This is a genomic window from Dongia sp., from assembly GCF_041910485.1.
Lineage (GTDB): Bacteria > Pseudomonadota > Alphaproteobacteria > Dongiales > Dongiaceae > Dongia.
Genome location: NZ_JAYRQR010000058.1, coordinates 1 through 91,575 on the forward strand (window position 1 = coordinate 1; position 91,575 = coordinate 91,575).

Genomic DNA, 91,575 nt, shown 5'->3' on the forward strand with positions numbered 1-91,575 from the left:
CCGCGATGACGATGATGGATAGGGCCGAGATGACGCCGATGCGGCCCGGTGCCGGCCGCGCGCGCAGATCGCGCGACAGATCCGATGTGCCCGCGACCAGGCAGGTGAGGCGCTTGCTCGCCCCGGCAATCGCATCCATGCCCATGATGCAGCGGGGCGTCTCCGCCATGATCCCGATCGGCAGGTCCTTGGGCGCCCCCGCGGCATCGAGCGCCGTCACGGCGGCATGCACATCCTCGGCCGCGTTTACCTTCGGAAAGAGGATCGCGTCGGCGCCGAGCTTCGCCAGCGCCTTCACATCGTCATGGCCCCAGGGCGTGTCGAGCGCATTGACGCGCACCACCACCTCGCGCTTGCCGAAGCCACCTTCCTGCAAGGCGGCGGCGAGCTGTGCGCGGGCCGTTTCCTTGGCCTCCGGCGCCACGGCGTCCTCAAGGTCGAGGATGAGCGCATCGACCGGCAGCGAGCGGGCCTTTTCAAGGGCGCGCGCATTGCTGGCCGGAAGATAGAGCACCGATCGCCGGGGTCGAATGGGCATGGTCTGAAATCGTCCTCAAGGAATAGCGCCAGCGACACGGCTGGCTTTTGTGCTGCAGATGCTAACAAGCCCGGGATTTTTCGATCAAGCGGTAAAAATCCCAAAATCGGTACGACCTTAGTCCAGGGCGACATTATTGAGGAATAATATCTCATATTGGTTAACCATTTATCCGATTTGGCGGTTCTGGGCAGAAAAGAAACCAATTTTTAATGGACCCGGGTTATGGTGCAGCCCGACAAAATTTCGGGCTGCGACCGTTGGCAGCCAGGGAGGTGCCTCATGGAAATTACCGCGCCGAACGCCATCAACACGGCAATCGAAGGGCTGAAGAAGGCCCAGACCAAAATCGAGGATACCGCCCAGAACATCGCCGCCGGCTCGCTGGAGCCGGAGGATGTCGTCTCGCTGAGCCTTGCCGCCAACAGCTTCAAGGCCAATGCGGCCGTGATCCGCACCGAGAACGAGAACACCCAAGCCCTCCTCGACATAACCGCCTAAAGACCAGGACCCGCGCAGAATGGACGTTTCCGCCGCCGGCTTCGCCGCTTCACAGATTGCCTCCGCCCAGCGCGGCCAGCAGGTCGCCTTCGCTGGCATCAAGGGGCAGCAGAAGCAGGATCTCGACGTCGCCAATCTACTGTCGCAGGCCGTGACGGCCGCCAAGCAGGCCTCAGCTGCCGCCCCGTCGGCGCCGGAATCGCCCTCGGCCCCGTCCCTCGACAGCAGCGCCTCCGGCAATGCCGCCGCGGCTGCCGCCTCAGGTCGTACCCGCGGCGCGCTCATCGACATTCTCGCCTGATTTTCCGCGCCAAACTGGCGCTCCCCCGATTCTCAAGGCTAGACTGCCCCCGATTGTTGCGAGGGGAAGGCAAAGCCATGAAATCTGCCGAGGAACGGGCCGCCAGCATCGAGCCCGCGATGGTGGCGATCGAGAACGGGGATCTGGAAGGGGCGAGCGAGATCTGCGCCGCCCTGGTCAGCGAAGACCCGACCAATGCCGACGCGCTGCATCTGCTCGGCGTGGTGGGCTTCCAGGCCGGCGTCGCCCCCGAGCAGACCCTCGACCTCATCGACCGGGCGATCGAACTCGACCCGGCACGGGCGCAGTTCTTCAACAGCCGCGGGGCCCTTCTCTATTCGCTGGGCCGCAACGGCGATGCGGAACTCAGCTTCCGCCGCGCCGTCACCCTCAAAGCCGATGACGGCATGGCCTGGAACAATCTGGGCAATGCGCTGCTGCGCCTCGACCGGGTCGAGGATGCCGAGACCGCCTTCCGCCAGGCGCTGGTGACGCCGCCGGTCCAGGTCGCCGCCATCAACAATCTGGGGATCGCCATCAAGCGGCGCGGGCAGTTCGAGAAGGCGCTCATCTGCTTCCGCGAGGCGATCCTGCACGATCCCACCTTCGTCGACGCGCATTTCAATGCCGGCGAGATTCTCTATCAGCTCGACCAGATGCCGGAGGCCGAGTCCTGTTTCCGCGAAGCCTTGCGCCTTGATCCGCTCTGCGCGCCGGCCTATGCGTCGCTTGCACAGGCATTGCACGACCAGCAGCAGCCCGATGCGGCGATGGAAGTTCTCAAGGAAGGTCTCGCCCGCATCCCCGACGACGAGGACCTCAATTTCGCACTGCGCCTGCAGCTTTCCAGCATGGTGCCCGCCTGGCACATTCCGATGATCAACGATGACGAGCGCAACCTCGCCTATGACGAGGCGTTGAAGCGTGCGGTGCGCCCGGGCGATCTGGTGTTCGAGATCGGCACTGGGTCCGGCATCGTGTCGATGATGGCGGCGCGTGCCGGTGCCGGTGCCGTCGTCACCTGCGAGGTGCTGCCCGTGATGGCCGACGCCGCGCGCGACATCATCGCTGCCAACGATTTGGACGACCGCATCACCGTCATCACCAAGAAGTCGACCCAGCTCAAGATCGGCGAGGATCTCCCGGAAAAGGCTGACGTCTTTGTCTCCGAACTTCTCAATGTGGGCATGCTGGCGCCCAACATGCTGCCCATCATCCGCCACGCCCGCGAGAATCTGGTGAAGCCCGAGGGGCGCATCGTGCCGGAGCGCGCGACCGTGCATGGCGTGCTCATCGACTGCGAGCATCTCGCCCGTATCAACCCCGTGGGCCGCATTGCCGGGTTCGACATGTCGCTGATGGACCGCTTCCGTTCGCCGAGCTATGCCGTCATCGATTTCGCGGCCGACCCGCACCGCCGCCTCTCCGACCGCTTCGTGGCGCTGGAATTCGACTTCCGTGTCGACATGAAGGAAATGGACAGCCATCGGCTGGTGGTGACAGTGACGGAAGAAGGCATCTGCCACGGTGTCGGCTTCTGGTTCGACCTTCACATGTTCGAGGACATCACCTATCGCTCCGACAGCCATGCCCGCGTCAATCATTGGAAGCAGGCCGCGCATTTCTTCAAGGAACCCATCGAGGTCAAACCCGGCGACCGGCTGACGCTGGCGGTGGGTTATGACAACACGCATATCTTCTTCAATCTGGTGGGGTAGTTTCCTCATTCCGTTGTCATGGCCCGCGCAGGCGGGCCATCCACGAATTTGTCTGCCAAAGATGAAAGTAACTCGTGGATGCCCCGGCCAAGCCGGAGCATGACAAGTAGGAGCGGGGTATCATGTCCTTTGTCTCCACACATTGCCGGCCGCATATCCCGCATGCGGCATCGGCGATTGTGACCGCCTGCCGCCGGTATTAGCGTCCCAGCATCTCGTCGACAGAGGTATTGGCAACATGCCCATCTGGGCCCTTTACTCCTTGGTGGTCCTGATCTGGGGCTCGTCCTGGTATGGGATCGAACAGCAATTGGGCGTGGTGGCGCCGCAGGTGTCGCTTGCCTATCGCTTCCTGCTATCGGCGGCGATCCTCATCGCCTTCTGCGCCCTTACCCGGCGCTCGCTCAAATTTCCGCGGGCGGCCTATCTGCTGATGGCGGTGCAGGGATTGTGCCTCTTCTGCGGCAATTACATCCTGTTCTATTTCGCCGGGGCGCATCTGGTGAGCGGGCTTCTCGCCGTCTGCTTCTCCACCATGTCGATGATGAACATCGTCAATCTGGCGATCTTCTTCCGGCAGAAGATCGATGGGCGCGCCTTCGTCGCGGCCCTCATCGGCCTCACGGGACTCTGTCTGGTCTTCTATCCGGAACTGAGCGACAGCGGCCTCGGCTCGGAGCCGGCGCTGGGATTGGGTCTTTCCCTGCTTGCGACCTATCTCGCCTCGCTCGGCAACATGGTGAGTGTGCGGTTGAAGGCGCTGGCGATTCCGGTCATCCAATCGAACACGATCGGCATGAGCTTCGGAGCACTCTTCTGCCTGGGCTTTGCCCTCGCTGGCGGGGCGAGCTTCAACTACGATCCGCGCCCCGCCTATACCGTCTCGCTCATCGGGCTGGCCCTCTTTGCGACCGTGATCGGTTTCGGCGTCTATCTGCATCTGGTGCAGCGGATCGGGGCTGCGCGCGCCGCCTATTCCAGCGTCATGTTCCCGATCGTGGCACTGACCCTCTCGACCTTTCTCGAAGGTTATAGCTGGTCGCCTCTGGCGGGACTGGGCTTTGCCTTGGTAATGTCCGGCAACCTTTTGGTATTGTGGCGCCCGCGCGAGACCAAGCTCGCCGCCGCCGTCCCGCAGACACGCTCCACCTGACGAGATTTTTCATGAACGGTTTGAACCTCCGCCCCGCCATCGCCAGCCTTGAGGATTCGCAGATCGTCGATGTGTGGAAGATGGGCTTCGACGTGCCCGACGTGATCGGCCTGTGGGTCGGCGAGGGGGATCTTCCCACCACCAAATTCATCTGTGACGCGGCAGCCGACGCCCTCAAGGAAGGCAAGACCTTCTATACCTACAAGCGCGGTATCCCTGAACTGCGCGAGGCGCTCATCGACTATCACCGCAGGCTCTATGGCATCGACCTCACCGAGGACCGGATCGCGGTGACGTCGAGCGGCATGAACGCGATGATGCTGATCGTGCAATCGCTGATCAGCGCCGACGACAACATGGTCTGCGTCTCACCCGTCTGGCCGAACATCTATCGTGCTGTCACCATCCTGGGCGGCGAAGCGCGGCAGGTCGCGTTGAAAGGTGAGGATGATGGCTGGCATCTCGACATGGAGAAGCTGTTCGCCGCTTGCGATGCAAAGACGCGCGCCATTTATGTGGCCTCGCCCGGCAATCCCACGGGCTGGATCATGCCGGAGGAACAGCGCAAGGCGCTGCTCGATTTCTGCCGGGCGCGCGGCATCGCCCTTATCGCCGACGAAGTCTATAACCGCCTTGTCTACTCCCTTGCGGTGGCGCCCTCGTTTCTGGAAATCGCGGGGCCCGACGATCCGGTCTTCGTGGTCAATTCCTTCTCCAAGACCTGGGCCATGACCGGCTGGCGCATCGGCTGGATGGTGATGCCGCGCGCGGCGACGACCGCCTTCGAGCGCCTCCTCGAATTCAACACGTCCGGCGGCCAACCCTTCCTGCAGGCCGCCTGCGTCAAGGCGATCCGCGACGGCGAGGATTGGGTGAAGTGGATGGTGGCGCGCTGCAAGAGTGGGCGCGATTTGGTGCTGGAGCGCCTCTCGCGCATGAACCGGGTCCGCGTCATCCCGGCGGACGCCTCCTTCTATCTGATGCTGCAGGTGGCTGAGCTGGGGACGGAGCCGGAAGCGGCCCTTAATTTCTGCAAGCGCCTGGTGGTCGAGGGGCGGGTGGGTCTTGCCCCCGGCACGGCCTTCGGTGCCGGCGGTGAAGGCTATTTGCGTCTTTGCTACGCTCAGTCCAATGAGCGGCTAGCCGCCGCCATGGACCGATTCGAAAGCTTCCTGGGCAAGGCCTGACGCGTTAAGCCCTTTCCGGCGATTTGAGGGTTAATACCGGCCAATCACAGGCATTTCTCACGCGGATTTGTCTGTTTGACGCCCGTATGGCTGCTACCCAAGCCGGATTTCCTTATGCTAGTCTTTCTTCCGAGCCGGTCCTTACCCCTCGCCCAAGGCCCCCTTTGAGAACGGTCAGCGAGACGGCAAAGCGGGGACCGGTATCAAAAGTAGACAGGGCAACTTTGACCAGGGAATGATCATGAAAAAGAGCTTGTTTGGGAGCATCGTCGCCGGTGCGATCATGGCCGCTACGGCTTTCGCCGCGCAGGCCGACGACAAGGTTTACAAGGTCGGTATGGATCAGACCGACTATCCGCCGTTCGCCACCAAGGACACCAGCGGCAAGTGGAGCGGCTGGGAAGTCGACCTCGCGATGGCGGTGTGCGAAGCGGCCAAGATCAAGTGCGAGCTTTTCCCGACGGCCTGGGACGGAATCATCCCGGCGCTGCAGGAAGGCAAGATCGATTTCATCTTCGCCTCGATGACGATCAACGACGACCGCAAGCAGCAGGTCAACTTCACGCACTTCTATTATGACTCGACCACGATCATCATCGGCCCGAAGTCGGATGCGACGAAGATCGATTTCGACAATCCGGAATCGATGAAGGGCAAGATCATGGGCGCGCAGAACGCCACGATCCACTCGAAGTTCCTGCAGAAGCGCTTCGGCTCGGCCGCCGAGATCAAGACCTATGACGGTCTCGACACCGCGCTCGCCGACCTCGCCGCCGGCCGCGTCGATTACGTGCAGGAAGGCCGTTCGACCCTTTCCCCGTTCCTGCACTCGGACGCGGGCAAGGATTACGAGGAGAAGGCCGTGGTGCCGCAGGACCCGATCATGGGTGAAGGCGTCGGCGCCGCCGTCCGCAAGGACGACCAGGACACGCTCGACAAGCTTAACGCGGCGATCAAGGAAGTCGTTACCAACGGCACCTACGACGCCATCACCAAGAAGTACCCGGAACTGGAAGGCATGCTGATTAAGCCGACCTTCTAAGACCTGGACATCACGTAAAGAGACCGCCCGGTCCCCAAGGACCGGGCGGTTTTGCTTTGGGGACGCAACTCTGCTCCCTGCTGTCATGGCCCGCTTTAGGCGGGCCATCCACGAGTTTGTCGGCGACCCGCAGGCAGCAACTCGTGGATGCTCCGCCTGCGCGGGGCATGACAATAAAAGTTGGTGAAAATCGGTTCTGTCGTCCTTCATGGCGCAATGCGGTATTGCTGGGATTTGGGCCGGGGGGTACCATTCCGGTGGGCAACGAGCCGGGCGAACCGGCCGGATGAACAGGGAACAGCGTTTTACGAGGGGGCCAGCTTTGGCGGCTGAACAATCCTTATGGTCGAGCCTAGCCTGGGGAGATTCAGGTTATGGCGACGAGTTCTTCAAGGGCATCTACACGACGCTTGGCATTTCGGTAAGCGCCTATGCGATCGCCTTCTGCATCGGCATGCTGGGAGCCTGGGCCAAGCTCTGCCACGTCAGGTCCCTGAACCGTGCCGGCGAGGTTTATACGACCGTCGTGCGGTCGGTGCCGGAACTGTTGCTGATCATCCTCATCTTCTATGCCGGCACGTCGACCCTCTCCAGCATTCTGGTCGGGCTGGGCCTCGCCGAGCGCGGTGTCGAGATCAATCCCTTTGCCGCCGTCATCTCGGCGCTTGGCATCATCTATGGCGCGTACCTTACCGACGTGTTGCGCGGCGGCATCCAGGCGGTGCCGAAGGGGCAGATCGAAGCGGCGAAAGCCTTCGGCATGCACGGGCCGCGCCGCTTCATCCGCATCATCCTGCCGCAGATGGTGCGCTATGCCATCTCGGGCCTCGGCAACCAGTGGCTCAACATCACTAAGGACAGCGCCTTCGTCAGCGTGGTGGCGGCGGTGGGCGACATCATGTCGGTTGGCCGCGGTGCCGCCAACCAGACCAAGCATTTCCTGTTCTATTACGGTGCCACGGCAGTCGTGTTCATGATCGTGTCGGGGGTGTCGATGTATGTCACCGGTCGTCTAGAGAAGCGCGCCAATCGCGGCGTTCGGCGCGCCTGACGGCCGGGAGAGAACAGCAAATGAAATTCGATCCGATCTATATGTTCACCGTGGTGATGCCGCAGCTCCTCTGGGCGCTGCCGCTCACCCTGCTGCTCACCATCTCCTCCAGCGTCATCGGCAACATCCTGGCCGTGCCGGTGGCCCTGGCGCGTCTCAATTCCAATCCGCTGCTGTGGATTCCGGCACGTGTCTTCATCTTCACGATGCGCGGCACGCCCTTCCTCATCCAGCTCTATTTCATCTATTACGGCCTGGGGCAGTTGATCCCGGGCTGGATGATGCGCGGCTATCCGTTCCTGAAGGACGGCATCTACTACGCGATCTTCGCGCTGTCGCTGAACACCGCCGGCTATACCGGCGAGATTTTGCGTGGCGCCATCCTCGCCGTGCCGCATGGCGAGATCGAGGCCGCAAGTGCCTTCGGCATGAGCCGCCTGCAGGTCTTCTGGCGTATCACGCTGCCGCGCGCCGTGCGCATCTGCCTGCCGACCATGAGTTCGGAAACGATCCTGCTGCTGAAGGCGACCTCGATCGCGTCGCTGGTCACGGTCTATGAAGTGATGGGCACGGCGACGACGATCCGTGTCGACACCTACCGCGTCTACGATACGCTCATCGGCGCCGGCATCGTCTATTTCGTGACGGTCTATTTCCTGACCCGGGGTCTCAACTGGGTGGAGCGCAAGCTCAACAAGGATCGCATGGCGATTCCGGTATCCGGCAAGCCGGTGGCCGCCGCGTGAAACTGCCACTGATTGCCTTTGCCGTGCTGCTGCTGCTGATCTGCGGCGGCTATACCGGATACTGGTTCTATGTCGCCGGACGGCTGCAGACCGGGATCGAGGCCTGGATCGCCCAGCAGCGCGCGGCAGGGATCGAATTGACCCTGGCCGAGGGCGGCATCGGCGGCTTTCCCTTGGCGTTCCGGCGGGATTTCGGCGCGGCCAAGCTGGCACTTGCCGGGCCGGCGCCGCTTGGGGTCGAGACGTCATCCCTTGTGGCCGAGATGCGGCCGTGGAACATCAACCAAATCCGCTTCACGGCGGTCAGCGCCAAGCTGGCGGCGACACCCGGCCTCTATCAGGCGGCCGAACTCAGTGGCGAGATTGGCATTCCGAAAGCGCCGCCGACCGACTACCACCAGCCTTTCATCGGCTTCGATCTGGCGGCGCAAGATGTCACCCTGCCCGACGGGCCGCGCGCGGTGGCGGCGAGTCCCATTGAAACGCTGGCGGTGCAGGGTGCCGTCATGGGGCCGGTGCCGCAGGCGGCCAATCTCACCGAAGCCTTGGCCGGCTGGTCGGCCGCGGGCGGTGTGCTGGAGATCAAATCCTTCACCTTCGTGCAAGCCCCGCTCAACGCCGCGGGCGACGGTACCTTGGCGCTCGATCAGAACCTGCAGCCCATCGGGGCGCTTGCCGTCCATGCCTATGGCGTTGCCGAGACGCTGGCGCAGCTGGAGCAGGACGGGCTCATCGATCCCAACCAGGCGAAGACGGCGAAGCTCATCGTGGGCGGCCTCGCCAAGCCCGACGACACCGGCAAACCCCGTTTCGATGTCAGCCTGTCGCTGCAGGACGGCCATCTGTGGCTGGGTCCGGTGAAGCTGGCGAGATTGCCGAGCTTCAACTGGTGACAAAAAAAGCCCGCTCCGGAGAGCGGGCTTTTCAATGGTCTCCTGCATTGTCATGCCCCGGCTTGGCCGGGGCATCCACGAGTTGGGTCGCTACTGAAGAAAGAAACTCCTGGATCCCCCGCCTGAAGCGGGGGATGACAAAACGAGGGTCACGTCAGCGGCGGACGCGGAAGTTTTCGAACTGCCAGGGATCGGTCGGATCCAGATTGGGTTCCGGGAAGAGGACGTTGCGGTCCTTCAACGGATTCCAATCGCTGTAGCAGCCCACCACCGGTCCCAGATAGGGCTTGCACACATCGAGGATGTATTCGTGGTCGATCTCTTCCGGCTCCACGACACCGCGATTGGGATTCTCGATCAGCCACATGGCACCGGCCAGAACCGGCGAGGCGATCTGCGGCGAGGTCGCATTGTATTCCGGGCCCATGATGCGGCGCGCTTCGTGGATCGAGAGCTGCGAGCCGTACCAATAGGCGCCAAAATCGCCCATGAGCAAGGCGCCGAGCTCGTCGATGCCGTCGACGATCTCCTCGCCCAGCAGGCGCACGTCCTTCTGCATGGTGAAGTTCTTTTCCTGGAACTCGCGCACCGAGAGGACGGCATCGTCGCAGGGGTGATAGGCGTAATGCACGGTCGGGCGATAGACCACCTTGCCCTTCTCGGTGACCGAGAAATAGTCGGCGGTGGTGATCGATTCACCGTGGGTGATGAGATAGGCGATCATCGGGCCGCCATGTGGCGTCCATGACCGGACCTCGGTCGTGCAGCCCGGCTGCTTGAGATAGATCGCGGCCTTGCTGCCCACCTTATGCTCGGCCGCATTCTCGGGCAGCTTCTTCTCATGCGTGCCCCAGCCGAGCTCGGCAGGCTGGCAGCCTTCGCCGACGAAGCCGGGGATCGACCAGGTGTTGACGAACTCGCCGGGAAGCTTCGGCACGTCCGTCACCTGCAGATCGTGCTCGGCGACGTGGATCACCTTGACGCCCGCATCGCGCATGAGCTTGGCCCATTCTTCGCGGTTCTTGGGCTTCGAGAATTTGAGGCCGCGCATGCGCGCAACGTCCAAGAGGCCCTGCTTGATGAAGTGGGTGATGAGGCCCGGATTGGCGCCATGCGTCAGCAGCGCCGAGGGACCGTTCTTGGGGAATTTCTTCGCCGCTTCCAGGGCACGGTGGCGCAGGAAATAGTTGGTGCGCTGCTCTTCCGGAATGGCGGTGTTGTCGTAGTAATTGGCCCAGGGTTCGATGCAGGTATCGATATAGAGCACACCGGCCTTCTGGCACCAGGCGATGAGGGCCAGCGAATCGACCTCGACCGACAGGTTGATCAGGAGATCACCCTTCGAGAGCTGCTTCGAAAGCACCTTGATATAATTTTTCTCGTGCAATGGTTCGACGATGTAATTGACACCCTTCTCGATGAAGCGCGCGGCATCTTCCGAATGGTCGTGACCGTCGACCACCGTGACACGGCTCAAAGGCATGTCAAAGTGACGCTCGATCAGCGGCATCGTGCACCGACCGACCGAGCCATAGCCAATCATTACAATGCGGCCCTTGTAGGGGAATTTTGCCATCATATTCCTCATGTTCGTAAAAACGGCGGTCGGTACTGCTGCGTCATTGTGCGCAGCCGGCTTTGCCCCCATGAGTGTCCCCGGGTGGCGCCACGAGCGCGGGATTGTCGACCAAATAGCCCCGAACCTCGGCACTTACGGAAAATTGGCCGGACTCGCAAGTGAATTTTGGAGGGTGCGGTGTGTGGTTATTTATGCAGCCGGTCGAATTCGCCGAACTCGTGCGCGATGGAGCGCTCGACCAAGTCGCGGTAGATGGGCTCGATGAAATCCGGATTCATTCCTGCGGCGGAAGCGGCGGCGCGCACCTTGGCGATCACATCCTCGACCCGGGGCTCGTCGCGCACGGCGTCGCGGCTCGCCTTGATACGCGCCGCCTCGCCGATGAAGTGCAGCCGGTCGGCGAGCAACGCCACGATCTCGCGGTCGAGCGCGTCGATCTCGGTGCGCACGTCGCTCATGTCGCGGCAGGTCTTGCGGCGGGCGTTCATGGTCACGCCTGCTTGGCGTCGATGATGCCGCGGCGCACGGCGCGGGTGCGGGAGAAAACTTCGAACAGCTTGTCGCCCTCGCCCCAGCGGATGGCGCGCTGCATGGCAGTGAGATCCTCGGTGAAACGGCCGAGAATCTCGAGCACCGCTTCGCGGTTGTTGAGGAAAATGTCGCGCCACATGGTGGGATCGGAAGCGGCGATGCGCGTGAAATCGCGGAAGCCGGAGGCGGAGAATTTGATGACCTCGGACTGGGTCGAGGTTTCGAGCTGCGTCGCCGTGTCGACGATGGTGTAGGCAATGAGGTGCGGCAGATGCGAGGTGATGGCCAGCACCTGGTCGTGATGGGCGGGCTCCATCACCTCGACCATCGAACCGACGCCGAGCCACAGCGCCTTCAGCTTTTCCGTGGCTGCGGGGTCGGTGCCGGCGACAGGTGTCACGATCGCCCAACGCCCCTTGAAGAGCTCGGCGAAACCGGCGCGGGGGCCGGAATGCTCGGTACCGGCGATCGGGTGGCCGGGGATAAAGTGCACCCCTTCCGGCACGTGGGGGCCAAGATCGCGGATGACCGCCTGCTTCACCGAGCCGACATCGGAAAGGATGGTGCTCTTTTTTAGATGCGGCGCCAGGGCCGGGCCGATCTCGGCATAGGCGCCGATGGGTGTTGCCAGGATGACGAGGTCGGCATCCTCGACCGCGCCTGCGAGACTGTCGCTGACGATGCCCAGATTCAATTCGGCGGCGGCGGCGCGCGCCTCGGCGCTGGCATCATAGATCGCGATCTCGCCGGCGAGCTTGTGCGCGGCGATGGCGCGGGCCAGCGACGAACCGATGAGGCCGATGCCGATGAAGGCGATGCGCGTGAAGAGCGGTTCCGTCATTGCGTGGCGGCTCCCGCCACAAAGTCGGCGAGTGCTTGCGCACAGGCCTTCACGGCGGCTTCCTCGGCGATGGTGATGCGCAAATGATCGGGCAGGCCGTAGGCGCCCATCTTCCTGACCAGCACGCGGCGCGACTTCAAGAACTTCTCGGCGGCGTCGGCATTGAGCTTCGGGTCGCTGGGGAAGCGCACCAGCAGGAAATTGCCGACGCTGGGGCAGGGGTGAAGGCCGATGCGCTTCACTTCAGCCGCAAACCAGGGCAGCCAGTAATCGTTATGCGCCTTCGATCGCTTCACATGATCCTTGTCGGCAAGACCCGCGACACCGGCGAGCTGTGCGGGTGCCGCCACATTGAAGACGCCGCGGATGCGGTGCAGCACGTCGATGATGGCCTTGTTGCCATAGGCCCAGCCCAGGCGAAGCGCGGCAAGCCCGTAAATCTTGGAGAAGGTGCGCGACATGATGACATTGTCGTGCTGCTTCACCAGCTCGGCACCGTCGGTATAGTCGGGCTTGTCGACATATTCGGCATAGGCCGCGTCGATGACGAGCAGCACATTGGCGGGCAGCCCTTCGCGCAGGCGCCGCATTTCCGAGGCCGGGATATAGCTGCCCGTCGGATTGTTCGGGTTGGCGACGAAGCAGATCTTGGTGCGTGGCGTCACCGCAGCGAGAAGCGCGTCGACATCGGTGGTGAGGTCCTTTTCCGGTGCTGTGACCGGTGTGGCACCAACCGATTGCGCGGCAATCGGATAGATGAGAAAGCCGTGGCGCGAATAGAGCACCTCGTCGCCGGGACCGGCATAAGCGCGGGTGATCAGCACCAAAATGTCGTCGGAACCCGTGCCGCAGATGATCTCATCTTCCTTGCCGCCCACTTCGGCGGCAAGGGCTGCGCGCAAATGGTGGCTGGCGCCGTCGGGATAGCGATGGAGGTCGGCCGCACCCTTGGCATAGGCGTCCATCGCCTTGGCACTGGCGCCGAGCGCGCTCTCGTTCGAGGACATCTTGTAGATGGGGCCGGTCCCGGGCAGGTCATGCTCACCCGGCACATAGGCGGCGATGTCGAGAATTCCGGGACGGACGGTAAGGGTCATGATGTCGGGCTCCAGGCGGAGATTTCAGTGGCCGGCCGGTTCGTCGGCCAGTTCTTCCTTGGTGAGCGGCTCGGCATAGGAGCCGATGCTGTAGAGGCGCGCGCCGTTGCCGAGGGCGCTGGCGACGAGGCCGAGGCGCGGGTCCGTGCCGTCGACATAGCCCGCCACCTCTGCGAGGTTGAGGTCGGCCGCCTGCTGGTCGCGCCCGCCATGAATGAAGCTGGTGGTGAGGCCGACGCCGGCCAGGGCCTGGCGCAAGGTCGAGCGGCTGACCGGCTCGGCGGTTTCAAGCACCAGCAGCGAATGGTCGCGGTCGGTGGGTTCGGTCGGTGTGCGGCCGACCACCAGGGCATGAAGATCCGGATTGCGCTGATTGCCGGGATCCCCGAAGGGCAGCCGGGCGATGACATGGGGCAGCTGCGCCGAACCCACCAGACGGCGCCACCAGGGGCCGGTATCGTCCTCACGCGGGAAGGGCAGGACGGCGACGGTCGCCGAACCGTCCATGACGGCCGAGAGGGCCCGGTCGACGCGGGAACAGGTGATGATCTTGACCCGGCTGCCATAATGGTCGCGCGCCAAGTCCCAGAAGCCGGGCTGGCTTGCCGGGGCATAGACGGCGACGGCAAACGGCCCTTCGACCTGGAGGAGCGCCGAGATCATCTCGCGCCACATGCGCACGATGACGGCCCTGGGCAGCTTGCCCTTGTGGCGGGCCGTCAGGCGGCGGAGGATCTTGGCCTCCCGCGCCGGGCGGATGAACTTGGCGCCTTCGGCCGGGGAATCGCCCTTGACCGGCTGCTTGGCAGCCTTGGCAGCGCCCACGGCCACGGCAAGCTCGGTCCGTTCCATGAGCAGATCATGGAGCTGGTTGTCGATCGCGTCGATCTTCTGGCGCAATGCGAGCAGCGCGTCCCCGGTGCTGTCCCCAGTGCCACTTGGCCCCTGCATATCCCCCAACCATCCTTGGAAATCCGGGCCGCCCCGCCCTTGGCAAAAGGGCGCCCAATCGGGGCCAGTGATAGCCGCCAAGCGGCGGAAAAGCAAAGCAAACCTTGGGCTCCGGCCCGGGTTCCGCGACCGCTGGCAGCCTTGCCGCCCGGGCAGTTGACAGGGTGCGTCCGGACCGGTTTTCTGCCATTTACCATTGCCGATCAGCCCCGTGGTACCCCCAAACACGTAGAGGAGCCCATCCATGACCGAGATCATGTCCGTTCTGGCCATCATGGCGGCCATTCTGGTGGGGGCGATCAGCCCCGGGCCGAGCTTCCTGCTGGTCGCCCGGACCTCGCTGTCGCAATCGCGCCGGATCGGCCTCGCCTCCGCCCTCGGCATGGGGGTGGGCGGGATGATCCTCGCCACCCTCGCCGTCATCGGGCTGCAGGCGCTCTTCATGCAGGTCGAATGGCTCTATATGGGCTTCAAGGTCGGCGGCGGCGCCTATCTGGCCTATCTGGGCTACCGCCTGTGGCGGGGGGCCAAGGAACCTCTCGCGACGGGGAACGAGGCGACGGGGCGGGGAAACGGCTTCTTCCGCACCTTCCTGCTGTCGCTCGGGACCCAGCTTTCCAATCCGAAGACGGTGATCTTCTATTCCAGCGTGTTCGCAGCGCTGCTGCCGGCCAGGCCCTCGCTGGGGACGATCGTCATGCTGCCCTTCATCCTGTTTCTGATCGAGGGCGGCTGGTACAGCGCGGTGGCGCTCGCTTTCTCGACGGCGCGGCCGCGCGCCGCGTATCTGAGCTTCAAGGCCTGGATCGACCGTGCCGCCGGCGCCGTGATGGCGGCGCTTGGCTTGAGGCTCATCTTCAGCGCCGCGAAGGTTTGAGGGCGAGACGTCCTGCCTCTTCTCATTGTCGTGCCCCGCGCAGGCGGGGCATCCACGAATTTGCGGGCAATTGAAGAAGGTAAATTGTGGATCCCCCGGCCAAGCCGGGGGATGACAATGAGAGAGAGCGAGTCGCTGCTTAGTCCAGCAAACTCCTGAGCGCGCGATTGGCGACGGCCAGCATGGCGAGTTCCAGTTTCGCCGTCTGACGGAGATCGTTAAAGAGGGCCTCTGCACGCGGGAGGGCCCCGCTGCGCTTGGCCTTCCAGCCTTCGATCGCCTTTTCGCCGGTCAGGGCCAGGTCGTTGGCGAGAACCGCGCTGGTCAGATCGCGCTGGTGGGTATTGAGATCGTCGATGATCGCGAACACCGCCAGGCGCTGCCAGTGGCTGTCGCCGATAAGGCCCTTGGCCCCGGACCGCAGCCAGTCGATGTTAAACTGGTCGCCGACCGCGAAATAGGTCGCCGCCACGTCCTCGACCTTGATCTTGGTCTGGGCCGCGATCTTCACCACGTCGAGAATGGTCGCTAGCGAGCCCAGCTGCGAGATGCGGCGGGCGAGCGCTTCCGGGACGCCGGCCGATTGCAGGGCGCCTTGGCGCTTCTGGTTGGCCTGGGTGTCGGACGCCGAGATGATCTTCGGCAGGGCCGTTTCGATCGCGGCGATGCCCGGTGCCGCCGCCTTGATGTTGGCGGCGATGTCGAGTGGATGCTCGCCATTGCGGAGGAACCACAGCGTCGCCTGTTCGGCGAGGCGGTTGATCTCGATCAGCATCGAGGTCTGGACGCTGGCCGAGACCTTGTTGTCGAGCCCCTGGATCGCCGTCCACATGTCGCGCAGCTTGAAGGCGCCGCGCGTGATGGCATAGGCGCGGGCGATGGCCGAGGCACTTTGCCCGGTCTTCTCCTTGGTCACATGAACGAAGGTCGCCCCCATGCGGTTGACCAGCGAGTTGGTGACGACGGTCGAGATGATCTCGCGCCGCAGGCGGTGCTTGGCGATGAGCGGCTTGTAGCCTTCCTGCAGCTTCTTCGGGAAATAGGTGATGAGATCGTCGGCCAGCTGCGGATCGTCGGGGACGTCAGAGGGCAGCAGCTCGTCATAGAGTGCCATCTTTGAATAAGCGAGCAGCACCGCGCTTTCCGAGCGGGTGAGGCCGATGCGCTGCGTCAGGCGCTGGCGCATGGTTTCGTCGTCGGGAAGGTATTCGACTTCGCGGTTGAGCTGGCCGGTGCGTTCAAGTGCCCGCATGAAGCGGCCCTGCTGGTCGAGGAGCGTATAGCTCTGCGCCTCGGCGACCGAGAGAGCCTGCGATTGCAGGTAATTGTCCCGGAGGACCAGGGCGCCCACTTCGTCGGTCATTTCCGCGAGCAGCTTGTCGCGCTGCTTCATGGTGAGGTCGCCCGCCGCCACCGCCTCGTTGATGAGGATCTTGATGTTGACCTCATGGTCCGAGGTGTCGACGCCGGCGGAATTGTCGACGGCATCGGTGTTGAGGCGCTTGCCGGACAAGGCCGCCTCGACGCGGCCGCGCTGGGTGCAGCCCAGATTGGCACCTTCGCCGACGACGCGGGCCCGGAGATCCTCGGCATTGACGCGGAGCGCGTCATTGGCGCGGTCGCCCACATCGGCGTGGGTTTCCTCGGAGGATTTCACATAGGTGCCGATGCCGCCGAACCACAGCAGGTCGACTTCCGCCTTGAGGAGCTGCTGGATGAGCTCGTTGGGTGTCATCTGGTCCTGGGTGAAGCCGAAACGCTGCTTCACCTCGGCGCTCAATTTGATCGACTTGGCTTTACGTTCGAAGACGCCACCGCCAGCCGAGATCAATTTGGCATCGTAATCGCTCCAGGCCGAACGCGGCAGGTTGAAAAGGCGTTCGCGCTCGGCAAAGCTCTTCTTCACGTCCGGATTGGGGTCGAGGAAGATGTGCATGTGGTTGAAGGCAGCTACCAGCTTGGTGTGCTGCGACAGCAGCATGCCGTTGCCGAACACGTCGCCGGACATGTCGCCGACACCGACGCAGGTGAAGTCGACATTCTGGATGTCGTGATCGAGTTCGCGGAAGTGGCGCTTGACGCATTCCCAGGCACCGCGCGCGGTGATGCCCATTTTCTTGTGGTCATAACCGGCAGAGCCACCCGAGGCAAAGGCGTCGTCGAGCCAGAAGCCGTAATCGCGCGAGACCGAATTGGCGATGTCGGAGAAGGTCGCCGTGCCCTTGTCAGCAGCGACGACCAGATAGGGATCGTCGCCGTCATGGCGCACGACCTTCAACGGCGCCTTCACGGACCCGCCAGCCAGATTGTCGGTGATGTCGAGGAGGCCGCGCATCAAAGTCTTGTAGCAATGGACGACTTCGGCCATCACGGCATCGCGGTCGCCCTGGACGGGGCGTTTCACCACGAACCCGCCTTTCGAACCCACCGGCACGATGACGGCGTTTTTCACCATCTGCGCCTTCATCAGCCCCAAGATTTCGGTGCGGAAATCCTCGCGCCGGTCGGACCAGCGGATGCCGCCGCGGGCGACCTTGCCGCCGCGCAAGTGAATGGCCTCGGCACGCGGGCTGTAGACGAAGACCTCGATCATCGGCCGCGGCAGCGGCAGTTCCTCGACCTTCTGTGAATCGAGCTTGAAGGAGACATATTCCTTGGGCCCGCCTTCCGCCGCCGGCTGGTAGAAGTTGGTGCGCAGTGTGCAAAGCACGGCGTTGAGATAGCGTCGCAGGATGCGGTCCTCGTCGAGGTTGACGACGGCATCGAGCTTCTGTCCGATCTTCTCGACGACCTGCAGCGACTTGGCATCGCGGTCGCTGCCGAAAGCCGGATCGTTGCGCACATGGAAGAGCTGCACGATGTTGCGGGCGATGCCGGGATTGGCGTTGAGCGTCGCTTCCATATAGGCCTGGCTGAACGGGATCGCCGCCTGGCGCAGATATTTGCAATAGGCGCGCACCAGCGTGATGTCGCGCCAGGCGAGGCCCGCCGTGATGACCAGGCGGTTGAACCCGTCATCCTCCATGCGGCCGTCCCAGATATGGGCATAGGCCTCGTGGAACTTGTCGCGGATGGCGGCAATGTCGACCTCGCGCCCATCAGCCGTCACCATGACGAAGGCATGGATCCAGACCGATTGCTCGTTGCCTTGCGGGCGCACCTCGAACGGGTTTTCGCTGATGACCTTGAGACCGAAATTTTCGAGCGAGGGGAGCACGTTCGAGAGGGCAATCTTGTCGCCGGCCTTGTAGAGCTTCAAATGCAGCTCGTTCTCGGCCGCTTCGATCGGCCGGTAGAGGTTGATTGCGGTCTTGTTCTCGCGCAAAGCCTCTTCGATGCGGTCGATGTCGGAGACCGCGGCGTGGGCGTTGAAATATTCCTCGAAGCCCAGCGGAAAGGCATCGCCATAAGAGCGGTGGAGCGTCAGGCCTTCCGCCTCACCCTTGGCGTCGATGAGGGCATCCTTCAGATGATCGCCCCAGGAACGGCAGGCATCCGCCACCAACTGTTCGAGTTCCTTGACGTCATAGGGCGGAATCTCGCCGGGCTTGGTCGCGATGATGAGATGTACCCGGGCAAGCGGGCTTTCCGTCAGATAGACGTAATAGGCCGACACGCGTCCGTTGAACGCCTTGCAGAGGATGGTTTGGATGCGCTGCCTGAGTTCCGTCGTCTGCCAATCGCGCGGCAGATAGACGAAACAGGAGATGAATCGCTCATAGGGGTCGCGACGCACGAAGAGGGCGACGCGCTGTCGGTCCTGCAGGTTGAGAATGCCGAGCGAGGTTTCGAGGAGTTCATCCTCGTTGATCTGGAACAGCTCGTCGCGCGGATAGGTCTCGAGGATATGGACCAGCGCCTTGCCGTCATGGCTCTGTGGGTTGAAGCCGGCGCGCGTGGTGACAGTCTCCACCTTGTGGCGCAGCAGCGGAATTTCCCAGGGCGAACGGTTGTAGGCGACCGAGGTGAAGAGACCGGCAAAGAGATGCTCGCCGACGGCTTCGCCCTTGTCGTTGAAGATCTTGATGCCGATCGTGTCGAGATGCACGTTGCGGTGCACGGTCGAGCGCAGATTGGCCTTGGTGACAAGGATCATCTTGGGCTGAGTGAGGAAGTTCCGCACATCCGGCGGCAGCGAGTCGAGATTGCGCATGCCTTCGAAGACGCGCACTTCCGGATCGCGCAGCAGGCCGAGGCCAGCTTCCTTCTTGATATGATAGGTGATGTTTTCCTTCTCGCCGGCGAAGGTGTATTCGCGGTAGCCGAGGAAGGTGAAATGGTCGTCATTGATCCATTTGAGGAAGTCGGCAACCTCGGCCACCTCTTCCTTGGGCAGCGGCAGCTTGCGCTTGGCGGCCTCGGCAATCGCCGCGTCGAGCTTGGCGCGCATCTTCTGCCAGTCCTCGACCGCGAGGCGTACGTCGCGGAGCACGGTCTCCATGCGCGCTTTGATCTGGTCGAGCTGTTCCTGCGTCGCCACCTGATTGATGCGCAGCTGCATAATCGATTCAGGCTTGCCGCCTTCGTCGCCGATGGCCGTGAGCTGCCCCTTGGCGTCGCGCACAGCGCGCATGATCGGATGGATGACCAGATGGACACCGAGTTCCTGGCGGTTGAGTTCCGCAGTGAGCGAGTCGACCAGGAACGGCATGTCGTCATTGACGATCTCGACTACCGTATGCGTGCTGCGCCAACCATGTTCATCAATGCGCGGGTTGAAGACGCGCACCTTCGCCTGACCGGGATTGCGGGTTTGTGCGAAGTTGGCGAGTGACAACGCGGCACTGAAAAGATCCTCGGCGCTTTCGCCGGCAATGTCGGATTGCGGAACATTGGCGTAGAACTGGCGGATGAAGGTTTCGATCTGACCGGCGCGCTTGCGCTCGATCCTTTCGCCAATAAAGCGGACGACTTCTTCGATCAGCTGGTTCTTCAGCTTTTCAGCGCGCATGATTTCGGTTTCCCCGGGACAGTTATGCAGTTTGATTAGTTGTTGTTATTGCTGGCGATTCTAGCCGATCGGCAGGAAAAGAGCCAATCCGGCACAAAGCGCGTCGAACCCGTCGAAAAGGGTCCTTTCATGATGATTTCGTTGGGTTCAAGAACCGTTTTCACGCTTCTTGCCCTACTTTGGTAAAGAAAATTTAAACCATCAGGGGTCATTCTCGGCAAAAGCGAAGGGGAAACCGCCCGATTTCACGCGGATGGTCAGGTTCGCTTTCGAAGGAGATGAACATGCTGATGGACGAAGTCCGCGGCGAAGCCTTTTTGCGCAAGCTGCCGCAGGATGTGCGCGACAGCCTGACGCCGGAACAGACTGCCGCGATCAGTCGTGTCGCGCAGGGGTCCATCCAGCGCCGGCATCCGATCGATTTCCGCGTCTCGATGCCGCTCCTGTTCGGGGAACGCGCCTATTTGGTGCTGCTCATCGGCAAGGAAAAGCGGTCGGTGGCGCGTCGTCAGATCGACCGGCAATTGCGACCGGCCGACCGGCTCAGCCAGGTCGTGGTCTTTGGCCTGGGGTTGGCCGCTTTCACCTTGGCAGCCTTCATCGGCCTGCTGTTCCACAATGCCGTGCTGGCGCCCTGAAACAGCTGTCTTTCTTGCGTTTCCAATCCGCTTTGCTGGCCGGCCTCGCCATCATTCTGGCCGGGAGTGCCGCTGCGCAAACCTCGACTTTGCCACAGCTTCCCAAGATCGGCATCGAGGGTGAGGACAACCGCATCCGCACCGATCCCAAGGAATGGCCGTGGAGTTCGATCGGCCGCGTCAACCGCGAGATCGGCGGGCATTGCACGGGGACGCTCATCGCTCCCGACTTGGTCCTCACCGCCGCGCATTGCCTTTACAACAAGGATGACGGGCGCTGGACCATCCCGATGGAGGTCCATTTCGTCGCCGGCTATGACCGCGGTTCCTTTTCGGCCCATGCGCGCGGCAAGGCGTTCTATCGCGACCCTGACTATAATCCCAAGAGGGCGACGCGCGTCGCGGAAATGTCGCGCGACTGGGCGATCATCGAGCTCGATCAGAAACTCAAGCTGAAGCCCGTGCCGCTGAGTGCCCGCGCGGCGCAGGCCCTGTTCGACCGCAAGCCGCCGATCCCGGTCGATGCGCTGGGCTATAACGGCGACTGGGCCGAGATCCTGATGCGGCACAAGGGCTGCGATCTGCAAGGCCAGTTGGCCGAGCGGCCACTGCTGCTCCATCGCTGCGACACGACTTTCGGTGCGTCCGGCGGGCCGCTCCTTTCCTGGCAGGGCGACAAACCGGAAATCGTCGGCATTCTTTCCGGCGTCCTCACCCTGAAGGACAAGAGCGAACTCGGTGCCGCCGTGCCCGTCTGGACGGTCAGGCCTGAGGCGCTGAAGCTGGGCTCGCCGCGCTGAGGCGCAGCACCAGATAGCCCGCGAAAGCCGAAGCAAGCGAGCCGCCGATGACGCCGAGCCGGATCTCGGCCGCCAAGGCCGGGTCGGGGAAGGCCAGGCCGCCGATGAAGAGCGACATGGTGAAGCCGATCCCCGTCAGCAGCGCCACGCCATAGATCTGCATCCAGCCAGCACCGGCCGGGCGTCGGCAGAGGCGTAAGGCCGTGCCGGCGATGACGGCGATGAGCACGCCTGCTTGCTTGCCGAGGAAAAGGCCCAGGGCAATGCCGAGCGTCAGCGGATGGAGCAGCGTCTCCAGGGTCAGGCCGGCCAGGCTGACGCCGGCATTGGCAAAGGCGAAGATCGGCATGACCCCGAAACTGACCCAAGGATGGAGCCCATGCTCGGCGCGGCTGAGCGGTGCCGCCGCGACGTCGCCCGATTTGGTCCGGTAGGGAATGAAGAAGGCGACGGCGACACCGGCGAGCGTTGCATGCACGCCCGATTTCAACACGCAGACCCAGATGAAGATGCCGATCAAGACATAGGGTGTGATGCGCTCAATGCGCATGATGTTGAGGACGAAGAGGCCAGCAAGGCCGATGGCGGCAAGACCCAGCGAAACCAGCGAAAGATCGGATGTGTAGAAGATCGCGATGATGATGATGGCGCCGAGATCGTCGATGATGGCGAGCGCCAGCAGGAAGATCTTGAGGCTCTGCGGCACGCGGCTCCCCAGCAGGGTCAGGACGGCGACGGCAAAGGCGATGTCGGTCGCCGCGGGTATGGCCCAGCCGCCCAGGAATTCCGGGCTCGACCTATTGATGAAATAGTAGACGAGGGCAGGCATCGCCATGCCGCCGAGGGCGGCGATGCCAGGAAGCGCCGCCTGGGCCGGCGAGGAAAGCTCGCCGCCCACGATCTCGCGCTTGATCTCAAGGCCCACCAGGAAGAAGAAGACGGCCATCAACCCGTCATTGATCCACAGCAGCAGCGGCTTCACCAGGCTGAGCGGCCCCAGCGTCACGCCGAAGGGGATGTCGAGAAAGCCCTGGTAGAAGGGCGCCAGGGCCGAATTCGAGCACAGCATGGCCAGGGCCGAGGCGATCAGCAGGAGGATGCCGCCGCTCGATTCCAGCTGCAGGAACTGCTTGATCGGATTCATGGCAGGGTCGCCTCAAACAGCCCGGCATTGATGAAGCGATGGACGGCGATGGCGGCGACATAGCCAAGCGCCACCGCCCAGCTCCATTTCAGATGGCTCATGAAGGTGTAGACGCCGCGCGCCTGGCCCATGAGGGCGACACCCGCGGCCGACCCGATCGACAGGATCGAGCCGCCGACGCCGCAGGTGAGTGTGACCAGCAGCCATTGGCCGTCGGACATGGTGGGGTCCATCTTGAGGACGGCGAACATCAGCGGAATGTTGTCGACGATCGCCGACAAAGCACCGATGGCGATGTTGGCGGGCGTGGGGCCGAGATCGGTATAGAGGATCTGCGACGTCACCGCGAGATAGCCCATCGCCCCGAGGCCTCCCACGGCGAAAATGATGCCGAAGAAGAACAGCAGCGTGTCGAACTCAACGCGCTGGATCTCCTTGAACGAGTCGAGCAGCATGTCGGAATCGTCGCGCCGCTTGCTCTGGCGGGTGAGGTAGTAGGCAAAGAGCTGCAGGTAGCCGAGCCCCAGCATCATGCCGATGGCCGGTGGCAGATGCAGGAAGTTCTTGAAGGTGACGGCCGTCGCGATCGTTGCGGCAAACAGAAGAATGGCGCGGCGGGCGCCGGGTTTCAGGCGTGCATTTTCCGACTTTGGCTTGGGTTTGCCGGGCGGAACGGCGAGATGCATCAGGGCCGCCGGTACCAGCCAGTTCACCACCGACGGCAGGAACAGGTCGAAGAACTCCCAGAAGCTGAGCTTGCCGGCCTGCCAGACCATCAGCGTGGTGATGTCGCCAAAGGGCGAGAAGGCACCGCCGGCATTGGCAGCAACCACGATATTGATGCAGCCGAGCGCGATGAAGGCCCTGGAACCGGCGCCGAGCGCGATGACCACAGCCCCCATGACCAGGGCCGTTGTCAGATTGTCGAGCACCGCGGAAAGCGGGAAGGCGATGGCCCCGGTCAGCCAGAACAGGGTCCGGTAGCCGAGGCCCTTCCCGACCAGTTTGGCGCGCAGCACATCGAACACGCGCCGTTCCTCCAGCACGTTCACATAGGTGATGGCGACCAGGAGGAAGAGCAGCAGTTCACCGTAATCGAGGATGATTTCCTTGACCGCTTCATGGGCCGCTTCTGGCGCGCCTTGCGATTGGTAGCCGATTGCCACGAGCGCCCAGATGAGGCCCGCCGCCACGAGGACGGGCTTCGATTTTCGCATCTCGATGGCTTCCTCGCAGATGACGAGGAAGTAGGCGGCCCCAAAAATGGCAAGAACGGCCAATCCGGTCCAATGCGTCGTCAAATCAATCACCGGCACCCCGCTATGTTCGAGCTTCAGGGGCCTAACATAGCGACGGCGGATTGATTCTGTCGCGCAGAACAGGAAATCGGTGGCCGATTTGGCCGAAAGCCTCAGAAATCAGCCCGAAACAGCCTCAGGCGAGGCTGGGAAGGGCCAGGATCAGCATCATCAGGGCCGAGAAGGCGATTGCCTCGAACGCGCTGCGCAGATTGACGGCCATGACGCTCTCCCTCTGAAGTATCGTTTATGGACCCTTTATGTTCTATTTAAGTTCCAAAGTCAAGCCGATCGATAACTAGTTGAGAAGCGGGCCTTTTCGCTGGTACCCGGCACCATCGAAATCCTGGAACATTTCGGCCACCATCGGGTGGCGGCAGGGTTTCCCGGTCTCATCGGGCAGCAGATTCTGTTCCGAGACATAGGCGACATAGGTCGTTTCGGCATTCTCGGCGAGGAGGTGATAGAAAGGCTGGTCCTTGTGCGGGCGCAGATCGGCTGGGATGGATTGCAGCCATTCCTCGGTATTGGCGAAGACCGGGTCGACATCGAAGATCACCCCGCGAAAGGGATAGACCCTGTGTTTCACCACGTCACCGATTTTGAAGCGCGCCGTGCGCGCTGTTTCATTGCGATCCGTCATGGTGCCAGAAATTGGCATCGCGGCACCTCCGGTCAAGCATTTTCACCGATTGCCTTGCCGATGGTATCGAGCAGGCTGTCGCGGGTGAAAGGCTTGGGCAGCAGAAATGAAGCGCCGAGGCGATCGGCAAGTCGCAGGGCGTCGATACGCAGCGCAGAGGAACCGCCGGACATGGCGATGATGGGAAGCGCCGGTTGGCGCACGCGGAGATTCAGGATGAGTTCGATCCCCTCCATCTTCGGCATAATGATGTCGGTGATGATGAGATCGACCGGGCGCCTGTCGAGGCTCTCAAGGGCGAGGCTGGCATCGGAAAAGGATTCGCAGAGATGGCCGGTACCCGCCAGCATGCGCTCGATCATGCGCAAGATTGCCGGATCGTCGTCGATGGCCATGATCAACATGCCGACACCTCATCGTCCTTTCGTCCGCGCTCAACCCCCGCGATCCAGGATGGTTCGAACCCGCTCGGCCAGTTCGCGCAAACGATAGGGTTTGCTCATCAGTTCCACGTCGAGCCCCTGGGGCATGCCATTGCGGGCGGCCCCCTCGGCAAAGCCGGTAACGAGGAGAAGCTTCACGCCAGGATGGCGCGCACTGGCTTCGGCGGCGAGGTCGAAGCCATTCATCCCGCCCGGCATGATCACATCGGAGAAGAGCAGATCGACCCTCACTCCCTGCGACAGTACGGCAAGAGCCGCGGCAGCGTTCTTCGCCTCGATCACCTGGTAGCCGAGATCTTCAAGCTGGCGCATGGCCGTCTTGCGCACGGCATCATTGTCATCGACAAGGAGGACCGTCTCCGAACCCCGCGGCAGGCCGTTGCCGGGCAGCACCGCCTCGACAGCGGATGCGGACACGGCTTCGGCACGCGGCAGATAGATGGACACGGTGGTGCCGTGACCAGGCTCGCTATAGATCTTGAGATGGCCGCCCGATTGCTTGGCAAAGCCGAAGGCCATGCTGAGACCAAGACCGGTGCCCTGCCCCGGCGCCTTGGTGGTGAAGAACGGTTCGAGGACCCGGCCCAGGATATCGGGCGCTATGCCGATCCCATTGTCGGTCACGGAAATGCGGACGTAGTCCCCTGGCTTCACTTCCGCGTTGCTCGCCGCATATTGCTCGTCGAGATGGGCATTCGCGGTCTCGATGGTAAGATTGCCGCCGTTCGGCATCGCATCACGCGCGTTGATGGCCAGATTGAGCAAGACGTTGTCGAGCTGGCCCGGATCGACGAGACAAGACCACAGATTGCTGGCGCAATGATTGCTGATCGAAATGGTCTCGCCCAGCGTCCGGCGCAACATCGTCGTGATTTCGCCGATGTGCCGCCCGAGATCGAGCATGACGGGCGTGAGGGCCTGGCGCCGCGCAAAGGCCAGCATCTGGCGCGTCAGCTTCGCGCCCCGCAAGGCGCCCCCAATTGCTTCATTGGCAAGATCGCGGTCGCCGGGTTCTTTGAGGTGCGGCAGCAGCATGTCGAGATTGCCGATGACGACGCCGAGGAGATTGTTGAAATCGTGGGCGATGCCGCCGGTAAGCTGACCTACCGCTTCCATCTTCTGTGCCTGTCGCAGCGAAGCTTCGGCGCCGCGCAGGTCGGTGACGTCGCGCACCGCGATGACGATGCCCAGTCGATCGCCGCGCTCATCCAGGATTGGCTGGCCGTTGACCAGCATGGTACGGATCGGTTCACCCTTGCGGATCCGCGCCAGCACTTCGGCGTTGATGACGCGTTCCCCATTCATCACGCGCGCAAGCGGTACCTGTTCAAAGGGCAGCGGATTCATGGCGCTGTCGAAGATCGCGTCGTTGAAGGCGATCAGATCTTTATAGGTGGTGAATTCTGTGTCCGGCAGCCCCAGGGCCTTGGCCGTCGCATTCATGAAGGTAAGCCGGCCGTCATTGTCGAAGCCCAGGATAAGCTCGGACGTATTGTCGATGACGGCGCGCATATAGCGTTGCTGCTCGAGGAGCAGGCGCTGCTGCTGTTCAAGGGATTGCGCCATGCTGTCGAGGCTCGCTGCCAGCGTTCCGATCTCTCCTTTATCGTTGGCAAGGCCGCTACGCGCGGAAAGATCGCCGCTGGCGATGCGGGTGCTTTGATCGAGGAGAAGCTGCACCGGCCGGGTGATCAAGCGCATACTCATGACGTAGGTGACGAGCGCGATGCCGGCTGCAATCAGCAGGAGCAGGGCAACCTTGCGGACACTGTCATCGTCGATGCTCCGCATCACGTTCGCGATTTGCAAATTGACAGCCAGATAGATCGGCGCCGATCTGGCGCCACGCTGGATTTTCAGAAGATGGGTGAAGGTTTCATTGCCGTTGAAGTCCGGCAGCATCTGGTCGCTCGATCGTTCGATTCCATGAAACGCCGCGAAAACGGGGTGATCGGCGACCGATTTTCCCACCCATGCGGGGCCATTTGGGTAGTGCGCCATCACCAGACCGTTCTGATCGATCAAAGTGAAGCTGGCATCAGGTGGCATCGAGGCCGCGGCGTCATGTTCCCCGAACCAGCCAAGGTCGATGGAGGTGTAGGCAATTCCCGTCATCCGGTTGTCGGGCGATAGGATGGGAAGGGCAAATCCGAGTGCCGGCCGGCCGGTAACGCGGCCGATGATATAGTCGCCGATCGTGAAGCCGGTGCTTTGCAATGCGCGCTGGAACCAGAGCCGGTCGGCGACTGACACGCCGACACCTTTCGGGTTGCTGGCGCAAACGGCGGTGCCCGTCAGATCGGTCGCCAAAATGATCGCATAACGGGGCTGGCTCTGAATCAGATCAGCCATGAGGGACGAGCAGGCAGGTGCCGTCATGTTGCGAACTTCTGGAATGCGGGTGAGCATGTCGAGCATCCCCTCGGCGTGGGAGATGACGCGCTCCAGGTCGCCCTGAATCGACTGCGCGAGTTTCTGTCCCTGTTCGTGCGCGCGCACAATTTCACGTTCGCGCGCCTCGACGACATCATAGGCAACCACCGCAGATGCCGGCCCAAGGACGGCCAGAATCATCAACAGCAACCGATTCCGCAGGCTCCAAAACATCGTGACTGCATTCTCCCCGTCATTCTTGCGAATTATAGGTGTATGAGCGCCGATGCCAATCCTTTACAAGGGGTTAGAGTGGTTTTGGCGAATTGACTTGCTATACGAGTGAATTGGTTCCGCATGACGGTGCGGAGCGCTATAGATGTGCCTTGCGTTGGATTGCTAGGAAAGTCCCCTCAAATGACGAAATCTGCCAAGTTCACCGGCACCGAGAATTACATCACGACCCGCGATCTTGAGATCGCGGTCAATGCCGCCAGGACTTTGGAGCGGCCGCTGCTGGTGAAGGGTGAGCCGGGAACGGGGAAGACGGTTCTGGCGCGCGAAGTGGCGCTGGCGCTGGGCATGCCGCTCATCGAATGGCATGTCAAATCGACCACCAAGGCGGCACAGGGTCTCTATGAATATGACGCCGTGGCGCGCCTGCGCGACGGCCAATTGGGCGAGGCCAAGGTCCACGATATCTCAAACTATATCGTGAAGGGGAAATTGTGGGAGGCCTTCGCGGCCGACGCCCAAGTCGTGCTGCTGATCGACGAGATCGACAAGGCGGATATCGAGTTTCCGAACGATCTATTGCAGGAACTCGATCGCATGGAATTCTTCGTCTACGAGACGAAGGAGACGGTGAAGGCGAAATTCCGCCCGCTGGTCATCATCACCTCGAACAATGAGAAGGAGCTGCCCGACGCGTTCCTGCGCCGCTGCTTCTTCCATTTCATCCGGTTTCCCGACCGGGCGACGATGGAAAAGATCGTCGCCGCCCATCACCCCGGCATCAAGCATGATCTGGTGCGTGAGGCGCTCAATCTTTTCTTTGATATCCGCGAGGTGCCGGGCCTCAAAAAGAAGCCGGCGACGTCGGAACTGATCGATTGGCTGAAGCTGCTGATGGTCGACGACATCCCGGCGGAAGTCCTGAAGTCGAATGACCCGAAAATGGTGGTGCCGCCCCTCTATGGTGCGCTGCTGAAGAACGAGCAGGACGTGCATCTCTTCGAACGCGTGGCGTTCCTCGCGCGGCGCGGGCAGTAAGGCACGATTGATGTTCGCGGGTTTCATCACGTCCCTGCGCAACGAAGGTGTATCGGTCAGCTTGACCGAATATCTGACGCTGCTCAAAGCCATGAAGGCGCAGGTCGCGGTGCTCGACATCGAGGATTTCTATTATCTGGCCCGCGCGACCCTGGTGAAGGATGAGCGGCTGGTCGATCGTTTCGACCGCGTCTTCGCGCTTTACTTCCAGGGTCTTTCTGGCGTCTCCGAAGATCTCCTCGCTGAGATACCGGAGGAGTGGCTGAAGAAGCTTGCCGAGAAATATCTGAGCCCTGAGGAGATGGCGGCGGTGAAATCGCTGGGCGGTTTCGAAAAGCTGATGGAGACGCTGCGCCAGCGTTTGCAGGAACAGCAGAAGCGCCACGAGGGCGGTTCGAAATGGATCGGCACGGCCGGCACTTCGCCCTTCGGTGCCTATGGCTATAATCCGGAAGGCGTCAGGATCGGCCAGGACGGTTCACGCCATCGCAGCGCCGTGAAGGTCTGGGACAAGCGCGAGTTCAAGGATCTCGATGGCGATGTCGAACTGGGAACGCGCGGCATCAAGCTGGCGCTCAGGCGACTCCGACGCTGGGGCCGCGAGGGCGAGGCCAACGAACTGGATCTCGGCGGCACGATCCGGGCAACGGCGGCCAATGGCGGCGTCCTCGACCTGCATTTGCGCCCCGAGCGGCGCAACAAGGTGAAGGTGCTGCTCCTCCTCGATATCGGCGGGTCGATGGACGATCATATCGAGGAATCGGCGCAGCTTTTCTCGGCAGCGAAATCCGAGTTCAAGCATCTCGAGACGTTCTATTTCCACAATTGCGTCTATGAGAAGCTGTGGCGCTCGAATCGCCGCCGCTATGACGATTTCACGCCGACGCAACAGGTGATGAACACTTATGGACCCGATTGGTGTCTCATCATCGTTGGTGACGCGACCATGAGCCCCTATGAAATCACCCATGCCGGCGGGTCGGTCGAGCATTGGAACGAGGAAGCGGGCGCCCTGTGGATGGATCGGCTGCTGAAACACTATCCGAAGGCCGCCTGGATCAACCCGCGCGATACCCACCATTGGAGCTATACGGCATCATTGAAGCTGTTGAAGCAGATGATGGGCGAGCGGATGTTCCCGCTGACGCTCGACGGGCTCGACGGCGCGCTTAAAGAGCTCCGTCGGCCACACTGAGCGACGACTTCTCGCGCAGCTTGCGGATCTTGGCATAGGCCTCGTTGGCCTGGGCCGACATGCGGTTGGCGAGTGCCACGAAATCGGGGGGCAGGTCCTTCGACGCGATGTTGTCCGGATGGATCGGCATGATCGCCTTGTGATAGGCGGCCTTCACCTCGGCATCCGAGGCGGTTTCCGAGATGCCTAAGATATCGTAAGGGCTGCGGGTGGGACGGGTGGTGCTTTCCTGCGGCACGACGCGGCGGATCGCTTCCTTGCGGATGATCTCGACCGATCCATCGGACGTTTCGAACGGCAGGAACATGCGGTTGTCGTTGAGCGTATCGCTGACGCGCGTGCCGGGGGCCACGAACAGGGACATCAGGCGTTCGCTGCCATCGTCCAATTCGACCTGCATCATGACCTTATGGCGCGTCTTCTTCGTCTGAGAATTGTCGAACATGAAAATCTGCCGCCATCGCTCGTCCTGGAGCCAGCTTGGCGCCAATTGTGTTAAAAATTCGCTGCGGCCGGGAATAAACTGGTCTGTGAATAAAATCCTTGATCAGGCCGGGCGCCGGGCAAAGGCAAGCGCCAGACCGAGGCTCATCAGCAGGGCCCCCGAGGCCTTTTGCACCCGCTTCATCAGGCGGGGACGCGCCAACAGGCCCTTGCGGACCCGGCCGGCAAAGAGGGCGATGACGATATCGGGCGTCGTATTGAGAGTGACCGAGATCGCGCCGAGGGCCACGAACTGCAGGCCGACATTGCCTTTGGCCGGGTCGACGAACTGGCTGACGAAGGCCAGGAAGAAGGCCGCCGTCTTTGGATTGAAGACCTCGACCACGATCCCTTCGAGGAAGGCACGGCGGATGCCGGCCGGTTTCACCTCGAAATTGGAGAGGTCGAACCCGGCTTGGCGCCAGGTGCGGATGCCCAGCCACACCAGATAGACGGCCCCCACGATCTTCAGCACCGTGAAAACTTCCGCGCTCGCCATCAGGATGGCGGAGACGCCGATGGCGCCGCCGATCACATGCACGAAGCCGCCCAAGGCGGTGCCGAAGCTCTACGCCAAGCCTTCCGCGCGACCGCCGGAGATGGAGCGCGCCGCGACATAGAGCATGCCGGGTCCCGGCGCGATCGCGAGGGCAAAGGCCGCACCGAAGAAGATCGCGAAATGCATCGGATCTAACATTCCAAACTCCATGCGTGGCGGAACAGATCGCTCAGTAGGCGAATTCCTTGAATGCCGGGTCGACCGAGCCGCCCCACTTGCCGTTGAAGAGATCGAGCTTCAGCTCGGCCGGGGTCTTGCCGCTGTCGGCGATGATCTGCAGCGGATTGAGGAAACCCGATTCATCCATGCCGCCGAGATCCGCGGCACCCCGCTTCTGCAGGCCGGCACGCGCGATCTTCAGGACCTCGAGCGCCACGTCGCGCACGGTGCCGCCGCGGAACGGCGTCTTCAAGGCAAGGCGCGGCACGTTGCGGCGCAATTCCTCATGCTCGGCAATCGACCAGTCCTTGACGAGGTCCCAGGCGGCATCGAGCGCCGATTGGTCGTAAAGAAGGCCGACCCAAAGTGCCGGGAGGGCGCAGAGCCGTTCCCACGGGCCACCATCGGCGCCGCGCATTTCGAGGAAGCGCTTCAAGCGGACCTCGGGGAAAGCCGTCGTCATATGGTCGGCCCAATCGCCCGTCGTCGGGATTTCGCCAGGAAGTGCCGGCAGTTTTCCCTTGAGGAAGGCGCGGAAAGACTGGCCCGAGGCATCGATATACTTGCCGTCGCGATAGACGAAGTACATCGGCACATCGAGCATATAGTCGACATAGCGCTCGAAGCTCATCCCCTCTTCGAAGACGAAAGGCAGGATGCCGCAACGATCGGGGTCGGTATCGGTCCAGATATGCGAACGGTAGGAGAGGAACCCATTGGGCTTGCCTTCGGTGAAGGGGGAATCCGCAAAGAGCGCCGTGGCGATGGGCTGCAGCGCCAGCGACGTGCGGAACTTCTTCACCATGTCGGCTTCGGTCGCGAAATCGAGATTCACCTGCACCGTACAGGTGCGGATCATCATGTCGATGCCGAGCTTACCGCGCTTGGGCATGTAATCGCCCATGATCTTGTAGCGGCCCTTGGGCATCCAGGGCGTGTCGGCGCGCGGCCATTTGGGATTGAAGCCCATGCCGAGCACGCCGATTCCGAGCTCGCTGGAGATTTCCTTGACCTGCTTCAGATGCTCGCCCACTTCGCGGCAGGTTTCGTGGATGGTGCGCAAAGGGGCGCCTGAAAGTTCGAACTGCCCACCCGGCTCCAGCGTGATGTTCTCGCCGTTCATGGTGAGGGCGATGATATTGCCGTCTTCCTCGATCGGCTCCCAGCCATAGCGGGTGAGGCCGGCGAGCAGCTTGCCGATGCCGTTCGGTCCTTCATAGGGGACCGGGCGCAGCGTCTTGAGGTCGAAGACGAACTTCTCGTGCTCGGTGCCGATGCGCCATTCGGATTTGGGCTTGTTGCCCTTGGCGATCCAGTCGATGAGCTGGCTCTTGGCCGTCACCGGCTCGCCGCGCGATTTTGGCGGTGCTGACACGTCATTCTCCCCTTACTCGGGCTGTTTACTCAGGCGATTGACCGATCGGCGTCAATGGTGCGGGTGGCCGCTCGGCGCCGTCGCCAAGGATGCTTTGAAAGACCGCAAGTGCTGCGAGAGCGGCGGTGTCGGCGCGCAGGATTCGAGGTCCCAGCCCGACCGGGGTAACAAATGGCAGTTTTGAAAGCAGGTCAAGCTCGGATCGGGCAAATCCCCCTTCCGGGCCGCAAATGATAGCCCATGCGTTAGATTTATTCACATCGGACTTTAGGGCTGATAACGCCTCGCCGATGGGCAGCGCCGGGCCGGCTTCGGCACACAGAATGATTCGGCGCGCCGGGTCCCAATTGGCGATGAGGTCGCTCAAGGAAAGGGGCTCGTGGATCGCGGGCAGGGTCAGGCGCTCAGTCTGCTCGGCCGCCTCGATGGCGTTGGCGCTGAGGCGCTCGAGATTGAGCCGGGTCGTTGCCGTATGCTTGGTGAACACTGGTTGGAAGGCGGCGACGCCGAGTTCGGTCGCCTTTTCGACCAGGAAATCGACGGCATCCTTCTTCAGGGGCGCAAAACACAGCCAGACATCGGGCGTACCGACCTGGGGGCGGCGCAGGGCGCCCACCTCGATCGTCACATGTTTCTTGGCGATTTCGGCGAGGTGCGCCTCAAACTCGCCGTCGCGGCCATTGAAAAGGATGACCGGGGCGCCCGCTTCTCGGCGCATGACATTCTTGAGGTAATGGGCGGTGCGCTCCTCGGCCGCAAACTGCCGGCCGGGGGCGAGGTCCACCGTGACGTAAAGGCGTGGGATCATGTTCTTGAGCTATCGTTTGGCTGTCACTATGGTCGCGTGCCGACAAGCTAGCGCCGAAACATGACATGATAAACCCATGAACAAGGTCCCTGAAAACAGGCCCGGAGATATCAAGAGCGGCGACTGGGTCGACCGTTTCCTGTCGGCGCCCTTGCGCCCCTATGCGCGGCTGGCGCGGCTCGACCGGCCGATCGGGACCTGGTTGCTGCTCTTTCCCTGCTGGTGGTCGCTGGCTCTCGCCACGCCGCAGGGCTTTGCGCCGGACCTCAAGCTGATCCTTCTTTTCGCCCTCGGCGCCATCGTCATGCGCGGGGCGGGCTGCACGATCAACGACATCGCCGACCGCGATTTCGATGCCAAAGTCGCACGGACGGCGACGCGGCCGCTCGCCTCCGGTGCGCTCAACCTCACGCAGGCGCTCGTCTTCCTCGGCCTGCAATTGCTGGTGGGCCTCATCATCCTGCTGCAATTGCCCCTCTTCGCAGTGGGTCTCGGCGCAGCCTCCCTGATCCTCGTCGTCACCTATCCGTTCATGAAGCGGATTACCTGGTGGCCGCAGGCCTTCCTGGGTCTCACCTTCAATTGGGGCGCCCTCATGGGGTGGGCGGCGATCTGGGCGGGCCTTGCCCCGGCACCTGTCTGGCTCTATGTCGGCGGGCTGTTCTGGACGCTCTTTTACGACACGATCTATGCCCACCAGGACAAGGCCGACGATGCGCTCATCGGCGTCAAATCGACAGCGTTGCGTCTTGGTGCCGGCACCAAGAAATGGCTGTTGGCATTTGGCGCACTCACCCTCTTCTGTTTCGGCGCGGCCTTGTGGGCGACGGCGAGCGGCTGGATCGCCTATCTGGGGCTCGCCGGTGTCCTGGCGCATCTGCTGTGGCAATTGGTCGATGTCGATATCGACGACCCGGCCGACTGCCTCGACAAGTTTCGCTCCAACCGGTTCGTCGGGTGGATTCTCCTCTTCGGCATCGTGCTGGACCGGGTTTGGCTTTGAAGGGTCGCGCCGCCTTCATTCGCGCGCAAACCAAGATCGCCCGGCCGAGCCTGGTGCCGGAGCTGAAGCTGCACCTTGCCACCGAGATCAGCCCGATCTGGCGCGCGACACAGAATGAGCTCGACGATATGGAGCTGCCGCCGCCCTACTGGGCCTTCTGCTGGCCGGGGGGGCAAGCGCTCACCCGCTATATCATCGATCAGCCGGCGGTCGTCCGTGGCCGGAAGGTCCTGGACTTTGCGGCCGGCAGCGGCCTTTCCGGCATCGCCGCCGCGCGCGCCGGTGCCGCCTCGGTGATTGCTGCTGAAATCGATGCCTTCGCTGCCGAAGCGATCCGTCTCAATGCCGGCCTCAACAAGAGCTTGGTCGAGGTGGTGACGGATGACCTGGTTGGGCGCATGGATTTGGGCCTCGATATCGTCCTGGCTGGCGATGTGTGTTACGAGCGACCGATGGCGGAACGGGTCTTTGCCTGGTTCGAGCAACTGGCGGAAGCTGGTGTGACAATATTGATGGGCGATCCGGGACGCGCCTATCTGCCGCGCAAAGGTCTTGTCGAGGTGGCACGCTATCAAGTGCCGACCTCGATCGAACTGGAAGACAAGGATATGCGACTGACCCTGGTCTGGCGCATTGCGAAGGGAGAGATGGCGTGAACGTCAAGGTGAGCGGTCTTTATCGGTACCCGGTGCAAAGCGTGCGGGGCGAGGAGCTGGCCTCGGCGGCATTCGGCGCCAAGGGCATTCCCGGCGACCGGGCCTTTGCCATCGTCGACTTGGAATTGGGTGTCGTCGCCCATGCCAGCCGCGCCAAGAAGAATTATCGGCCGATCATCACCTGGAATGCGCGTTTTCTCACCGCCGTCGATGCGCCGCGCCCCGTGGTGGAACTCGATTTTGCCGATGGCGAAACGCTGCGCAGCGACGATGCGGAAATCGACCGGATCATCAGCGACCGGCTCGCCATGCCGGCGGCCCTGGTCGTCAATGACGGCAGTCGCGTGCCGAAACTCTACGAGCACAGCCACTGCCACATGCTGACCAGCGCGACCTTGCGGCGCCTTGCCGAGGAGCATCCTGACGGGAATTTTGCGCCGGCCCGCTTCCGGCCCAACATCATGCTCGATGCGGGCGAGGCGGTCGGCTTCCTTGAACAGGATTGGATCGGCAGCCATGTGGCAATCGGCAAGGCAACGTTCGACGTCAACGATGTCTGCAAACGCTGCGCCCTTACCACGCGCGCGCAGGGCGACTTGCCCAACGATCCAGGCATTCTGCATGCCACCGTCGCCAACAAGACCGTGGCCGGAATCTATAGTGCGGTGGCAAGGCCGGGCGCGGTCAAGGTTGGGGATGTGGTGAAGGTGATGGAATAGAAAAAGCCCCGCAGTTTCTTGCGGGGCTTTTGTTCGTCTCCTGCCGCTTACTTGTTCGGCTGCGGGGTGATGCGGAGATACGGTTTGATCTTCTTGTAGCCCTTCTTCGCGAAGAGTGTGTCGGCCTCGGCGTCGGGGACGCTGGGCGGGATGATACAATCGTCGCCATCGCGCCAATTGACCGGCGTCGCCACCTTGAAGTTGGCGGTGAGCTGCAGCGAGTCGAGGACGCGGATGATCTCGTCGAAATTGCGGCCGGTGCTCATCGGATAGGTGATCTGCAGCTTCACCTTCTTGTCCGGCCCGATGATGAAGACCGAACGCACGGTCGCGGTCGCATCGGTGTTCGGGTGGATCATGTCATAGAGTTCCGAGACCTTGCGGTCGGCATCGGCGAGCAGCGGGAAGTTGAGGGCGTGACCCTGCGTTTCCTTGATGTCGCCGATCCAGCCCTGATGTTCCTTGAGGCCGTCGACGGAAAGGCCGATCACCTTGGTGTTGCGCTTGTCGAATTCGGGCTTGAGGCGTGCCACCTCGCCGAGCTCGGTCGTGCAGACCGGGGTGAAGTCCTTCGGATGTGAAAAGAGAATCGCCCAGGAATTGCCGATCCAGTCATGAAACTTGATCTTGCCGTCAGTCGAGTCCTGTTCGAAATCCGGGGCGGTATCGCCAAGTCGCAGGCTCATAGCTAACTCCTCTGTCTCAATCTGTTTATCTTAGGTGTCATTCGCCAGCGGCGCTGAGCGGCGCCTGCGGCTTGGTGAAGCTGCGATCGTGAGTCAGGGCCGGTACGGCATAGCGCGCTTTCGTGACAAGCGCGGGATCGATTTCGGCCGTTACGACACCGACCTCGCTGCCGGCATCGGCCAGCACCTTGCCCCAGGGATCGATGATCAGCGAATGGCCATAGGTGCCGCGGCCGTCGGCATGGGTGCCGGTCTGGGCGGCGGCGAACATGAAGCAACCGGTTTCGATGGCGCGGGCGCGCAGCAGGACATGCCAATGTGCCTCGCCGGTCGGCACGGTGAAGGCGGCGGGACCGGTCAGATATTTGGCGCCGCCTTGCGCCAGCGCGCGGTGCAGATAGGCAAAGCGCACATCATAGCAGATGGTGAGGCCGAGACCGCCCCAGGGCGTATCGGCCACGACCGCCTCGACGCCCGGCCGCACCTGCGCGGATTCGCGGTGGCTTTCGCCGGTCGGCAGATCGACGTCGAACATATGGATCTTGTCATAACGGGCGACGATTTCGCCTGCCGGGTTGAAGACGAATTGCCGGTTGGCGATGCGGGTCGGTTCGGCCCGGACGGGCATGGAGCCGATCACCAGCCAGACGCCGAGTTCCTTGGCCAGACCGCAGAAGGCGGGGATGCCGGGATGTTCGGCCTCGGCCGGCGTCTTGGCGAGCGAGGCCTTCTTGTCGGGCTCGATGATCGTCGTGTTCTCGGGCGTCACGATCAGTTTGGCGCCCTGGGCGTGGGCGGCGCGGATGAGATCGCTGGCTGCGGCAATGTTCGGCGCCACGTCGCGCACTGAGTTCATTTGTACGCAAGCGGCAGAAAAGACGGTCTGCGTCATGGCGATGTTCCCTTAAGATGAATTGCGGTGCTGCGCTCAGTGCGCAGGTTCCAGCAGCGGCTTCAGTTTCCCGGCCTGGTCCAGGGCATAGAGATCGTCACAGCCGCCGACATGCTTGCCGTCGATGAAAATCTGGGGGACCGATGTGCGCCCGCCGGCCCGTTCGCGCATTTCGGCCCGTTTCTGCCCATCGGCCATGACGTCGATTTCGGTGAAATTGGCGCCGCGCTCCTGCAGGAGCTTCTTGGCCCGATAGCAGTAACCGCAAATCTGCGTGGTGTAGATTTCGACTTTAGCCATTTAAACACCGATCGAGGGTAAAACAGGGTTACCCGCCCACTGCTGCCTAATGTCAGTCTTTGAGGGCCGGTTGACAAGGGGGCGCGGTTCCGGCCGGCACAAGCAATCTTTGACGCGGAACGCAAAGAATTTAGGGTAGCCCCACCCATCAGGCCGACTGGATGACCCTGGCCACTGCAAGGACATGGACAGCCGCCGCCCCGCCGCGGCGGAGGGCGGCGGCGCATTGGCTGATGGTGGCCCCGGTCGTGACAACATCGTCGACCAGCAGGACTTTCCGCCCCGCCAGCATATCCGCGCGCTTCGGGTTGAGTGCGAAGGCACCGGCCACGTTGCGGGCGCGGGCGAGGCGGCCAAGATGCCCCTGGCGCACGGTGGCGCGTCGGCGCAGCAGCAAATCGGGCGCCGTCGGTTTTCCCGTGGCTTTTCCTAAGGCATTCGCCAGAAGGGCCGCCTGATTGTAACGGCGAGCGAAGAGACGCGACCAATGCAGGGGGACCGGTGCGATAAGATCGCAATCGGCGATGAGGTCCCGCCCGGCGCGCTGGGCCCAGGCCGCGAAACTGGGCGCCAGCGCCGTTCGGTCGGCATGCTTGAAGGCCAGGATCAGGTCCCGGCTGGCCTCGTCGTAGCGCAGCACCGCACGGGCCCGGTCGAAAGGGGGCGGGCTTTCGAGGCAGGCGGCGCACAGGGCATCAACGCCCAGATCGAATTCGAACGGATGGCCGCAGCAACTGCAGCAGGGCTCGCCAAGGAAACTCAAGGCACCCCAGCAGGTGGGGCAGAGGCCGGCAGATGCGGTCGACACGACCTCGCCGCATTTGAGGCAGCGCGCCGGGAGCACGGTATCGAGCGCGCGGTGCCACAGATGCCGGATCGGTCTGGGCAGCCTTGTGGTGATGGGCGGTGAAAGTGCCATAATCCTATTTGACGAAGAGATCATGGAGGCGTCAACCATCGATCGTGGCAAAGCCGGTTGCGCCGGGCAACGGCTTGGGCATACTCCGCCGCCATGAGCGACGATCCCCGCATATTCGACCATCGGCAATTGGCGCGGCAGCGGCAGCGGGCCGAGCCAGGCTTTGCCCGACACGACTTCCTGTTCCGCGAACTGGCAACGCGATTGCTGGATCGACTGGCCGATGTGCGACGCCAATTCCCCAAGGCCGCCGACCTCTCGCCGCGCGCCGGATTGCTGGCGGATATCCGCGCCGAACTGGATCCGGCGGTGGGTGGCATGACGACGCTTTCTGCCGCACCTTTGCTGGATGGCGATTCCCTGGTCGCCTTGCCGTTCGAGGCGGGCAGCCTCGATCTCGTCCTTTCCTGTCTTGGCTTCCATTGGATCAACGATCTGCCGGGCGCGCTCATCCAGATTCGCAATGCGCTGCGGCCCGACGGGCTCTTTCTCGGCGTCATGCTGGGGGGCGAAACCCTCACCGAATTGCGCCAGTGCCTGATGGAGGCGGAACTTGCCGAGACGGGCGGCGCCAGCCCGCGCGTTTCGCCGATGGTGGGGCTGCGCGACGCCGCCGGCCTGTTACAGCGGGCGGGCTTTGCCCTGCCGGTGGCCGATGCCGAAACGATCACCGTGACCTATGCGGATGCCATCGGCCTGATGCGCGACCTGCGCGGGATGGGCGAAGGCAATGCCCTCATTGCCCGGTCGCGCCGGCCGCTCAGCCGCAACGTCGTTGCCCGCGCCAGCCTGCTCTATGCCGAACGGTTTGCAGAATCGGACGGCCGCATCCGGGCGACATTCCAGGCCATCTTTCTTACCGGCTGGGCGCCAGATCCATCGCAGCAGCAGCCGGCAAGACGCGGCAGCGGCGAGGTAAGCCTGACCGATGTCTTCGGCCGTTCATGCTAGGCTTTTTGAATTAGTTCTGGCCGCCGCCTTGGCTGTCATGGCCGCCGGTTGAATTGTCTTTGCCGCGATCCTGGTCGCGCGAGTTGAACCAGCCATCGTCGACGACGCCGTCGGCCACAGAGATGACGCGATCGATGATCTCGATCCCATCCGGCGTCACGCGGGCGCTTTGCCCTTCTTTGATGTCGGCGACAGCGCCGTTGCCCTTGGCGAGAATATGCACGGCGCCGTCATCGAGCCCGATTTCAGTATTGCCGTTGGCGCGGACGCCGATCTTCACATTGGTGCCGCGGATGCTGATGGTCGCCGTCGGGGTTTCGATGTCCATCCCATCGGGCGGCATCAGGCCGGTGATCCACCGAAACGCGCCGCTGCCGAGGTTGAGGGTCGCCTCGCCATCGCCGCTTTCCTGATCGAAGGTGAAATGGTCGATCTGCACCTTGGCCTGGGCGCCGATCGTAAGCTCGGACCCGTCGACAAAGCCGATTTCGATGGCGCTGTTCTGCGTCGTCTCGATCAGTTCGTTGAAGACGATGCCATCGCGGCGGAACTTCGGTGTGCGGTTCCCTTGCGGCTCTGTCCCATAGACCGCGTTCTGCACGCGCTGCACCAGGCCAATCGGGTCGTCGGCCGCAGCCGATGCAGCGAAGGCGCCAGCCAGAACCGGCAGGCTGAGGAGGGCGACGCCGACTTGGACGATTGATCGCATTTTACTGTTCCCCGGGATTTTCATCGACTCGCAACAATCAGTGCGTGCCGAACGATCTCACAGCAAATCGCAGATCATGGCAATGAGCGGCTTGTCGGCCGGCGGCATGGGATAGTCGCCAAGTCGGGTCGGCCGGACCCAGGCAAGCTGTTGCCCTTCGCGCCCATGTACCTGGCCTTCCCAGCGCCGGCATACATAGAGTGGCATCAGCAGATGGAACGTTTCATAGGTATGCGAGGCAAAGGTGAGGGGAGCGAGGCAGCTTTCCTTGACGTCGATGCCGAGTTCCTCGTGCAGCTCGCGGATGAGAGCGGCTTCCGGCGTTTCGCCGTCATGCACCTTGCCGCCGGGAAATTCCCAGAGGCCGGCCATGCTCTTTCCTTCGGGGCGCTGCGCCAGCAGAACGCGGCCGTCGGCATCGACAAGCGCCACTGCGACCACCAGAAGCATCTTCTTGTCCGTCATGCGGCGCGACCGGTGGCGCGCAGCCAATCGTTGCGCTTGAGGCGCCGATGGATGACCGGCAGGTGGCTGTTCTGGGCCCGCGAATGGATCTCTCCCGTGCCGGAGACGGCAAAGCCCAATTTCTCCAGCACACGGTGCGAGGCGTCGTTGACCGTCACGGCCGAGGCGATGAGTTCAGGAAGGGCAAAGTTTTCGAAAGCCAGACGCACCAGCCGGCCGGCCGCCTCGGACGCATAGCCGAAGCCCCAATATTCGCGGCCGATCCAGTAACCGACTTCCGGCCCCTCGGCGGTTTTCTGCAGGCCGACACAACCCAACAGGCGGTCACCGTCCTTGCGCTCGATCGCCAGGACGATCGCAGCTTCCGGATCGTCGAGGAAGCGCGACACCGCATCGGGTGACGCTTCCGGCGTCGCGATGAAATCCTGCGCCATCTTTATGTCGTAGGGATGCGGGATCGTCGCCGTGTAGCGCGCCACTTCGAAATCGTTGACGAGGCGCGTCACCTCGGCCGCGTCCGACTGCCGGAGCGGGCGCAGGCGCAGGCGTTCCGTTTCGATGTCAGGAACGATAATCGGCATTGATCTCGATATAGCGATGGGTGAGGTCGCAGGTCCAGACGCGCGCCTTCGCCTTGCCCACACCGACATCGACACCGATATGGACGTCGCGCGTCTTGATATGGGCGGCGACCGGCGCCTCGTCATAGTCGGGGCGGCGCTGGCCGTTCTTGGTGATCTCGACGCCGCCGATGCTGATCGCCAGCTTGTCGCGGTCCGCTTTCTCGCCGGATTTGCCGACCGCCATGACGATACGGCCCCAATTGGCGTCTTCGCCGGCGATGGCGGTCTTAACCAGCGGTGAGTTGGCGATGGCAAGGCCGATGCGGCGCGCGGCGGCGGCACTGGCGGCTCCGGACACTTCGATGGTGACGAGCTTCTCAGCGCCTTCGCCATCTTGGACGACCTGCACGGCAAGGTCGGTCAGAAGCGAGTCGAGCGCCGCGCGGAACTCCTTGAGGATCGGGTCAGTGGCCGAGACGGGCTTCTTGTGCTTTCCGGCCAAGCCCGTCGCCACCAGCAGCAGCGTGTCCGAGGTCGACGTGTCGCCATCGACGGTGATGCAGTTGAAGGATTTGTCGACCGCCTTCGACAGCAGGGTCTGCAGGATGGGAGCCGGGATCTTGGCGTCGGTCGCCACGAAGGCCAGCATCGTCGCCATATCGGGGGCGATCATGCCGGACCCCTTGGCGATGCCGTTGATGGTGACGGTCGTATCGCCGATCCTGGCGGTGCGGGTGGCCACCTTCTCAAACGTGTCGGTGGTCATGATGGCCCGGGCGGCATCGTTCCAGGCATCTTCCTTGAGGTCTTTGACGAGGGCCGGCAGATTGTCGGTGATGCGCGCATCGTTGAGCGGCTCGCCGATGACGCCGGTCGATGCCACGAAGATCTCGCGCGGCTGGCATTTCAGGGTCTTCGCGGCGGCCTTGACGCAGCGATCGGTGGAGGCGACGCCGACCTTGCCGGTAAAGGCGTTGGCATTGCCTGCATTCACCAGAATGGCCCGCGCCTTGCCGCCTTTGAGATGCTTGCGGCAGAGATCGACCGGCGCCGAGCAGGTGAGCGACCGGGTGAGGACACCGGCGATGGTGCTACCGGGCGCCACTTCCATCAGCATCACGTCCTTGCGGCCCTTGTAGCGCACGCCGCATTCGCGGGCGGCCAATCGGACGCCTTTCAGGGGCGGCAACGGATGAATCACGTTCGGTGCAAGCGGCGAGACCTTGGCGCCCATCTGTCGTCGGCCTTTCTGAGGTTGGGTATCAGTGTTGGGTAGAGGATAAATGTTACCGGTCCGGTATCGACCGGACCGGTAACGCCGTCGCTATCTTACTGCGCCTGCTTCACGCCGCCATTGGGATCGATGACCTCGAGCTTGGAGGCATCCTTGAGATCCTTGGCGACCTGTTCGCGCAATTCCTCGACCAGGTCCAGGCGAACCTCGTCCTTGGTCTTGTTGAAGGTCGGCAGGGCCTTATTGCGGTCGCCCGTGACGCGGATGACGTGATAGCCGAACTGCGACTTGACCGGGGCCTTGCTGGTCTCGCCATTCTTCAGCGCGAATGCCGCGTCTTCGAATTCCTTGACCATCGCGCCCTTGGTGAACCAGCCGAGCGCGCCCTTGTTGCTCTTGGCGCTGGGGTCGATCGATTTTTCCTCGGCGAGCTTGCCGAAATCGGCGCCCTTCTCCAGATCGGCGATGATGGCTTTCGCCTCTTCCTCGGTCTTGACGAGGATATGGCTGGCCGCGATCTCGCGCTCCGGCGGCGTCTTCTTCAGGTCCTCGTCGAACTTGCTCTTGAGCTCGTTGAAACGGGCGTCGACTGCCTCATCCGTCACCTTGTCCTTGATCATCTTGTTGAAGAAGACCTGGCGGATGGCGTTGTCCTCGATCTGGCGCACATTCTCATCGACCAGTTTGACCACGTCGGGGTCCTTGTCGAGACCGTCGGCGCGGCCCTTTTCAGCGACCAGCTTCAGGAAGATGAAACGGTCGAGCAGCTGCGGGAAGAACTGGTCGATATTGTTGCGGATCTGCGGGTCGAGGCCGGACGCGGAATCGATGATGTCCTGGCGCGTGATGTCGGTGCCGTTGAGCTTGGCGACGACCAGCTTGGGGTCGGGCGTGCCCGGTGTGGCAGGAGCCGGCGCGGTGGTCGAGCTGTTATCCTGGGCCCAGGCGGGAACCGCGCTGAGGGAGAGGACCAGGAGGGCGCCGGCCGCGAGGGCCTGGCGGAAAGTCTGAGTGGCCATGGGATTAGGGGTATCCTTTGGTGCCTGAAAATGCCCGGCCGGGGACGGCCGCTTCAGGCCGCCAACCCCGCGGGCGCCGGGGACTATGCCGCGCGCCAACCGTCCGCACAAGCGGAAAGGTCAAGGATTTCCGGTACTTCACCCCAAGTTGACAGGGCCATTGCAGAGACCTATCTCTTGCCCAACCAGATTCCGGAATTTTAAGGATTTCCCAACATGTTCGCGGCTTTGGCGCGGCGGGTCTTCGGATCCGCGAATGACCGTTTTATCAAGGGCCTGGACAAGACCGTCGCCGCCGTAAATGCCCTGGAGCCAGAGGTCCAAGCCCTTTCCGATGAGGCCTTGAAGGCGCGCACCGACTGGCTGCGCGGGCGGCTGGAAAAGGGGGAGACCCTCGACGATATTCTGCCTGACGCGTTCGCTACCGTCCGCGAGGCGGCCAAGCGTACCCTGGGCCAGCGCCATTTCGACGTCCAGATCAAGGGCGGCATCGTCCTCCATCAGGGCAAGATCTCGGAAATGAAGACCGGCGAAGGCAAGACCCTGGTCGCCACCCTGCCGGTCTATCTCAATGCGATCGAAGGCAAGGGTGTCCACGTCGTCACCGTCAACGATTACCTTGCGAGCCGTGACGCCAACTGGATGGCGCAGGTCTATCGCTTCCTGGGCCTCAGTGTCGGCAGCATCGTTCACGGCCTCAACGACGAGCAGCGCCGTGCCGCCTATAAGTGCGACATCACCTACGGGACGAACAACGAGTTCGGCTTCGACTACCTGCGCGATAACATGAAGCATCGCGCCGAGGATATGACGCAGCGCGCCTTCAACTTCGCCATCGTCGACGAAGTGGACAGCATCCTCATCGACGAAGCGCGCACGCCGCTTATCATCTCGGGCCCGACCGAGGACAATTCCGACCTCTATTACAAGGTCGACAAGCTGATCCCCCATCTGGTCGATGAAGATTTCGAGAAGGACGAGAAGTCGCGTCACGTGACGCTGACCGATGCCGGCAACGAACATATCGAGCAGTTGCTGCGCGGCGTCGGCCTGATGAAGGCGGGCACGCTCTACGACACCGGCAATATCAGCCTGGTCCACCACGTCAACCAAGCCCTGCGCGCCCATAAGCTCTTTACGCGCGATGTCGATTACATCGTCAAGGAAGACAAGGTCGTCATCATCGACGAGTTCACCGGTCGCATGATGGAAGGCCGGCGCTATTCCGAAGGCTTGCACCAAGCGTTGGAGGCCAAGGAAAACGTCACCATCCAGAACGAGAACCAGACTCTGGCCTCGATCACCTTCCAGAACTATTTCCGCATGTATCCGAAGCTTGCCGGCATGACCGGCACGGCCATGACGGAAGCGCCGGAATTCTCCGATATCTACGGTCTCGACGTCGTTGAGATCCCGACCAACGTGCCGGTCAGCCGCAAGGATTACGACGACGAGGTCTATCGGACCGCCGCCGAGAAGTTCAAGGCGATTACCGAACTGGTCGAGGAATGCCGCGCCCGCAACCAGCCGGTCCTGGTCGGCACGGTGTCGATCGAGAAGTCGGAGATGCTCTCCGACTATCTGAAGAAGAAGAAGATTCCGCACGCAGTGCTCAACGCCCGCTATCACGAGCAGGAAGCCTATATCATCGCCGATGCGGGCGTTCCCGGCGCCGTCACCATTGCCACCAACATGGCCGGTCGCGGTACCGACATCCAGCTCGGCGGCAACGTCAAGATGCGGGTCGAGCGCGAGCTCAAGGACCTGCCGGAAGGACCCGAGCGCGAGCAGAAGATCGCCGCGATCCTGGCCGATGTCGAGGCCAAGAAGAAGATAGCGCTGGAAGCCGGTGGCCTCTTCGTCGTGGCGACCGAACGGCATGAAAGCCGACGCATCGACAACCAGCTGCGCGGTCGTTCCGGCCGCCAGGGCGATCCCGGCGCCTCGCGCTTCTTCCTGTCTCTCGAAGACGATCTGATGCGTATCTTCGGGTCCGAGCGCATGGACACGATGCTGAAGCGCTTGGGGCTGAAGGAAGGCGAGGCGATCGTCCATCCCTGGATCAACAAGGCGCTTGAAAAGGCGCAGCAGAAGGTCGAAGCGCGCAACTTCGAAATTCGTAAGAACCTGCTGAAATTCGACAACGTCATGAACGACCAGCGCAAGGTCGTCTATGAACAGCGCCGCGAGATGATGGGCGCCGAGGACCTCAAGGAAGAGGTGCTCGCCATGCGTCACGAGGTGATCGAGGAGCTTATCGGTCGCTATGTGCCGGAAAAGGCCTTTGCCGAACAGTGGGACACGAAGGGCCTGCACGAAGAAGTGCTGCGCATCTTCGCGCTCGATTTGCCCTTTGCCGATTGGGCGAAGGAAGAAGGGATCGCCGACGAGGCGATGCGTGAGCGTCTGGTCGAAGCGGTCGACCGCAAGATGGCTGAAAAGGCCGCCAATATCGGTTCGGAACTGATGCGCGCCATCGAGAAGTCGCTGGTGCTGCAGGTGCTCGACCAGAATTGGAAAGAGCATCTCCTCAACATGGACCATCTGCGCCATGCGATCGGCCTGCGCGCCTATGGTCAACGCGATCCCTTGAACGAGTACAAGCGCGAAGCCTTCGAAATGTTCGAGGCGATGCTGGATCGTCTGCGCGAGCAGGCGACGTCGATGCTGTCGCATATCGAAGTGCGGGCCGAGGTGCCGCAGCAACAGGCAGCTCCTGCGGCACCTGCGCCGGCGGCGAGCCCGAATGGGATCGACAAGAACAACCCGGCGACTTGGGCCAATCTCAACCGCAATGCCGAGTGCCCCTGCGGGTCAGGCAAGAAGTACAAGCACTGCCACGGCCAGTTGACCGCCTGAATCGAAAGTCAGTGCGAACTGAAAAATAAGAGCCGCCCGTCCAGAAGCGACGGGCGGCTTTTTGTTTACGCGGCGAACTTGTCCGTCGCGGTAATGAGCTGGTTCATGATGCCCGGCTCGTCGAAGGCGTGGCCGGCATCGTCGACGATGACGAAGTCGGCTTCGGGCCAGGCCTTGTGCAGTTCCCAGGCGGTCACGGCCGGGGTGCAGACGTCATAGCGGCCCTGGATGATGATGCCGGGAATGTTCTTCAGCTTGCGAGCGTCGCGAATCAGCTGCCCTTGATCCATCCAGCCGGCATGCGTGAAATAGTGGTTCTCAATGCGGGCGAAGGCCAGGGCGAACTGATCCTGTCCATAATTGTTGCTGTTCTGCTTGCTGGGCAGCAGCTTGATGGTGCTGCCTTCCCAGACACTCCAGGCGCGCGCCGCTTCGAGCTGCGCCTTGGTGTCCGTGCCGGTCAGGCGCTTATGATAGGCAGCCACCAGATCGCCGCGCTCGGCTACGGGGATGGGGGCCAGGAACGATTCCCAGAGATCGGGGAAAAGGTTCGAGGCGCCTTGCTGATAATACCAGTCGATCTCCCGCTTCTGCAGCGTGAAGATGCCGCGCAAGACCAGTTCGCTCACATGCTCAGGATGTGTCTCGGCATAGGCAAGGGCGAGGGTCGAGCCCCAAGAGCCACCGAAAACGAGCCATTTCTCGACACCCATGATGGCGCGGAGCTTCTCGATATCCTTGACCAGGTCCCAAGTCGTGTTGTTGTCGAGGCTCGCATGCGGCTTCGAGCGACCGCAGCCGCGCTGGTCGAACAGCAGCACGCGGTACTTCTTCGGGTCGAAGAGGCGTCGATGAGCCGAACTGCAGCCGGCGCCGGGGCCGCCATGCAGGAACACGGCGGGCTTCCCTTCCGGATTGCCGCTGATTTCCCAATAGACCTGGTGGCCGTCGCCCGTCTCGAGCATGCCGGTGCGATAGGGTTCGATCGCCGGATAAAGCGTACGCATGAATTGTCTGTCCTGCAGGATGGAGACCGTTGGAAGGTCCACAGGATTAGGCGATCTCGCCGCGTGGGGCAAGTTGGCGACAGGGGTGGGCCGGCGCCGAAATTCCTAGTCTGACTTCACGCCGTCGAGGGGCAAGTCGCCGCATTCGATCGCCTGCCGAAGAGCGGCAAGGCCAAGTTCGACTTCTTCGGCCATTTCGCGTGAGCGGCGCACTTCGGCGATGTCGATCTCACCGATGGGGCCGCGCCGACCGCTGGCAAGATCGACGATCTGGGCGAGGTAGCGCCCCTTCAATTTGGCGGCGAGCCGTGCCACGCGTTGCACTTCAACCGGGCTGCAGGAATTGACGGCGTGGGCCGTCTCGGCGCGCGTGAACGAACGGACATCGGCGCTGAGGTGGTAGAGATATTGACCGACGCTCGGCACGTTCTCGAACACTTTGGCGCGGGTCGGCGTGGCCGGTCGGGCCGGGCGCGCATCGGCAAAGCCTGCCTGCGGTACTTTGAGCTTGGTCACGTTCCCAGACCCGTCGACACGCTGGGTATTCAGCTCTATCCGGCTGGGATCGTTACTCTTTTCGGACTCAGGGCGTTTCGAGAACATCGACAACATGGGCAGATTCTTCCCCTTGCTACGGACCGGGCACCATCCTGGTCCTATGCGATGCAAGGGGTGTGCCGGGCCGGATGATCAGGCAAAGACGAAGAGATTGGCGCCGTGGTCGCGGGCCTGCAGCATCGCATCGGTTGCCCGCGACAGCAGGCCTTCGGCGCCGGTGGCGCTGGTCGGATACAGCGAAATGCCGACCGCGACATTGATGGAAAGCGGGCCGATGCCCAGCGACAGCGGCCGGGTCAGTTCCTCGATGATCTTCTCTGCCACGATTTGGACGTCTTCCACGCGCGGCATGGATTCAGCAAGTACGGCAAGCTGCTGCCGTTCGAAGCGCGAAACCGTATCGCTGCCGCGCAGGACGGGCGTAATGCGCTGCGCCAATTCGTTCATGGCGAGATCCTGATAAGGCCCATCCTCGCTGTGGCCATCCGGCAGGTTCTCGATGTCGATGAGCAGGATGGCGAAGAAATCATGGTTGCGCTTGGCGCGGCGGACGGCGAGCGACAGAATTTCCCAGAAAAGGATCTGCGTGGGCAGGCTCGTTACCGGGTCAAACAACCGCAAACGCGTGAGCTTGCGCTCCGACTCCTTGCGGGCAAGCGCATAGCGCAGCACGCGGCGCAGCATGGCGGGCGTCAATTCGCCTTGCGCGATGACGTCGGTGACACCCGCCGCCAGGGCGCCCTGGGCGATCTGTGACGCCTCATGGTCGACGAGGCCGATCACCGGACCATTGCGCGAGAGGGTAGGGATGGCTGCCAGCAGATTGTGGTGCTGCGTACCGCCGCCGCGCAGGTCGTAAAGACCGACACCCTGTGTCCCTGCCGCACCAAGGGCGCGCGCCGCTTTTTCCGGATCGCCAGCCACGACCAATGCAACGGCTTCCACGTCCTTGGCGCCGCACAGCGATTCAAGCTGTGTCTTCAACTGCGTATCGCCGGTGAGGGCAACTAGGACCATCTCGTTGTCGGTCATGGACTGAAAGTCTGCCTCGCCGGACATGATTGCTCGCCTTGCTACTGGTGATGCCGGACGGTGACAGAGGCGCATGGTTCTGGCAAGGCGCTAAGCCCCCACTTGTCCCCTTGTGACTTGCCCCGGCCCCTTGCTCTGCGCTAATTGGCCCTATGCAATTGACCCCAGAAATTGAGTCTTTGTTTACCATAGTTCCGGAACTGGCGGCAGTACCGCGCGCGGCGTGGCAACTCTCGCCGCTGGGCGGTATCACCAATCGGTCCTATCGCCTGCAGGGAGGCGGACAGGATCTGGTGCTGCGTTGGCCTGGCGACAGCGCGTCGCGCTATCTGGATCGACGCGCCGAACCGGACAATGCGCGGGCAGCGGCCGGGCTTGGTCTGGCGCCCCGCGTCATTGCCGCGGATCCCGATGCGGGCTGGTACCTGACTGTTTTCGAAACTAGGTCCCGTCCGCTCACCGGTGCAGACGTCGTCGATCGCACGACCTATGGCGCCATCATCGATCTGGTGACGCGGTTGCACCGGGCGCCAATCCGCTTTGCCACGCGGCAAGGTCTCTTCCAGGCGATCGACCTCTATTTGGACCTCGCGCCGACGCCTCTGATGGCGGAACTGAGGCGCGCGCTGGAGCCGGCTCGGCTGGCCTTGGCACGCCATCCCTTGCCCTTGGTGCCCTGTCATATCGATCCGAACCCAGCAAACTTTCTGCGTCGCCCGGACGGGAGCTTGCTGCTGATCGATTGGGAATTCGCGGCGATGGAGGAACCGCACTGGGACCTCGCGGCCGTCGGCCAGGAAGCGGAAGTTCCGGAGCCGCTAGAGCAGGCCCTGATCCTGCCCCTGGTGGGAGCGGCGCAATGGCCACGCTTCCAGCTCTATAAAACGGTGCTCAATCTGGTTGCCGCCAGCTGGTGCGAGGCCGAGCTATCAGCCGGCAACGATTTCGCCGGTCTCCGGGATTTGCGCGACGCCCGAGTGGCGCGGCTCAAATCTCGCCTCGCCCAGCCGGAACATGCGGACTGGCTCCGCACTGCTTGACAAGGCGGGTTGACAAGACAGGTCTCTGTCGCAGAAAGTGGCCGCACTCAACGGGGTGCCCCAGGTGCAGGGGCTGAGAGAAGCGAAAGCGCGCTTCAACCCGCGGAACCTGATCCGGGTCATGCCGGCGGAGGGATATGAGTCAGCGATTGCAGCTCCCGGAGCCCCAATCCCGCATTCATCCGATCCGCTGGAACCCAAAGCGGAGGAGATGAAACCGTGCGACTGCGACACCTAGCGATATCGACGATATTGGCCACTCTTGCGGCGCCTGGCCTCGCCGGCGCCGAGGCAAAACCGGCCCTCACCATCTATACCTACAATTCCTTCACCAGCGAATGGGGACCAGGCCCGGCGCTGGAGAAGAGCTTTGAGGCGCAATGCGCATGCGACATCAACTGGGTAGCGCTCGAAGATGGTGCCGCCTTGCTCGCGCGACTCAAGCTCGAGGGAGCGAACACCAAGGCGGATATCGTGCTGGGTCTCGACACCAATCTGACGGCTGAGACCAAAGCGACCGGCCTCATCACGCCGCACGGTGCTGACCTATCGGGTCTTTCGCTTCCCATCGCGTGGAAGGACGCGGATTTCGTGCCCTATGATTGGGGTTATTTCGCCTTCGTCTATGACAGCGAGAAGCTGAAGGCGCCGCCGCAGAGCCTTGCGGAGCTGGTCGACGGCAAGGATGCGCCGAAGATATTGCTGGAAGATCCACGCACCAGCACGCCGGGTCTCGGTCTCGTCATGTGGATGAATGAAATCTATGGCGACAAAGCGGCAGATGCCTGGAAGGGTCTCAAGCCGAAAATCCTCACCGTCAGCAAGGGTTGGAGCGAAGCCTACGGCCTCTTCACGCAAGGCGAGGCGCCGATGGTACTTTCCTACACAACCTCGCCCGCCTATCACCAGATCGTAGAGAAATCGGACCGCTACAAGGCTCTGGTTTTTCCGGAAGGCAATTACATGCAGGTCGAAGTGGCGGCGCGCATCAAGGGCTCGGCACATGCCGACCTTGCTACGGCGTTTCTGCAATTCCTCGTCTCGCCCGAGGCGCAGAAGGTCATTCCCACCACCAACTACATGTATCCGGTGCGTGATATCGGTGCCGACCTGCCGCCCGAATTCGCGGCCTTGCCGAAGCCCGAAAAATCGCTGCTGCTCTCCGCCGAAAAGGCCGCGGCCAATCGCGATGCCTGGATCAAGACATGGATCGAGACCATCAGTCAATAACAGGCCTGTCGATCGGGAGGCGCCGCTCGCGACGCACCCCGGCCGCCGGGATCGGGGTCTGGCCCGCAACCGTCCTGACCGGTTGCGGGCTTGCCGCGATTCTGGCGGCAGCCGCCGTCGCCATTTTCGCTCTGCTGGTTTCGACCGGCGGATTTGATCTGCATTTGGCCAGCCTCGGCTATCTGGGGCGGGTGCTGGGCTTTACCCTGTGGCAGGCGCTGCTCTCGACACTTCTGTCGCTGTCGGCCGCGGTGCCGGTGACGCGTGCACTGGCGCGTCGTCCCAGCTTTCCGGGTCGTGCCTGGCTTTTGCGACTTTGCGCCTTGCCGATGGTGATGCCGACAATCGTCGGCATTTTCGGAATCGTGGCCGTCTTCGGCGGAAGCGGCTATCTGGCGTCCCTCGGCACGTTCCTGGGCGCCAACTGGCGGCCGCAAATATACGGCCTGCACGGCATTCTGCTGGCTCACGTCTTCTTCAATCTGCCGCTGGCCATCAGGTTGCTGCTGCCGTCTTATGCTGCTGTTCCGCCGGAAAGCTGGCGACTGGCGGCGCAACTCGGCATGAAAGGCCGAGACGTCTTTCGTTTCATCGAGGTGCCGCTGCTGCGGCAACAGCTTCCCGGCATCTTCATCATCATTTTCATGCTGTGCTTCACGACCTTTGCCGTGGCGCTGACATTAGGTGGTGGTCCCGGAGCGACGACGCTGGAGGTTGCGATCTACCAAGCGCTGCGCTTCGACTTCGATCTTGGCCTGGGGGCGATGCTGGCGCTGCTGCAGGCCCTGCTGTGCGCGGCCGGTGCCTGGGCGGTCTGGCGCACAGGACGCGACATGGCGATGGGCAGCCAGACGCGACTCACCGTCCGCCGTTATGATGGCGTCGGTCCGATGACGCGCATCGGCGACTACACACTCATTCTTCTAGCCGGGCTCTTCGTCGCCCTGCCTGTTGTTGCTCTTGTCCAGAAAGGTCTCTTTGGCCTCCATGCCGCAGCCGCGCCAACTCTTCTGCTGCGAGCCAGCCTGATCAGTATCGGACTGGGTCTTGGTGGCGGCATCGTCGCCACGGGGGGCGGCTATGTGTTGGCGCAGGCGCGTCGTCACCTCGTGGCGCAACACTATCGCCGCTCGGCATTCTTGCTGGCCCTGGTGGGGCGGTTGGGCCTCTTCGTTTCGCCGATGGTGATGGGGACGGGCATCTTCCTCGCTGCGGCGGGGCGGGTCGATCTCTATCAATTGGCCGTGCCGGGTGTCATTTTGCTGAATGCGGTGCTGGCACTGCCTTTCGTGCTCGGCCTGCTGGAGCCGGCGCTGGCTGGCGCTGCAGAACGTCACGACAAGCTCTGCGCCGCGCTGGGCATCAAAGGGTGGCAGCGCTGGCGGCACATCGACTGGCCGGTCCTGCGGCGGCCTATCGGCAGCGCGCTGGCGCTGGCAAGTGTCATCTCGCTCGGCGACCTCGGTGCCATCGCTCTTTTCGGCAACCAGGACCTGACCAATCTGACCTTGCTGCTCTATGGTCAGTTGGGGGCCTATCGGCTGGATGGCGCGGCTAGCACCGCTTTGCTGTTGCTGCTGCTGACGCTTTTGACTTATGCCGTGATTGAACGTTGGGTGGGTGGTCGTGAGTTACATTGACGTCGCCGGTGTCGAGTTCACCTATGAGGATCTGGTCATGCATTTCGACCTGAGCATCGAGCCGGGCGAAGTGATGGCGGTGATCGGACCGAGTGGTGCCGGGAAAAGCACGCTCCTGGCGCTCATCGGCGGGTTCGAAACGGCGCAGGCTGGCCGCATCCGCATCGGCGGTGAAGACGTGACCGACCTGCCGCCGGATGCCCGGCCGGTGACGACCCTGTTCCAGGACCACAATCTCTTTGCGCACCTCAACGTCATCCAGAATGTCGGGCTCGGCCTTCATCCTGGATTGCGGCTGACAGCCGAAGAGAAGGATCAGATCGCCTGGGCGTTGCGCGAGGTGGGGCTTGCGGGGTTCGAAGAGCGTCTGCCCGGTCAATTGTCTGGGGGCGAGCGCCAGCGCGTGGCCATTGCCCGCTGCATTCTGCGCAGGCGCCCCATCCTGATGCTGGACGAAGCGTTCGCAGCCCTGGGGCCGGCGCTACGCCGCGAGATGCTGGAACTGATCCTCTCGCTGAGGACGCAAAAAGGCCTTACCATTCTCATGGTGACTCACGACCCGGCCGACGCCCTTTTTGCTGCCGATCGGACGGCATTCGTCGCGGCCGGGCGCGTCGTGCTCAGCGGCGCAACCGCCGCAGTGCTGGCATCACAGCATGCGGCGATCCGCGACTATCTCGGTACCTAGGCTGCCAGCAGCGGCCGGCGCGAGGTGACGAACTCTTCGGTCTGAGCGATGAAGCGGTCGATATCGGCATCGGTAAGCGCCAGACTGAGCGCCACGTAGCCGCGCCGGGCGAAGAACAGACCGGCGGCGATAAAGTCGAGATGCATGAGCTTGTGCAGCTTGCCATGCAGCACCTCTTCCTCGGCGCTGCCGTGAACCGGCCGATCCACCACATCCTTGGTGAAATGGATGCCGACGAACGAACCGCAGCCGGTCGAACTCAGCGCCACGCCGTGCTTGTCACCCAGCGCGTTGAGTCCGTCCCGCAGCCGGTCGCCCTTGGCGTTGAGCGCCATCGCGGCTTCCGGCGTGTAGATGTCGCGCAGGCCCGTGAGGCCGGCTGCCATCGACAGGACATTGTTGTTGAATGTGCCGGCATGGGGCCAATAGCCGGGCTTCTCGGGATTGTAATGGTCCATGATGTCGGCGCGGCCGCCGAAGGCGCCGAAGGACGAGCCGCCGCCCAGATATTTGCCAAGGGTCGTCATGTCGGGCGTTACACCGAGGGCGGCCTGCAGGCCACCCGATGAGAGGCGCGAGGTCATCACTTCGTCAAAAATGAGGATGATGTCGAGCTCGCTTGCCGCCTGGCGCAGGGCGCCAAGGAAATCCCTGCGTGCCGGCAGACAGCCGCCGCTCCCCAGCATCGGTTCGACCAGGATCGCCGCCAGCTCGCTGCCGTGACGGCGGATGAGGTCCAGCGTGCCTTCGACATCGTTATAGGGGGCCACCACCCAATCGAGCGGCAGGTTGATCGGGATGCCGCCATGCCCGAAATAGAGCACGCCACCATGATAGCCGCCGTCGAACACCATGATCTTCTTGCGCCCCGTATGCGCCTGTGCCGTCATCAGCGCGAAGACGTTTGCCTCGGTGCCCGAATTGCAGAAGCGCAGGGATTGCAATGACGGGAAACGGTTCTTGAGGATTCCGGCAAGCTCGGCCTCATAGACATTGGGGCCGCCAAGAACGGTGCCGTCATCAATGGCCTTTTTCAGTGCCGCCTGGATCTTCGGGTTGGAGTGCCCATAGAGGCCGGCCGAATATTCGCCGAGATAATCGACATAAGCATGACCGTCGAGATCGGTTAGGACGGCGCCTTCGCCCTTCGACCACGCAAGCGGAAAGGGCGAATAATGCAGCACGGTCCGCGTATTGCCACCGGGGAGGGCATTGCGGGCGGCGTCATGGCGCGCGAGACTCGCCGGATTTGCGGCGGTGTAACGGCTTTCCGCTTCGGCAAGAGCGGCGTCGAGAGAAACGTTCATCTGGAACCTCAATGGTTTGGCGTGCGGCGTTGAACCTGGAAGCACCGTCAAAATTCTGCATCTCTTGTAGCCCATCTGTGCAGAATGGGCGAGGGGCGCTAGGTTTGGCCCAGTATGCAAGACGGACATGGATGATGACGGACCTTTCCGCGCACGATTCCTTTCTCGATCGGTTGCTGGATCTGCCGGCGATCTATGACGCCGATCTTTCGCCCGATGGATCGCAGCTCGCCTGGATCTGGGGCAAGCTGGCGCCGACGACGCAATTGTGGATGCAACCGGCCGACGGCAGCGCGCCGCCGCGTTGCCTCGTCGATGACGGGCGCGATTGCGATTATCTGATCTGGGCGCGGGACGGGCGCTCCATCATCGTCGGCCAGTCGCAGGATGGCGACGAGCGGATCAGTCTGCTGCAGGTCTTCCTCGACAATCTGCCCCCGCGCCGCCTGACGCCAGAGGCGCCGGACTATTATATCCACGGCGGTCAGCTGCTCGCCGATAATCGCACGCTGGTCTATGCCGCCAATGTCGATCCGGACACAGGAGCGGAGACCGAAGCCGCGTTCATCTATTGCCACGATATCGAGCGTGGCGAGAAAAGAGTAATTGCTCGACCTGAGAAGGCAGCCTTCATGTGGCCGCTCGTCTCCCCCGACGACAAATACCTACTCTATGAACGCAAGGATCTCGATCCCGCCGGCGCACAGCTTTGGTTGGCGGCGATCGATGGCAGTTTCGACCGGGAGATTGTCAATGTCGGCGCAGCAGCCAAGGTCGACGGCGCCTGGTCGCCGGACGGGCAATCCATCGTCCTGGCTGCGGAGGGAAAACCGCATCGCCGCATCGGCCTTTGGCATTTGGCCGATGAGCGCATCGACTGGCTGGTCGCCGACCCCTCTCGAAATATCGAGGACGCCATCTGGTTGAAGCGCACCGATCATCTGGTGATCGAAGAGGTCAGGATGGCGCGCCCCATGATCAGCTTTCTCGATCCGGGATCGCGAATGGAATCCCCCTTTCAGCCAGGGCGTGGCGCCTATGACCCACTCGGTCTCGCAGCCGACGGCCGCTGGGTGAGCTGGCATTACGACGCACAAACACCGGCTCGCCTTCTGCGGCTGGAGCGCAACGCACCTTATAGGGCGGTCGGCATGCTTGCCGAACATCCGACCAGGCCCGCTCTTCCCCCTGAAGAACTTGTGCCGGCCGAAGATTATCGTTGGATTTCGGTCGACGGCCTGGAAATCCAGGGTTGGCTTTATCGGAGCCGCGTTCCGGCGTTGGGCACGATATTGCTGGTTCACGGCGGGCCGACGCACCATGATGAAGATGCGTTCGATCCCGAGATTCAATATTACGTCGCCTGCGGCTTCAACGTGATGACGCCCAACTATCGGGGCTCAACCGGCTTCAGCCTTGCCTTCGAGGAATCGATCCGGGTGGAAGGGTGGGGCGGCAAGGAACAGGAAGACATCCGCACCGGTGCCGAAGCGCTTATTCGGGACGGCATTGCAGTTGCCGGGAAGGTTGGCATCACCGGCACATCCTATGGCGGCTATTCATCCTGGTGGGCGATCACGCATTTTCCCGTCGCGACCATTGCCGCCGCGGCACCGATCTGCGGCATGACGGACCTGGTGGTCGATTACGAGACGACCCGGCCTGATTTGCGGCCCTATTCAGAAGAGATGATGGGCGGATCGCCGCAGACCGCGCCGGATCGGTTCCGCGAGCGTTCGCCGATTCATTTTGTCAGTCATATCAAGGGGCGGCTCTTGATCGTTCAGGGCGAGAACGATCCCAATGTGACCCCGCAGAACGTCACCGACGTTGTGCATCGCCTTAAAGCGGCGGGCGTCGATTACGAGTTGCTCACCTTCGACGATGAGGGGCACGGCATCGGCCGGCCGGAGAATCAGCGCGTCCTGTTCAGGCGTATCGTTGCGTTCTTTGCCGACGCTTTCGCTTGAGCCGGTGGGAAGATCAGTTCTCGGACCAGAGGCGCAGCAGATTGGTGTAAAGATGGCACGCCGTGTCGGCCTCAACCATCTTCGGATCAATGCTGTGCAACTTGTCGCGGATCTGGAGAGCATCATAGAGAAACTGCCGATGCCGCTCGTCCCGCACATAGGATTGAATCCAGGTGACGGCAACCAGCCGCTCCCCCTTCGTCACTTCGGCGACTTCATGCAGCGTGCCGGAGGGATAGATGACCGCATAGCGCGCCGGCAGTTTGATCTCTTGGATCCCATAGGGTGAATGTACGACCAACTCACCGCCTTCATATTCTTTGGCGTCGTTCAAGAAGACGGTGCAGGAAACATCGGTGCGGTCCCGCGCGAGAGACGAACCCATCAATGCATCGTCGACATGCACTCCGTACGTCATCCCCGGGCGATAGCGGCTGATCAGGGGCGGCCTGATACGCAACGGAATGGCGCCACGGCGAAACTCTTTGGACCGCAAGAGCGCGCCGACCACGATCTCCTGCAACTGCTTCTTGTTGCTCGCGTCCTTGGCAACCTGCTCATTGTTCTTGACCAGCTTCGCGCGAAAGCCCGCCGTTTCCTTGCCGTCGACGAAATTCGACTGCGAAGCCAGAAGGCGCAACTGGGACTGTTCGTCCGGAGTGAGGACATCGGGAATAATGAGAATCATGTGCGCTCGGTCTCGTGGTTGGAATGCCGACCCTAACGCAGCATCTGCCGCACGCGTGCCAAGCTGTCAACCAGTCGGTCGATATCCTGGGTTGTGTTGTGGGCGGCAAACGAAATGCGGGCCGTGCCGGTGATGCCGAAATGATCCATCAGCGGCTGGGCGCAATGGTGCCCGGCGCGGAGACAGACACCGCTTTCGCCGAGGAGCGTCCCGATATCATGTGGATGGAGCCCGTCCATCGTGAACGACATGATTCCAATCCGCTCTTTCGGCGCGCCGATGATGTTGAGGCCGGATATCTCCGGCAACCGTTCCGCGGCATAGGTGGCAAGCGCGGCATCATGTCCGGCTAGGGCCGGGAAACCGATTTCCTCGATGAAGTCGAGTGCGCTCGCGAAGGCGATGGCCGGCCCGATGGCCGGTGTGCCGGCCTCAAAGCGACGCGGGCCGTGCGCAAATTCGGTGTGTTCGATGGTGACCGAGCGGATCATGCCGCCACCGCCCAGGAAGGGTGGCAGATCGTCCATGATGGCTTCCTTGACGAACAGCGCACCGATGCCGTCCGGCCCATACAGCTTGTGTCCGGTGATGGCGAGGAAATCGCAATCGAGTGACCTGACGTCGATCGGCAGATGGGGCGCTGCCTGAGCGGCATCGACCAGAACGAGGGCGCCGGCCGCATGCGCCATAGCGATCATCTTGGGCAGGGGCGTCACGGTGCCGATCGTATTGGCGGCGGCGGTAATGGCAACAAGCTTCGGTTCGCGCGCCAGCAGCATTTCATAGCGGGCGAGATCGATGTTCCCGGCGCTGTCGATTGGGATGGCGGCGAGGCGCAGGCGCCGCCGTTCTTTGAGCAACTGCCACGGCACGATATTGGCGTGATGTTCCAGCAGCGACGTGAGGATGAGGTCGCCCGGCCGCAATTGGCTGTCGCCATAGGCATGGGCGACCAGGTTGATGGCTTCGGTCGCGTTGCGGGTGAAGATGATCTCGTTCCTGGTCGCACCGAGAAAGCGGGCGACCCGGGCGCGTGCCTTGTCGTAGGCGTCGCTTGCCTCCTCACTCAAAGGATAGAGGCCACGGTGGATGTTCGCATATTCATGACGATAGAAATTGACCAATCGGTCAATGACGACGTCGGGCTTTTGTGCACTGGAGGCGCTATCGAGATAGACGAGGTCAGGTGCGTCGCGCAGCAATGGGAAGCGGGCGCGCGGGACCAAGGCATCGCCAGCTTTGCCAGCTTGCAATGTTTGAGGACCCCCGGTCGGTCTATTTTGCAGTTGCGTCATTCGCCGTAAGCCATTCCTCATCCGCTCGATGCATCCGCATCACGGCGGGACCGGCGAGGCAAGTCAAGGGCCGGGACTCGGTTGTTGCAGTGCAAAGGAAGTGGCGCCAAAAATCATCTCCCGATGATCAAGCATTGGTGAAGCGAAGTTTGTTTGTATACAAATGATCTTTGCTTGAATGTCGCCATAAACCATGTTTTGCTCGCAACCTGAAGGCACCGTTTCGTGTGCCGGTCGGGCCCTGGCCCCTAGGAGGATGGAAGATATGACTGGGAAGACGCGTTTGCTTAACAATGTGTCGCGCCGCAAGTTCGTTGCCGGCGCTTCGGCTCTTGGCCTCGGCATGGGGGTCGCCCCCTTCATCTCCCGCCGCGCCATGGCGTCCGGTGAGGTGAAGGTCCTCAACTGGCAGGGCTACGGCACCGACGAGAAATGGGCGCTCGATGCCTTCAAGGCGGCCACGGGTCTCGACGTGGTGCACGAATACTATAATTCCGAAGCCGAGATGATCACGAAGCTGCAGACCAATCCCGGGGTCTATGACGTGATCGTCACCAACTGCGCCTGGAATGGCCGCGCCTCCGAACTCGGCGTCGTGCAGCCGATCGACACCGCGAAGATCAGCCATTTCGCCGATCTCAACCCCGCCTTCCGCGATTCGAACCTGCTCAATGTCGACGGCAAGACCTACGGCGTCGCCTGGGTCTGGGGTATCACGGCCATCGCCTATTCGACCGACGTCTTCAAGGATGCCCCGAAATCGCTCGAAGTGCTGTGGGATGCCAAGAACGCCAAGCGCGTTGCTCTGCGCGACGACGCCATCGAGGCGGTGAGCTTTGCGGCCCTTGCCACCGGCCAGGACATGAACCACCCCAAGGACCTGGCGAAGGTGAAGGAAAAGCTGCTGGCGCTGAAGCCCAATGTGGCTTTGCTCTGGTCGTCGGAAGACGAGTGGAACAAGCAGTTCCAGGCCAAGGCTTTCGATGTCTCGGTCTACTGGTCGGGCTCGGCATTGCGCAGCAAGACCAATTTCAAATTGCCGGTCGGCTATGTCGTTTCCGACGAAGGTGGCGTGGGTTGGTTCGACGGCCTTGCCATCGGCAAGGATGCGCCGAATGCCGACGGTGCGCACAAGTTCATCGATTACATGATCGACCCGACCTATTACGTCGAATGGGCGACCAAGGTCGGCGCGCCGGCCTCGGCCAACACAAAGGCAATGGCGGCTCTCCCCGACAGCGATCCGTCGAAAGCCTTCTATGCCGATGAAGCGGCGATCAAGCGCCTGCAATACATGGCGCCGCTGTCCGACGAAGAGCGTCAGGCCTATTCCGACCTTTGGACTGAAGTGAAGACCGAGTACGCGAAGTAAGTTCCAGCTTCGCCCAGGAATGACAGACGCCGCTCCGACGCAAGGCGGAGCGGCGTCATCGTTCGGGAGGCTCTCTCATGCGCCCCACGACACGCACCCGCATCGCCATCGTCACGTTGACCGGACCCGCCTATCTGTGGCTGGCCTTGACGATTTTTTTGCCGCTGGCGGCGATGCTGGCGTTGAGTTTCCTCGACAAGTCGCCGCTGATGCCGACCCCCGGCAGCTTTACCTGGAGCAACTACGGGGCTTTCTTTTCCAAGCCGTTCTATTGGCCGCTGACGCGCTGGTCGATCGAACTCGGCCTCTGGGTTACCTTCTTCTGCCTGCTTGTCGGCTACCCGGCAGCCTATGCGTTGGCAAAGCGTGTCAAGGGACGCTGGCGGGAGGCGATCTTCCTGCTCATCGTGCTGCCTTTCTGGTCCAATGCCCTGGTGCGGATCTTTTCCTGGACCATGGTGCTGCGGCCCAACGGCATTGTTGACGTCGCCGTCCAGTCCGTCTTTCCAGGAGCACCCCAGGTCGACCTGCTGTTCACCTATCCGGCGGTGATCATTGGCCTGGTCCATTCCTATCTGCCTTACATGATCCTCACCTGTTACATCGCCTTGCAGGCGATCGACGACAGCCTGATTGAAGCTGGGCGGTCCTTGGGCGCCAGCAAGCTCACGACTTTCCGTCGCGTGGTTCTGCCGCTGAGCTTGCCCGGGATCATTTCCGGTGCGGCGTTGATCTTCGTGCCGGTGATCGGATCGTTCATGGAGCCGCGGATTCTGGGGGGCGCCAAAGGGGCGACGCTCGGCATGAATATTGAGGAGCAGTTCACCGTGACGGCGAACTGGCCGTTGGGCTCGGCGCTCTCCTTCGTCCTCCTTGCCATCGTACTGGTGATCTTCGGCATTCTTTATCCCTTCCTCCGCAAGCAGGGAGGAACGGCATGAGGCGTCTCGTCGACGGCGGAATCCGCTTCTATCTCATACTTGTGCTCGTCTTCCTCTATTTGCCTATCCTGGTGATGGCGCTGCTCGCCTTCAACAAGTCGCCGCTCTACGGCCTGCCGTTCGAGTTCGATCTCGTCTGGTTCAAGGCCCTCGCTGAGAATGACAAGTTGCTCAAGGCGGGCCTCAACAGCGTGCTGATCGCCCTTGCCAATACAGTGATCGCGACGAGCCTCGGCACCATGGCCGCCGTTGCCTTCGGCCGCTATGCCTTCCGCGGCAAGACCTTGCTGCAGGCGCTGCTCTTTCCGCCGATCGCCATTCCCTGGCTGGTCATCGGCACCGCGATGCTGGTTTTCTTCTTCTGGATCGGCAAGGCCATCGGCGCGCCCGGTATTGCGCGCGGCCTCCATGCCATTTTGCTGGGCCACGTCGCCCTGTCGCTGCCCTATGTCATCTTCGTCGTGGGCGCGCGCCTCAACGATTATCCGAAGTCGCTCGAAGAGGCGGCGGCAACGCTGGGTGCCACACCCTGGCAGGTGTTCCGGCGCGTATCGGTGCCGATCCTGGCGCCGGGTGTCGTCGCAGCTTCCTTGTTTGCCTTCGCCGTATCCTTCGATCAGTTCGTCATTTCCTATTTCCTGGCCCCGCCCGGCATTACCACCTTGCCTGTCGAGATCTACACCTCGATCCGCAAGGGGTTCACGCCGGAAATCAATGCCATCTCGACCATCATCATTTTCGTTTCGATGGGGCTGATGCTGATCGTGGCCAGGTTCTATCGTTTCGGTGGGGAGAGATCCGGCAATGAGTGAAGTCGCCGTCACGGGCGCCATCAAACGCTACGGTGCGGTCGCTGCCTTGGACGGCGTCGATCTGACGTTTGCCGATGGCGAGTTTTTCGGACTGCTCGGTCCGTCCGGTTCGGGCAAGACGACACTGCTCCGGGCGATCGCCGGCTTTATCGACCTTGATGCCGGCGAGATCCGCATCGATGGGACCGATATCTCGCGCATTCCCGTGCACCAGCGCAACATCGGCATGGTGTTCCAGAACTATGCGCTGTTTCCGCATATGAGCGTTGCCGAGAACATCGCCTTCGGCCTCGACGTACGCGGTGTGCCGGCGGGCGAAATCAAGGAGCGCGTTGCCGAAAGCCTCAACCTCGTTCGCCTGTCGGGACTGGAACAGCGTCGGCCGAAACAGCTGTCGGGTGGTCAGCAGCAGCGTGTGGCTCTGGCCCGCGCGCTCGTGACGCGGCCAAAGGTCCTGTTGCTCGACGAACCGCTATCGGCGCTGGACAAGCATTTGCGGCAGGAGATGCAGGTGGAACTCCGCCGCATCCAGCGCCAGATCGGCATCACGACCATTTTTGTGACCCATGACCAGGAAGAGGCGCTGACGCTCTCCGACCGGGTCGCCATCTTCAATAAAGGGCGTGTCGTTCAGGCTGGCGGCCCGCGTGAGGTCTATGAACGGCCGGTCAACCGATTTGCCGCCGGGTTTCTGGGCGAGGCCAATTTCATCGAAGGGAAAGTCGCGGCAATTCATGGCGACGAGGCACGCGTGACGGTGGAGGATGGCAGCGAGATCGTCGTTGCCGCGCAAGGCCTTTCCGTCGGCGCGAATGCCCTGGTTGCCTTGCGCCCGGAAAAGATCGGCATCGAACCTGGTGGTAGTCAGGCGCCGCGCCTCAATCGCGTCATCGGGCGCGTGCAGGCGGCCATCTTCTCGGGTTCCAGCCTGACCTACCGGATCAGCGTGGGACATCGCCTGTTCGTTGTCTTCGAGCAGAATAAGAGCCGGGCGCCACTGCCCGAGCAAAGTCCTGTCACGCTCGAATGGGTGACAGCCGACAATGTGGTGGTTGAGCCGTGAGCACCGATTCCAAACTGCCGTTGAGCAATCGCAGCCAGCATATCGTGGTCGACATGCAGGAAGTGTTCGCCACCAACCCGCAATGGGGCTTTGCCGGGATCTATAGTGTGGTGCCGGCCATTGCGCGGCTTGCGACGGCCAAACCAGCGCAAACGCTCTGGACCCGATTCATCTCGGCCCATTCGGCGGATGATGCGGAAGGATCCTGGGCGGCCCTTTATCGCAAATGGCCGGGCGCCACTCTGTCGGCCGGTGCGGAAATGGCCATCCTTCCCGATCTACTGAAGCTGGTTCATGCGCCGGGGAACGTCTTCGACAAGCCGACTTACTCCGCTTTCCACAACCCGGCATTCGCGCAGGCATTGAAGGAGCGCAAGGCTGATACATTGATCATGAGCGGCGTCGAGACCGACGTCTGCGTGCTGGCGACCCTGATGGATGCGGTCGATCGCGGCTATTTCGTCGTACTGCCGGGGGATGCGCTCATCAGTTCAGACGCCGATGGGCATCGTCACATTCTCGATGTCATTCCACGGCGCCTGCAATCCCAAGTCTATCTCAGCACCGTCGCGGAAGTTCTGGAGCAATGGCCGTGAGTGTCGCCAAGTTGGCCGAAGAGCGGCATTGGAACAGCTGGCGCAGCGAGTATCCGGCGCAGATGATGCATCTGCCCTTGCGACTTACCGTCACCATCACGGCCTATTCGGCCGCGGCGGCAAGCTTTACCGATTTTCCAGCGGTGAAAGGTGACATCGCTTACGGCCCGCGGGGAATCACAGCCGACAATGTGCGCTTTTCGGCGCGGCATGGCGGGTCAGCCTTTGATTGGCGCTGGGACCAGCCGTCCGGTGGGGCGTTGCGCGGCGCCTGGCAGGCGACGGCCTTCGCCGAATGGGGTTTGCGCTTCTGGATCATGCCGGTCTTCGAGGTCGAAGGCCGACCGGATATCCTTTGGACGTTCGACGAGGCTGCCGGCCTTCTCTCGGCCGAGATCGATGGGCAGCATGTGGTTGTCATCGGCAGTCAGGCGCCTTTGATGGCCACTTTTCACGCTGACCGATCAGGCCTCGCGGCGGAATTGGCAGAGCATGGCTATTTCTATCTGGGCTCACGCGGCGTGAGCGGCCGGGTTGCCGTTCTGCGGTACAATCTCGATGAAATGCCGGCCATGCAGTTTGCGATCGGCATCGGTGTTGACCCGGCATCGGCACTGGCCGATGCGAAGGTGGCGCTGAATGCCGCGCCAGCTCCCGATCTTTCCAATGATCCCGCACTGGGCGCCATTCGCGACATCGTCGGCTGGAATTCGGTCCACGATTTCATCAATGACTGGCCCTATATGAGCCTCAGCCGGACCTGGGTCGCGCAGAAGTTCGGCGGTTTTGGGCTGTGGCTCACCGACATCTTCTATCACGCGCTGGGTTCCGGCCTGCTCGATGCGGGACTGGCGCGCGAGAATATCCGAGCCGTGCTCGCAACCGAGACGCCGGAGGGCAATCTTCCCTGCCTGATCACCGGCCGCGACCAGTGGATCGACCGGTCGCAGCCGCCGGTCTGCTCATTCATTCTTTGGAAGATCTGGAAGCATACTGGGGCCGCCGATCTGATCGAACTTGGCTACCGCAAGCTGCTGCGTGCCCATGATTGGTGGTTCGCGCGGCGCGACGGGGCTGGGCGGGGCATGATGAGTTGGGGCACGTCCGCCGGTATCGGCAACGGCCTCTATCGCTCGACCAAGCTCGGCGCCAAGAACGAATCCTCAATGGACAATTCACCGATCCATGATGAGGCTGTGTTCGATACGGCCACCGGGTGTCTCGATTGCTTCGATGTGGGGCTCAACGCGCTCCTTGTCGTCGATGCGGAAGTGCTGGCCGATTGGGCGCGGTCCCTGGGGGATGCGGCGACGGCCGACCGGTTGCTGACGCGCGCCGCTTCTTTGCGGAAGCGGATCGCCGATCAGCTGTGGGACAAGGACCGGCAGATATTCGCCAATCGCCGCTGGGCGGGAGATTTCGTCCGCGCCGTGGCGCCGACCTCATTCTATCCGCTCCTCGCTGCGGCCGCTGATGCTGGCCAGCAACAAGGCCTTCTGCATGCGCTGGCTGATCCGAAGAAATTCGGCGGTCAATGGCGCCTCCCTTCGGTGACGCGTGATGACCCCGCCTACCACGACAATGTCTATTGGCGCGGGCGCATTTGGCCGCCGCTCAACTATCTCACCTACCAGGGTCTGAAACGCGCCGGCTTCGACGCAGTCGCCAGCGAACTGGCCGATGATTCCGCTGCTGTCTTTGCGGCAAGCTGGTCGCGGCGGCAATGTCCGGAAAATTTCAGCGCCGAAACCGGCCTCGGCGACGATCAGCCTGACACGGATCTTTTCTACGGCTGGGGCGTGCTGATGCCCATCATCGCCGTCAACGAAATCATCGATGTAACACCTTGGCATGGCTGGGAGTTGAACAACCGCGGCGCCGATCTGCATCTGGGTCCCCTCAATGCCTTCGGCCGACGGGCCGAGATCGACATCGCACGCGGGCGCCTCAATCTGCGTCTTGATGGGCGGCTGGTCCTGGCCAGCGAGATCATCGGCCGCCTGCGCCATGTCGAGATCGCCCCAAACCGGATCAGCTTCGAGGCACCGGCCATTGGCGGTCGCATCATCGTGCCGGGTCACGTGGGTGGCATCGGCTATGGCGATCTCGCACTCGAGGCGATGCACCAGGGCGAGGAGAGCATCATCGATCTGCCACCACGATCGGAACCGACGCGTTGCATCATCGAGGTGCGCCCATGATCGTTGTTTTTGGCTCACTCAATGTCGATGTCATTATCGGGGTGGGGCAATTGCCGAAGGCCGGCGAAACCGTTCTCGGGCCAGGCTATCATCTGGCGGCCGGTGGCAAGGGCGCCAACCAGGCGCTGGCGGCGGCGCGCGCCGGCGGCAATGTCACGATGGTCGGTGCGGTTGGCGCCGATCCGCTGGCGGACACGGCGCTCGCGGATCTGCGCACGGCTGGTGTCGATCTTGCCCGCATGGTGCGCGTCATCGAGCCGACTGGGCTGGCATCCATCTGCGTCGATGCCGCCGGAGAAAATCAGATCGTGGTCGCTTCGGGCGCCAATCGCATGGCGCGTGCCGATCAGGTGCCGGATGCGCTTCTTGGACCGGCAACGATCCTGGTGCTGCAGATGGAAACGCCACCCGATGAGAATTGGCAACTTGTTCGACGCGCCCGTTCCAAGGGCGCCCGTATCCTCCTGAACGTTGCACCGGCTGCGGCGCTGCCGGCTGAAATTCCGGAACTCGTCGATTGGCTGGTCGGCAATGAAACAGAAGCCCAGCAGATCGCGCGGCAGTTCAAGCTTTCTGCGGGCGATGCCCGCGCAGCAGCGGCTGCCATCGCTGCACATTGCGCAACCAATGTGATTGTGACCCTTGGCGGCGCTGGTGCCGAAGCGCATCTCAAGGATGGCGCGCGCATTGCGGTTCCGGCCTTGCCGATCAAGCCGGTCGATACCGTGGGTGCCGGTGATTCCTTCGTCGGCGGTCTGGCGGCGGCACTCGATCGCGGCAAGAGCCTTGCCGAGGCTTTGCGCTATGCCAGTGTCGGCGGCGCACTCGCCTGCCTCAAGAGCGGCGCGCAGCCGAGTCTTCCGCTGCTAAGCGACATTGAGTCCCGACTGCCCGAGCTTCCGGCCTAGCGCCCGGCCAGTAGAGCCTGGGGCGCAAATCTGAATTCATAGTGGCCGAGCGATGCCGCGGCTGGGCCCGGTGCGTCGCACTCGATGATGGCACGGGTGAGCGGCGTGAAACCCGCGCGGAAATGGTTCTTGGCCTTGACGCAGAGCAGGCCTGTTTGTGCAAGGTCTATGCCGTGCAGCGTGAAATAGGCAGGATCGTTGGGTGTCTGGCAGCTGGCGGTCACGATCACCTTGATGCCTTCGACGTCGAACAGCGCCGTGTCGCCGACATCGACCGCCAGATTGTGCTCGAACGGTCCGACATTGCGGAACTTGCCGTCGGTGAGAGCCAATACTTTGGCAGCAATCCGTACCGGTTTGCCGAAGGCCGAGCTGACGCGGCCGCCGAAGGCGACATCCAAGGTCGCGCCGATACCGGCACGGCGCGCTTCGATCACCAAATCCGGATCCCAGAAAAAGCCGAAGACGCACGGAACCTCGGGCTTCGCCTCGAGCAGCGCGCGGAAGAGGGTCGGCGTATCGCCGATACCGCCGGACAAGGGATTGTCGGCGGGGTCGGTAATGGCTGCCGGCTTGTCGCCGGGTGTGGCGAGCGCTTGGCGGATCGCCTCCTCCGGCGTGGGCAATTTGAGATCGAAACGTTCGCGTCGCGCGGCCATCTCCGCCGCCAGGGATTTGGCGGCGCGCTGCGCCAGCATGCGGTCGCCATCGGCAAATACCAGGGCGGTCGGACCGGCAAAGGGGGAATCCCCATAAGCAAAGCCACCGAAGACGGTTGCTTCGAGGATGCCGGGCTCGGCACGCCATTTGGCAGCGAGCGCCGCGATCTCGGCCATCGGTCCATCGGTCGTGCGCATGTTGAAACTGGTATAAATCGCCGGCACCTTGGCGATGGCACCGACCGGCCGGACCTTGCCGGCGACCATATCAACCAGCCGTGCGAGCGCCTCGCGCGCCACGTCGTCCATGTCGACATGCGGATAGGTCTTATAGCCGATGGCGATGTCGACCAGATCGATCATGGGCTGGCCTATATTGGCATGAAGATCGAACGTGACGGCCAGCGGCACTTTGCCGATCGTCTCGCGTACCTCGCGCAGCAATTCGAGCTCGGGTGTCGGATCGCTCTTGGTGATCATCGCGCCGTGCAGCGAAAGATAGACGGCGTCCCATTTTCCTTGCTGCAGGCCGGTGACGATATCGTTGCGGATGATGTCGAACGCATTGTCGGCGACGGGGCCGCCCGGCGGGGCGGCGGCGCAGCGCAGGAAGCTCACCTCCCAATCCGGCTGCGTGTCGGCGAAGCTGACCACGGCGCCCATTTCCGTCGCCGTATCGCGGTAGACGGCTAAGGCCGCCGGCCCGTCCGTCCATTCCCGCGCCTTGAAGATATCGAGGCCGGTGGCAATCGGCGAAAATGAATTGCCCTCGTACCACAGCCGCGCCACGGCCAGCTTCTTCTTCATATCGTCAGACTTCTTGAACGCCGCAAGGATGGGAAAGTTAGCCGGAAAGCATGGCTTGCGTCTATCTCGGCGGCCCGTCTAAAGTCCGCCCCAAAACCCGCATACCCATTCCAAGGCAGGGGGAAATCATGTCCCGCGACCCACGTTACGACATTCTGTTCGAGCCGGTGAAGATCGGCCCGGTCACGGCCCGGAATCGCTTTTTCCAGGTGCCGCATTGCAACGGGATGGGTCATCAGCATCCGCAGGGCCATGCCGCGATGCGTGGCATGAAGGCGGAAGGGGGCTGGGCTGTCGTCTCGACCGAGGAATGCGAGATTCACCCCAGCGGCGATGTGTCCCCTTACGTCGAAGCGCGTATCTGGGACGATCACGACATCCCCTATCTCTCCATGATGACCGAGGCTGTGCATCGCCACAATTCGCTGGCGGCGGTGGAACTGGTCCATAACGGCCCGTCCTCCTCGAACCTCTACAGCCGCGAAGTGCCAATCGGCCCCAGCCACCAGCCGACCAACTATTATCCATTCCAGGCGCGGGCGATGGATCGCGAGGATATCCGCAATTACCGCCGCTGGCATCGCGACGCGGCAATCCGCGCCAAGAAGGCCGGTTTCGATATCGTCTATGTCTATGCCGGCCACGACCTGTCGCTGCCCATGCACTTTCTGCAAAAGCGACGCAATCAGCGCACGGACGAATATGGCGGCAGCCTCGAGAACCGTGTCCGCCTCTTTCGCGAGTTGATCGAGGAAGCCAAGAGCGCTGTCGGCGATACCTGCGCCGTGGCCGTGCGTTTCGCTGTCGAGGAAATGATGGGCGATGACGGTGTCTCGCTCGAAGGCGAGGCGAAAGACATCGTCGCCATGCTGGCAGATCTCCCCGACCTCTGGGACGTCAACGTCTCCAACTGGAAATATGATTCCCAGACCTCGCGCTTTGCCGAGGAAGGCTATCAGGAACCCTTTACGTCCTTCGTCAAGAAACTGACCAGCAAGCCGGTGGTCGGCGTCGGCCGCTATACCTCGGCCGACCGCATGGTCTCGCTGATCAAGAAAGGGCATCTCGATTTCATCGGCGCGGCACGTCCCTCCATCGCCGATCCCTTCCTGCCCAAGAAGATCGAGGAAGGCCGTATCGACGATATCCGCGAATGCATCGGCTGCAACATCTGCATCACCGGCGATATGACCATTACGCCGATCCGCTGCACGCAGAACCCAACCATGGGCGAGGAATGGCGCAAGGGCTGGCACCCGGAAATCATCGCGCCCAAGGCTTCGAACGACCGTGTCTTGATCGTCGGCGGTGGCCCCGCCGGCCTCGAGGCGGCGCGTGCCCTGGGCCTGCGCGGCTATGAGGTGGCGCTGGCGGAAAGCTCGACCGAACTCGGCGGTCGCGTGAACAAGGAGTCGCGCCTTCCCGGCCTCTCCGCCTGGGGGCGCGTCCGCGACTATCGCTTGGGCCAGATCGGCAAGATGACCAATGTCGAAACCTATCTCGACAGCCGGATGGAAGCGGCGACGATCCTCGAACAGGGTTTCGAACGCGTGGTGCTTGCCACCGGCAGCCATTGGCGCAAGGACGGCGTGGGGCGCAGTCACGCCCGCGCCATTCCCGGCCTTGAGAACGCCAATGTCTTCTCGCCGGACGATGTCATGGAAGGCCGCCTGCCGCCCGCTGGGACGGTATTGGTCTATGACGACGATCTCTTCTATCTGGCCGGCGTTCTCTGCGAACGCCTGGTGAAGGCGGGTCTCAATGTCGTCTATGTGACGACGGCCGACGCCGCCTCGAGCTGGACCGGCAACACGCTGGAGCTCATCTTCATCAACAAGCGCCTGAGGGAGCTTGGCGTGCGCGTCATCACCTCGCACGACCTGGTCGAGGTCAAAGATGGCGTTGCTCAGCTCGATCATGCCTATGGCGAGAAGCCGCACTTCATCGCGGTCGATGCCGTGGTGCCGGTGACGGCGCGCCTGCCTGAAGAGGCGCTCTATCACGCGCTGGTGGCCAATCCAAACGCGCTGAAAGACGCCGGCATCAAGGCGGTGACGCGGATCGGCGATTGCCTGGCCCCCGGCATCATTGCCCACGCCGTCTATAGCGGCCACCGCTATGCGCGCGAACTCGATGCTGGCGATCTCGGCGAAGTGAAGTTCCGCCGCCCGCTCCCAATCATGGCGACGACGTAAGCCCCCGGTAATTTACTCCGACGAGACCCGCGCACCCACATGCGGCATGTGTTCGCCGCGCGGGTCGAGTTCCGGGGCGCCATAGGCGCCCTGGACGGCAGGGACGGCGACGAAATTGCTCTGCTCCTCCGGCGTCTTCGCCTTGCGCCGAAGCACGCGATAGAGCGCGAAGGCGACGATGAGGCCATAGCCGCAGCCGACGAAGAGGAAGAGGCCGTGTGGCCCCATCTCATTCATGGTGACACCGGCGAGCGACGGTCCGATCGAGGCGCCGAGGCCCCAGGCAAAGAGCAGGCCTGACGAGGCGGCGACGAAGTCTTTTTTGGCAACGTAGTCGCTGGTCTGCCCGATCCCCAGCGCGTAGAGCGGCGACTGGAAAGCTGAAAGCAGGAAGAAGAGGCAGAGCAGGAAAACGTAGGGAAGCTCGGGCGTTGCGAAAATGATGAGGCAGAGGAGGCACGATGCTGCGACGGTGCCGATGATGATCGGCCGGCGGCCATAGATGTCGGCAGCGTGACCGATCGGGAATTGCGACAGCAGCACGGCGATGGTGCCGACCAGAATGAGCAGCGACAGTTCTTTCTCACCCATCGCCATGCCGTCGATATAGGCGGGCAGCAGACCGTAGAGCGCACCATTGAGGAAGCCGGCACCGAAGCAGCAAACGACACCCAAAGGCGATGCCTTGAAGAGGCGCGGGATCGAGAGGTGCGTGTGCTCGCCGATCACGGGATTGCCGATCTTGGTAAGACCCAGCGGGATCATGGCACTTGCCATGCAGACTGTGCACAGCGCAAAGAGCAGCACGCCGGTCGGATCGTCTACGTTGAGGAGCAGCGGCGAGACGCCCGAGGCCCCCCAGCTCACCGCCGTATAGACGGCGAAGATCTTGCTGCGCGTATCGTCGCTCGATTTGTCGTTGAGCCAGGATTCGATCACCACGAAGCCGCCGGCGAGCGAAAAACCGGCGATGGCGCGGAAGGCGATCCAGAAATAGGCATCCTGGATGACGAGGTGCAGGACGGTGGCGTCGGCGGCAAGAACCACGAAGACACCGAAGGCGCGGATATGACCGACCCGCTTGATGATGCGCTGGCAGAACAGGGTTCCGGCTAAAAATCCTATGAAATAGGCCGAGGCGGCGGCGCCGATCACGATCGAGGAAACGCCCCAGCGCGCCAACTGAATGCCGATGAGCGGCATCAGCACGCCAAGCGCCGTCTCGATGAGGGTGATGCCGATGAGGACCGGAAGCACCGGCTGCATCGCCCGCCAAACGCCTTGAAGCATATTCGAACCCCTGCCAATCAACCCCCGTCCCCGGGGCGAATGTAGCGGGGCGGAGCGGGGTTTGGCTAGGGCGGGGGTGCTGCTTAACCGGCGAGACTATCCGCACCCCGCTTCAGCAGGCCGTTGGCGATGATGAGTCGCTGGATTTCGCTGGCACCTTCCCAGATGCGGTCGACGCGGAGTTCGCGGAAGAAGCGTTCGGCCACATTCTCGCGCATATAGCCGCGCCCGCCGAAGATCTGCACGGCCCGGTCCGCCACCCGGCCAGCCATCTCGCTGGCATAGAGCTTCACCATGCTGCACTGGGCATGGGCGGTCTTGACGTCGGCGCCGGCGTCGATGGCGCGGGCGGCTTCATAGGTCATGAGTCGCGCGGCAAACAGTTCGGTGACGCTGTCGGCCAGCATGAACTGCACCGCCTGCTGATCAGCGAGCGGTGTCCCGAAGACGATGCGCTCCTTGGCAAAGGCGGTCGCCTCCTCGATCAGGCGCTCGGCGGCACCGCAGCAGCGGGCGGCGATCATCAGCCGCTCGTGGCGGAACCAGGCATAGGTGAAGCCCATCCCATCGCCTTCCTGGCCGATCAGATTGCCCACCGGCACGCGCACATCGGTCAGCCGATAGATCGGATGATGCGCACGGTAATTGTGCGTATAGGCCGGGGTGCGGACGATATCGACGCCGGGCGTATCCATGTCGACGAAGAACAGGGCATGCGCGCCTGCCTTGGGGCCGGTCGTGATCTTGGCCTGGAAGAACATATAGTCGGAAAGATTGGCGCTGGTGACGTGCCACTTCTCGCCGTTCAGCACGTAGACTTCACCATCGCGGCGTGCGGTCGATTTGATGGCGTCGACATCCGAGCCCGCCTCGGCTTCGGTGATGGCATAGCATTCATGGCGCGCGCCGGTCATGAGCGGCTTGATCCAGCGTTCGATCTGCGCAGGTGAGCAAGCCTCCAGCATCCATTTCTGCGGATTGTTGGCGCACCAGCCCAGCGCATTGGTGACGCGCCCGGTCTGTTCCTGCGCTACCGCCTGCTCCAGCGTCGTGAAGCCGCGTCCGCCCATGGCGACGGGCAGGTCCATATTGTCGAGGCCGGCTTCGATCGCCTTCGTCTTCATCCGCTTCCAGATATCGTCCGGCACCAGCCCGTCATTCATCTCGGCATGGACTTCCCAGGGGATGAGTTCTGCATCGACGAAAGCGCGGACGCGCGCCTGAATCTCGCGGGCGCGGGCGGGAAGGGCGATGGTCATGGAAATAAACTCCTGGAAGAGGATGCTTATGCGGCGGCGTTGCCGTTGGCCGCCACCTTGCCGCTGAATTCCTTGGGGAAGAGGCCGGCAAGGAAAATGCGGACGCTGGCCTTGGCGGTATCGCGATCGGTCTGCTTGGGGTTGAGCAGCATGTCGAGCCACAGCCCGTCGATCATGGCGTTGAAGCCGCGGGCGATGAGAGACGCGTCCAGCCCCTCATAGCCGCCTTCGTCAATGAGGGCCTGGAAACTGGCCGTGGTGGATTGGTGGAAGGTGCTGGAAAGGTCGGCGCACATCTTCAGGAATTCCGGGCGCCAGCGCGTTTCGCCCCAGAAGGCATACCAGACGGTGACATGCTTGCGGTTGGCGTGGGTGCGGGCGAAGTCCGCCTCGATCATGGCGTCGATCTGGGCCGCCGCCGACTTGCCGGCCTTGGCGAGAACGCCGCGCATATGCTGCTCGTAATCCTCGACCAGATGCTTGAGCGTTGCGATGAGGAGGGCGTCCTTGCTCTTGAAATAGAAGCTGACGATGCCGACCGAAAGCCCGGCCGCCGCGGCGACATCGGCAATCTTCAGCTCGGTAAAGCCCTTGCGGGCAATCCCGTCGATGGTCGCTTCGATCAGCTGCCGGCGCCTTGCCTCTTTGGCTAATTCGCGGCTCATGCCGGTTCCATTCCCCTCCAAGGGCGGCAGAACCGGCCAGGCACCGGATGTCATGTCGAGGCGCTTCAGGTCAGGCCGCCGACCGGTTTCCGTCGCGCAGGGCGTCGTTACGCTGCCGCAATGTGCCGGAAACGGGCGCCTGGGCATCGTTGACCACGGGGCAGGCGGCGCGAATCCGATTGTGGAAATCTAACACCGCATGCTCGTAATTGGAAAGCGGGCCGGGCTCATAGCCGTGCGACCCCATGCCGTTCTGGACCCGCTCGCAAAGCTCGCGATCCTCCAGCCCCACCTGCCGGTTGATGCGGGCATTGAGGTATTGCATCGCCTTTTCCCCCCGGCTGGCGTTCGGGCGCACATAGATCGGATAGCGCATCTGGCAGGTCGTGCCGGACAGCGGCAGGATCTGGAAGATGTCGAAACTGTCCGGATAGATGTCGAGCCCGATATTGGGTGCCAGCGAAAAGAAGGTCCAGGTTCGGCGCGTCTCATCGCCGAGCTGCCGGAAGGCGTCCTTGGCGAGGTGCTGGTACATCCGCTCCGCCCGGTTGGCCGAGAAGGTCTCCTTCAGCACGCTCTTGCTGTAGGCGACGCCGTGACGGTTGATGGTTCCAGTGAGATCGCTGTCGAACATGCGGTTGAGGCCGGGATGGCCGACCGGGATATGGTAATTCTCGAGATTGTTGTCGACGGCGATCTTCCAGTTGCAGTCCCACTTGTCGACCCAGGCCGGGCCACCGGGGACCATTTCATCGAGCCGGTATTCCTCGATCACTTCGACCATGTCGCCGAAGGATTCCCGCAAGCTGGGGCCGCCGGGAACGACCCGCGCGAAAACCATGCCGGAAAGCACCTCCAACTCGATCTCTTTGAGCCCCAATTTCTCCTTTTCGACCCCGGGAAAGGTCTTTTCGGCCGGGAGGCCCTTGAGTTCACCCGACAGATCGTAGCTCCAGCCGTGATAGGGACAGGTGATGCGGGCGCGGCAATTGCCGGTGCCGGTCAGCAGCTTGGCCGCCCGATGGCGGCAGACATTCATGAAGGCGCGCAAGGTCTCGTCCTTGCCGCGCATGACCAGGATCGAATCCTTCTTCATGTCGAGCGTTGCGAAATCGCCGGGGTTGCGCACTTCCGAGACGTGGCAGACGAACTGCCAGCTGGGCAGGATGAGGTTCTCGTACTCGATGTCGACGAGCTCGTCGCTCTGATAGGCCCAGGCCGGCAGGCTGACCGGAAGACCGCCGTGGCGGAGCGACTTTTGAGATTTCATGTCCTGCATCATCGTCATCATCCCACTCCGATCTGCGCTGGCGTTTATATGACAAAGTTTGTAACTCAATAGACAGATAAAGTCAATGATTTCAGATTAATAGATCACTTATATTGAATGATAGTTCAATCAAAATCCAAAGGAATCAAGGCGTTGATCGGTCGGTCCTAAGCCTGCTGGGCAGGTGTTTCCTTCCTCGGTTGGGCGATCGCTTCAGACGGTCGGGATAGTGCCGCCGTCGATCACAAATTCGGTGCCGGTGATGGCGGCGGCGCGGGGCGACGCCAGAAAGGCGACGAGATCGGCGACCTCACGGGGTCTTGCCGGACGCCCGAGCGGAATGCCGCCGAGGCTCCGCATGATGATCTCTTTGCCGCCCTCGTAATCGGTGCCGGCTTCGTCGGCGAGGCGCCGGGCCAGGTCGATCGCGGCATCCGTCTCAATCCAGCCCGGCGCCACGCTGACGATCCGGATGCCCTTGGGCGAGACCTCCTTGGAGAGACTCTTGCTGTAGGTCGATAGCGCTGCCTTCGCGGCGGCATAGGCCGTCGTCGCTTCGGGCAAGGGCAGCCTGCGCTGGATCGAACTGACGTGAATGACGACTCCAGAGCCTTGCGCGATCATGGCCGGCAGCAGCGCGCGATCAAGCCGAACAGCAGGCATGAGATTGAGGTCGATTTCCCGCCTCCAGATGGCATCGTCGAGTGCCGCAAAGCCGCCGCCTGGCGCCTTTGATCCGCCCAGCACATTGATGATGATATCCACGCCACCCATCAGCTTGTTGACTGCTTGTACGGTGCTGTCGCACCCCTCCGCTGTTGTCAGGTCGGCCGCGACATAATGGAGTTTCGGCCGCGCCTCTTCTTTCGGTACGGAACGCGAGACAGCGACGATATGCGTGCCGGCGCCGTGTAGGGTATCGACCACAGCGGCGCCGAGCCCCTTCGTGGCGCCGGTGACCAAGACGCGACGACCGGCAAGATCCAGCGAGAAAGTCATCGTTCGCCCTTCCATTCGCTGTGATGGGAGTGTTGATGCCGGGTGGAGATGTTCATCATTTCCTCGGAGCGCGGGTTGGCCTGGGCGTGGCCTGTTCTTGTGCCGCACGGAAAATGGTCGTAGTGCTTATCGAATGACAAGAACGCACGAAAAAGTAAGCTCCTTACCTGCCGGTAAGCCGGTGAACGGCTATACGCGCGAAACAGCGGCGGCCGGCGTCGAAGAGGCAAAGAAGCTGTTCGAGGGGCGTTGGAAGCTCGAGATTCTGTTTCATCTGTTCGGCGGCAAGATCCTGCGCTTCTCAGATCTGGAGCGCGCGATCCCCGCTATTTCGCAAAAGATGCTGGCGCAGCAATTGCGGCGGCTGGAAAGCGATGGGCTGGTCACGCGGACGGTCTATCAGCAGGTGCCGCCAAAGGTCGAATACGCGCTGACCGAATGGGGGCAGTCGCTCTGCCCGTCACTCGACGCTCTCCTGACCTGGCTCGCCGCGCGGCCCGAGCCGGAAGATGCGGGCGCAGGTGAGTAGATCGGCGGTCTAGCGGCCCGCGCCGAGTGCGGCCGCGATGGCTGCGCCGAGGCGCGCATTGTGGCGCACCAGGGCGATGTTGGCGGCAAGCGAGCGGCCCTCGGTCAGGGTGGCGACGCGCTTCAGCAGGAACGGCGTGACGGCTTTGCCGCGAACGCCGGTCGTTTCGGCTTCGAGGAGGGCGCCTTGGATCTGCCGCCCGATTTCCTCGGCTGGTATCTCATCTTCGGCTGGGATCGGATTGGCGATGATGACGCCGCCATTGAGCCCCATCTCCCATTTGGCGTGCAGGATGGCGGCAATCTCGTCGGCATTCTTGGCGGTGAAGGGCGATTTGTGGCCGCTGTCACGTGAATAGAAGGCTGGGAAAATGTCGCTTCCCACCGTCACCACGGGGACACCGGCGGTTTCGAGATATTCGAGGGTAAGGCCGATATCGAGGATGGATTTCGCGCCCGCGCAAATGACGGCCACATTGCTGGTCGCCAGTTCCTCAAGATCGGCCGAGATATCGAAGCTCTTCGCCGCACCGCGATGGACGCCGCCGATCCCGCCGGTCACGAAGACGCGGACACCCGCCATCGCAGCGATGCGCATGGTGCTGGCGACCGTGGTGGCACCATTGCCCTTGCTGGCGACAAGGACCGGCATGTCGCGGATGCTGGCCTTCACCATGTCCGGTGACCCAGCCACGCGCGCCAGCTCCTTTTCTGTGAGGCCGACCTTCAACCGACCGTCGAGGATGGCGATGGTGGCCGGCACGGCGCCGCCCGCGCGCACGATCGCCTCGACGCTTTCAGCCGTCTCCAAGTTCTGCGGATAGGGCATGCCGTGGGCGACGATGGTGGATTCGAGCGCCACCACCGGCTTGCCGACGGCAAGCGCCGCAGCGACCTCCGGTGCGATTTCTAGATAGCGGTTCATCGGCCACCCTTTCCGCCCGCAGCGACATTCGACATGGAACGCACGGCACGCGCTGCCAGTTCCTGGCCTTTGCGCGCAGCCATTTCGGCGCTTTTCCCGACCGCCAGAGCATAGGCAAAACCGGCAACCATGGCATCACCGCCGCCCGTCACATCCTTGATGGTGCTGCCCTTGCGCGCGGCGATGAAATGCTGGCCTCCCTCGGCCGAAGAAAGGAAGCTGCCATCGGCCCCGAGCCCCACAAGCACGATCCCGACCCCCAGGTCATGAAGTCGTACTGCGGCCCGCTGCAGATCGCGTTCGTTCTTGACGGGTGCGCCCACCAGTTCGCCGAGTTCATCACGATTTGGGGTGAGAGCCGCAATCTGCAAACCTTCTTTGAGCAAGGGCAGCAGGCGCTTGGCCTTTGGTACAGATACGGGATCCAAGACCAGTGGTCTCTCGCCGCGTTTGGCGATCAGCGCCAGCGCCTTCAGGCAGGGGAACGGCAGATTGCCATCAGCCACCAGCAGGTCGGCCGCCGCCAAGGCCTCCTTTCGCGCATTGATGTCGCCCGGTTTCATTGCGTCGATCAGGCTCATGTCGCTGACGCCGATCAGCATCTGTCCGCCAGAATCCAGCGTTACGTTATAGGTGCCGGTGGCACCCTTGCGCTGCAGCATCAGGCTGGTGTCGATCCCGGCGGCGCGCGCAGCACGGCGCAGGCGATCGCCCGCGGCATCTTCGCCGATGACAGTGAGGAGCTTCACGTCGGCACCAAGGCGCGCCAGATTCTCAGCGATGTTACGCCCGACGCCACCAGGGCTCGTCTCGGTCCAGCCGGGATTGGAGGTACCGGGCACCGTCTTTCCGGCAATGCGGCTTTTGATGTCGAGATTGGTTCCGCCCGCAACGATGATCGACGGACTTTTCATTTGCCCAGTCTCCCTGTGATGGCCTGACAGCAGGCGCCAGCTTACGCCGCTTCCACAGGTTTGGTACCGCTTGGCTGATCGAACTGCAACTCGGCCAAGCGTGCATAGAGCCCGCCCTGACGGATAAGCTCGGCATGCGTGCCAATGGCGTCGATCCGGCCCTTGTCGACGACGACGATACGGTCGGCCTTGAGAACGGTCGCCAGGCGATGGGCGATGACCAGGGTCGTCCGGCCCACCATCAGCTTGTCGAGAGCGGCCTGAACCAGTTGCTCGCTCTCGGCATCAAGCGCTGAAGTTGCCTCGTCCAGAAGCAGCAAGGTCGGATTGCGCAGGATGGCGCGGGCGATGGCGATGCGCTGGCGCTGGCCACCGGAAAGGCGCACGCCGCGTTCACCGAGATGGGTATCGAAACCCTGCGGCAGGCGCTCCAGGAACTCGGTCGCATGCGCGGCATCGGCGGCGGCGCGAATGGCTGCCATGTCGGCCTCGGGCCGGCCATAGCGGATATTCTCGGCGGCACTCGAGGAGAAGATCACCGGGTCCTGCGGCACCAATCCCATTGTCCCTCGCAAGGTCTCAGGCACCAGATCGCGGATGTCGATGCCGTCCAGCGTGATGCGCCCGTCATTGGGGTCGTAGAAGCGCATCAGCAGCTGCATGACCGTCGTCTTGCCGGCCCCCGATGGGCCGACGATGGCGACCGTCTCGCCGGGCTCGATTGTCAGGTTGAACCGGTCGAGTGCCTTCTGCTCGGGCCGTGACGGGTAGTGGAAGGTCACGTCCTCGAAGCCGATACGACCGGTAAGCGGCTTGGGAAGATGCTTGGGCAATGGCGGCGCTGTGATGATCGGCCGCGTGTTGAGCAGCTCGATAATGCGTTCCATCGCACCGGCTGCGCGCTGCAGATCGCCGACCACTTCGGTGATGGCGCCGAGTGAGCCCGCCACGACGATGGCATAAAAAACGAAGGCCGAGAGCTGCCCGGCCGAGATCGAACCCGCCAGCACATCGGCGCCGCCGATCCACAGCACGATCGAAATCGCCCCGAAGATGAGGAGGATGACGAGGGCCGTGAGCAGGGCACGGGCACGCACGCGCGCAGTTGCGGCGTTGAAAGCTTCTTCGACGCGGTTGCCGAAGCGCTTTCTTTCCTCATGCTCGTGCGCAAAGGCTTGGACCGTGCGGATACCATAGAGCGATTCATTGGCGTCGGCCGAAACCTCGGCGATCTTGTCCTGCGAGAGGCGCGAGAGGACCCGCACCTTGCGGCCATAGATGATGATCGGCGCCACCACGAACGGAACCACCAGAAAGACGAGGCCGGTGAGCTTCGGGCTGGTGATGAACAGCATCACGGTGGCGCCGATCATCATGATCGTGTTGCGCAGGGCGATCGAAGCGGAGGAACCCACCACCGTCTGCAACAGCGTCGTATCGGTGGTGAGTCGCGAGATGACCTCGCCTGTCCGCGTCACCTCGAAGAAGCCCGGTGACAGGCTGACGATATGGTCGAAGACCGCCTTGCGGATGTCCGCCACCACCCGTTCGCCGACCCAGGTCACGAAATAGAAGCGGATATAAGTGGCGACAGCCAAGACAACAGTCACGGCAAAGAGGGCCAGCACGGTTTCGTCGAGGATCGCCGGATCGCCCAGGCCGAAGCCGCGATCGACCAGGTAGCGCATGCCGCTGCCCAGTGCCAGCACCGTACTCGCCGTCACCAGCAGTGCGATGCTCCCCGCCAGCACGTGCCAGCGATAGGGTTTGATAAATTGGAGGAGGTCGCTCAGGCGCCGGATCTCGCGCGATGTCGGCCGGTCGGGAAGATTGGCACCGCCACGCGCCATGATTCAGGCTCCCAAATCGATGGGCTTACCGGCGATGGCACCGAGTTCCGCATTGAGCCGGGCATGCAACGGGTCGCCGCCGCGTGTCGACTGCCAGGTTCGGCCATCGGCTTCCGGTTTGAAATGGGCGGCGCCGCTCTTCGGGCTGGAAAGCCAGATTTCGCGGTTTTCCGTGTGCTTGTTGATGACATAGGTGCCGCCGTCGGCCAGTTCGACCGTCAGGACCGAGCCTTGGAGGTCGATATCCTCGATGGCATCGCCTAGGGAATCCTCGATGGCGATCATCAGCCGCTTCAGGGTATCGCTGGCCAGGCGGTCGAATTCGGCGGCTTCCATCGGCTTATCCCGAGCAAATTCCTGGGCTATTCCAGGACGCGGCACCTGACATAACCGGGCCCGCGCTCCCCCGCAATGGCAAATCTGGATACCGAATTAACCATTTTGTCGCGGTTTTCCAGCCAACTAGGCGCATCTGGCCGGAACCGGACATCGGTTCTTGCGCATTTTGGGGGGCTTGGTTATAAACCGGCCAACTTTCGCCCAAGGGTCGCTACCCAAGGGTCCTTTACCCGTGGGTTTAAGCGTAGGAGATTTTGCCATGAAGGCCACTGGTCATCCGGATTACCACGAGATCAACGTCGTCATGACCGACGGCACCAAGTTCAAGACCCGCAGCACCTGGGGCAAGGAAGGCGACACGCTGAACCTCGACATCGACCCCAAGTCGCATCCGGCCTGGACGGGCGTTCACCGTCTGCTGGATTCGGGCGGTCAGCTCGCGAAGTTCAACAAGAAGTTCGCTGGCATCGGCCTCAAGAAGTAAGCCTCGCGCATTTGCCGCAAGGTCGAACGGCCGCCCTTTCGGGCGGCCGTTTTTTTTGTCACGAGACCGGTTGCAGACCCTTGTCCGTCACCCGGGCGAGGATGCCGGTGTGGATGTCGAAGCGGAAGCCGTGGATGGCAAGCGCACCGGCCGCGACGGCGTCTCTGATCCAGGGGAAGGTGAGGAGGTTGCCGAGGGTGAGGCGGATCACCTCCATCTCGCACAGATCGAGATGGGCGTGCCCATGCTCCTCTCCTTCCGCGTGCTGGTGCGGGACGCGGTCGAGCGCCCCTTGCGCGATCGAGACCCAGGGAACGACGAAATCCTGGGCCGTCTCCGGCGCCCCTTCCGCCATTGCCTGCACGCCGCCGCAGCGCGCATGGCCGAGCACGACGAGCCGCTTCACCTGGAGGACACGCACGGCGAATTCCAGCGCCGCGCTGGTCCCGTGATAGCCGCCATCGGGCGAATAAGGCGGCACCAAGGCGGCGACGTTGCGCACGACGAACAATTCGCCCGGGCCGCAGCCGAACACGGTCTGCGGATCGACCCGCGAGTCTGAACAGGCGATCACCATCGTCTCGGGTCGCTGGCCTTTTTCTGCCAACACCCGGTAGCGTTCCCGTTCGGCCGGCCAGACGTCGGCGCGGAAGCGGCGGTAGCCGTCAATCAGTTTTTCCATCGAAAGACCTCGTCACGCTGAGAGCTTCTGCGCGCTCCTAGTGCGCCAGAGCGAATAGAAGATACCGCTGGCCAGGATGGCGAACGTCACGCCCAGCGACCAGCTGGCAGGGAACTTATCAAGGCCCAAGAGATCGGCCACGAAAATCTTCGAGCCGATGAAAACAAGGAGGATCGCCAGCGCCTGCTTCAGATAGGCAAAGCGGTGGAGAATGGCGGCAAGGGCGAAATAGAGCGCCCGCAAGCCCAAGATCGCGAAGATGTTCGACGTATAGACGACATAGGGGTCGGTGGTGATGGCGAAGATCGCCGGCACGGAATCGACCGCAAAGATGACGTCGGTGAACTCGATCAATACCAGAGCGAGGAAGAGCGGCGTCACGAAAGTCGCCAAGCGCCCCGTCTTTGGGTCGGAGCGGCGCACGAAGAAGTGCTGCCCTTCGAGCTTATCAGTGACGCGGAACCGGCGGCGCATGAACCTTACCAGAGGATCATTGCCAAGATCGTTCGGCTTATCGCCCATGAACAGCATTTTGATGCCGGTGACGATGAGGAAAGCGGCGAAGATATAGAGGACCCAATGAAACTCCGACACCAGGGCCGCGCCGAATCCGATCATGATCGCGCGCAGCATGATGGCGCCCAGAATGCCCCAGAACAGCACCCGGTGCTGATACGCGCGGGGAATGGCGAAATAGGTGAAGATGAGGGCGATGACGAAGACGTTGTCGAGGGCGAGGCTCTTCTCGACCACGAAGCCGGTCAGGTATTCGAAGGCCGGTTTGGACCCCAGCTGCATCCAGACGAAGCCGCTGAAGGCAAGGCCAAGGGTGATGTAAAGCGCGGAAAGGCCGAGGCTCTCGCGCACGCCGATTTCATGCCCTGATCCGGTCTTGTCCCGATGCAGGACGCCAAGATCGAAGGCAAGCAGGGCGATGACGATGCCGATGAAGCCCAGCCACATCCAGGCCGGCTGGCCGAGAAACAAAAGTCCGAAGAAACCATCCATGATGAACCCCGATTGTTGCTGCAAGGGGTGCTCGACACATGGATTCGGCGGGAAAGAAAGACCGGACCGGCATCGAGAATCACCCGATTACGGTCCGACATCACGAACCAGATTCTTCAGAACCCAAGTTCGCCAGAGGGGCCCGGCCCGTGGCGCTCAAATGGGGATCGCAACGCCCTTCTACAAGCGCGCGTACGCAGGAATATGTTCAGGTTTCTTTGCTGCACAGCAGCATAACGGGTGAGCCGTGGCAATCTTTCGCCATCGATCGCTAACTAATTGGAAAATTTAAGATAAATCCAGGGACAAAGCGCAGCTTTAGTCACTATTATTTCGCTTCCCTACCGAATGTTGTGCGATTAGATAGCTCCTATAAGTCTACCAGACTAATAGGTATTACAATTGGAGCATCGCATGGCACGCGCAAACATATTGCCGACGGGTGTCGAATGCCCTTATGGGCCGGAAGAGTTGATCGTCAGCAAGACCAACCTCAAAGGTCGCATTACCTATGCCAATGACGTTTTCCTGCGACTCGCCAGATATTCGGCGGCGGAGGTGATCGGCGCCCCCCACAACCTGATCCGCCACCCGGACATGCCGCGCAGCATCTTCAAGCTGCTGTGGGAGTCGATCCAGGCGAAGAAGGAAATCTTCGCCTATGTGCTCAACATGGCCAAGAACGGCGATCATTACTGGGTCTTCGCCCATGTGACGCCGACGCTCGACAGCAAGCGCAACGTGACCGGCTTCCATTCCAATCGGCGCAAGCCGGATCCAGTGCAGATCGACCGGGTGAAGCCCCTCTATGCGCAGATCCTTGCCGAGGAAAAGCGCCACGACAGCCGCAAGGACGGCATGCTGCGCGGCGTTGAATGTCTTTCGGATGTGCTGAAGAGCAAGGGTGTCGATTATGACGAATTCGTCTTCTCTCTTTAAGGCGGCGCTTGCCGTCGGCTTGGCCTTTCTCGTTCTGCTGGGTGGCGAGGCCTTGGGCTTCGTGCTCGATATCCGTGCCGGGTGGTTCTCCGCTGTCGAGGTCACGATCCCTGCTATCCTGCTGGGTCTGGCGCTCTGGTCCATCCGGCGCTCGCTCATTGAAATCCGGATCACGGCCGAGGTCTGCCAGCAGGCTTTCCTCGGCAATCTCGAGGCACGCGTCGCCACGCGGCGCGAAGGCGGCGATCTCGGTCGGCTGCAGGTTTCCATCGACAATATGCTCGACATCGTAGATGCCTTTGTGCGCGAAGCATCCGCCTCGATGGAATATGCCGGCCAGGGCAAGACCTTCCGCAAAGTGCTCACGCGCGGACTTCCGGGCTCGTTCCGTACCGCTGCCGAGGTGATCAATGCCGGAACGGAAGCGATGGACCGGCGCATGCGTGAAATCGCCGGTCTTGCGCAGGGCTTCGGCAGCAGCATGGATGGCGTCGCCCGCAATCTGGCCGAGGCCGCCCAGCAAATGGACAATGACGCCGGGTTCCTGACTGAAGCTGCCGACGATGCCAGTCAGCGTGCCGTGGCCGTTGCAGCGGCTGCGGAAAATGCTTCGGTCAACGTCCAGACCGTCGCAAGCGCCGCCGAACAGCTCAACGCTTCGATCACCGAGATTGGTCGCCAAGTGATGCAGTCCGCCGATATCACCGCCAGTGCGGTCAGCGAGGCCAACGCGACCAATCTGCGTATCCGGGGGCTGGCGGAAGCCAGTCAGCAGATCGGCGATGTTGTTCGCCTCATCAACGATATCGCCAGCCAGACCAATCTACTGGCCCTCAACGCCACCATCGAGGCAGCGCGGGCCGGGGCAGCCGGCAAGGGCTTTGCCGTGGTGGCCGGCGAAGTGAAGAGCCTGGCCAGCCAGACGGCCAAGGCCACCGATGAGATCGGTTCGAAGATTGCGGAGATTCAGACGGCGACGAAGCAGTCGGTCGAAGCGGTCGAGAATATCAGCCGCACCATCAGCCGCCTCAGCGACATCTCGGCCGGTGTGGCCGCAGCGATCGAGGAGCAGGGCGCTGCCACGCAGGAGATTGCCCGTAACGTGCAGCAGGCTTCGGCCGGTACGACCCAGGTGTCGGCCAACATCGTCACCATCAGCGGGGCAGCCCAGAAAACGGGCAAGAGCGCCCAGCAGGCCAAGGGGGCTGCGCACCGCGTCAGCGGCGAAGTTGAGACGCTGCGCAGTGAAGTGACCAAGTTCCTCAATGGAATGAAATAGGTCTGGCCGCGAGCGGGTGAGACGAGGGCAGCAGCAGAAAGGCCGCTGCCCTTCATCTATCAGGCCGTCACATCACCGGTACTTGGCGCGCGTTTGCGGCCGGTCAGCATGGCGCGGACGAGGTTCTCACGGTGGCGGAAACTCGCCACGAACACACCCAGGATATGCAGGCCAACAAGGCCCAAAAGGATGTTGGCGAGGAGTTCGTGGGTCTCTTCGACCCAATCCTCACCCCAGAAGGCATCTGTCGTATAGAGCCAGCCGGTCAGGCAAAGTCCGGCCATGACGAGGATCAGGGCCATGATCATCGCGGCGCCAGCCGGGTTGTGGCCGAGGTAACGCGCCTCGCGGCCGCTGACGATATCGCGCAGGTAGGCGGCGACGGCCCGCGGGCTGCGCACGAACTGGGAAAATCGGGCATAGCGTGTTCCCGCAATTCCCCAGACGAGGCGGAACGCGATCAGCGATGCAGCGGCATAACCCGCCCACAGATGCAGATCGCGCGCGTCCTCGGCGCTCAGCCAGGCGATGGCGAAGCTGGCAACCAGGCTCCAATGGAACACCCGGACCAGCGGATCCCAGATCTTGACCGTCGCCGCCATGACCGTCAGTCCTGCTGCGCCTTGACCAGCGAGAAGGTCTTCGGATCGTAATAGTTCTCGATCTTCTTGCCGTCCTTGTCGGTGCCATAGACTTCGTAGCAGCCTTCGTCGATCTTGATCTTCTTGATGGTGACGCCTTCGCCTTCAAGCTGCTTCTGGAGGGCCTCCTTGGGCTGCCATTCGCCTTCCGGCACGTTGCAGAGCTCAGCCGCCGCGGCGCTGCCGGCGCCGACGAAGCCCAGGAACAAGGTGGTGATGAGAACGCGTTTCATTGGGAAATCCTCATGATTGAAGTTCGGGAGTGATTGGAACTCGAGACCGGCGTAACATCGGTCCGACTCCTGAAGCCAATCTGACGGCGCGAAAGATTTTTCTTCAGCTTCGCGTAACCTCGCTCACCCACTATGCCGGCCGGATAAATCACGAGAATTCTCATGCGTGTTCTGCTGATAGAGGACGAACCGGCCCTGGGTGCCGCCGTCGAAGAACATATCCGTGACGCCGGACATGCCGTCGACCGCCTGATGCGGCTCGATGACGCGGAGGCTGCATTGCGTGCCGTCGAATACGGCCTGGTGCTGCTCGATCTCAACCTTCCCGACGGATCGGGCATCGACCTGCTGAAATCCATGCGGCGCCAGGGCGATACCCGCCCGGTCATCATCCTCACCGCGCGCGACCAGATCCGCGACCGCATTACCGGCCTCAATGCCGGCGCCGACGATTACCTGGTCAAGCCCTTCGATCTCGACGAACTGGCGGCCCGGGTTGCGGCGGTTGCGCGCCGCTCCGGCGGCAATCCCAATACCGTCATCCGCTTGCGCGACATGGAGATCGATTCCACCGCGCGTGTCCTGCGGATCGATGGCAAGCGCACCGACCTCACTGCGCGCGAATGGGCGATCCTCGATGAATTGCTGCGTCGACCCAATGCGGTGGTCAGCAAGGAAAAGCTCGAAGAGGCGCTTTATTCCTTCGACCAGGAAGTCGAAAGCAACACGATCGAGGTGCATGTCAGCCGCCTGCGCAAGAAGCTCGGCAAGGATGCAATCACCACCATCCGCGGCATCGGCTACAGGTTAGAGGGGGCATGATGCGGCGCTGGTCTCTCAACCGCCGCCTCGTCCTGCTTCTGACCGCCGCCTTGGGATTGCTCTGGCTCGGCGCGGTCGGCATCTCGACCTTCGTCGTCTGGCATGAAATCGATGAGGTACTCGACAGCGCGCTGCAGGAGACGGCACAACGTCTGCTGCCGCTGGTCGTCGCCGATATCGAGGAAAGTGAAGAGGAGGGTGGCGAGCGGGCCGTGGGCGACGATGTCGAAGGACATCATGAATACATCATCTATCAGGTCCGGGATGCGCGCGGCCATGTCTTGATGCGATCCCATGATGCGCCGTCCGAGGCTTTCGCCACGTCTTTGACGCCAGGGTTCAATTGGCATGACGGCCAGCGCTTCTATACCGAGATATCGCAAGATGGCGGCGTTGCCATGCAAGTGACCGAGAAAAAGGGTCACCGCATTGAGACGATCCTCAACAGCATGTTGGGTCTCCTTATCCCGGTCGTCTTTCTTCTGCCGCTCGCTGGCGTCACGATCTATTGGACCGTCAAGCAGGTAATGGGACCGATCGGCTCCGTGCGCGAATCGATCCGCACGCGAAGCAGCACCGATCTGGCGCCGATTGACGATGCGGGTCTTCCCGCGGAATTCGCGCCGATCGTCAAGGACGTCAATCGGTTGATGGAGCGTCTCGGCTTGGCCCTGGCGAGCGAGCGGGCCTTCGCCGCCAACAGTGCTCATGAACTGCGCACGCCGATTGCTGCAGCGATGGCCCAATTGCAGCGCCTTTCCGCCGACCTCGGACCGACCGCCAATCAGGCGCGGATCGACCTCATCCTCGGCTCGCTACGGCGACTTGGCAATATGGTGGAAAAGATGCTGCAGTTGGCGCGTGCCGATAGTGGTATCGCCATCACGGGTGAAGCGATCGACCTAATGCCCGTCCTGCATCTGCTGCTCGATGAAATGCGCCGCAGCACCGCTGGTGCGGGTCGCATCTCGCTGGCGGAATTTGAGGCCGGTGAATGGAAGCGGCGGATCGATATCGACGCCTTTGCCATCGTCTTGCGCAACCTTATCGACAATGCGCTCAATCACGGTGCAGCAGGGAGCCCCATCTCGGTTTATCTCGATGCCGTCGGTGATCTCCATGTCGTCAATCGCGGGCCTGTCGTTCCGGCAGGTGATCTCGTGCGCCTGACCGAGCGTTTTGCGCGTGGTGCGACTGTGGCGCAAGGGTCGGGGCTCGGCTTGGCGATTGTCGAGACGATCCTGCGGCAGGCCGGTGGCCGTTTGACGTTGTGTTCGCCGGCGCATGGCATGGAAGACGGATTCGAAGCCGTCGTGTCACTGCCGTGAATTTGGGATGCGCGTCGAATTGGGACGATCAGGCGCGGCCGCTGCGCTCGGGCGGCCAGGCACCGCCGTCACCGGGTTGCGTGGCGCGATCGTTTACCTGCGCGTCGAGATGCGCGATGCGCTGATAGAGTTCGAGGCTCCGCGCCATCAGCCGCTGGAAGTCGACGGGCATTTCGCGCATATCCTCGGTCGTGTCGCGACCGCACAGCACATGCCCACCAAGGCGCCGTTCCGGCGCCAGCGCCTCGTTGATGGTCAGTTCACCAGTCAACACGGCGCGATGCGTGAGGAGCCAAGCCAAGGCTTCGGTCAGGCGCGAGACGAGGCGCATGGTTTCCACGGAGCTGGCAAGGCCCTGATCGATCGTGAGGTGACGCTGGTCGCCCTCGGCGCGGTCACTGAGATAGCGGCGCGCTTCGACGAGCAGACTCATCGTCTCCGACATCGTGCGATCATAGAATTCGATCGTGGCCATCGATCGTTTGCTCCTCATGGTCGGCAGAAAACCGTTTCAGTGCCGCCATCAACAAAAACATGGTTGCATTCCAGAGCCTAAGAAACAATCCAACCGGTTAAGAAAAAGTGATGACCGGGTCTTGAAGGACGCCTGAGAGGACCTAAATCCGGTGTATCGGGGCGCCGAATGGTCGGGTTCCGATTAGATTTCCGGGTCGATCCCTTGGATGACCCAGATTTTCCCATGTTGCTCAACGGAGGATATGGCTATGCGTTCCTATGATCTTTCTCCCCTTTTCCGCTCGTCGGTTGGCTTCGATCGTCTGTCGCGCCTGATGGATTCGGCGCTGCGACTTGACGACGCGCAGCTTGCCTACCCGCCATACAACATCGAGCAGGCCAGCGAAGACGCCTATCGCATCACGATGGCGGTTGCCGGATTTACCGAGGCCGAGCTCACCATTACTGCGCAGGAAAACCAGCTCTTGGTTTCCGGCAAGCCCGCGAAGGACGAGGCGCCGAAAACCTACCTGCATCGTGGCATCGCCGGTCGTGCGTTCGAGCGACGCTTCGAGCTTGCTGATCACATCCGTGTCGTCGGTGCCGAGTTGGTCAACGGCCTGTTGCATATCGATCTGAAGCGCGAAGTGCCGGAAGCGATGAAGCCGCGCACCGTCGCCATCAACGGCGCGGCAAAGGCACAGCCCCAGATCATCGAGAACAAGGCCGCGTAAACGACCATCGGTCGGCCTCTCGACAGAGGCCAGAAAAGCGGAGGGCCGCTAACCGGTTTCCCGGTTGCGGCCCTCTCATTTTTAAAAAGCCTCAGACCTGTCTAACTTGTCGCCCGCGAAAGTTAGGAGGGGTGAGGGGACCCGTCAAGCGGGATTCATCGCTTGACATCTTCACGCGCGCTTTCGTGATCTGATTGTGAAAACCCAAGCGACTACGTCGAGATTTGTCGGCCCATTTCGCTGCGGAAATTTGTTTGCATAAAAACAAATCCGCCGGCGCGAAGGCCGGCGGCAAGTTAGACAGGGAGGCATGAAACTGGATCGGAGAGATCCAGGAAGGAAGAACGTGGTTCTTCCTGACTGCCAAAATAGGCACTCCGCGTGAACAAACAGTTAACGCAGACTCCTTTTTTCCATCGGCAAATTTCTGACCGGATGTTCAGCTTTTAAACAGGCTTTGCGCAGCGGCACGGTGATTCTTCTTTTTGGCGATATCTGCCTCTACCCGCAGGATTTCCTCCTTGAGTTCGTCGATATAGGCCGTCAGCTCCTCGACCCCCATCGGCTCCAGATTCCGCTTCTGCGCTTTCTTGGTCCGGGGTTCCAAATCATCCATGTCCATCGGTAGGCTCCCTTTAACGCGATTGCCGACGAGTCTAACGGCGGGGCTTGCCAATTGCCACGCCGGGCGGCTACCTCGGGCCCCTGCGCCTGATCCACAAGGAAATGATCATGACATCCCTGCCCAGCGAAATGACAGCGATTGAACTTAACGGCTTCGGTGGCCCTGAGGTGCTGAAACCCGGTAAACGCCCGCTGCCGACCTTGGCCGAGGGCGAGGTGCTGATCAAGGTGGCGGCCGCCGGGGTCAACCGGCCTGACGTCCTGCAACGCCAGGGTGGCTATGCGCCGCCGCCGGGTGCGTCGGACCTCCCTGGCCTTGAAGTCGCGGGCGAGATTGTGGCTGTGAAGGGCGATGTCGGCAGCTGGAAGATCGGCGATCAGGTGACCGCCTTGGTGGCCGGCGGCGGCTATGCCGAGTTCTGCGCAGCCCCAGCGCCGCAATGCCTGCCGGTGCCAAGGGGCTTTGACATGGTGCTGGCGGCAGCCCTGCCTGAGACCTTCTTCACCGTCTGGACCAACGTCTTCGAGCGCGGCGGCTTGAAGGCCGGCGAGACGTTCCTGATCCACGGCGGATCGAGCGGCATCGGCACGACGGCGATCCAACTCGCGCACCAATTCGGCGCCAAGGTGATCGCCACGGTGGGCAGCGCGGACAAGGCCGAGGCCTGCCGCAAGCTGGGTGCCGATCTCGCCCTCAATTACCGCGAGCAGGATTTCGCGGCCGAGGTGCTGGCGGCAACGGGCAAGCGCGGCGCCGACCTCATCCTCGACATGGTCGGCGGCGACTACATCAACCGCAATCTCTCCTGTCTCGCGGTCGACGGGCGCCTGGTGTTCATCGCCTTCCTGCAAGGGGCGAAAGCGGAGGTCAATTTCGCCCAGGTGATGATGAAGCGGCAGACCATCACCGGCTCGACCCTGCGGCCCCGTTCGGTCGCCCAGAAGGCGGCGATCGCCGCTGAACTCAGGACCAAGGTCTGGCCGCTTCTCGACGCCGGCAAGGTGAGGCCCGTCCTCTTCAAGACTTTCCCGCTCAAGGATGCCGCCGAGGCGCACCGCCTCATGGAATCCAGCGCACATACGGGAAAGATTGTGCTGACTGTCTAACCTGTTATTTTACAATGAGTTAACTGTAAAAACGGTTGCTGCGGCAAAGATTGCCCTTTGCACTTGCACAAACGAAGTGGTAAATGCCTGCGTTGAGGGCCAAGGCTTGGCGCGACCATCCGCGCAGCCTGCGGCTGTTTTTCCAACATGGTCAAGTCGTTGCTTGACCGCCCGACGGGGTTGCCGCCCCGTTGGCGTAGAGGAGTAGCATGACTCAGATCCTGATGCCCAAGGCGACGGCCGTTTGGCTCATCGAGAACACAGCATTGTCCTTCGACCAGATCGGCGCCTTCTGCGGCCTGCATCCGCTGGAAGTCCAGGGCATTGCCGATGGCGAGGTGGCGATCGGCATCGTTGGCCAGGACCCGACCGCCAACGGCCAGCTGACGGCCGAGGAGATCAAGCGCTGCGAAGGCGACACCACCGCCAACCTCAAGATGGCGAAGTCGGATATTCCGCAGCCGCTGACGCGTACCAAGGGCCCGCGTTATACGCCGGTCTCCAAGCGTCAGGACAAGCCCGATGCCGTGGCTTGGCTCATCCGCCATCACCCGGAATTGTCCGATGCGCAGGTCTCGCGCCTCATCGGCACGACCAAGCAGACGATTGCTGCCATCCGCGACCGCAGCCATTGGAATACGGCCAATCTCCGTCCGCGCGACCCGGTGCTGCTGGGTCTCTGCACGCAGACCGACCTCAATGCCGCGATCCTCAAGGCGCGCAAGGCCGCTGGCAAGCCGGCGACCCTCGACCCGCTCCCGGGTCATGAAATCCCGGACGAGCATGCCGAGCCGCAGCAGTTCGACAATGACGACCAGTCGGGCCAGTCGCGCTGGGGCGATCTGTCGGCGCTGTTCCCGAAGAACTGATCAGTGGCGTGACCTCGCCGCTTTTCGATGCGGCGAGGTCATCGCAAAAAGACCCAGGCCCAAGGCCACGTTCAGCAGGGCGCCGATAACCACGGCGCCCAAAGCTGTTTCTGGGCTGCCATGTTCGATGAGAAAGGCGCCGGCCGACGGCGCCGCGGCCTGGGCGAAGAGGCTCGGGCGGGCCAGCCTGCCCATGATC

Annotated in this window: 89 protein-coding genes, 1 pseudogene and 1 riboswitch; of the genes and pseudogenes, 41 read left to right on the forward strand and 49 right to left on the reverse strand. The window is 62.4% G+C overall.

Annotated features, from left to right (window positions below; genetic code table 11):
- Positions 1–538 (reverse strand): CoA ester lyase (locus ACE3PP_RS18645; RefSeq protein ID WP_374384778.1); only part of this gene is annotated, 538 nt, incomplete at its 3' end.
- Between the two features lie 282 nt (positions 539–820).
- On the opposite strand from ACE3PP_RS18645, the gene ACE3PP_RS18650 reads away from it, so the two are divergent.
- From ACE3PP_RS18650 to ACE3PP_RS18690, 9 genes are all read left to right on the forward strand, one after another.
- The gene (locus ACE3PP_RS18650) at positions 821–1,039 is read left to right on the forward strand and encodes a hypothetical protein (protein ID WP_374384779.1); all 219 of its coding nucleotides are present in this window, start codon (positions 821–823) and stop codon (positions 1,037–1,039) included.
- A gap of 19 nt (positions 1,040–1,058) precedes the next feature.
- Positions 1,059–1,340, forward strand: coding sequence for a hypothetical protein (locus ACE3PP_RS18655; protein WP_374384780.1), 282 nt, complete (start codon positions 1,059–1,061; stop codon positions 1,338–1,340).
- A gap of 77 nt (positions 1,341–1,417) precedes the next feature.
- The gene (locus ACE3PP_RS18660; protein ID WP_374384781.1) at positions 1,418–3,058 is read left to right on the forward strand and encodes a tetratricopeptide repeat protein; all 1,641 of its coding nucleotides are present in this window, start codon (positions 1,418–1,420) and stop codon (positions 3,056–3,058) included.
- A 238-nt stretch (positions 3,059–3,296) separates the two neighbouring features.
- Positions 3,297–4,211, forward strand: a complete 915-nt coding sequence (locus ACE3PP_RS18665) for a DMT family transporter (protein WP_374384783.1) — start codon at positions 3,297–3,299, stop codon at positions 4,209–4,211.
- Between the two features lie 11 nt (positions 4,212–4,222).
- Positions 4,223–5,398 carry a pyridoxal phosphate-dependent aminotransferase gene (locus tag ACE3PP_RS18670; RefSeq protein WP_374384784.1) on the forward strand — a complete coding sequence of 392 codons (1,176 nt, stop codon included), beginning with the start codon at positions 4,223–4,225 and terminating at the stop codon, positions 5,396–5,398.
- Between the two features lie 241 nt (positions 5,399–5,639).
- Positions 5,640–6,440: a transporter substrate-binding domain-containing protein gene (locus tag ACE3PP_RS18675; RefSeq protein ID WP_374384785.1), complete on the forward strand. Its 801-nt coding sequence runs from the start codon at positions 5,640–5,642 to the stop codon at positions 6,438–6,440.
- Positions 6,441–6,762: 322 nt separating this feature from the next.
- Positions 6,763–7,491 carry an ABC transporter permease gene (locus tag ACE3PP_RS18680; protein WP_374384786.1) on the forward strand — a complete coding sequence of 243 codons (729 nt, stop codon included), beginning with the start codon at positions 6,763–6,765 and terminating at the stop codon, positions 7,489–7,491.
- 20 nt (positions 7,492–7,511) lie between these two features.
- A complete protein-coding gene (locus ACE3PP_RS18685) occupies positions 7,512–8,237 on the forward strand; it encodes an ABC transporter permease (protein WP_374384787.1) in 726 nt (241 codons plus the stop codon).
- Complete coding sequence (locus ACE3PP_RS18690; RefSeq protein WP_374384788.1) at positions 8,234–9,130, forward strand: DUF2125 domain-containing protein; 897 nt, start codon at positions 8,234–8,236, stop codon at positions 9,128–9,130. Before ACE3PP_RS18685 ends, ACE3PP_RS18690 begins: the two co-directional genes overlap by 4 nt.
- A 154-nt stretch (positions 9,131–9,284) precedes the next feature.
- Here ACE3PP_RS18690 and ACE3PP_RS18695 read toward each other — a convergent pair whose 3' ends face one another.
- From ACE3PP_RS18695 to pheA, 5 genes are all read right to left on the reverse strand, one after another.
- Positions 9,285–10,709: a homospermidine synthase gene (locus ACE3PP_RS18695; protein ID WP_374384790.1), complete on the reverse strand. Its 1,425-nt coding sequence runs from the start codon at positions 10,707–10,709 to the stop codon at positions 9,285–9,287.
- A 185-nt stretch (positions 10,710–10,894) separates the two neighbouring features.
- Positions 10,895–11,197, reverse strand: a complete 303-nt coding sequence (locus ACE3PP_RS18700) for a chorismate mutase (protein WP_374384791.1) — start codon at positions 11,195–11,197, stop codon at positions 10,895–10,897.
- Positions 11,198–11,199: 2 nt separating this feature from the next.
- Positions 11,200–12,081, reverse strand: coding sequence for a prephenate/arogenate dehydrogenase family protein (locus tag ACE3PP_RS18705; RefSeq protein WP_374384792.1), 882 nt, complete (start codon positions 12,079–12,081; stop codon positions 11,200–11,202).
- A complete protein-coding gene (gene hisC, locus ACE3PP_RS18710) occupies positions 12,078–13,178 on the reverse strand; it encodes a histidinol-phosphate transaminase (protein ID WP_374384793.1) in 1,101 nt (366 codons plus the stop codon). The genes ACE3PP_RS18705 and hisC overlap by 4 nt, the downstream gene beginning before the upstream one ends.
- 24 nt (positions 13,179–13,202) lie before the next feature.
- Positions 13,203–14,129, reverse strand: coding sequence for a chorismate mutase (gene pheA, locus ACE3PP_RS18715; RefSeq protein ID WP_374384794.1), 927 nt, complete (start codon positions 14,127–14,129; stop codon positions 13,203–13,205).
- Positions 14,130–14,373: 244 nt separating this feature from the next.
- On the opposite strand from pheA, the gene ACE3PP_RS18720 reads away from it, so the two are divergent.
- Positions 14,374–15,006, forward strand: coding sequence for a LysE family translocator (locus tag ACE3PP_RS18720; protein WP_374384795.1), 633 nt, complete (start codon positions 14,374–14,376; stop codon positions 15,004–15,006).
- A 139-nt stretch (positions 15,007–15,145) separates the two neighbouring features.
- Here ACE3PP_RS18720 and ACE3PP_RS18725 read toward each other — a convergent pair whose 3' ends face one another.
- Entirely contained in the window at positions 15,146–19,957 is a 4,812-nt protein-coding gene (locus ACE3PP_RS18725) for an NAD-glutamate dehydrogenase (protein WP_374384796.1), read from the reverse strand.
- Positions 19,958–20,241: 284 nt separating this feature from the next.
- Between ACE3PP_RS18725 and ACE3PP_RS18730 the strand changes: the two genes are divergently transcribed.
- The gene (locus ACE3PP_RS18730; protein ID WP_374384797.1) at positions 20,242–20,595 is read left to right on the forward strand and encodes a hypothetical protein; all 354 of its coding nucleotides are present in this window, start codon (positions 20,242–20,244) and stop codon (positions 20,593–20,595) included.
- Between the two features lie 14 nt (positions 20,596–20,609).
- A complete protein-coding gene (locus tag ACE3PP_RS18735) occupies positions 20,610–21,395 on the forward strand; it encodes a serine protease (protein WP_374384798.1) in 786 nt (261 codons plus the stop codon).
- On the opposite strand, the gene nhaA is transcribed toward ACE3PP_RS18735, so the two are convergent.
- The 5 genes from nhaA to ACE3PP_RS18760 all read right to left on the reverse strand — a co-directional run bounded on the left by nhaA (position 21,358) and on the right by ACE3PP_RS18760 (position 27,497).
- Positions 21,358–22,539, reverse strand: coding sequence for a Na+/H+ antiporter NhaA (nhaA, locus tag ACE3PP_RS18740; protein WP_374384799.1), 1,182 nt, complete (start codon positions 22,537–22,539; stop codon positions 21,358–21,360). The genes ACE3PP_RS18735 and nhaA overlap by 38 nt on opposite strands.
- Positions 22,536–23,849 carry a sodium:proton antiporter NhaD gene (gene nhaD, locus ACE3PP_RS18745; RefSeq protein ID WP_374384800.1) on the reverse strand — a complete coding sequence of 438 codons (1,314 nt, stop codon included), beginning with the start codon at positions 23,847–23,849 and terminating at the stop codon, positions 22,536–22,538. Before nhaD ends, nhaA begins: the two co-directional genes overlap by 4 nt.
- Before the next feature lie 286 nt (positions 23,850–24,135).
- A complete protein-coding gene (gene hspQ, locus ACE3PP_RS18750) occupies positions 24,136–24,498 on the reverse strand; it encodes a heat shock protein HspQ (RefSeq protein ID WP_374384801.1) in 363 nt (120 codons plus the stop codon).
- Positions 24,499–24,512: 14 nt separating this feature from the next.
- The gene (locus tag ACE3PP_RS18755; RefSeq protein ID WP_374384802.1) at positions 24,513–24,884 is read right to left on the reverse strand and encodes a response regulator; all 372 of its coding nucleotides are present in this window, start codon (positions 24,882–24,884) and stop codon (positions 24,513–24,515) included.
- 30 nt (positions 24,885–24,914) lie between these two features.
- On the reverse strand, positions 24,915–27,497 hold the full coding sequence (locus ACE3PP_RS18760; protein WP_374384803.1) for an ATP-binding protein: 2,583 nt from the start codon (positions 27,495–27,497) through the stop codon (positions 24,915–24,917).
- A gap of 216 nt (positions 27,498–27,713) precedes the next feature.
- On the opposite strand from ACE3PP_RS18760, the gene ACE3PP_RS18765 reads away from it, so the two are divergent.
- Together ACE3PP_RS18765 and ACE3PP_RS18770 are read left to right on the forward strand one after the other, a co-directional pair.
- The gene (locus ACE3PP_RS18765) at positions 27,714–28,568 is read left to right on the forward strand and encodes an AAA family ATPase (RefSeq protein ID WP_374384804.1); all 855 of its coding nucleotides are present in this window, start codon (positions 27,714–27,716) and stop codon (positions 28,566–28,568) included.
- A gap of 10 nt (positions 28,569–28,578) precedes the next feature.
- A complete protein-coding gene (locus ACE3PP_RS18770; protein ID WP_374384805.1) occupies positions 28,579–29,763 on the forward strand; it encodes a VWA domain-containing protein in 1,185 nt (394 codons plus the stop codon).
- Here the strand turns inward: ACE3PP_RS18770 and ACE3PP_RS18775 are convergent.
- From ACE3PP_RS18775 to ACE3PP_RS18795, 5 genes are all read right to left on the reverse strand, one after another.
- Positions 29,738–30,208 (reverse strand): DnaJ family molecular chaperone, encoded by a 471-nt coding sequence (locus ACE3PP_RS18775; protein WP_374384806.1) that lies wholly within the window; start codon positions 30,206–30,208, stop codon positions 29,738–29,740. The genes ACE3PP_RS18770 and ACE3PP_RS18775 overlap by 26 nt on opposite strands.
- Before the next feature lie 102 nt (positions 30,209–30,310).
- The gene (locus ACE3PP_RS18780) at positions 30,311–30,799 is read right to left on the reverse strand and encodes a LysE family translocator (RefSeq protein ID WP_374384807.1); all 489 of its coding nucleotides are present in this window, start codon (positions 30,797–30,799) and stop codon (positions 30,311–30,313) included.
- A gap of 15 nt (positions 30,800–30,814) precedes the next feature.
- The gene (locus ACE3PP_RS18785) at positions 30,815–30,943 is read right to left on the reverse strand and encodes a hypothetical protein (RefSeq protein ID WP_374384808.1); all 129 of its coding nucleotides are present in this window, start codon (positions 30,941–30,943) and stop codon (positions 30,815–30,817) included.
- Between the two features lie 31 nt (positions 30,944–30,974).
- Entirely contained in the window at positions 30,975–32,339 is a 1,365-nt protein-coding gene (locus ACE3PP_RS18790) for a glutamate--cysteine ligase (protein ID WP_374384809.1), read from the reverse strand.
- 25 nt (positions 32,340–32,364) lie between these two features.
- Entirely contained in the window at positions 32,365–33,147 is a 783-nt protein-coding gene (locus ACE3PP_RS18795) for a 16S rRNA (uracil(1498)-N(3))-methyltransferase (RefSeq protein ID WP_374384810.1), read from the reverse strand.
- Between the two features lie 76 nt (positions 33,148–33,223).
- Here ACE3PP_RS18795 and ubiA point away from each other — a divergent pair, with 76 nt between their 5' ends.
- Genes ubiA through ACE3PP_RS18810 form a run of 3 tightly spaced genes read left to right on the forward strand, consistent with a single transcriptional unit; the run spans position 33,224 to position 35,525 of the window.
- Positions 33,224–34,150: a 4-hydroxybenzoate octaprenyltransferase gene (gene ubiA, locus ACE3PP_RS18800; protein ID WP_374384811.1), complete on the forward strand. Its 927-nt coding sequence runs from the start codon at positions 33,224–33,226 to the stop codon at positions 34,148–34,150.
- Positions 34,147–34,806 carry a methyltransferase gene (locus tag ACE3PP_RS18805; protein ID WP_374384812.1) on the forward strand — a complete coding sequence of 220 codons (660 nt, stop codon included), beginning with the start codon at positions 34,147–34,149 and terminating at the stop codon, positions 34,804–34,806. Before ubiA ends, ACE3PP_RS18805 begins: the two co-directional genes overlap by 4 nt.
- A complete protein-coding gene (locus tag ACE3PP_RS18810) occupies positions 34,803–35,525 on the forward strand; it encodes an MOSC domain-containing protein (RefSeq protein ID WP_374384813.1) in 723 nt (240 codons plus the stop codon). The genes ACE3PP_RS18805 and ACE3PP_RS18810 overlap by 4 nt, the downstream gene beginning before the upstream one ends.
- Positions 35,526–35,572: 47 nt before the next feature.
- On the opposite strand, the gene ACE3PP_RS18815 is transcribed toward ACE3PP_RS18810, so the two are convergent.
- From ACE3PP_RS18815 to ACE3PP_RS18830, 4 genes are all read right to left on the reverse strand, one after another.
- The gene (locus ACE3PP_RS18815) at positions 35,573–36,211 is read right to left on the reverse strand and encodes a peroxiredoxin (protein WP_374384814.1); all 639 of its coding nucleotides are present in this window, start codon (positions 36,209–36,211) and stop codon (positions 35,573–35,575) included.
- Between the two features lie 37 nt (positions 36,212–36,248).
- Positions 36,249–37,103: a carbon-nitrogen hydrolase family protein gene (locus ACE3PP_RS18820; protein WP_374384815.1), complete on the reverse strand. Its 855-nt coding sequence runs from the start codon at positions 37,101–37,103 to the stop codon at positions 36,249–36,251.
- A 36-nt stretch (positions 37,104–37,139) separates the two neighbouring features.
- The gene (gene grxC / locus ACE3PP_RS18825; protein WP_374384816.1) at positions 37,140–37,403 is read right to left on the reverse strand and encodes a glutaredoxin 3; all 264 of its coding nucleotides are present in this window, start codon (positions 37,401–37,403) and stop codon (positions 37,140–37,142) included.
- A 148-nt stretch (positions 37,404–37,551) separates the two neighbouring features.
- Positions 37,552–38,322, reverse strand: a complete 771-nt coding sequence (locus tag ACE3PP_RS18830; protein ID WP_374384817.1) for a double zinc ribbon domain-containing protein — start codon at positions 38,320–38,322, stop codon at positions 37,552–37,554.
- 93 nt (positions 38,323–38,415) lie between these two features.
- Between ACE3PP_RS18830 and ACE3PP_RS18835 the strand changes: the two genes are divergently transcribed.
- The gene (locus tag ACE3PP_RS18835; protein ID WP_374384818.1) at positions 38,416–39,273 is read left to right on the forward strand and encodes a methyltransferase domain-containing protein; all 858 of its coding nucleotides are present in this window, start codon (positions 38,416–38,418) and stop codon (positions 39,271–39,273) included.
- A gap of 10 nt (positions 39,274–39,283) precedes the next feature.
- On the opposite strand, the gene ACE3PP_RS18840 is transcribed toward ACE3PP_RS18835, so the two are convergent.
- The 5 genes from ACE3PP_RS18840 to ACE3PP_RS18860 all read right to left on the reverse strand — a co-directional run bounded on the left by ACE3PP_RS18840 (position 39,284) and on the right by ACE3PP_RS18860 (position 43,263).
- Positions 39,284–39,982, reverse strand: a complete 699-nt coding sequence (locus tag ACE3PP_RS18840; protein ID WP_374384819.1) for a FecR domain-containing protein — start codon at positions 39,980–39,982, stop codon at positions 39,284–39,286.
- A 57-nt stretch (positions 39,983–40,039) separates the two neighbouring features.
- Positions 40,040–40,447 carry an 8-oxo-dGTP diphosphatase MutT gene (gene mutT / locus ACE3PP_RS18845; RefSeq protein ID WP_374384820.1) on the reverse strand — a complete coding sequence of 136 codons (408 nt, stop codon included), beginning with the start codon at positions 40,445–40,447 and terminating at the stop codon, positions 40,040–40,042.
- Complete coding sequence (locus ACE3PP_RS18850; protein ID WP_374384821.1) at positions 40,444–41,028, reverse strand: GNAT family N-acetyltransferase; 585 nt, start codon at positions 41,026–41,028, stop codon at positions 40,444–40,446. Before ACE3PP_RS18850 ends, mutT begins: the two co-directional genes overlap by 4 nt.
- Positions 41,009–42,244, reverse strand: coding sequence for a bifunctional glutamate N-acetyltransferase/amino-acid acetyltransferase ArgJ (argJ, locus tag ACE3PP_RS18855; protein WP_374384823.1), 1,236 nt, complete (start codon positions 42,242–42,244; stop codon positions 41,009–41,011). The genes ACE3PP_RS18850 and argJ overlap by 20 nt, the downstream gene beginning before the upstream one ends.
- A 95-nt stretch (positions 42,245–42,339) precedes the next feature.
- Entirely contained in the window at positions 42,340–43,263 is a 924-nt protein-coding gene (locus tag ACE3PP_RS18860) for a peptidylprolyl isomerase (protein WP_374384824.1), read from the reverse strand.
- A gap of 216 nt (positions 43,264–43,479) precedes the next feature.
- On the opposite strand from ACE3PP_RS18860, the gene secA reads away from it, so the two are divergent.
- Positions 43,480–46,122: a preprotein translocase subunit SecA gene (gene secA, locus ACE3PP_RS18865; protein ID WP_374384825.1), complete on the forward strand. Its 2,643-nt coding sequence runs from the start codon at positions 43,480–43,482 to the stop codon at positions 46,120–46,122.
- A gap of 65 nt (positions 46,123–46,187) precedes the next feature.
- Here secA and pip read toward each other — a convergent pair whose 3' ends face one another.
- The 3 genes from pip to ACE3PP_RS18880 all read right to left on the reverse strand — a co-directional run bounded on the left by pip (position 46,188) and on the right by ACE3PP_RS18880 (position 48,746).
- The gene (gene pip, locus ACE3PP_RS18870; RefSeq protein WP_374384826.1) at positions 46,188–47,129 is read right to left on the reverse strand and encodes a prolyl aminopeptidase; all 942 of its coding nucleotides are present in this window, start codon (positions 47,127–47,129) and stop codon (positions 46,188–46,190) included.
- Between the two features lie 105 nt (positions 47,130–47,234).
- Complete coding sequence (locus ACE3PP_RS18875; protein ID WP_374384827.1) at positions 47,235–47,741, reverse strand: hypothetical protein; 507 nt, start codon at positions 47,739–47,741, stop codon at positions 47,235–47,237.
- A 78-nt stretch (positions 47,742–47,819) separates the two neighbouring features.
- Positions 47,820–48,746 carry a diguanylate cyclase domain-containing protein gene (locus ACE3PP_RS18880; protein WP_374384828.1) on the reverse strand — a complete coding sequence of 309 codons (927 nt, stop codon included), beginning with the start codon at positions 48,744–48,746 and terminating at the stop codon, positions 47,820–47,822.
- 152 nt (positions 48,747–48,898) lie between these two features.
- Here ACE3PP_RS18880 and ACE3PP_RS18885 point away from each other — a divergent pair, with 152 nt between their 5' ends.
- The 4 genes from ACE3PP_RS18885 (at position 48,899) to thiQ (ending at position 53,317) form a co-directional block, all read left to right on the forward strand.
- Positions 48,899–49,759, forward strand: coding sequence for a phosphotransferase (locus tag ACE3PP_RS18885; RefSeq protein ID WP_374384829.1), 861 nt, complete (start codon positions 48,899–48,901; stop codon positions 49,757–49,759).
- A gap of 41 nt (positions 49,760–49,800) precedes the next feature.
- Positions 49,801–49,913: riboswitch (TPP riboswitch) on the forward strand.
- Between the two features lie 65 nt (positions 49,914–49,978).
- The gene (thiB, locus tag ACE3PP_RS18890) at positions 49,979–50,989 is read left to right on the forward strand and encodes a thiamine ABC transporter substrate binding subunit (RefSeq protein WP_374384830.1); all 1,011 of its coding nucleotides are present in this window, start codon (positions 49,979–49,981) and stop codon (positions 50,987–50,989) included.
- Positions 50,965–52,629: a thiamine/thiamine pyrophosphate ABC transporter permease gene (thiP, locus tag ACE3PP_RS18895; protein WP_374384831.1), complete on the forward strand. Its 1,665-nt coding sequence runs from the start codon at positions 50,965–50,967 to the stop codon at positions 52,627–52,629. Before thiB ends, thiP begins: the two co-directional genes overlap by 25 nt.
- On the forward strand, positions 52,616–53,317 hold the full coding sequence (gene thiQ / locus ACE3PP_RS18900) for a thiamine ABC transporter ATP-binding protein (RefSeq protein ID WP_374384832.1): 702 nt from the start codon (positions 52,616–52,618) through the stop codon (positions 53,315–53,317). Before thiP ends, thiQ begins: the two co-directional genes overlap by 14 nt.
- On the opposite strand, the gene ACE3PP_RS18905 is transcribed toward thiQ, so the two are convergent.
- Complete coding sequence (locus tag ACE3PP_RS18905; protein ID WP_374384833.1) at positions 53,314–54,624, reverse strand: aspartate aminotransferase family protein; 1,311 nt, start codon at positions 54,622–54,624, stop codon at positions 53,314–53,316. The two genes, thiQ and ACE3PP_RS18905, sit on opposite strands and share 4 nt — an antisense overlap.
- Positions 54,625–54,758: 134 nt before the next feature.
- Between ACE3PP_RS18905 and ACE3PP_RS18910 the strand changes: the two genes are divergently transcribed.
- On the forward strand, positions 54,759–56,594 hold the full coding sequence (locus tag ACE3PP_RS18910) for a prolyl oligopeptidase family serine peptidase (protein WP_374384835.1): 1,836 nt from the start codon (positions 54,759–54,761) through the stop codon (positions 56,592–56,594).
- Between the two features lie 13 nt (positions 56,595–56,607).
- On the opposite strand, the gene ACE3PP_RS18915 is transcribed toward ACE3PP_RS18910, so the two are convergent.
- Positions 56,608–57,282 carry a Fe2+-dependent dioxygenase gene (locus tag ACE3PP_RS18915; RefSeq protein WP_374384836.1) on the reverse strand — a complete coding sequence of 225 codons (675 nt, stop codon included), beginning with the start codon at positions 57,280–57,282 and terminating at the stop codon, positions 56,608–56,610.
- Positions 57,283–57,314: 32 nt separating this feature from the next.
- Entirely contained in the window at positions 57,315–58,535 is a 1,221-nt protein-coding gene (locus tag ACE3PP_RS18920; RefSeq protein ID WP_374384837.1) for an aminotransferase class V-fold PLP-dependent enzyme, read from the reverse strand.
- Positions 58,536–58,842: 307 nt separating this feature from the next.
- On the opposite strand from ACE3PP_RS18920, the gene ACE3PP_RS18925 reads away from it, so the two are divergent.
- From ACE3PP_RS18925 to ACE3PP_RS18955, 7 genes are all read left to right on the forward strand, one after another.
- Entirely contained in the window at positions 58,843–59,949 is a 1,107-nt protein-coding gene (locus ACE3PP_RS18925) for a PotD/PotF family extracellular solute-binding protein (protein WP_374384838.1), read from the forward strand.
- A 77-nt stretch (positions 59,950–60,026) separates the two neighbouring features.
- Positions 60,027–60,890 (forward strand): ABC transporter permease, encoded by an 864-nt coding sequence (locus ACE3PP_RS18930; protein ID WP_374384839.1) that lies wholly within the window; start codon positions 60,027–60,029, stop codon positions 60,888–60,890.
- Entirely contained in the window at positions 60,887–61,702 is an 816-nt protein-coding gene (locus ACE3PP_RS18935; protein WP_374384840.1) for an ABC transporter permease, read from the forward strand. Before ACE3PP_RS18930 ends, ACE3PP_RS18935 begins: the two co-directional genes overlap by 4 nt.
- Positions 61,695–62,765 (forward strand): ABC transporter ATP-binding protein, encoded by a 1,071-nt coding sequence (locus ACE3PP_RS18940; protein ID WP_374384841.1) that lies wholly within the window; start codon positions 61,695–61,697, stop codon positions 62,763–62,765. The genes ACE3PP_RS18935 and ACE3PP_RS18940 overlap by 8 nt, the downstream gene beginning before the upstream one ends.
- Positions 62,762–63,361, forward strand: a complete 600-nt coding sequence (locus tag ACE3PP_RS18945) for a cysteine hydrolase family protein (RefSeq protein WP_374384842.1) — start codon at positions 62,762–62,764, stop codon at positions 63,359–63,361. Before ACE3PP_RS18940 ends, ACE3PP_RS18945 begins: the two co-directional genes overlap by 4 nt.
- The gene (locus tag ACE3PP_RS18950) at positions 63,358–65,562 is read left to right on the forward strand and encodes a trehalase family glycosidase (RefSeq protein ID WP_374384843.1); all 2,205 of its coding nucleotides are present in this window, start codon (positions 63,358–63,360) and stop codon (positions 65,560–65,562) included. The genes ACE3PP_RS18945 and ACE3PP_RS18950 overlap by 4 nt, the downstream gene beginning before the upstream one ends.
- The gene (locus tag ACE3PP_RS18955; protein ID WP_374384844.1) at positions 65,559–66,470 is read left to right on the forward strand and encodes a ribokinase; all 912 of its coding nucleotides are present in this window, start codon (positions 65,559–65,561) and stop codon (positions 66,468–66,470) included. Before ACE3PP_RS18950 ends, ACE3PP_RS18955 begins: the two co-directional genes overlap by 4 nt.
- On the opposite strand, the gene ACE3PP_RS18960 is transcribed toward ACE3PP_RS18955, so the two are convergent.
- Positions 66,467–67,936, reverse strand: coding sequence for a M81 family metallopeptidase (locus ACE3PP_RS18960; protein WP_374384845.1), 1,470 nt, complete (start codon positions 67,934–67,936; stop codon positions 66,467–66,469). The two genes, ACE3PP_RS18955 and ACE3PP_RS18960, sit on opposite strands and share 4 nt — an antisense overlap.
- A gap of 128 nt (positions 67,937–68,064) precedes the next feature.
- Between ACE3PP_RS18960 and ACE3PP_RS18965 the strand changes: the two genes are divergently transcribed.
- Positions 68,065–70,131, forward strand: a complete 2,067-nt coding sequence (locus tag ACE3PP_RS18965) for an FAD-dependent oxidoreductase (RefSeq protein WP_374384846.1) — start codon at positions 68,065–68,067, stop codon at positions 70,129–70,131.
- 12 nt (positions 70,132–70,143) lie between these two features.
- Here ACE3PP_RS18965 and ACE3PP_RS18970 read toward each other — a convergent pair whose 3' ends face one another.
- From ACE3PP_RS18970 to ACE3PP_RS18990, 5 genes are all read right to left on the reverse strand, one after another.
- The gene (locus ACE3PP_RS18970) at positions 70,144–71,421 is read right to left on the reverse strand and encodes an MFS transporter (RefSeq protein ID WP_374384847.1); all 1,278 of its coding nucleotides are present in this window, start codon (positions 71,419–71,421) and stop codon (positions 70,144–70,146) included.
- A gap of 83 nt (positions 71,422–71,504) precedes the next feature.
- Positions 71,505–72,680 (reverse strand): acyl-CoA dehydrogenase family protein, encoded by a 1,176-nt coding sequence (locus ACE3PP_RS18975; RefSeq protein WP_374384848.1) that lies wholly within the window; start codon positions 72,678–72,680, stop codon positions 71,505–71,507.
- Between the two features lie 26 nt (positions 72,681–72,706).
- Entirely contained in the window at positions 72,707–73,345 is a 639-nt protein-coding gene (gene betI / locus ACE3PP_RS18980; RefSeq protein ID WP_374384849.1) for a transcriptional regulator BetI, read from the reverse strand.
- 70 nt (positions 73,346–73,415) lie between these two features.
- Entirely contained in the window at positions 73,416–74,615 is a 1,200-nt protein-coding gene (locus ACE3PP_RS18985; protein ID WP_374384850.1) for an aromatic ring-hydroxylating dioxygenase subunit alpha, read from the reverse strand.
- 213 nt (positions 74,616–74,828) lie between these two features.
- Positions 74,829–75,614 (reverse strand): SDR family oxidoreductase, encoded by a 786-nt coding sequence (locus ACE3PP_RS18990; RefSeq protein ID WP_374384851.1) that lies wholly within the window; start codon positions 75,612–75,614, stop codon positions 74,829–74,831.
- 133 nt (positions 75,615–75,747) lie between these two features.
- Here ACE3PP_RS18990 and ACE3PP_RS18995 point away from each other — a divergent pair, with 133 nt between their 5' ends.
- A complete protein-coding gene (locus ACE3PP_RS18995; RefSeq protein ID WP_374384852.1) occupies positions 75,748–76,143 on the forward strand; it encodes a winged helix-turn-helix transcriptional regulator in 396 nt (131 codons plus the stop codon).
- A gap of 9 nt (positions 76,144–76,152) precedes the next feature.
- Here the strand turns inward: ACE3PP_RS18995 and ACE3PP_RS19000 are convergent, their stop codons facing one another.
- From ACE3PP_RS19000 to cyaY, 4 genes are read right to left on the reverse strand one after another with little or no spacing between them, the layout of a single operon-like run.
- Complete coding sequence (locus ACE3PP_RS19000) at positions 76,153–77,067, reverse strand: pseudouridine-5'-phosphate glycosidase (protein WP_374384853.1); 915 nt, start codon at positions 77,065–77,067, stop codon at positions 76,153–76,155.
- The gene (locus tag ACE3PP_RS19005) at positions 77,064–77,981 is read right to left on the reverse strand and encodes a carbohydrate kinase family protein (protein WP_374384854.1); all 918 of its coding nucleotides are present in this window, start codon (positions 77,979–77,981) and stop codon (positions 77,064–77,066) included. The genes ACE3PP_RS19000 and ACE3PP_RS19005 overlap by 4 nt, the downstream gene beginning before the upstream one ends.
- 41 nt (positions 77,982–78,022) lie before the next feature.
- Positions 78,023–79,831 (reverse strand): ABC transporter transmembrane domain-containing protein, encoded by a 1,809-nt coding sequence (locus tag ACE3PP_RS19010; RefSeq protein WP_374384855.1) that lies wholly within the window; start codon positions 79,829–79,831, stop codon positions 78,023–78,025.
- Positions 79,832–79,834: 3 nt separating this feature from the next.
- Entirely contained in the window at positions 79,835–80,167 is a 333-nt protein-coding gene (gene cyaY / locus ACE3PP_RS19015; RefSeq protein WP_374384856.1) for an iron donor protein CyaY, read from the reverse strand.
- 262 nt (positions 80,168–80,429) lie between these two features.
- On the opposite strand from cyaY, the gene rpmE reads away from it, so the two are divergent.
- Entirely contained in the window at positions 80,430–80,654 is a 225-nt protein-coding gene (gene rpmE, locus ACE3PP_RS19020) for a 50S ribosomal protein L31 (RefSeq protein WP_320499559.1), read from the forward strand.
- 58 nt (positions 80,655–80,712) lie between these two features.
- On the opposite strand, the gene ACE3PP_RS19025 is transcribed toward rpmE, so the two are convergent.
- On the reverse strand, positions 80,713–81,336 hold the full coding sequence (locus ACE3PP_RS19025; protein WP_374384857.1) for a carbonic anhydrase: 624 nt from the start codon (positions 81,334–81,336) through the stop codon (positions 80,713–80,715).
- 12 nt (positions 81,337–81,348) lie between these two features.
- The gene (locus ACE3PP_RS19030) at positions 81,349–82,344 is read right to left on the reverse strand and encodes a TerC family protein (protein ID WP_374384858.1); all 996 of its coding nucleotides are present in this window, start codon (positions 82,342–82,344) and stop codon (positions 81,349–81,351) included.
- Positions 82,345–82,758: 414 nt separating this feature from the next.
- Here ACE3PP_RS19030 and ACE3PP_RS19035 point away from each other — a divergent pair, with 414 nt between their 5' ends.
- The gene (locus ACE3PP_RS19035; protein WP_374384859.1) at positions 82,759–83,283 is read left to right on the forward strand and encodes a PAS domain-containing protein; all 525 of its coding nucleotides are present in this window, start codon (positions 82,759–82,761) and stop codon (positions 83,281–83,283) included.
- Complete coding sequence (locus ACE3PP_RS19040; protein WP_374384860.1) at positions 83,258–84,562, forward strand: methyl-accepting chemotaxis protein; 1,305 nt, start codon at positions 83,258–83,260, stop codon at positions 84,560–84,562. Before ACE3PP_RS19035 ends, ACE3PP_RS19040 begins: the two co-directional genes overlap by 26 nt.
- Before the next feature lie 59 nt (positions 84,563–84,621).
- Here ACE3PP_RS19040 and ACE3PP_RS19045 read toward each other — a convergent pair whose 3' ends face one another.
- Positions 84,622–85,164: a cytochrome b/b6 domain-containing protein gene (locus ACE3PP_RS19045; RefSeq protein WP_374384861.1), complete on the reverse strand. Its 543-nt coding sequence runs from the start codon at positions 85,162–85,164 to the stop codon at positions 84,622–84,624.
- Positions 85,165–85,169: 5 nt separating this feature from the next.
- Positions 85,170–85,436 (reverse strand): PepSY domain-containing protein, encoded by a 267-nt coding sequence (locus tag ACE3PP_RS19050; protein ID WP_374384863.1) that lies wholly within the window; start codon positions 85,434–85,436, stop codon positions 85,170–85,172.
- Between the two features lie 162 nt (positions 85,437–85,598).
- Between ACE3PP_RS19050 and ACE3PP_RS19055 the strand changes: the two genes are divergently transcribed.
- Both ACE3PP_RS19055 and ACE3PP_RS19060 read left to right on the forward strand, forming a co-directional pair.
- Complete coding sequence (locus ACE3PP_RS19055) at positions 85,599–86,258, forward strand: response regulator (protein WP_374384864.1); 660 nt, start codon at positions 85,599–85,601, stop codon at positions 86,256–86,258.
- Positions 86,255–87,586: a sensor histidine kinase gene (locus tag ACE3PP_RS19060; RefSeq protein WP_374384865.1), complete on the forward strand. Its 1,332-nt coding sequence runs from the start codon at positions 86,255–86,257 to the stop codon at positions 87,584–87,586. The genes ACE3PP_RS19055 and ACE3PP_RS19060 overlap by 4 nt, the downstream gene beginning before the upstream one ends.
- 28 nt (positions 87,587–87,614) lie before the next feature.
- Here the strand turns inward: ACE3PP_RS19060 and ACE3PP_RS19065 are convergent, their stop codons facing one another.
- Positions 87,615–88,061, reverse strand: a complete 447-nt coding sequence (locus ACE3PP_RS19065) for a DUF1465 family protein (protein ID WP_374384866.1) — start codon at positions 88,059–88,061, stop codon at positions 87,615–87,617.
- A 250-nt stretch (positions 88,062–88,311) separates the two neighbouring features.
- Between ACE3PP_RS19065 and ACE3PP_RS19070 the strand changes: the two genes are divergently transcribed.
- Positions 88,312–88,776 (forward strand): Hsp20 family protein, encoded by a 465-nt coding sequence (locus ACE3PP_RS19070; RefSeq protein ID WP_374384867.1) that lies wholly within the window; start codon positions 88,312–88,314, stop codon positions 88,774–88,776.
- Positions 88,777–89,215: 439 nt separating this feature from the next.
- Here ACE3PP_RS19070 and ACE3PP_RS19075 read toward each other — a convergent pair whose 3' ends face one another.
- Positions 89,216–89,398 (reverse strand): DUF1192 domain-containing protein, encoded by a 183-nt coding sequence (locus ACE3PP_RS19075; protein WP_374384868.1) that lies wholly within the window; start codon positions 89,396–89,398, stop codon positions 89,216–89,218.
- Positions 89,399–89,508: 110 nt separating this feature from the next.
- Here ACE3PP_RS19075 and ACE3PP_RS19080 point away from each other — a divergent pair, with 110 nt between their 5' ends.
- Together ACE3PP_RS19080 and ACE3PP_RS19085 are read left to right on the forward strand one after the other, a co-directional pair.
- A complete protein-coding gene (locus ACE3PP_RS19080) occupies positions 89,509–90,507 on the forward strand; it encodes an NAD(P)H-quinone oxidoreductase (protein ID WP_374384869.1) in 999 nt (332 codons plus the stop codon).
- Between the two features lie 209 nt (positions 90,508–90,716).
- Positions 90,717–91,376: a DUF1013 domain-containing protein gene (locus tag ACE3PP_RS19085; protein WP_374384870.1), complete on the forward strand. Its 660-nt coding sequence runs from the start codon at positions 90,717–90,719 to the stop codon at positions 91,374–91,376.
- Here the strand turns inward: ACE3PP_RS19085 and ACE3PP_RS19090 are convergent.
- Positions 91,377–91,575, reverse strand: a pseudogene (locus tag ACE3PP_RS19090) (hypothetical protein); the annotation flags it as partial.

Excerpts from the sequence above, each read along its gene's own strand:
- ACE3PP_RS19000 (WP_374384853.1), bottom strand. The coding sequence starts at position 77,067 with ATGAACCGCTATCTAGAAATCGCACCGGAGGTCGCTGCGGCGCTTGCC.
- ACE3PP_RS18935 (WP_374384840.1), top strand. The coding sequence starts at position 60,887 with ATGAGGCGTCTCGTCGACGGCGGAATCCGCTTCTATCTCATACTTGTG.
- ACE3PP_RS18960 (WP_374384845.1), bottom strand. The coding sequence starts at position 67,936 with ATGAAGAAGAAGCTGGCCGTGGCGCGGCTGTGGTACGAGGGCAATTCA.
- ACE3PP_RS18850 (WP_374384821.1), bottom strand. The coding sequence starts at position 41,028 with ATGCCGATTATCGTTCCTGACATCGAAACGGAACGCCTGCGCCTGCGC.
- cyaY (WP_374384856.1), bottom strand. The coding sequence starts at position 80,167 with ATGGAAGCCGCCGAATTCGACCGCCTGGCCAGCGATACCCTGAAGCGG.
- ACE3PP_RS18975 (WP_374384848.1), bottom strand. The coding sequence starts at position 72,680 with ATGACCATCGCCCTTCCCGCCCGCGCCCGCGAGATTCAGGCGCGCGTC.
- ACE3PP_RS18655 (WP_374384780.1), top strand. The coding sequence starts at position 1,059 with ATGGACGTTTCCGCCGCCGGCTTCGCCGCTTCACAGATTGCCTCCGCC.
- ACE3PP_RS18985 (WP_374384850.1), bottom strand. The coding sequence starts at position 74,615 with ATGAAATCTCAAAAGTCGCTCCGCCACGGCGGTCTTCCGGTCAGCCTG.
- ACE3PP_RS19080 (WP_374384869.1), top strand. The coding sequence starts at position 89,509 with ATGACATCCCTGCCCAGCGAAATGACAGCGATTGAACTTAACGGCTTC.
- betI (WP_374384849.1), bottom strand. The coding sequence starts at position 73,345 with ATGAGCCGCGAATTAGCCAAAGAGGCAAGGCGCCGGCAGCTGATCGAA.
- ACE3PP_RS18955 (WP_374384844.1), top strand. The coding sequence starts at position 65,559 with ATGATCGTTGTTTTTGGCTCACTCAATGTCGATGTCATTATCGGGGTG.
- ACE3PP_RS18905 (WP_374384833.1), bottom strand. The coding sequence starts at position 54,624 with ATGAACGTTTCTCTCGACGCCGCTCTTGCCGAAGCGGAAAGCCGTTAC.
- ACE3PP_RS18915 (WP_374384836.1), bottom strand. The coding sequence starts at position 57,282 with ATGATTCTCATTATTCCCGATGTCCTCACTCCGGACGAACAGTCCCAG.
- ACE3PP_RS18760 (WP_374384803.1), bottom strand. The coding sequence starts at position 27,497 with ATGATTCTGGCCGTCCTTGGGCCGGCATCTGCGGTGGTTGCCTATGAT.
- ACE3PP_RS18685 (WP_374384787.1), top strand. The coding sequence starts at position 7,512 with ATGAAATTCGATCCGATCTATATGTTCACCGTGGTGATGCCGCAGCTC.
- ACE3PP_RS18940 (WP_374384841.1), top strand. The coding sequence starts at position 61,695 with ATGAGTGAAGTCGCCGTCACGGGCGCCATCAAACGCTACGGTGCGGTC.
- ACE3PP_RS19005 (WP_374384854.1), bottom strand. The coding sequence starts at position 77,981 with ATGAAAAGTCCGTCGATCATCGTTGCGGGCGGAACCAATCTCGACATC.
- ACE3PP_RS18720 (WP_374384795.1), top strand. The coding sequence starts at position 14,374 with ATGACCGAGATCATGTCCGTTCTGGCCATCATGGCGGCCATTCTGGTG.
- mutT (WP_374384820.1), bottom strand. The coding sequence starts at position 40,447 with ATGACGGACAAGAAGATGCTTCTGGTGGTCGCAGTGGCGCTTGTCGAT.
- ACE3PP_RS18755 (WP_374384802.1), bottom strand. The coding sequence starts at position 24,884 with ATGTTGATCATGGCCATCGACGACGATCCGGCAATCTTGCGCATGATC.
- ACE3PP_RS18990 (WP_374384851.1), bottom strand. The coding sequence starts at position 75,614 with ATGACTTTCTCGCTGGATCTTGCCGGTCGTCGCGTCTTGGTCACCGGC.
- ACE3PP_RS18725 (WP_374384796.1), bottom strand. The coding sequence starts at position 19,957 with ATGCGCGCTGAAAAGCTGAAGAACCAGCTGATCGAAGAAGTCGTCCGC.
- ACE3PP_RS18970 (WP_374384847.1), bottom strand. The coding sequence starts at position 71,421 with ATGCTTCAAGGCGTTTGGCGGGCGATGCAGCCGGTGCTTCCGGTCCTC.
- ACE3PP_RS18965 (WP_374384846.1), top strand. The coding sequence starts at position 68,065 with ATGTCCCGCGACCCACGTTACGACATTCTGTTCGAGCCGGTGAAGATC.
- ACE3PP_RS18785 (WP_374384808.1), bottom strand. The coding sequence starts at position 30,943 with ATGTTAGATCCGATGCATTTCGCGATCTTCTTCGGTGCGGCCTTTGCC.
- ACE3PP_RS18695 (WP_374384790.1), bottom strand. The coding sequence starts at position 10,709 with ATGATGGCAAAATTCCCCTACAAGGGCCGCATTGTAATGATTGGCTAT.
- ACE3PP_RS19010 (WP_374384855.1), bottom strand. The coding sequence starts at position 79,831 with ATGGCGCGTGGCGGTGCCAATCTTCCCGACCGGCCGACATCGCGCGAG.
- ubiA (WP_374384811.1), top strand. The coding sequence starts at position 33,224 with ATGAACAAGGTCCCTGAAAACAGGCCCGGAGATATCAAGAGCGGCGAC.
- hspQ (WP_374384801.1), bottom strand. The coding sequence starts at position 24,498 with ATGCCAATTTCTGGCACCATGACGGATCGCAATGAAACAGCGCGCACG.
- ACE3PP_RS18910 (WP_374384835.1), top strand. The coding sequence starts at position 54,759 with ATGACGGACCTTTCCGCGCACGATTCCTTTCTCGATCGGTTGCTGGAT.
- ACE3PP_RS18700 (WP_374384791.1), bottom strand. The coding sequence starts at position 11,197 with ATGAACGCCCGCCGCAAGACCTGCCGCGACATGAGCGACGTGCGCACC.
- ACE3PP_RS19075 (WP_374384868.1), bottom strand. The coding sequence starts at position 89,398 with ATGGACATGGATGATTTGGAACCCCGGACCAAGAAAGCGCAGAAGCGG.
- ACE3PP_RS18660 (WP_374384781.1), top strand. The coding sequence starts at position 1,418 with ATGAAATCTGCCGAGGAACGGGCCGCCAGCATCGAGCCCGCGATGGTG.
- ACE3PP_RS18705 (WP_374384792.1), bottom strand. The coding sequence starts at position 12,081 with ATGACGGAACCGCTCTTCACGCGCATCGCCTTCATCGGCATCGGCCTC.
- grxC (WP_374384816.1), bottom strand. The coding sequence starts at position 37,403 with ATGGCTAAAGTCGAAATCTACACCACGCAGATTTGCGGTTACTGCTAT.
- ACE3PP_RS19055 (WP_374384864.1), top strand. The coding sequence starts at position 85,599 with ATGCGTGTTCTGCTGATAGAGGACGAACCGGCCCTGGGTGCCGCCGTC.
- ACE3PP_RS19030 (WP_374384858.1), bottom strand. The coding sequence starts at position 82,344 with ATGGATGGTTTCTTCGGACTTTTGTTTCTCGGCCAGCCGGCCTGGATG.
- ACE3PP_RS18995 (WP_374384852.1), top strand. The coding sequence starts at position 75,748 with ATGACAAGAACGCACGAAAAAGTAAGCTCCTTACCTGCCGGTAAGCCG.
- ACE3PP_RS19070 (WP_374384867.1), top strand. The coding sequence starts at position 88,312 with ATGCGTTCCTATGATCTTTCTCCCCTTTTCCGCTCGTCGGTTGGCTTC.
- ACE3PP_RS18650 (WP_374384779.1), top strand. The coding sequence starts at position 821 with ATGGAAATTACCGCGCCGAACGCCATCAACACGGCAATCGAAGGGCTG.
- ACE3PP_RS18875 (WP_374384827.1), bottom strand. The coding sequence starts at position 47,741 with ATGTTGTCGATGTTCTCGAAACGCCCTGAGTCCGAAAAGAGTAACGAT.
- ACE3PP_RS18835 (WP_374384818.1), top strand. The coding sequence starts at position 38,416 with ATGAGCGACGATCCCCGCATATTCGACCATCGGCAATTGGCGCGGCAG.
- rpmE (WP_320499559.1), top strand. The coding sequence starts at position 80,430 with ATGAAGGCCACTGGTCATCCGGATTACCACGAGATCAACGTCGTCATG.
- ACE3PP_RS18665 (WP_374384783.1), top strand. The coding sequence starts at position 3,297 with ATGCCCATCTGGGCCCTTTACTCCTTGGTGGTCCTGATCTGGGGCTCG.
- ACE3PP_RS18765 (WP_374384804.1), top strand. The coding sequence starts at position 27,714 with ATGACGAAATCTGCCAAGTTCACCGGCACCGAGAATTACATCACGACC.
- ACE3PP_RS18815 (WP_374384814.1), bottom strand. The coding sequence starts at position 36,211 with ATGAGCCTGCGACTTGGCGATACCGCCCCGGATTTCGAACAGGACTCG.
- ACE3PP_RS19085 (WP_374384870.1), top strand. The coding sequence starts at position 90,717 with ATGACTCAGATCCTGATGCCCAAGGCGACGGCCGTTTGGCTCATCGAG.
- thiP (WP_374384831.1), top strand. The coding sequence starts at position 50,965 with ATGGATCGAGACCATCAGTCAATAACAGGCCTGTCGATCGGGAGGCGC.
- ACE3PP_RS18730 (WP_374384797.1), top strand. The coding sequence starts at position 20,242 with ATGCTGATGGACGAAGTCCGCGGCGAAGCCTTTTTGCGCAAGCTGCCG.
- ACE3PP_RS19050 (WP_374384863.1), bottom strand. The coding sequence starts at position 85,436 with ATGAAACGCGTTCTCATCACCACCTTGTTCCTGGGCTTCGTCGGCGCC.
- ACE3PP_RS19065 (WP_374384866.1), bottom strand. The coding sequence starts at position 88,061 with ATGGCCACGATCGAATTCTATGATCGCACGATGTCGGAGACGATGAGT.
- ACE3PP_RS18675 (WP_374384785.1), top strand. The coding sequence starts at position 5,640 with ATGAAAAAGAGCTTGTTTGGGAGCATCGTCGCCGGTGCGATCATGGCC.
- argJ (WP_374384823.1), bottom strand. The coding sequence starts at position 42,244 with ATGGGCGCCAAGGTCTCGCCGCTTGCACCGAACGTGATTCATCCGTTG.
- ACE3PP_RS18775 (WP_374384806.1), bottom strand. The coding sequence starts at position 30,208 with ATGTTCGACAATTCTCAGACGAAGAAGACGCGCCATAAGGTCATGATG.
- ACE3PP_RS18880 (WP_374384828.1), bottom strand. The coding sequence starts at position 48,746 with ATGTCCGGCGAGGCAGACTTTCAGTCCATGACCGACAACGAGATGGTC.
- ACE3PP_RS19045 (WP_374384861.1), bottom strand. The coding sequence starts at position 85,164 with ATGGCGGCGACGGTCAAGATCTGGGATCCGCTGGTCCGGGTGTTCCAT.
- ACE3PP_RS18670 (WP_374384784.1), top strand. The coding sequence starts at position 4,223 with ATGAACGGTTTGAACCTCCGCCCCGCCATCGCCAGCCTTGAGGATTCG.
- ACE3PP_RS18795 (WP_374384810.1), bottom strand. The coding sequence starts at position 33,147 with ATGATCCCACGCCTTTACGTCACGGTGGACCTCGCCCCCGGCCGGCAG.
- secA (WP_374384825.1), top strand. The coding sequence starts at position 43,480 with ATGTTCGCGGCTTTGGCGCGGCGGGTCTTCGGATCCGCGAATGACCGT.
- ACE3PP_RS18840 (WP_374384819.1), bottom strand. The coding sequence starts at position 39,982 with ATGCGATCAATCGTCCAAGTCGGCGTCGCCCTCCTCAGCCTGCCGGTT.
- ACE3PP_RS18925 (WP_374384838.1), top strand. The coding sequence starts at position 58,843 with ATGACTGGGAAGACGCGTTTGCTTAACAATGTGTCGCGCCGCAAGTTC.
- ACE3PP_RS18860 (WP_374384824.1), bottom strand. The coding sequence starts at position 43,263 with ATGGCCACTCAGACTTTCCGCCAGGCCCTCGCGGCCGGCGCCCTCCTG.
- nhaA (WP_374384799.1), bottom strand. The coding sequence starts at position 22,539 with ATGAATCCGATCAAGCAGTTCCTGCAGCTGGAATCGAGCGGCGGCATC.
- ACE3PP_RS18820 (WP_374384815.1), bottom strand. The coding sequence starts at position 37,103 with ATGACGCAGACCGTCTTTTCTGCCGCTTGCGTACAAATGAACTCAGTG.
- ACE3PP_RS19035 (WP_374384859.1), top strand. The coding sequence starts at position 82,759 with ATGGCACGCGCAAACATATTGCCGACGGGTGTCGAATGCCCTTATGGG.
- hisC (WP_374384793.1), bottom strand. The coding sequence starts at position 13,178 with ATGACCCTTACCGTCCGTCCCGGAATTCTCGACATCGCCGCCTATGTG.
- ACE3PP_RS19040 (WP_374384860.1), top strand. The coding sequence starts at position 83,258 with ATGACGAATTCGTCTTCTCTCTTTAAGGCGGCGCTTGCCGTCGGCTTG.
- ACE3PP_RS18770 (WP_374384805.1), top strand. The coding sequence starts at position 28,579 with ATGTTCGCGGGTTTCATCACGTCCCTGCGCAACGAAGGTGTATCGGTC.
- ACE3PP_RS19060 (WP_374384865.1), top strand. The coding sequence starts at position 86,255 with ATGATGCGGCGCTGGTCTCTCAACCGCCGCCTCGTCCTGCTTCTGACC.
- pheA (WP_374384794.1), bottom strand. The coding sequence starts at position 14,129 with ATGCAGGGGCCAAGTGGCACTGGGGACAGCACCGGGGACGCGCTGCTC.
- pip (WP_374384826.1), bottom strand. The coding sequence starts at position 47,129 with ATGCGTACGCTTTATCCGGCGATCGAACCCTATCGCACCGGCATGCTC.
- ACE3PP_RS19025 (WP_374384857.1), bottom strand. The coding sequence starts at position 81,336 with ATGGAAAAACTGATTGACGGCTACCGCCGCTTCCGCGCCGACGTCTGG.
- ACE3PP_RS18930 (WP_374384839.1), top strand. The coding sequence starts at position 60,027 with ATGCGCCCCACGACACGCACCCGCATCGCCATCGTCACGTTGACCGGA.
- ACE3PP_RS18830 (WP_374384817.1), bottom strand. The coding sequence starts at position 38,322 with ATGGCACTTTCACCGCCCATCACCACAAGGCTGCCCAGACCGATCCGG.